A 98,815-nucleotide genomic window follows, 5' to 3' on the forward strand; every position below is an offset into this window, starting at 1 on the left:
GCGCGTCGTCTACGACGAACGCACCGTGGCGTTCTTCGACGAGCAGGGCACCGAGATCCTCGCCCACCCCAGACCGCCCGAGGGCACCAGATTCGTCTCCCGCAGCGGCCTCAAGCACCCCGCCCCACCCAAAGCGCCCACACTCACGTGAGACATGAACTGTCCACACTCACGCGAGACATGAACCGTCCACGATCACCTGAGACATCACACGTTGAGAGGGGGGAGTTGGCGTACCCGAAACGTTGAGAGGGGGGAGTTGGCGTACCCGAGACGGTCAGGCGTAGGCGTTGACGAGGCGGACAGCCCCGCCGTCAACGCCCTTTGCGCCCTGAATGTGATCGGGATCGCTGGAGGCCCCGGCAGCCGAGGAGGCTCCGGCGTCGTCCGTTCCCACGCTGCCCATCGCCCACGCCGGCACGCCTCGCTCGGCGAGCCTTGCGAGCGCCGCGTCTGCTGCCTCGGGGGCAACGATCGCCACCATGCCGACACCCAGATTGAGCGTCCGCTCGAGGTCCGCCTGCGGGACGTTCCCGAGTTCGGCGACGAGCTTGAAGATGGCGGGGAGTTCCCAAGTCGAGCGGTCGACGGTCGCGAGCAGGCCCTTGGGCAGCACGCGAGCGAGGTTGGCAGCAAGACCGCCGCCGGTGACGTGGCTGAATCCACGAAGCGGAAGATCGGACCCGCCGGCACTGCCGTTGAGGCTGTGGACGAGGTCGAGGCAGTCGGCTGCATACACGCGGGTCGGCTCGAGCAGCTCCTCGCCCAGCGTGCGTCCGAGCTCTGAGACCTGGCGGTCCAAGGCCCATCCCGCATGGTTGATGACCCGGCGCACGAGGGAGTACCCGTTCGAATGGATCCCCGAGGAAGCCATGCCGATGACGACGTCGCCCGCCTTGACCCGCTCCGGGCCCAGAAGCGCGTCGGCCTCGACGACACCCGTTGCCGCGCCCGCGACGTCGTACTCGTTCTGCCCAAGGAGGCCGGGGTGCTCGGCCGTTTCCCCGCCCACAAGCGCCGTGCCCGCCTGAGCGCACGCTGCGGCAATTCCGCGCACGATGCCGGCGATCCGCTCAGGAACAACCTTGCCGCAGGCGATGTAGTCGGTCATGTACAGGGGCTCGGCGCCCACTACGACAATGTCGTCCACGACCATGCCCACGAGGTCGAAGCCGATGGTGTCGTGCACATCCATGGCTTGGGCGATGGCGACTTTCGTGCCTACGCCATCAGTCGACGTCGCGAGCAGAGGGCGTCGGTAGGTGAGGAGCCTGCTCACGTCGAACAGGCCGGCGAAACCGCCGACGCCGCCCAGCACCGATGCGCTGTGAGTCGCCTTGACGGCGTCCTTCATGAGTTCGACGGCGCGGTCCCCCGCTTCGACGTCGACGCCGGCAGCGGCATAAGTGATGCCCGTCGCGGCGGGGGAAGTGGTGGGCTGGGGAACGGAGTTCGTCATACGTTGGCCTCGTCGCGGTCTGCGGGGGTCAGGAGGGGTTCAAGTTCCGAATCGGGCCCCGGATCGCAGCCAGCCGCGCCAGGGCGGTCGGCCGGATCGGTGGTGGCCCCGTCTTCGGTCGCCTCGGACGTTACTTCACGCTCGAGGAGGTTCTTGCCGAGCTTGTCGGCGCTCGGGAGCTCGATGGGGTACGTGCCGGTGAAGCACGCCGTGCAGAGGCGCTCGCGAGGCTGTTGGGTCGCGGTGATCATCCCGTCCTCCGAGATGTAGCCGAGCGAGTCCGCGCCGATAGCCTGGGAGATTTCCTCGACCGTGGCGCCATTGGCTATGAGCTCGGCACGCGAAGCGAAGTCAATTCCGTAGAAGCAGGGCCATTTGACGGGCGGCGACGAGATCTTGACGTGGACCTCCTTCGCGCCGGCCTCCCGCAGCATGCGCACAATCGCCCGCTGGGTGTTGCCGCGCACGATGGAGTCGTCCACGACCACCACACGCTTGCCGCGGATCACCGACTCAAGGGCGTTGAGCTTGAGCCGGATACCCAACTGCCGCAACGTCTGCGAGGGCTGGATGAACGTTCGACCCACGTACGAGTTCTTGACGAAGCCGTGCGCGAACGGGATGCCCGATTCTTCGGCGTAGCCGACTGCGGCCGGCGTGCCGGACTCGGGGACCGGAATGACGATGTCGGCCTCGTGAGTGTTCTCGCGAGCGAGCTGGCGGCCCATCTCGACGCGCGATTCGTACACCGAACGTCCCGCGATGCTCGCATCCGGACGTGCCAGATAGACGTACTCGAAGACGCAGCCCGCGGGAGTGGGCTTGCCGAAATGCTGCGAGCGGACGCCCTTCTCGTCGATCGCGATGAACTCGCCGGGCTCGATCTCCCGAATGAAGCTCGCTCCCACGGTCGCCAACGCCGACTGCTCAGACGCGACCACCCAGCCACGCTCGAGGCGGCCAAGGCAGAGGGGGCGGATGCCGTATGTGTCCCGTGCGGCGTAGAGGGTCCCCTCGTCCATGAACACGAAGCAGAACCCGCCGCGGATCTTGGGCAGGAGCGCCATCGCGGTTTCCTCGAGAGTCTGCCCCTTCTCGCCCGCCAGCAGTGCCGTGACGAGCGCCGTGTCCGAGGTGTTGCCCTGCTTCATCTCGCCCGTGAGATGGCCGCCCGTGAGCTCTTCGATCATGTCGCGGAGTTCGGCGGTGTTGGTCAGATTGCCGTTGTGGGCGAGGGCGACGGTTCCGTTGGCGGTCGCCCCGAGGGTCGGCTGCGCGTTCGCCCAGTGGCTCGCGCCCGTAGTCGAGTAGCGGCAGTGGCCGACGGCGATGTGCCCGGTGAGCGTGTTGAGAGTCGACTCGTCGAACACCTGCGAAACGAGGCCCATGTCCTTGTACACACTGATCCGCGCGCCGTCGCTCGCGGCGATGCCCGCGGACTCCTGTCCGCGGTGCTGTAGGGCGTACAGGCCATAGTAGGTGAGCTTGGCGACCTCTTCGCCGGGTGCCCACACACCGAAGACGCCACAGGCGTCCTTCGGTCCTTTGTCGATTGGGTCTAGGTCAAGTGAGAGGAGTCCGTCACCGCGTACCACTGGCCAATTGTCTCATGACCGGGAGGGGCCCCGTTTCAGGAGGTTGCGCCCTCGTCATCTGCCTCGTCGGGAAGCTCCTCAACGGTCGCGCGGCGCGCTCGTTTGATGCTCACGCGGTCGACGATGAGCACCGCGACTCCACCGACTAGGACGCCAACGGCGACGAACAGGACAAGGAAGTATCCGAACGCCGATTGACTCGTGTAGCCATCCGGTAGATCGCCTCCGGAACCGAAGATGACGGCCGCAATGGCGCCGAGAAGGCCGCCTGTTACGAGGAACGGGACGAACTTCGGGGCACGGCGAACGGTGATCTGGCGCTGCGAGGGCATGTATCTAGGGTACCGAGTTTCGTGCTGCAGGATTCAACGACCTGGACGATGGGGTGGGTCCCGGCGCAGACGGCACAGGACCCACCCAGTTGGTCTTAGAGGCTACTTTCGAGCGAAGACCCCACCGTGGCTGTTGGGGAAGAAGCCAGCCGCAACAACTGGAACGCCTGGAGCGGTCAGCGCGCGCACTGGGTTGGTGAGGTAGACGGTGGTGGTTCCGTTGGCGCCCTGACCATAAGCGCCGTAGCCCCAGTTCCACACTGAGCCGTCCGCGAGGCGGATGTGGGTTCCGTAGTAGCTGAGCGCCATCTCGGTGATCGTGCCGGCGGGTAGGCCGCCGGCGTAGGGAGCAGCGTAGACCCGGCTTGCCTCGCTCGAGGGCGAATGGACGTAGTACGAGCCGTAGCCCCACGTGTAAACCGTGTTGTCGCTTCTCAGCGCGGCGCTGTGGTACGCCTCGTGGTAGAACTTCGGCAGCTGTGCGACCCCAGTCAGCGGCGTTCCGGGACCCGTGAGCACGGGCGCGGCGTAGTTCTGGTTGGAGTTGCTGCCGTTGGCGTTCATTCCGCCGGCGCCGTAGCCCCAGCTGTACACCATGCCGTTTCGTAGTGCCAAGCCTCCCTTGAAGCGCCCTCGGATCTGGCTTACCCCTGAGATCGGCGTACCGTCCTGAAGGATGACGGGCTTCATGACCGACTGATTGCCGCTGAGGCCTGTTCCGAGGTCAGACTGGTCGTTGATGCCCCAAGTCCAGACCCGGCCCTTGGTGTCGAGAGCGATCCCGCCCGTGTATCCGGCAGAGATCGCGGTAATGAACACGTCCGGTTGCGGATTGATGACGACTTTCGGCGCGTTGGTGTCCGGGCCGAAGGTTGCGTTGCCCAGCGAACCGGTGGACGTGTTGAAGCCCCAAGAGAAGACGCGGCCGTGGGTCGTGAGGACGTACCCGCCGCCCGTGAAGGCGACAGTGTCTACAAACTTCTCTCCCGGCAGCAGAGCCGATGCACCGCCGAATCCGAAGATCCCGGCAATGGTCGGGGTGGTTCCGGGGGCACAGGCGTTGGAGCCAGCTCCGTGGCTCCACAGCGTGTTGTCACTCCGGATGAGGTAGCTGTTGTGATCGCGGTAGCCTCCGGCCAGGGCAATGATCGACTTGGAGCCGAGGGTGCCTGGGCCGTTGAGGTTCTCGGGCGTTACAGCATACGTCTGGAGCAGGGCGCCGCTGCGGTAGAGCGTGGTCGCGAGATTCTCACCCCACACGATGCCGTCGGTCGCGGGCGGGACCGGGTTCAGGGCGACGATGAGAGTTGTGGTCCCGGGTGTAAAGCCGGAGGAGCTAGCCGCGAGCGGCGCGCTGCCCACGTTGCCGGGTGCCACGACGCCGTTGACGGTGAAGGTTCCGTCGACTGGATTGACCGCGGCAGTTCCCGGGCCACTCCAACCCGGCGGATAGGTGAGCGTCACTGTCGCGGGTAGCGAGGTCCCCACGTTCGGCACAACCTTGCCCGTGATCGAGCCGTAGGTCATACCCGGGCCCACGATGTATTCGGGGTAGTCGAACAGGATGACGCCCCCCGTCGGGGATGCGGCCGCGAGGGGCGTGGCAACCACTGCGAGGGCGACGGGTACGGACCACGCGGCAGTGCGGGTGATGGTCCGCCGCGGGATGCCCTCGGTCGTGGGTTTCTCGCCGTTCGGGGGGCCGGGGACAGTGGGCTCGGGCATGCTGACTCTTTCTCACAGGAATTCGTTGATGGCGACTTCGAGCGGAAGCCGGACATTCTGAACCGTAGAGGTGCGATGAGGCGCACGCGGTGCAAAGTGCAGATCTGCGCCAAGAGGCCAGCACTATCCGTCTAAGTGGTGCCGACCGCCGTTTATCGTGTGGGGAAAGTCGCGACCCGAGCGTCTCACAGACCCGGCAGGGCGCTGACTGAATTCTCGATTTGAGTGGCGCACAGGGGGACGTGTGGTTAAGAGATGGGTCGACGGGAATCAGCATGACTTCCTCGGGGCCGAGGGCGTTGCCGAGCTGGGAGGACTGGTTGAACCACTTGGCGAAGCGGGAGGCTTCGCCCTGCGGCTGAGAGCCGTCCGTGCCGGCCACATGGTCTTGACCTATGTGGCCGCGACCGAATGCCGCTCCACGGGCGTGGCGGTCTTCCCCTCAAGGGAGGACTGCGTTCACCTCGTGCTGCCATTCGACACACAGTTCCGCGTCGAAGAGTCCACTGTCCCACCCGGCGGCATGGTGGCGATGCGGGAGGGCGCGCCCGTTGAACTGCGTCTCGAGGCACCGGGCAGGGCCCTCGTGGTGAGCATGACGAAGGGAGTTGGGCCGGCCGAAGTCGCCTTCTCCGTGGACACGCCCTATCTTCTCCGTGGAGCCTCGACGAGCATGGCAGCCGTTAGAGCGGTAGCGGAAGTGGTCTTCCGGTCCCCCGGGCGGGACGCAGGTGCCGCCGAACTGCTCCTCGGCCTTTCCACCGCCGTCCTCGTAGAAGCATCTATCACGGCTTCTATTTCAGGGGACCGGGAGGAGCGGCTGGCTGTGGAAGCGTTGAGGGTCATCGCGCGGGAGTTCCGCAGCCGCGAACTGACGGCGAAGCAGTTGGCAGGGAGGGTTGGAGTCTCGGTTCGGGCGCTCCAACGTGCGTTCTCGACCAGGGGTGGCCTGGGGAACGTGATCCGTTCCTATCGGACTCAGGAAGCGATCAGATTGCTGGGATTGAAGGATATGGAGGAGGCGACTTTCGAGGTGATTGCCAGAATGAGCGGATTCCTGGATGCCCGGGCAATGCGAAAGGCGATTATTGGTGCCACGGGAATGCTGCCGGCACATCACCGGAGGAATTGACTTGGTTTCCTAATACTCGAAGAGTCGGATCATAAAGGTAGGCCCTGCTCTCTAAGTGGAGAGCAGGGCCTACTAGGTGTTTACTCAGTGCGCAATCTCAGTGTCAATGAACCTCGTGAGACGTCTCGACTTGGACTTCGTTGCCGTCCTTGTCGAAGATCTTCCCGTTCTCGCAGCGATCGCCCTCCTCGAGAGCATCCAGGACCACGATCGGCACCATGCGAGTCGGCGCCGCTGCGAACACCGACGGGCTGTTCGGAGTGCCGCGCCTGATGACGTTGAACAGGATGTTCAGCAGGACCGCCATGAGGGCCGCTGAGCTGATGCCCGAGGAGAAGATGACCTGGACCCAAGTCGGGAACTTCGAGTAGAACGTCGGGTCGACGACCGGAACGAGACCGAACGCGATCGACGTCGCGACGATGATCAGGTTCATGTTGTCCTTGTAGTCAACCTTCGAAAGCGTCCGGATACCCGACGCCGCGACGGTGCCGAAGAGGACGATCCCAGCACCGCCGAGAACCGGCATCGGTATGGCGGCGACAACGCGGCCGAGTACGGGCATCAGGCCAAGGACCATGAGGACGACGCCGCCGGCAGCCACCGCGAAGCGGCTCTTGATTCCAGTGACTGCCACGAGGCCGACGTTCTGCGCGAAGGCGCTCTGCGTGAATCCGTTGAAGACCGGGGAGACCGCCGAGGACAGCATGTCTGCGCGGAGACCATTCGCGATCCGCTTCGAATCGATCTTGGCACCGGTAACCTCGGCAACGGCGAGGATGTCCGCCGTCGTCTCGGTCAGGATCACGAGGACGACGATGACCATCGAGATGATGGCCGCCGGCTCGAACGTTGGGAGACCGAAGTGGAACGGCTCCGGGAAGGCGAAGATCGGACCGTTGAGCACCTGCGAGAAGTCAGCCTTGCCGAGGAACACCGCGATGATCGTGCCGATGATGATCGCCAACAGGATCGAGAGGCGCGAGACGACGCCGCTTCCGAGCTTGCTCAGGACCATGATGATGACGAGCGTGAGGGCCATGAGGCCGATGTTCGCGGGGCTCCCATAGTCCGGAGCGGACGAGGAATTGCCGAGCGCCCAGCCAGCAGCGACCGGGACGAGCGAGAGGCCGATCGTGGTGATCACCACGCCGGTCACTACCGGTGGGAAGAAGTGGATGATCTGGGAGAAGAAGGGGGCAATGATCAGGCCGATGACAGAGGCGGCCATGACGGCGCCGAAGACGGCTGGCAGCCCTCCGCCGCCGTTCACGATTGCGAGCAGCGTCGCAACCGAGGCGAACGAGGTCCCCTGAACGAGTGGGAGGCGCGAGCCGAACCACTTGATGCCGAGAGTCTGCAGCAGGGTTGCAAGTCCGCCGATGAAGAGGCATGCCGTGATCAGCAGGGCAAGATCCGGCCCCTTGAGCCCGGCGGCCGAACCGATGATGAGCGGCGGTGCAATGATGCCGCCGTACATCGTGAGCACGTGCTGGATGCCATAGGCGAACGCCGTGGAAACAGGCAGCTTCTGGTTCTCTGGGCTCGTCGTCTCCGTGCTGGGATCAGCAACAGAGACCGGCGCTGTCTTTCGGGACATAGCAGACCTCCTTGTCAGCTTTGAATACCGAGTGCGCAACTGAGGGTGGTGATGGTGGGTTGGGTGGGCAATGGATCAGGTGATGCGACGGAAAGGGCGGGCGACGGCGGCCGGAGTTCACCGCCGTCGTCCGCGCCTTACTCAGGTGGTGCGGAGTGAGCGAGAAAGGATGGCCCGGCTCAGCAGAAGCCGGCGATGCCGTCCCAGGCGTTACCGGGGTCGGAGATGCTCTCACGCTCGAAGTTCGCCTCGATGAGGCCGTACGGGCGGTCAGCCGCGTAGAAGACCTCGTTCGGGTTGTCGAGGCCGAACGGGGTCAGGTCGACGACGAAGTGGTGCTTGTTCGGCGTCGAGAACCGGACCTCGTCGATCTCGGGATGCGCGTCCAGGACCTTCTGGGCCATCTGGAAGAGCGTCTGCTGGAGGGCGTACGAGTAGCCCTCGGTGAAGCCCTCGAGCAGGAGGGCCTTGACGTCGTCGTACGCCTTGTTGAAGTCGACGGTGCCGTTGGCGATCGCCTCGTTGTTGTAGCGCCAGCGTGCGGAGACGTCGGTTGCGAGGATCCGGTCCGTCGTTTCCTGAAGGGTGGTGAAGCGGTCCTTCGGGTAGCCGACGAAGCCGGACTCAGTGGACTTCAGGACCGTGAGGTCGTTGAGGCCCGAGATGACGTAGACGTTGTCGCCATCCTTGGTCACGACGGCGTTGCGGACCTCCTGGCCCTTGCGGACGAAGGAGTGGTCGTGGCCCTCGCCGTGGGCGATGATGCGCTCCCAGGCGCACTGCTCGGCTTCCCAGCGTCCCCCGGTGACCCAGCCGAACTCCGACGTGAAGTGGTTCGCGAGCCGGATGAGGAACTCCTCGGGGGAGCCGATTCCCTCGCGGGCCAGGCCGTAGACGGTGTTCTTCTGGGTGTCGGTCGGGACGACGTGGCCGTTGTCGCCGTCGAGGTGTGCCGCCTCGAAGTCGCCCCGCAGCTGCGAGGTGACGTTGAGGTCCTCGATCTCGTGGCGGGCCGTGTCACGGGTGATCTTGACGACCCGGACCTCGGCCTTGCCGTACTGGTTCTTGCCCAGGACGATCTTGCTGGCGGTGTTCTCTCCAGTGTTGTTCTGCGCCATGGTGCTTAGCTCCCTCGGTAAGTAGAAAAGGCGAAAGGACTCAGCAGGAGCGGCACGTGGTAGTGCGACTCGTTCTCGTTGACCGTGAAGGTCAGAGAAACCTCCGGGAAGAAGGTCTCCTGCCCGATGCCGGCGAAGTAGGCTCCGGTGGCGAACTGAAGGCGGTAGGAACCGCTCTCCAGACGCTCCGGGCCGAGGTCTTTCACCCGCCCGTCAGCATCGGTGGTGCCCGTTCCAATCTGGGACCATGCCTCGCCGTCGCGGGCGTAGAGTTCGACGGCGACACCTGCTGCCGGCTTGCCGGCCGCGGTATCCAGAATGTGGGTGGTCACATGGGAGATGCTCATGCGCTGGGCTCCTCTCGAGTCAGGCTTTGCTCAAGCCGGAGCACCGCGATCTCGCGGAGCTGCTCCGCGACAACTGGCTCCTCCTGCTCGGGCGTGTGGCCCAGGCGTTCCTGGAGTGCGGTGAGCACCTCGTTGGCCGAACGGCCGGCGGCACGGATCAGGAAGACCCGGCCGAATTTCTCCTCGTAAGCCCGGTTCCCCTCCGCCAGTGCGGCGACCGTCTCCGGGTCGCGCTGGTCGACCCCGGATTGCTCGTTGCGCGACATCGAGGCCTCTGCGGACTTGCCGCTCGCCTTCTCGCCGATGCGCGGATGGTGGGAAAGAGCGCCCTCGAGCTCAGCCGGGGTGAAGGGATCGGCCGCGCCTCGAGCAGTCGCCAGAAGGGCGTCGAGGCTTGCGAAGGGGCGGGCGGCGGTGATCTCTTCGATCCAGCGGGGCACATCGAGGCAGGGCTTCAAAAGCTCGCGAGCCTCGCGGGCGGGGGCGGCGTTGAACTGTTCAAGCAACATGGCTTGTCGGGTCCTCAACTGCTCAATGCTGGCATCCACGGTGACGGCTATACGGAACGTCGGTTTCTTGGGTTCCGTATCGTGGAACTGTTATTTCAGCATGTGTAAATAGTTTGGGGGATCCGGGTGTGATTGTCAACACCTTATTGTGTGACCGGCTTCGCTGCTCGCGCTCCAGCCCACTTCTGCTGCGGCCGAGCGCGTGTCCCGCTGAAACACGCCGCGCCCGGAGTGATTGGGAAAGCACAAGCGGGAGGGAGCGCGGGATGGGAACGAAAAGGAGGGCCCCAGACGCGTGTCCGGGGCCCTCCTAGGGAGCGAGGTCGGCTAGACGCCCAGCTTCTCCCGCAGCGCGGCCACGTGGCCGTCTGCGTTCACGTTGTAATCGATCGACTCGATCGAGCCATCCGGCGCGACGACCGCAGTCGAGCGCAGGATGCCCTCGACCACCTCACCATTGCGAATGCGCTCGCCCCAGGCGCCCCAGGCCTTGGCCACGGCAGCCCCCTCGTCCGCAAGGAGCGGGAAGGTGAGGCCGAAGTCATCGGCGAACGAAGCGATGGCCTCCACCGGGTCCGGCGAGATGCCGATGACGCTCACGCCCGCGGCGTTGAGCGAGTCGAGACTGTCGCGGAAGTCGCAGGCCTCCGTCGTGCAGCCAGGGGTGGCCGCCTTCGGGTAGAAGTAGACGACAGCGCGGCGGCCACGGTAGTCCGCGAGCGAGACATCCTTCCCGGAAGCGTCCGGGAGCGTGAAGTCCGGGGCCTGCTGCCCCGCACTGAGCTTCGTGGTGGTTGTCATGGTTCCTCCTAGGGAGTTCGGTCAGGCCGTGCCTCGGCGGATCAGCTGGCCCCTGGGCTCGCTGAAGTCCACCTCGGTGCCGCGCACAAACGTGCGGCGCACCACGCCGGAGAGGGTCTTTCCCTGGTAAGGCGTGATGTGGTTCTTGTGGTACAGCTTGTCCGCATCGACGACGAACGCCTCATCCGCCGCGAAGATCGCAAGGTCAGCATCGTACCCCGGGGCGAGAGTTCCCTTGCGCTGGAGCCGGGCGAGCTCGGCCGGCTTGCGGCCCATCCATTCGATGACCCGCTCAAGCGGGAGGCCGCGGCGGCGTGCCTCGGTCCAGATGATCGGGAGACCGAGCTGGAGCGACGCAACGCCGCCCCACGCCACGCCGAAATCTCCGTTCTCAAGGTCCTTGAGGTCGATCGTGCTGGGGGAGTGGTCCGAGACGATGCAGTCGATGACGCCGTCCTCGAGGCCCTTCCACAGCAGCTCCCGGTTCGAGGCTTCGCGAATCGGCGGGCAGCACTTGAACGCGGTCGCCCCGTTGGGGATCTCCTCGGCCAGCAGCGTGAGGTAGTGGGGGCATGTCTCGACCGTGATCTTGACCCCGTCCCGCTTCGCCGTGGCGATCATCGCGAGGGCGTCCGACGACGAAAGGTGCAGGATGTGCGCGCGCGCACCTGTCCATCTGGCCCGCTCGATCACCTGGGCGATCGCGACGTTCTCCGCCCCGCGCGGCCGCGAGTGCAGGAAGCTCTCGTAGATGTCGCCCTCGGGGTTCGGCGCGTGGTCGATGGCCCGCGAGTCTTCGGCGTGGACGATCATGAGGCCGTCGAACGATGCAATCTCGCCCAGATCCTTCTCGAGTTCGTCGACTTCCAGGTGCGGGAACTCGTCGACGCCCGAATGCAGGAGGAAGCACTTGAAGCCGAAGACGCCCTCGTCGTGCAGTGCCCGGAGGTCGCCCGTGTTGCCCGGAATGGCGCCGCCCCAGAAGCCGACGTCCACGAACGACTGCGTCTCGGCAGCGGCCCGCTTCACGCGCAGCGCGTCCACATTGACCGTCGGCGGGATGCTGTTGAGGGGCATGTCGATGATGGTCGTGACGCCGCCGGCCGCGGCAGCGCGGGTCGCTGAGGCGAACCCTTCCCATTCGGTGCGGCCGGGCTCGTTCACGTGGACGTGGCTGTCGACGAGGCCCGGGATGAGGGTCTCATCGTCGCCGAGCTCGATGACCTCGCGCCCGGCGAGGCCATTGCCCAGCGGCTCGAGCGCGACGATGCGCCCATCCGTGATGCCCACTTCGCGCGGGACGATGCCCGCCGTCGTGAGCACGCGCTGCCCGCGGATGACCAGATCGAATTCGGTGTCAGTCATCGCACAGATTCCTTCCTGCTGTCAGTGTCAACGATAGTGAGGGGCTCGAACGTTCCCGTGAGCGCCCGTGAAAGGTCCGCCGCGATGAGGCGCCCGGTCTCGCGCACGAGGCGGCGGGCGTCCGCGAGGCAGACCTCGACGTCGGGTTCGAGGTCGGTGAGTGCGTGCACAGCGGCGAAGCCGGCAGCGCGGCGCGTGGCCTCATCGAGCTGGTTCCTGCCGCACACCGCCACAGCTGGCACGCCATGCGTGCGCGCCACCGTCGCGACGCCGACAGGCGCCTTCCCCGAAAGCGACTGCGAGTCGAGGCTGCCCTCGCCCGTGACGACCAGGGAGGCGCCTTCGAGCTTCTCGCGCAGCGCGGTGAATTCGACGACGACGTCGATTCCGCGCCGCCGCTGGGCGCCGAGGGTGAGCGCCGCGTAGCCGACGCCGCCGGCGGCACCGGCCCCCGGAGCGTCCTTCGCGGCTTTCGCGCGGCCGCCCATTGCCCCGCCGAGGACTTCGGCGAAGCGAGCGAGGGCGGCGTCGAGGTCGGCGACATCCGACGGCGTTGCCCCCTTCTGGGGGCCGAACACGGCGGCGGCGCCGCGCTCGCCGAGAAGGGGATTGTCGACGTCGGCCGCGAGAACCAAAGTTGCCGTGTCCAGACGGGCGTCGAGCCCGCCGAGATCAGCTTCGGCGATGCGCGCGAGAGCCGCGCCCCCGAGCGGGAGCTCGTTCCCGGCGTCGTCCGTGAAGCGCGCGCCGAGGCCTTGCAGCATCCCGGCGCCGCCGTCGGTGCATGCGCTGCCGCCTACACCGAGGACGATCTCGCGGGCCCCGGCGTCGAGCGCGGCGCGGATGAGCTGGCCGGTTCCGAGGCTCGTCGCGTTGCGCGCGTTCTTGACACCGCCGGGCAGGACGTCGAGCCCCGAGGCGGCAGCCATCTCGACGACGGCGCGGCCCGCCGCGTCGACGGCGAATTCTGCCGTGAGCGGCTGGCCGGTGGGCCCCGAGACGCGCGCTCGGCGCGGGGAGAACCCCGCGCCGAGCGCTGCAGTCACGGTGCCCTCGCCGCCGTCGGCCACAGGGACCAGGACAAGCTTGGCCGCAGGGAGCACATCTCGGATGCCTTCTGCGAGTGCTGCCGCCACCTCGGGCGCCGTGAGGGTGCCCTTGAACTTGTCCGGGGCGAGGACGATCTTCGTGGGCTTCATGGAAGCGATCGCCTAGTCGAGAAGCGCGACGATCGCGGTCGGGGCGTCCTCGCGGCGCTCCGCCAGATCCTCGAACTCCACCACGTTGTCCAGCTCGGTGCCCATCGCGATGTTCGTGACGCGCTCGAGGATCGCCTCGACGACCACCGGCACCTTGTACTCGGCCATGAGGGCGCGAGCCTTCTCGAAGGCGGGTCCCAGGTCCTCCGGGTGCTCGACGCGGATCGCCTTGCAGCCGAGGCCCTCGGCGACCTTGATGTGGTCCACGCCGTAACCCTGCGCGGCCTCGGAGCCGGTTGCGTTCACGTTCTCGAACGCGAGGGAAACGTGGTAGTCCATCTCGAAGCCGCGCTGCGACTGGCGGATCAGGCCGAGGTAAGAGTTGTTGACCACGACGTGGATGTACGGCAGCTGGTGCTGCGCGCCGACGGCGAGCTCCTCGATCATGAACTGGAAGTCGTAGTCGCCCGAGAGTGCTACAACGGTCTCGCCCGGCTTGCCGCGCACGACGCCGAGGGCCGCGGGCCCCGTCCAGCCGAGGGGGCCTGCCTGGCCGGCGTTGATCCACTTGCGCGGCCCGAAGACGTGCAGCATCTGCGCGCCCGCGATCTGCGAGAGGCCGATCGTGGTGACGTACGTCGTGTCGGGGCCGAACGCCTTGTTCATCTCCTCGTAGACGCGGAACGGCTTCATGGGCACGTTGTCGAAGTGCGTCTTGCGCTGCATCCGGCCGCGCTTCTCCTGCGCGGACTCCGCCCACGCCGAGTAGTCGGGCAGGGTGCCCGCGGCCTTGCGCTCCTTCGCGACCTCGATGAGGGCGTCGAGGGCGAGGCCGGCGTCCGAGACGATGCCGAAGTCGGGGGAGAAGACGCGCCCGATCTGGGTCGGCTCGATGTCCACGTGGACGAACTTGCGGCCCTCGGTGTACTTCTCGACGGTGCCCGTGTGGCGGTTGGCCCACCGGTTGCCGATGCCGATCACGAAGTCCGACTCGAGGAACGTCGCGTTGCCGTACTTGTGGCTCGTCTGGAGGCCCACCATGCCTGCGGAGAGGCGGTGGTCGTCCGGGATTGCGCCCCAGCCCATGAGGGTCGGGACCACCGGCACGTTCAGGATCTCCGCGAACTCGACGAGCTTGTCCGACGCGTCGGCGTTGATGATGCCGCCGCCGGCAACGATGAGCGGCTTCTCCGCTGCGGTCAGCATGTCGAGGGCCTTCTCGGCCTGCTTGCGGGTGGCGCGCGGCTTCTCGACGGGGAGCGGCTCGTAGGAGTCGATGTCGAACTCGATCTGCGCCATCTGCACGTCGAACGGCAGGTCGAGCAGCACGGGGCCGGGGCGGCCGGTACGCATGAGCTGGAACGCCTTCTGCACGGCACCGGGGACCTGGCCTGGCTCGAGGATGGTCATGGCCATCTTCGTGAGGGGCTTCGCGATGGACTCGATGTCCACCGCCTGGAAGTCCTCCTTGTGCAGCTTCGCGACGGGCGCCTGGCCCGTGAAGCACAGCAGCGGGATGGAGTCGGCCTGGGCGGCGTAGAGACCCGTGATCATGTCCGTGCCGGCCGGGCCGGACGTTCCGAGGCACACGCCGATGTTGCCGGCCTTCGCCCGGGAGTAGCCATCGGCCATGTGGGAGGCACCCTCAACGTGGCGGGCGAGGGTGTGGCGGATGCCCCCGTGGACCTTCATCGCCGAGTACAGCGGGTTGATTGCGGCGCCGGGCAGGCCGAACGCCTCGGTCGCGCCTTCCTTCTCCAGGATGGCCACGATCACGTCGACAGTGCGCATCTTTGCCATGTCGGTGCTCCTTTAGTTCTTGCCGGAAAGTTCGTTGGTGAGTTTGAAGAGGCCCGAGTGGTCGAGGCCGCCGTCGCCGCGCGCGACGAGAGCGGAGACCAGCTGCGCGACAGCCGCGCCGAGGGGGACGACGACGCCGGCTTCGCGGGCGGCGGAGGTGACGATCCCGAGGTCCTTGTTGTGGAGGGCGAGACGGAAGCCAGGGTCGAAGTTGCGGTCGAGCATCTTCTGGCCCTTCTGATCGAGGACCTTGGAGCCGGCAAGGCCGCCGCCGAGGACCTTCAGGGCCGCGTCGGTGTCGACACCGTAGGCCTCGAGGAAGACGATCGCCTCCGAGAGTGCCTGGATGTTGACCGCGACGATGAGCTGGTTGGCAGCCTTGACGGTCTGGCCGGAGCCGGAGGGACCGACGTGGACGATTGTCTTGCCGACCGCGTTCAGGATGGGCTGGGCGGCCTCGAAATCCTCGTGTGCACCGCCGACCATGATGGACAGGACTGCGTCGATCGCTCCCTGCTCGCCGCCGGAGACCGGGGCGTCCAGAGGCCGGAGGCCGGCGGTGCGCGCGGCCTCGGCGAGGCGGACGGCGACGTCGGGGCGGATCGAGGAGGCATCGATCCAGAGGGCGCCGGGCTTGGCGTTGGCGAAGACGCCGTCCTCGCCGGTCGTGACGGCCTCGACGTCGGGGGAGTCGGGGACCATGGTGATGATGACGTCGGCGTCCTTGACGGCCTCGGCGACGCTTGCTGCGGCCTTGCCGCCGTCACTTGCGAGCTTCGCGGCCTTCTCAGGGCTGCGGTTGTAACCCGTGACCGCGTAGCCGGCCTTGACGAGGTTGACGGCCATGGGAAGGCCCATGATGCCCAGGCCGATGACAGCGATGCTGGCCTTGTTCTCTGCGTTGGTCATTGGTTCTCTCCTTCGGGAAGCCTGTGCTGGATGTGCTTGCGGCGGTGGCTGGCGCTTGCTGAGGTGGTCAGCCGGCGACGGGGCGGATGGCCCAAGTGAAGGCCTCGGCGGCGGGGGCCTTGTACTCGAGCCCGATGTAGCCGTCGTAGCCGAGCTCACGCGAGCGGGTGATCCACTCGCCCAGGGGGAGGGCGCCGGTGCCGGGCGCGCCGCGACCGGGGTTGTCGGCGATCTGGACGTGGCCGAAGTCCTTGGCGTGCTCTTCGATCACTGCGGGAACGTCATCCCCGTTCACTGCGAGGTGGTAGAAGTCCGCCAGGAGCTTGACGTTCTCGACGCCCGCTTCCTTGGTCTTGGCGATGACTGCGAGGGCGTCTGCGGCGGTCTTGAGGGGGTAGGACGGGGTGCCGGAAACGGGCTCGAGGAGCACGATGCCCCCCACCTTCGCCACGCCCTCGGCAGCCGCGACAAGGTTCTTCAGGCCCAGCTCGTCCTGCGCTTCGGGTGTGGACTCGGGGAGGCGGTTGCCGTACAGGGCATTGAACGCCTTGGTCCCGGTGCGCTCGGCGATGCCGACGACCACGTCGATGTTGTCCTTGAACTCTCCGCAGCGGCCCTTCCACGACACGAGGCCGCGGTCACCGCCCGGCATGTCGCCCGCGAAGAAGTTCAGGCCGCTCAGCTGCACGCCGGCATCCTTGACCGCGGTGACGAACGCGTCGACATCCTTGTCGGAGGGCACTGCCTCCGCGAAGGGCCACCAGAACTCGACCGCGTCGAAGCCGGCGGCCTTAGCCGCGGCGGGGCGCTCGAGGAGGGGGAGCTCGGTGAGGAGGATTGAGCAGTTCACCGTGTACGTCATTGTCGGACCTTCCTGCGTCGCTTTCGCAATGTGGAATAAGAATTTCTCTTGATGAAAAGTGTAGAACTGAGCTGTGACCCGGGTCAACCCGGGCAAGGGGAGGCGCGGCGGTCTGGCCCACTTCTGGACGGGCGAGGTCGCGACTCGCCGAGATTTTCATCTCCGACACGCCTTCGCCACCTTCAGAAACGGGCTGGAGCGCGGGCGCGAGGGTCTTTGTGGCACTGGCGCGCCCCATGTAGCGCGGTGAACAATGGCCACATGGCCAGTTACGTCGGCGCCGAGCGCGCCTCAAGTACAGATCCCCGCGACTGGGGACGGGCTCTCGCGGTTGCTCTCGAGCGACTCCTGGAGGCCGCCCGACTCGACGGACGTTACGCGCAGCACGAGCATCTTTGCGGCGTCGACCTCGTGCTCCGGATCGAAGAAGACGGCGATGGCGCCAAGGTTGCGGTCCGGTGGGTCCCTGAGGACGGGGACGCGGACGGTGGTGAGAGCGAGAGGCTCGCGAGCTGAAAGACGAAATGCCTCCGCCCCCGGCGTTGCGCGACCGGGGGCGGAGGATTGGGTACGACGGCGCGGAGCGGCTCAGTGCCAGTCCGGCCCCGCGCCGTCGTGCTTTGGGGCCTGCTTGCTGGCCCTCCCGGTAAAGGGAGGGGGTAGCGAGCAGGCGGGGGAGGGGCGTCAGGTGAGGCGGATCTGCCGGTTGACGTCCTTGTACAGGAGGTAGCGGAAGCGGCCCGGGCCACCGGCGTAGCAGGCCTGGGGGCAGAACGCCCGCAGCCACATGAAGTCGCCGGCCTCGACCTCGACCCAGTCGTCATTGAGTCGGTACACGGCCTTGCCTTCGAGGACGAAGAGTCCGTGCTCCATGACGTGGGTCTCGGCGAAGGGGATGGTCCCGCCGGGCTCGAAGGTCACGATGTTCACGTGCATGTCGTGCGCGAGATCGCCCGGATCCACGAAACGGGTGGTGGACCAGACGCCGTTGACGTTCGGCATGGGGGTCGGGGCGACCTCCTTGTCGCTCGTCACGAAGCTCTTGGCCTCGTAGCCCTCGAGCCGCTCATACGCCTTGCGGATCCACTGGAACGAGGCGATCGCGTCCGATTCATTCGCGAGCGACCAGTCGGCTCCCGCCGCGAGGTAGGCGTAGCCGCCCTCCTCGAGGTGGTGGGTCTCGCCGTCGAGCGTAAGGGTGAGCTTCCCCTTGGTCAGGAAGACGACGCCCTCAACCCCAGCCTCGGGCTCGGGCTTCTTCGAGCCGCCGCCCGGGCCGACCTCGACGATGAGCTGCGAGAACGTCGTCGCGAAGCCCGCGATGGGGCGCGCGAGGATCCACGAGCGGGTGTTCTCCCAGCCGGGAAGGTTGCTCGTGACGATGTCGCGCAGGACGCCCTTGGGGATGACCGTGTAGGCCTCCTTGACGATCGCGCGGTCGGTGAGGAGCTGGGTCTGCGGGGGCAGGCCGCCCTCTGGGTAGAAGTAGCTCATCGTGACGCTCCTTGGGGTTCCGCGGCCGGGGCCGCGAGGGTGGTCGCAGGGATCTGTTCCGCTAGGCGCGGGTGGGCGAGGCGGGTGAGGTCGAGCTCCGAGAGGCCCGTCGACGCGCGGACCTCGTCCGCCCCGACAGCGCCGCACTGCACGCCGCGGAGCACGAACGCGGCAAGGGCGCGAGCGGTCGCAGGCTCGTCGAGGACGGCTCCGACGGTCTGCTGGACATAGTTTCGCAGCCGCTCGGTGGCCTTGGGGAGACCCTCCCGGTAGAACGCATACGTCGCGATGTAGCGCGTGGGGAGCTGGTGCGCGTGCAGGTCCCAGCCCTGGTAATAGCCGCGTTCGAGTGATCGGCGAACCAGCCGCGCGTGCAGCTTCCAGGCTTCCTCGCGCTGCGCGGCGTCACCCACGGGAAGGACGTTCGTCGAACCGTCCGAGAGCCGGATGCCCGTTCCGGCGACGGCGAGCTGCATGACTTCCTTCGCGAAGTCAGCCGCAGGGTGCTCCATCGACTGATACGCGGCGGCGATCTGGAGGGAGGCCGAATAGTCGTACGTTCCGTAGTGCAGCGCCGTGATGCGCCCGTCCGCCTGGTGCGGGAGCTGCGCCACGGGGTGGCTGCCGTCTGCGCCGATGATGAGCTGCGGCGTCTCGACCTGAACCTCGAAGCCGAGGCGCCCCGGGTGCAGGCGCAGTGAGGACTCGAGGCGTTCGACGGCGTAGACCATCGCCTTGACCTGGTCCACGGTGCTCACCTTGGGCAGCGTGAGGACGAGGCCCTCGGGCAGTCCGCCCTGCTGGACGAGGCGTGAGACGAACAGCTCGAGCGTCCGCAGTCCGCGTCGGCGGGTTGTCTCCTCGAGGCACTTGAAGCGGATGCCGACGAACGGCGTCGCCGTCCCGGACGCGACGGCGGCGGTGACCTGATCGGCCGCCCGGATCGCCTCGGCGTCCTCCGTTGCATTTGGATCGCTGGTCTTCGCGGCGGCGAGGTAGCCGTCCTCGAAGTCGATCCGGAGATCCTCGATCGGCTCCTCTCGCAGCTTCGCCTCGACCCGCGAAGCGACTTCGGCCGCGAGTTCGGGGGCGAGGCCCACGAGCTCGGCGAGACGCTGGATCCCGCCGGCCTCGGCTGCCGCGGCCAGGGCCTGCTGGCCCCAGTCCGCGGCGAGCGACGGCGAGTAGCGGTCCGCTGGCACGTAGACGGTGTGCACGGGCTGGCGCGTGCCCGCGTCCCCGGGGTATCCGTCGGCGAGGAGACGGTCGGTGTCGGCGAGGCCGGCGTCGATCCGCTCGTAGTCGCCGTCGTCGAACACCTGGGCCGGGAAGCCGCTTCCGGAAGTCGGGAGGCTCATCATCCCACCAGCTCGTAGGCAGGAGTCGTGAGGAAGTCCGTGTAGTCCTCGGAGAGGCAGATGTCCGCGATGAGGCGGCTCGCCGGCTCGTAGAAGTTCGCGAACTGCTGAGGATCGACCTCCCCGCGGAGGCGCTCCGTCTCTTCGGCGAGGATGCGCTCGACGAGCTCACGCGTCACCGTGTTGCCGGTATCGGCGAGCACGACCTTGTTGCGGATCTGCTGCCACACCTGTGAGCGCGAGATCTCTGCCGTTGCCGCGTCCTCCATGAGGTTGTGGATTGCCACGGCGCCGTTGCCCGAGAGCCACACGGCCGTGTAGGCGACGGCGACGTACAGGTTGAGGTGCAGGCCCTCCTCCGTCGCGACACCCTCGGTCGAGGCGACGTCGAGCAGCTGATCTGCCGTCACGTGGACCTCGGGACGCTGCCGGTCGACCTGATTCGGCTTGTCGCCGAGGAAGCTGTCGAAGACCTCCTCGCACGTGGAGACGAGGTCCGGGTGCGCAACCCACGAACCGTCGAAGCCATCCGTGGCCTCGCGGGTCTTGTCGGCGCGGACCTTCTCGATGGCCGCCGCGGTGATCTCCGGTTCCTTGCGGTTCGGGATGAACGCAGCCATGCCGCCCATGGCGAAGGCGCCGCGCTTGTGGCAGGTCTGGACGAGGAGCTCGGTGTAGGCGCGCATGAACGGCGCCGTCATCACCACGGACGCGCGGTCCGGGAGCGTGAACTGCTCGCCCGCGTCGCGGAAGTACTTGATGATGCTGAAGAGGTAGTCCCAGCGGCCAGCGTTGAGGCCCGAGGCGTGGTCGCGGAGCTCGTACAGGATCTCATCCATCTCGAAGGCGGCCGGGATGGTCTCGATGAGCACAGTCGCGCGGATGGTGCCCTGCGGGATGCCGAGGTAGTCCTGTGCGAACACGAAGATCTCGTTCCAGAGGCGGGCCTCGAGGTGGCTCTCCATCTTGGGCAGGTAGTAGTACGGGCCCCGACCGGACTCGATGAGGAGCTTCGCGACGTGGAAGAAGTGCAGGCCGAAGTCCACGAGCGCGCCCGAGGCGGGCTCGCCGTCGACCAGAACGTGCCGCTCCTCCATGTGCCACCCGCGCGGGCGGGTGACGACGACGGCGAGCGGCGCGTCCGTGCGCAGCCGGTACTCCTTGCCCTCAGGAGAGGTGAAGGAGAGGGTTCCGAGCGCCGCGTCCCGCAGGTTGAGGACCGAGTCGACGACGTTGCTCCAGTGCGGGCTCGAGGCGTCCTCCATGTCGGCGAGCCACACCTTGGCGCCCGAGTTGAGGGCGTTGATGGCCATCTTTGCGGGGCTGGCGGGGCCAGTCATCTCGACACGGCGGTCCTGGAGCGGCGCCGGTGCCTCCGCAACCTTCCAATCGCCCGCGCGGATCTCTGCCGTCTCCGGCAGGAAGTCGAGCTTGCCGGTCGAGGCGGCCTCCGCGCGTCGTACCTTGCGCGCCTCGAGGCGAGCCTTGCGCTCGCCGGCGAAGCGGCGGTGCAGTTCCTCGACGAACGCGAGCGCTTCGTCGGTGAGGACCTCCTCGGCCCGGTCCACGGGGTGGTTGTCGGTCACGGTGATGGCCATAGCGATACTTTCCTTCTCCCTGGTGTGAGGTCTTGGTCCCGAAGAATCAGGCGGTCGCGGCGGTGACGATGGCCGCTGCCACATCCTGCGCGACATGCGGATCGAACACGCTCGGGATGATGAAGCTCGCGTTGAGCTCCTCGTCCGAGACTCGCGCCGCGATGGCCTGTGCCGCTGCGACCAGCATGGCAGGCGTGATGTCGGCCACGCCAGCGTCGAGCAGGCCGCGGAAGACGCCGGGGAAGGCGAGCACGTTGTTGATCTGGTTCGGGAAGTCGCTCCGGCCTGTCGCGACGACGGCGGCGTGCTCGGCAGCGGCGATGGGATCTGTCTCCGGATCGGGGTTCGCCATCGCGAACACGATCGCGTCCTCGGCCATCGTAGCGACCTGTTCGGGGCCGAAGAGGTTCGGGGCCGAGACGCCGATGAAGACGTCTGCGCCCTTGAGCGCGTCGTGGAGTGTGCCGGAGAAGGCCTCGGGGTTCGTGTTCTCGGCGATCCAGATGCGGTGCGCGTCCGTGAGGTCCTGGCCCTTGTGGATGGCGCCCTTGCGGTCGCACGCAACGATGTTCTGTGCGCCCTGGGCGAGGAGCAGCTGGATGATTGCGTTGCCCGCCGCGCCCACGCCGGAGACGACGATGCGCACGTCCTCGATCCGCTTCTTCACGAGCTTGAGAGCGTTGACGAGGGCGGCGAGGGTGACGATCGCGGTTCCGTGCTGGTCGTCGTGGAACACGGGGATGTCGAGCTCTTCGCGGAGGCGGGCCTCGATCTCGAAGCAACGCGGTGCGGCGATGTCCTCGAGGTTGACGCCGCCGTAGACAGGGGCGAGGGCCTTGACGATCTTGATGATCTCCTCGGTGTCCTGGGTGTCGAGGCAGACTGGCCACGCGTCGACGTTCGCGAACTGCTTGAACAGCGCGGCCTTGCCCTCCATCACGGGCAGCGCGGCGGCCGGCCCGATGTTGCCGAGCCCGAGCACGGCCGAGCCGTCGGTGACGACGGCGACGGTGTTCCGCTTGACGGTGAGGCGGCGGGCGTCCTCGGGGTTCTCCGCGATAGCACGGCACACGCGGGCGACGCCGGGAGTGTAGGCGCGCGAGAGGTCGTCGCGGTTGCGGAGGGGAACCTTCGGGACGACCTCGAGCTTGCCGCCGAGGTGCATGAGGAAGGTGCGGTCCGAGACCTTGCGGACGGTTACGCCGTCGAGCGCCTCGAGCGCAGCGGCGACCTGCTCGGCGTGCTGCTCCGAAGTCGTGTTGCATGTGATGTCGACGACGAGATGATCATGGTGCGAGTCGCTGATGTCGAGGGCGGTCACAGGAGCGCCGGCCGCAGCGACGGCGGCGGCAAGCTCGCTCGTGATGCTGATGCGCGACGGCGCGTCGAGGCGGAGGGTGATGGAGTTGCCGGGGCTGGGACTCGCCATTGAATCATCCTTCGATCGGGAGGCATCGGCCTCGCTAAAAAGTTTCCGTACTACGGATATTATTGTCTGCATCTTGGAAATACAAGTCCCCTTCGCTGCGCTGCCATCTGTGCCGGGTCCCAACTCTTCGTTGACGGCGGCGCCAAGGAAGTTGGGGTGCGGTATCGTGAGATAGCCGCAGATTTTCCGGGATGCGGATAATATTTGCCGGAACATCACCGGCCGCTACCCATGGAGGACACATGGCCGAGAAGGCCTCAGGCGGCGTCCAATCGGTCGAGCGGGTTTTCGAACTCCTCGAACTCATCACCGACGCCGGCGGGGATGTGACGCTCAGCGAGCTCTCGTCGTCGACCGAGCTCCCGCTGCCCACGATCCACCGGCTGCTCCGCACGCTGGTCGCGCTTGGGTACGTGCGGCAGCTGCCCAACCGGCGCTACGCGCTCGGTCCCCGCCTCATCCGCCTCGGGGAGGGTGCGAACAAGCAGCTCGGTGCGCTCGCGCAGCCCGAGCTCAAGACCCTCGTCGACAGCCTCGGCGAGACGGCGAACATGGCCGTGCTCGATTCGGACATGGTCATCTACGTCGCCCAGGTCCCCTCGCCGCATTCGATGCGCATGTTCACCGAGGTCGGGCGCCGTGCCCATATGCACGACACCGGCGTCGGCAAGGCGATCCTGGCCCAGCTCGACGACGAGCAGGTGCGGTCGATCGTGGGCCGCCAGGGGATGCCGACCCCCACCACCTACAGCATCGGCGACGTCGAGACCCTCCTCGCCGACCTCGACAAGATCCGCGCGCGCGGGTACGCGATCGACGAGCAGGAGCAGGAGGTTGGCGTTCGCTGCTTCTCGATGGCGGTCCCGAATGCGCCGACACCCACGGCGATCTCCGTCTCGGGCCCCGTGTCCCGTGTCGACGAGATGTTCGGCGAGCGGGCGGTGCCGGCGCTTCGCTCGGCGGCCGAACGCATCTCGGCGGAGCTCAACCGGGCGTAGCGCCCGCGCCCCCCGTTTGTTGGTCACGTCCTGCGGGTGTGCGGGGGTTTGTTGGTCACGTCCTGCGGGTGTGCGGGGGTTTGTTGGTCACGTCCTGCGGGTGTGCGGGGGTTTGTTGGTCACGTCCTGCGGGTGTGCGGCGTCGGTCGCTTCCCGGCGCGTGATCTTCTTACGGGGCGGCACCGTCGGGAGGTGACGGTTGGACGGGGCGGCACCGTCGGGAGGTGACGGTTGGACGGGGCGGCACCGTCGGGAGGTGACGGTTGGACGGGGCGGCACCGTCGGGAGGTGACGGTTGGACGGGGCGGCACCGTCGGGAGGTGACCACCAAACGGGATGGCGCTTCCGGGTCGCGGAAACCAAATTCCAAAAATCTTCGCCGAACCTATGGTGCGCATCACAGCCTCTTGCTACCGTTGAACCGTCACGGCGGGCCAACGGGTGATCTGTCCAGCAGATCCCGGAAGGCTATCTACCAGGCAACCTCAATTCAGAGCTTTCGAAGTCTGGTCAGGCCTGGTCTGCACGGATAGCCCCGGGCGAACTCGGTGGGCCGGACTTCCCCAAGCGAGGGAGTCTCCCATGACCACCACCCCCAGCCGCACCTCTGCTCAGGCCGACAGTCTCTTCTTGAGCCGGGCAATCGAGCTCGCGGCGCAGAATGTCCTCGACAACGGCGGCCCGTTCGGCGCCGTCGTCGTCACCCCAGACGGGCAAGCGTTCGACGGCGTCAACCGCGTCACCGCAAGCAATGACCCGACCGCCCACGCCGAAGTCACGGCGATCCGCGCGGCCTGCCGCGCGCTAGGCACGTTCGACCTCACCGGCGCCACCCTCTATTCGAGCTGCGAGCCGTGCCCCATGTGCCTTGCGTCGGCACTGTGGGCGCGCATCGCCGTCGTCCGCTTCGCCGCGGACCGGCACGACGCAGCGAGCGCCGGCTTCGACGACGCGGTGTTCTACGACTACTTCGACACGCCCGTCGAACTGCGGTCGATGCCCGTGCTGCACACCGAGCCCGAGGGAGTCAGCCGCATGGCACCCTTCGAGCAGTGGGCGGCTTTCGCGCAGCGCATCGAATACTGAGGCGGCTGCCATGAGCATCGAAACCAGCGCTCAGACAAGCACCGACGAGTTCGAGCCCGAGGGCGAGCGGACGACGACGGCGCCCGTGACCCGTGCGGGCGGGCCGAAGGCCGCGAACGGTTTCCTCGACCGGTTCTTCAGCGTCACGCTCCGGGGCTCCACAGTCTCGCGGGAGATCCGCGGCGGCCTCGTCACGTTCTTCACGATGGCGTACATCGTGATCCTCAATCCGCTCATTCTCGGCGGCTTCAACGCCTCGAGTGCTCCGCTCGACGTCACAGGGGCATTCCTTCCCGCAGCCCAGGTAGGCGCGGTCACGGGCCTCACGGCCGGCGTGCTGACGATCCTCTTCGGCATCTTCGCGAACCTGCCCTTCGGCCTCGCTGCCGGGCTCGGGATCAACTCGTTCCTGGCGGTCGCCGTCGTCAAGGACGTCTCGTGGCCCGAGGCCATGGGGCTCGTGGTGATCAACGGCGTGCTCATCGTGCTGTTCGGCATAACCGGCGCCAGGACGGCGATCTTCCGGGCCGTGCCGAAGGAGCTCAAGGCCGCCATCACGGTCGGTATCGGGCTGTTCATTGCGTTCATCGGCTTCGTTGACTCGGGCTTCGTTCGGGGAACCCAGTCGGGGCCGCCGGTCCAGCTCGGCGACAACGGCTCGATCACCACGCTCCCCACGCTCGTCTTCGTGGTCGGGCTGATCCTCATGGGTATTCTCGTTGCGCGGAAGATCCAGGGCGGACTCCTCATCGGCATCATCGCGACGACGGCACTCGCCATGCTCGTCGAGGCAATCTGGCATCTCGGGGCAGCTGGGCCGAAGAACCCGGACGGTTGGCATCTGAACACTCCGGTCCTCTCAGGCCAGCTCCTCTCCGTCCCGGACCTGAGCCTCGTGGGCCACTTCGACCTCTTCGGCGCGTTCCACCGCATCGGCCTCCTCGCAGGCCTGACCCTCGTCTTCACGCTCGTGTTCACGAACTTCTTCGACGCGATGGGGACCATGACGGGGCTCGCGAAGGGCGCGGGGCTCACGCAGAAGGACGGCACGTTCCCGCGGCTCAAGGCCGCCTTCATCATCGAGGGTTTCGGCGCCGTTCTCGGCGGGGCGAACTCCGGCTCGTCGAATACGGTCTACGTCGACTCCGCGTCCGGCATCGGCGAGGGGGCACGCACAGGCCTCGCGTCGGTGGTGACGGGGGCGCTCTTCTTGGGATCCATGTTCCTCACGCCGCTCACCAGCGTTGTGCCGCTCGAGGTCGCCTCGGCCGCGCTCGTCGTCGTCGGGACGATGATGGCCGGCCAGATCCGCGAGATCAACTTCCGCAAGTTCGACGTGGCTCTGCCCTCATTCCTCACGATCGTGACGATGCCCCTGACCTACTCGATTTCGAACGGCATCGGTGCCGGCTTCGTGACGTGGGTCCTCGTGCGGGCAGCGAGCGGCAAGGCGCGGAAAATCCATCCGCTCATGTGGGTGGTCGCTGCGGGCTTCGTCGTGTACTTCGCACGCGGCCCGTTGGGCAACCTGATCGGAGCCTAGGACCGGCGGAGCGGCCCAAAAGAAATCCCATAGACCGCGCCCGTGGGTCCGGAAGTGACGCTCCGGCCCCGCGGGCGCACGATATATACAGTCCGTCCGACGCGTTCGCCGCCGGACGCAGCTCATCAGAAGGGGGAGCCATGATCGAGCTCCTGAGCACGCTGCCCTCGTGGCAGCCAGCGATGCGCGGGGAACGCTGCGCCGTCGCGACCGTGGTGTCCGTGACGGGCTCGGCGCCGCGACCGATTGGGACGACCATGCTCGTCGCAGCGCCCGGACTCGCCCCCGGCGACACCGCGCCACGGGTCCTCGGCAGCCTCTCCGGCGGGTGCGTCGAGGGCGCGGTCGTGGCGGCGGCACTTGACGTCATTGACGACGGCACCGCCAGGCTCGAGCGCTTCGGCTACTCCGCCGACGACGCGTTCGCCGCCGGTCTCACGTGCGGGGGCGAACTCGAGGTTCACCTCGAGCCCATCTCGGCCGACGCCCTGGCCGAGCTCGCCCGCTGCACCCAGCCGGCCGCCGTCGTCCGTCGCCTTCGGGGGCCCGGAGAGCGAACGGACGACGACGCCGCCCGGCAGGTCATCCTCGTCGGCACTCCCGCGGACTCCGCGAAGCTTGCCGCCGCTCTCGGCCCGCTTTTCGCCCCCGGTTCAAGGGAGGCCTCCCGCGCGGTCGGGCTCGTGGCGCGGGTCCTCGCGCAGGGGGTCACCGCTGTCGTCACCGTCGAACCGGACGCTGGATGCTCGCCCGATTCCGAACCCATCCGCCTCCTCGTCGAGAGCCGCCTGCCGGCCCCGCGGCTCATCGTCGTCGGCGCCAACGATTTCGGCGCCGCACTCGTCCCGGCCGCGAAGCTCCTCGGCTACCGTGTGACCCTCGTGGATGCCCGCCAGACGTTCGCGGAGCAGGAGCGGTTCGCCGGGGCGGACGAGATCGCCGTCGCGTGGCCGCACGCGTACCTCGCGGCAGAGGCAGCTGCGGGTCGCCTCGATGCCCGAACGGCCCTGTGCGTGGTGAGCCACGACCCCAAGTTCGACATCCCGCTCCTCGACGCCGCGCTCCGCCTGAACCTCGCCTACGTGGGCGCCATGGGCTCGCGCCGGAGCCACGAGCAGCGCATCGCGTCCCTGCTCGAGGCCGGTCACGGCCCGCTGGACCTCGCACGGCTGCGCTCCCCGATTGGGCTCGACCTCGGGGCGGTCACGCCGGCCGAGGTCGCGGTCTCGATTCTCGCCGAGCTCATCCGGTCGCGGAATCCCGCCGCGAGCGGGGCGCCGCTGCGGGAAGGCAGCGGACGGATCCACGGCCTTCAACCGTCACCTCCCGTCGGTGTTGACCCGCGGGACGTGACTCTTGGATGGGAAAGCGAGCCGTCATGGACATGAACACGATCGAGGCTCTCGTCCCGACAGCGGACCCGGCAGAGTGGCGCGAAGGGGACGCCTGGCTCGCAGGAGGAACCGTGCTTTTCTCCTACGGGAGCCAGACGCTGAAGCGGCTCCTCGACCTCACCTCAGCCGGGTGGGAACCGGTCGAGGAGGACGACGGCGGGCTCACCTTCGCCGCGACGTGCACCATCGCGCGGCTCTGGGAAGTCGGGGACCCGGCAGGGGCGACGGTGGCGCGCTGGCCGGGGCTCGGCGTCGTCCGCTCGTGCTGCGACGCGTTCGTGGCCTCCTTCAAGATCTGGAACCTCTCGACTATCGGCGGCAACATCGCGACCTCGCTCCCTGCGGGGCCGATGACATCGCTCTGCGCGGGGCTCGACGGCGTGGCGACCCTCTGGAGCGCGCGGGGCACGCGGCAACTGCCCGTCGCGGAGCTCGTCACGGGAGACGGCCGCAATGCGCTCGCGCCCGGGGAACTCATCCGCTCGATCCATCTGCCAGCCCACGCACTCTTGGCCCGCACCGCGTTCCGCCGCCTCTCGCTCAGCAACCTGGGACGCTCGGGCGTGCTGCTCATCGCGCGGCGAGACCAGGACGGCCGCTTCGTCCTGACCGTGACCGCGTCGACCAAGCGCCCCGTTCAGCTCCGGTTCGGGGCCGAGGCGCTTCCAGACCACGCGGTTCTCGCCGCGGCCCTCGACGACGCAATCCCCGAAACCCTCTACCACGACGACATCCACGGCCTGCCCGCGTGGCGCCGCGACATGACCTACCGGCTCGCCGAAGAACTGCGGGCGGAGCTGCTGGGGCAGGAAGGAGCCTGACATGGCCATCGAGATCAACGGGACGCGCGCCGACGCAGCGCCCCGACCTGGCCAGTGCCTGCGTACCTTCCTCCGCGAACAGGGCGCCCTCGGGGTCAAGAAGGGCTGCGACGCCGGTGACTGCGGCGCGTGCACGGTTCACGTCGATGGCGTCCCGGTCCATTCGTGCCTCTACCCTGCGCAGCGGGCCGAGGGTCACGAGGTCACGACGATCGAGGGGCTCGCGGCGACCTGCTCGGGCGGCGCAGATGGGCTCCACCCGATGCAGCGCCAGTTCGTCGACGCCCAGGGCTTCCAGTGCGGCTTCTGCACGGCCGGCATGGTGATGACGGCGGCGACGTTCGACGGCGCTCAGCTCGCCAACCTGCCGAGGAATCTCAAGGGGAACCTCTGCCGGTGCACCGGCTACGCGGCGATCGAAGCTGCCGTCACCGGCGTCGGCCAAGGCGGGCCCAGCGACGGGCGGATGGGCGAGGACGTCCCGGCCCTCGCGGGGCGCCGGATCGTTTCGGGTACAGAAAAGTACACACTCGACGTCACCGATACCGAGGTGCCGGGCGGAGCTGCCGCACTCCTGCATCTGAAACTCGTGCGGTCGCCCCACGCCCACGCCCGCATCCGGTCGATCGACACCTCCGCGGCGCTCGCCACGCCTGGCGTCGTCGCCGTCTTCACGTCCGACGACGCGCCGGACGTGCTCTACTCGTCGGCACAGCACGAGCTCGTCGAGGACGACCCGGACGACACTCGCCTCTTCGACACCGTGGTGCGGTTCCGCGGGCAGCGCGTCGCCGCTGTCGTGGCCGAGTCGGTCGCCGCCGCCGAAGCCGGGGTGCGCGCCGTCGTCGTCGACTACGAGGTGCTGCCCGCGGTCCTGACCCCGGAAGACGCCCTCACCCCGGGTGCGCCGCTCGTGCACGGCGAGAAGGACGCCGCGACTGCACGGATCGCCGACCCGGCGCGGAATCTCGTGGCCGAGCTTCATTCCGAGATCGGCGATGCTTCGGCTGGCCTCAACGCCGCCGATTTCGTCTACGAGGACACCTTCCGGACACAGCGTGTCCAGCACGTCGCGCTCGAGACGCACTGCTCGATCGCCTGGACCGAGGGCGACGTGCTGGGCGGCGAGGGAACGCTCGTCGTGCGTTCCTCCACCCAAGTCCCGTTCCTCGCGCGCCGCACACTCTCCCGCATCTTCGGGCTCGCCCCCGAGCGCGTGAGAGTGCTGACCGGCCGCGTGGGCGGCGGGTTCGGCGGCAAGCAGGAGGTCCTGACCGAGGATGTCGCGGCCCTCGCCGCGCTCCGGCTCGGCCGCCCCGTCCAGCTCGAGCTCACGCGTTCCGAGCAATTCCGCGCCACCACGACTCGCCACCCCTTCACAATCCGCCTGCGCGCGGGTGCGAAGCGGGACGGGACGCTCACCGCGCTCGCGGTTGATGTCGTGACGAACACGGGCGCGTACGGCAACCATGCCCCCGGAGTGATGTTCCACGGCTGCAACGAGTCGGTGAGCGTCTACCGGTGCGCGAACAAGAAGATCGACGCGAAGGCCGTGTACACCCACACGGTCCCGGCCGGGGCGTTCCGGGGATACGGCCTGAGTCAGATGATCTTCGCGATCGAATCGGCCATGGACGAGCTCGCGGCGGGGATCGGAATGGATCCGCTCCAGTTCCGGCGGCGCAACATGGTCCACCGGGACGATCCCATGATCGCCTCGCACCCCGAACCCGAGGCAGACGTGCTGTACGGCAGCTACGGACTCGACCAGTGTGTGCGGCTCGTGGGGAAGGCACTCAAGCGCGGGCGGGAGCGGGAACGGGTGTTCGGGACGCGTCAACTCGGGCCGGAGTGGCTCGTGGGCGAGGGCACAGCGCTTTCGATGATCGACACCGTTCCTCCTCGAGGGCACTTCGCGCACTCGCGGATCGCCCTCCTGCCGGACGGCCGCTTCGGGCTCAACGTCGGGACGGCTGAATTCGGCAACGGCACGAGCACTGTGCACGCGCAGCTTGCAGCGACTGCGCTCTCGGCGGGCGCAGACGACATTGTGCTGCGGAACGCCGACACCGCCCTCACCGACCACGACACGGGTGCGTTCGGCTCAACCGGGACTGTCGTGGCAGGCAAGGCAACGCTCGCCGCCGCAGAGACCCTTTCGCGGCGAATCCTCGCCTTTGCGGCAGAGCTGACTGGCGATGATGTCGGTCTGTGCGTCCTCGCGAGGGGCGCAGTCCGCTGCGGCGGGCAGGAGCTGCCGCTCGCTGAACTGGCGAGGACTGCCGCCGAACGCGGGGTGGAACTTGCCGCGGAAGGGCGTTGGGGTGGGACGCCGCGATCGGTTGCGTTCAATGTCCACGGCTTCCGGGTCGCCGTCCACCGGGGGACAGGCGAGCTGCAGATCCTCCAGAGCGTCCAGGCTGCCGACGCGGGCGTCGTCGTCAACCCGCGGCAGTGCCGGGGACAGGTCGAGGGCGGGATCGCCCAAGCCCTCGGCGCAGCCCTGTGGGAGAACGTGCGCGTCGACGAGGCTGGGGAGGTCACCACGGACATCCTCCGGCAGTACCACATCCCGACTTTCGCGGACGTGCCGCGGAGCGAGGTCTATTTCGCCGAGACCTCGGACGCGCTCGGGCCGCTCGGCGCGAAGTCGATGAGCGAGAGCCCGTTCAACCCGGTCGCGCCCGCGCTCGCCAATGCGCTCAAGGCGGCAACGGGCCTACGTTTCACCGAGCTGCCGTTCACCCGGGACCGCATCTATCTCGCGCTCAAGGAGGCCGGCCTGGCTGCACCCGTGGCACGGCCCGTGCAAAGCCCGGCTTCCGTCTGACCTGCCGCGCCGGCTCGCCGGCTGGGCCCGCGCGCGTCCGGGTTACCGGCCGCTCCTCGCGCTGGCTGCTCCCGGCGCTCCCGCCCGGTTGTGACTTCCCAATCGGTCGGAAACGCGGCGCGCCGTCCCTTTTCCTCATGAGTCGGCCCCAGAAACGGGCCAGAGCGCGGCGATCTCTTGACCCAGTTCCGCAGCTCCATCTACAATTTCATGTATCAGAAAAAACTTTTCGAATAGCGGAAATCGAGTCCAGAAAGGGGAGGAAATGCCCACCAAGGAGACCATCCAGCTCGCACCCACGCAGGAGGCGCCGGCCGTCGAGCGCTACATCCCCCGTGAGTGGACCACCGATCCCGATTTCTCGGTCGACACCGACCGTCACGACGGCAAGCGGAGCTGGTTCACGAGGCTGCTGGGCGCTGTCGCCCGCTGAAGTCTCGCCGTCTGGCAGGGAAGGGCCCCGACGCCGAGCGTCGAGGCCCTTCCCTTTGCTTTCGCCGGTCAGCTCCGCAGGGGTAAGCAGCCTGCGGAGCTGACCGGCGCGACGGATTAGTCGTCCGTGCTTGCGGCCGGACCCGCGTTGACGTCCAGCAGGCGGTACTTCTCGATGGCCTGCCGCGGCACGTCCGCCGGGATCTCGCCCCGTCGCGCTAGCTCTTGCAGAGCGCGGACGACGACCGACGTCGAGTCGATCTTGAAGAACCGCCGGGCCGCGGCGCGGGTGTCCGAGAACCCGAAGCCGTCGGCCCCGAGAACGGCGTAGTCCCCAGGCACGAATTGGCGGATCTGGTCGGGAACGGCCTTCATGTAGTCCGTCACGGCCACCACCGGGCCGCGCGTGCCCGCGAGTTGCTGAGTCACGAACGGCACAGGGGCCTCCAGCTCCGGGTGCAGGAAGGCCTGCTCCTCAGCCGCGAGCCCGTCGCGGCGCAGCTCGGTCCACGAGGTCACGCTCCACACGTCCGCTCCCACGCCCCAGTCTTCGGCGAGGAGGCGCCGGGCCTCGACCGCCCAAGGCACGGCCACACCCGAAGCGAGCAGCTGCGCGCGGGGCGCATCGTCGGCGAGGCGGGAGGCGGCGCCGTCCGCGCTGTCCGCTTCGCCAAGCGGCAGGCGGTACATCCCGCGCAGCAGCCCGTCGACGTCGAGCCCCTCGGGCTCGGCAGGCTGGACGATCGGCTCGTTGTAAACCGTGAGGTAGTACATGACGTTCGGATCCCGATGGTTGCCCCCATACATCCGCTCGAGCCCCGCCCGCACGATGTGGCCGATCTCATACCCGTACGCCGGGTCGTAGGTGACCACTGCGGGATTCGTCGAAGCCAAGATGGGGGAGTGGCCGTCGGCGTGCTGGAGGCCTTCGCCGGTGAGCGTCGTGCGGCCGGCGGTCGCACCGATGATGAAGCCGCGCGTCATCTGGTCGGCTGCCGCCCAGAACGAGTCGCCAGTGCGCTGGAAGCCGAACATCGAGTAGAAGACGTAGATCGGCACGAGCGGCTCGCCGTGCGTCGCGTAGGAGGTGCCAGCCGCCGTGAACGCCGCCACCGCGCCGGCCTCGTTGATGCCGGGGTGGATAAGCTGACCGGCGGGCGACTCCTTGTACGCGAGCACCAGGTCGCGGTCCACCGAGAGGTAGTTCTGGCCCTTCGGGTTGTAGATCTTGGCCGTGGGGAAGAACGCGTCCATGCCGAAGGTCCGGCTCTCGTCGGGCACGATCGGGACCACGCGCCGGCCGAATTCCTTGTCCCGCATGAGGTCCTTGAGCAGGCGGACGAACGCCATCGTCGTGGCCGCCTGCTGCTTTCCGGAGCCGCGGCGGGCGACGGCGTAGGCGGACGACGGCGGGAGGCTCACCTCGGTGTGCCGGTTGCGGCGCTCCGGGACTGAGCCGCCGAGGGCGCGGCGCCGGTCGAGGAGGTACTGGATCTCGGGCGCGTCCATGCCGGGGTGGTAGTAGGGCGGCCGGTACGGGTCGGCTTCGAGCTGCTCGTCGCTGATCGGGATGCGCAGGAGGTCGCGGAAGTCCTTGAGGTCCTGGAGCGTGAGCTTCTTCATCTGGTGGGTCGCGTTCCGGCCCTCGAAGTGCGAGCCCAGCCCGTAGCCCTTGACGGTCTTCACGAGGACAACGGTCGGCTTGCCCTTGAACTCGACCGCCGACTTATATGCCGCGTAGACCTTGTGGTAGTCGTGGCCGCCGCGCTTGAGATTCCAGATCTGCTCGTCCGTCAGGTCCGCGACGAGCTCTTTCGTCTCTGGCGACTTGCCGAAGAAGTGCTCGCGGACGAAGCCGCCGTCCTCAGCCTTGTAGGTCTGGTAGTCGCCGTCGGGCGTTTCGTTCATGATGCGCACAAGGTGGCCTTCGCGGTCCTTCTGCAGGAGCGAGTCCCACTCGCGGCCCCAGACCACTTTGACCACGTTCCAGCCCGCGCCCCGGAAGAACGCCTCGAGTTCCTGCATGATCTTCCCGTTTCCGCGAACGGGACCGTCGAGGCGCTGGAGGTTGCAGTTCACCACGAACGTGAGGTTGTCGAGGCCCTCGTTGGCCGCGAGCTGGAGGAGGCCGCGGCTCTCGGGCTCGTCCATCTCGCCGTCCCCGAGGAACGCCCACACGTGCTGGTCGGAGGTGTCCTTGATGCCACGCTGGGCGAGATAGCGGTTCGACTGCGCCTGGTAGATCGCGTTCATCGGGCCGATGCCCATGGAAACCGTCGGGAATTCCCAGAAGGAGGGCATGAGTCGGGGGTGCGGATACGAGGAGAGGGAGTGGCCCTCGTGGGACTTCTCTTGGCGGAAGCCGTCGAGGTCCTCCTCGGTAAGCCGGCCTTCCATGAAGGCCCGCGCGTACATGCCGGGGGAAGCGTGGCCTTGGAAGAAGACCTGGTCCCCGCCGCCGGGGTGGTCCTTGCCACGGAAGAAGTGGTTGAAGCCGACCTCGTAGAGCGTGGCAGCCCCGGCATAGGTCGAGATGTGGCCGCCGACGCCGACCCCGGGCCGCTGCGCGCGGTGGACGAGGACAGCCGCGTTCCACCGCATCCACGCCCTGTACCTGCGTTCTGTCTCCTCGTCGCCAGGGTAGGCAGGCTCCTGGTCGGCGGGGATGGTGTTGACGTAGTCGGTCGTCGTGACCAGCGGAACGCCGACACTCTGGGCTCCCGCCCGCTGAAGGATGTTCTGCACTACGAACTGTGCCCGCTCGGTGCCCCGTTCCTGCACGAGTGAGTCGAAGGACTCGATCCACTCGGCGGTCTCCTCGGGATCATGGTCGGGGAGATGGGCGCCGAGCCCGCCGAAAAGATGCTGGGTATGCTCTCCAGTCAACACGTCGAACCTCTTTCCTGCACGCGGGGTTGCGCGCGCTCGTCCGGGGGACTTCGTTATCCACACGGATGGCTTAGGCTGCATCGCTTCCTAGATTTCGTATAATGGAAACGATTTATTGCAATGTGGATTAAGAGTGACGCGCGGACGTGATGCGCGTCAAGCTCAGCTCGGTTAAGGGAGGCTGTATGAACGAGACCAGGCAGGTCGCCGTCGTCACCGGAGCCGGCTCGGGGATCGGCCGCGCGGTCGCGTGCAAGCTCCTCGGCGAGGGGTGGCGCGTCGCGCTGGCGGGGCGCCGCCACGAGTTGCTGGAGCAGACCGCGGACGGATTCGGCGACGCCGCGCTTCCCTTCGTTGCAGATGTCACCGAACCCGATGCAGTCGAGCGGCTCTTCGCCGAAGTGAAGCGCCGCTGGGGACGCGTCGACGTCCTCTTCAACAATGCCGGCATGTTCGGTCCGAGCGGCGACGTCGGCGAGATCTCCCCCTCGGATTGGGACGCAGTCCTCGGAGTGAACCTCACCGGCAGCTTCCTCTGCGCCGCGGCCGCGTTCCGGGCCATGAAGGCGCAGGAGCCGAGAGGGGGCCGCATCATCAACAACGGCTCGATCTCGGCCCACAGCCCTCGGCCCAAATCGGTCGCCTACACCGCCACGAAGCACGCCATCACGGGCCTGACGAAGAGCATCGAGCTCGACGGCCGGCCTTACGGGATCACGTGCGGGCAGATAGACATCGGGAACACCCGTACGGAAATCATGGACACCCTCGGCGTGGGCGAGGGGGCGCTCCAAGCCGACGGGTCCCGCCGCGTCGAGCCGACCTTCCCCGTCGAGGAGGCCGCGAACGCCGTCTTCCTGATGGCGTCCCTCCCTCCCTCTGCGACCGTCGGCTCGCTGCTCATCACCGCGTCCGGCATGCCGCTCGTGGGGCGGGGGTAGGGACTACGCGAGCGGCAGGAGCTCGCTCAGGTCCGTGCGTGTTCCGGAGGCGCTGAGCTTCCCGGACGCGAGGGCTTCAGGCCAGGCGATGCGCCCGGTTGCGAGTGAGAGCCACGTCTCCGCGTCCGATTCGACAACATTCGGCGGCGTGCCGCGCGTGTGCCGGGGTCCTTCGATGCATTGGGCGACCCCGAACGGGGGAACACGTACTTCGACCGAGTTCCCCGGCGCGCGGGTCGCGAGTTCCTCGAGGGTGTAGCGCACGGCCGTCGCCAGCAGGGGGCGGCCCAGCTTCGTCGCTTCCCCGCCGGTCTCCTCTCGCGCCGCGAGCCACGCAGCGATCGCCGCCCGCCCTTCATCGGCCGCGATTCTCCGTCTTGGCGGCACTTTTGTCCCTCCTCGTTCCTCTTCTGCCACGCTAGCCAGCCTTCCGGCCCGCTTCTCACCGTTCGTGATTCGTGTCGCTCGGCGCCACGCCGGCTCCTGAGTGATTGGGAAATCACAACCGGGCGGGAGCGCGGGCAGGAGGCTCCTCAAGGGGTTCCGGAGAGGTGCCGCTAGCCCAAGAGAGCCGAGACGGCGCTGCCGAGGCGGATCCGTCCCACCGGACGCCCGCCGCCCATAACGGGCTCCACGACGTTCTCGAGGACGCGTGCAACTTCGGGGATGTCGACGGCATCGGCGGCCGCCAGCATCGTGAGCCCGACGAGCGTGGTCGCGCGGACGTTGCCGTCGAGGACCTTGACGGCCGCCGTGGCACCCTGCGGGGTCGCGAGGACCAGGACGCCCTCGGCACCGATCTTCGCGAGGATGCCGAGCTCCTCCATGACCACGGTGTTCTCTCGCCCGCGCCCTTGAACCGCCCACGGGTAGTCGAGCATCGACGTTGCGATGGTGGCGGATCGCGCGTCCCCCGCCGCCCCGCGTGCACCCGGGGCCTTTGCGAGGCGCGAGAAGGCGCGGGCGAGGCCCGTGAGCGAAATGGCTGCGACGGGCGCTCCGCAGCCGTCGATCCCGAGATGCGCGATGCTTTCCTCGGTGTATTCCTCAATGGTCTCGCGCACCCGCTGCTGGAGTGGATGGTTCGGCTCGAGATAGCTCTTGCGGTCCCACCCGTTCACCGAGCACGCCCACAGGAACGCGGCGTGCTTGCCCGAGCAGTTGAAGGCGAGGCGTCGGCGGCCGATCTCGGAGCGGACAAGCCACGCGCGCGCCTCCTCGTCCTTGGGCCAATCAGGCGGGCAGAGGAGATCCGCTTCGCGGAGTCCGGCGGCCTTGAGCATCCCTTCGACTACATCCATGTGGTCGAGCGAGCCGACGTGCGAGGCACACGCGAGCGCCACCTGGGCACCCCGGAGCGGAACGCCGCTCCGCATGGACGCGAGTGCTTGGAGGGGCTTGAGGGCGGAGCGCGCAAAGACGGGTGTCGTGACGTCTCCCAGTGCGGTTACTACGGTGCCATCGCCGGCGAGCACGACGGCGGAACCGATGTGCCGGGACTCGACGAATCCGCTGCGCTCGATCACAGCGAGTTCCACGGCGTCGTCAGCCGTGAAGGTTGAATGGGAGGCCATGTGCGAAGTCTATGCGGCGTAGAACGGCCGTCATGGGAGGGCTCGCTGTGCACCGGCTTCGGCACGCCCGATACCCTTGTCGGGTGAAGGTTCTCGTGATCGGCCCGGGCGGCCGCGAACACGCTCTTGTCCGTTCCCTCCTCGCCGATCCCGCTGTGACTGAAGTCCATGCGGCGCCTGGCAACGCGGGCATCGCCCAGGTCGTTCCGACCCACTCGATCAACGCCAATGATCCTGCCGAGGTCACCGAGCTCGCCCGGAAGCTCGACGTCGACCTCGTCGTAGTCGGCCCCGAGGCGCCGCTCGCAGCGGGCGTCGCGGACGCGGTGCGTGAGGCCGGCATCCCGGTTTTCGGCCCGAGCAAGGCGGCTGCGCAGCTCGAGGCCTCCAAGGCGTTCGCGAAGCAGGTCATGGCCGAGGCCGGCGTGCCGACGGCGATGGCGCGCGTAGCGACGACGGTGGAGGAGGCCGCGGACGCCCTCGACGCGTTCGGTGCCCCGTACGTCGTCAAGGACGATGGGCTCGCGGCCGGCAAGGGAGTCGTCGTGACCGAGGACCGCGATGCCGCGCTTGCCCACGCCCAGGCTTGCTTCGATGCGGGCGGCTCAGTGGTCATCGAAGAGTTCCTCGACGGCCCCGAGGTCTCGCTCTTCGTCGTCAGCGACGGCCAGACGGTGATCCCGCTCTCCCCGGCCCAGGACTTCAAGCGCATCTTCGACAACGACGAGGGCCCCAACACCGGCGGCATGGGCGCGTACACGCCGCTGGACTGGGCCCCCGAGGGCCTCGTGGACGAGGTCGTGCAGCGCATCGCCCAGCCGACCGTCGACGAAATGGCCAAGCGCGGCACCCCCTTCGTCGGCGTCCTCTACTGCGGCTTGGCACTCACCTCCCGCGGCACCCGCGTGATCGAGTTCAACGTCCGCTTCGGCGACCCGGAGACCCAAGCGGTCCTCGCGCGCCTCAAGACTCCGCTCGGCGGCATCCTGCTGGCCGCGGCGAAGGAGCAGCTCGCGGACGTGCAGGAGCTGCGCTGGTCGCAGGAGAGCGCGGTCGCCGTCGTCCTCGCGTCCGAGAACTATCCGGACAAGCCCCGCACCGGCGACCGCATCCGCGGGCTCAAGAAGGCGGGTGCGATCGAGGGCGTGCACGTCCTGCACGCGGGAACGAGGGTCGACGACGAGGGGAACGTTGTGAGCGCGGGCGGCCGCGTGCTGGCGGTCGTCGCGCTTGGCGAGGACCTCCAGGAGGCGCGGGAGCATGCCTACGAGGGCATCGGCCTCATCCGCCTCGACGGCGGCCAGTACCGCAAGGACATTGCGGCCAAGGCCGCGCGCGGCGAGATCAGGGTCCCCGAGCGGGCCGGGAAGGCAGGCGTGTGATGAGCGAGCACGGCACACCCAGCAGTTCGGGCCCTGCAAGTAGTTCAGGCCCTGCAAGCAGTTCGGGCACCGTGGGCGGCGCGGGCGGGAAGCGCGGCTACGATACAGACGCCCCGCAGCTCGAGGGCTGGAAGCACATCTACTCGGGCAAGGTCCGCGACCTCTACGAGCCAGTCGACGGGTCAGGCTTCTCGCATCCTGCAGATGTTGTTCTCGTCGTCGCGAGCGATCGGATCAGCGCCTACGACTACGTCCTCTCGAGCACGATCCCTGACAAGGGCCGGGTTCTGACCCAGCTGAGCCTCTGGTGGTTCGAGCAGCTCAACGTGCCGAATCATGTGGTCGGGTCAACGGCCGACGACGGCGTCCCCGCCGAAGTTGTCGGCCGCGCCATGGTCTGCCGGCGCCTTGAGATGTACCCGGTCGAGTGCATCGCCCGCGGGTACCTCACCGGCTCGGGGCTCGTGGAGTACCGCGAGCACGGGACGGTGTGCGAGATCCCGCTGCCGGGCGGCCTCGTCGACGGCTCACGGCTCCCGGAAGCGATCTTCACGCCGTCCGCGAAGGCCGAGGTCGGGGACCACGACGAGAACATCACCTACGAGGACGTCACCGGGATGGTGGGCGACGACGCGGCCGCCCGGCTGCGCGACCTCACGCTTGAGGTGTACCGCGAGGCGGAGCGGGTCGCGCGCGAGCGGGGCATCATCCTCGCGGACACGAAGGTCGAGTTCGGCTTGGACCCCGTCACCGGCGACATCACCCTCGGCGACGAGGTGCTCACGCCCGACTCGTCCCGGTTCTGGGACGCGGCCACGTGGGAGCCCGGGAAGGCCCAGCCGTCGTTCGACAAGCAGTTCGTCCGGGACTGGCTTACGTCGTCGGCCTCGGGTTGGGACCGCCACTCGGGCGAGGAGCCGCCCGCGCTGCCGGCCGACGTCGTCGAACGCACCCGCGAGCGGTACGTCGAGGCCTACGAGCGGCTCACCGGGCGTCGCTTCGACGTCTGATCGCGGCAAATGACGTGGCGGGCGCCCTTTGGGGCCCCCGCCACAATGCTCTGACCGTCTCTAGTCGCCGGCCCGCTGCTGCGCGAGCCGGATCTCGAGGATTGCGTCCATGGTCTGCTGGACCTTCTCCGAGGCTCCCGCGTAACTGAACTGTTCGCGGGCGTCCTTCAGCAGTTCGAGCGCCTCGTCATTGCGGCCGAGCGCCTTGAGCGCCCGCCCGTAGAGGAGCGCGACCTCGCCTGCCGTGTGCCGCCCCAGGGCCGTCTTCTCGGAGTGGATCTCCTTGAGCCGCTCGATGGCCTCGGGAATCTGGCCGTTGAGGTAGAGCCAACGGGCTCGGATGAAGGCGACCTCGAGCTGCTCGGGCCTCGATCCGCCCACGATCGAGAGGGCGAGCTCGGCACGTTCGATGGCGGCGAGGGTCTCGGGCTCGACGATCCCGCCCGAGAGACGGACAGCGGCCGAGGCTTTGTTGAACCGGGCCCAGAGCTCGATGTCGTTGGCGGGGGAGAGCAGCTTCGCGGCGCGCTCGTGGTGCTTGACGCCCTCCTCGTAGTCCGCACGCATGAACGCGACGTTGCCGATCACCCACTCGACCTCGCCCGAGAGCTGCCCCATGGACTCCTCGTCAACGAGGGTGCCGAGGATTCGGCAGTAGTCCCACGCCTCGTCGAGGCGACCGCTCTCGGCCAGCGCCCCGATGAGGGCGCGCAGCGCTCCGATGTAGATCGTGGAGCCGGCCGGAAGCTGGGCACCGAGGCGTACCGCCTCGCGGGCGTGTTCGACGGCGGTGCCAAGCTGGCCGAGGCCGTGGGACACCGCTGCGAGCATCTGGTGTGCGCGCACCGCGAGGCCGTCCGACTCCGCGATGATGGGGTGCTCGAGGAGGTGCTGGACGATCCGCTGGCACTCGGCGAGCTGGCCCTGCTTCATGAGGCACTCGGCCTGCATGTAGGTCATGTTCCACCACGCGCTGTTGTTCTTCGCCTCGAGGGCGAACTGTGCGGCGGTTGCGGCGTGGCTCGCCGCCTGCGCGTAGTCGCGCATGTCCCAGGCCTGCCGGGCGTAGAGGCCCGCCAGGACATACTCGGCGTCGTTGGCCGTGACGGGCTGGCTCCAGGCCTCCAGTGCCTTCGGAGCGAGCTCGAGCCGGCGCGCGAGCTCTTGGATTACCTCGGGGGTGGGCTCACGGCGCCCTGTTTCGAGGAGGGAGATGTAGCTCGGCGAGTACAGGTCCTTCCCGAGCTCTGCCTGCGTCAGCCCACGCTCGAGGCGCTCGGCTCGCAACTTTTCGCCGAATCCGCTACCCACAACTTCCTCCTCGACTGGCCCCCCACCCAGTGGCTTGGGGGTAAGGCGATAGACTAGCGGCTTGACACCTGCTGTGGATGTTATTTTACTTGGGGTGTCAATCACGACAAAGCACGCTCTGCCCGATTGCACCCGCTACAACATAAGGACACGACATGCTCAAGAAGCTGACTGCGTCACTCGCCCTCATCGGCGCGCTGGCAGTTGGAGGCGTTTCTGTTGCCCCGACCGCCATCGGCAACTGGCCCGACCCCATGAAGACCACCGCGATCGGCAACTGGCCCGATCCTATGAAGGCCACGGCCATTGGCAACTGGCCCGATCCCATGAAGGCCACGGCCATTGGCAACTGGCCTGACCCCATGAAGGCCACCGCGATCGGCAACTGGCCCGACCCGATGAAGTCGACCTTCTGATTCGACTTCGGTGAGGGCCACCCGCCCTCATTCATGATCCGCTGTTGATCTAGCGGGTCCAGAGAAGTGCCAGGAAAGCCCCGCTTGTCTACCGACAGGCGGGGCTTTTCCCGTCTCACGCTCCGTCAAATTCGCGCGCCATCCCTTGACAAATGTGTCAAACGCTTGCTTACGTTTGCCGCTCCTGCTGGGTTCGCCCGTTCCTCTGCCCGGGGATTTGGACGAACTGTTCGACGCTGAGAGTCTTCGTGTCGAGGACGACCGAGTTGCCCAGACGACGCTGCATATCGAGAACCTGGAGGAGGGTCTCGCTTCCGGGGACGTGAACCGTGAGGCGTTGGTGCCAGTGGCCCGAGAACATCTGGGCCGGCCGGGTGGCTTCGACTGCAGCCTGTACGAGCTGCCGGTTGCGATTGACTGCGGCTGCAGTCTCTGGACGAAGGCGGAGCAGGCCCGGCAGTTCGACGCTCGAGGGCACCTCGTGGGTGAGCAGGACGTCCAATCGCCCGTCACCGAGGCGGCGGACGTCGTCGGCTGTGAGCTCTTCCTCCGGCCACCAGTCAACGTGGTGGCGCCGCTGCCGGCGGTCAACAGAGTAAGCCCCTCCCAGCGCGCCGAATCGCCTCCGGCCCAGACGGAAGCGCGTGCCTCGGGGAAGGTACGTGAGCCCCATCATCTCGGCGCGCCCGCCACGGCGTCGCGGCAGCTGCGCGAGGAATTCATGGTTGTCATTGTTCCCGTCGATGAACATGAACCGTATGTTCGCGTCGCGGACTGCCTCTGAGAGGGAGCGAGTGAAGCCGTAAGCGTTCCCGAAACGATTCGTGCGGCTCGGGAGCTCGGGGTAGTCGGAGGGCCAGAAGACACCCAGATCGCCCAGATGGATGAGGTGCCGCAATCCCTGCTGCCGCGCGGCCTTGATGGTCTCGACCGCCCAGTGGGCGTCCCGATGCCAGTCTCCAGCGATCAGAATCTTCATGGTGCCCTCCTGACCCGTCGTCCTCGATTCTTCCATGGACATCGATCGCGGCGCTCCGCCGCCCATTCAGATGTGGACAACCCCAGACTTGGACAGCGCGAGAAGTGGCATCGGCCGGCGATAGCCCAGACAACGCGATAGCCCAGACAACAAGAAAGGCGCCGATTTCTCGGCGCCATTCTTGTTCACTCTGGTCGGGATGACAGGATTTGAACCTGCGACCTCTTCGTCCCGAACGAAGCGCGCTACCAAGCTGCGCTACATCCCGATCGCTGCCGGCTCCCCTTAGCGGGCTCCCCGAGCAACTCATACAGAATACCCGATCAGGCTCCCGCACGTGAAATCGTCGGGTGGCTCACGGCGGAATCCGAGGAGCCGTCACACGAGCGAATCGCGCCACGCTCCGTGGAGAGCGGCGAAGCGGCCACCACCGCGGATGAGTTCCTCGGGAGTGCCGTCCTCGACGATACGGCCGCCGTCCACGACGAGCACGCGATCGGCGATCTCGACCGTCGAGAGGCGGTGGGCGATGATGATCGCCGTCCGGCCCCTGCGCGCGAGCAGGTTGGAGAGGCCGGCCTGCACGAGGCGCTCGGAGGGGATGTCCAGCGACGAGGTCGCCTCGTCGAGGATGAGCACTGCTGGCGCGGCCAGGAACGCCCGAGCGAACGAGATGAGCTGGCGCTGGCCAGCAGAGACGCGTCCGCCGCGCTTGTTGACGTCCGTGTCATAGCCGTCCGGCAACGCCGAGATGAACTCATGCGCGCCCACCGCCTTGGCGGCGGCCTCGATTTCGTCGCGGGTCGCCGTCGGACGTCCCAAGGCGATGTTCTCCGCAACGGAGCCGCTGAAGAGGAAGGCCTCCTGGGTGACCATGACGACGGCGCGGCGCAGGTCCGGCGTCGAAAGGCGCCGGAGATCGACGCCGTCGAGGGTCAGTGCGCCCGAGGAGACGTCGTAGAAGCGCGCCACGAGCTTTGCGAGCGTCGACTTCCCCGCCCCGGTCGCGCCGACGAGCGCGACGGTCTGGCCGGCTGGGATCTCGAGGCTGAACTCGGGCAGCACGAGGGGACCGTCGCCGTAGCGGAACTCGACGTGGTCGAAGCGGATGCTGCCGCGTGGCTCGGGGAGCGGCTCGGGGTCCTTCGGCGGGACGACGGTCGGGACCTCCTCGAGCAGGCCGGACACCTTCTCGAGGGCAGCCTGGGCGCTCTGGAAGGAGTTGTAGAACATGGCCATGTCGGCGATCGGCTGGTAGAAGCGCTTGACCGAGAGCACGAGGGCGAGGAGGACGCCGACGGCGAGGGCGCCGTTGAGCACGCGAAGGCCGGCCACGAGGAGCACGACGGAGACCGTGATGTTGCCAATGAGGACGAGGCCGGGCTGCAGGATGCCGTTGAGCTGGATCGACCGGGCGGTGACCTTGCGGTAGTCCTCCGTGAGGGCGCCGAACTCCTCGTTGTTCTCCGGCTCCTTGCGGAACGCCTTCACCGCGCGGATGCCGGTCATGGTCTCGACGAAGTGCACGATGAGCCGAGCTGATGCCACTCGGGAGGCGCGGTAGGCGATCTGTGAACGGATCTGGTACCAGCGCGCGAGCGCAAACATCGGAACCGCTGCCGCGAGCATGATGAGCCCCGACGTCCAGTCGAGGAGGAACACCGTACTTGCCGTGAACACCATGAACAGGATGCCCGAGACGAGGGAGCTCACACCCGAATCGAGGAGGTCGCGCAAGGCCTCGAGGTCCGAGGTCTGGCGGCTGATGATGCGTCCTGAAGTGTAGTGCTCGTGGAAGTCGAGGCTTAGCCGCTGCGTGTGGCGGAACACGCGGACGCGCAGGTCGAGGAGCATCGTCTGGCTCAGCTTCGCGGTTGACGTCACGTACCCGGCGGTAAGGCCCGCCGTCGTCAGAGCCGCGGCGAGGTACGCGGCACCGGCGAACCACGTCATGAGCGAGCGCCCATGAATGAGCGCTGGCAGCGCGTTGTCGATGCCGAACGCGATGATCGCAGGTCCCGCGGCCTTGGTCGCCTGCGACACCACGACCATGCCGAGCGTCGCCCAGAAGCGCACTCGCACGGGGTAGATGAGTTCGCGCAGGAGGCGGAGCGAGCGGCGGCGGACGGCCCTCGAGTCCTCGCGGGTGAGGTCGACGGCGTCCTCCGCGTGATCCTGCCCGGCCCCTGCCCGCTGCATGGCCGGGGCGGTGCGGGGAGCGGGGCTCATCGTGCCTCCTCAAGATCGTCGAGGCTGTCGTCGGGGTCGAGCCCGGAGTCGAGATCCCGCGGCTCCGTGTCGAGGCTCGCGATGACGTAGCGATAATGAGCGCTGCGGGCCAAAAGCTCGGAGTGGGTGCCGACGTCGTCGATCACGCCATCCCTGAGGAGAGCAACGCGGTCCGCGAGGGCGACCGTTGAGGGCCGATGGGCGACGATGAGCGTCGTCGTCTCGGCGAGCACCTCGCGGAGGCGCGCCTCGACGCGTTCCTCCGTCGCGACGTCGAGCGCCGAAAGCGGATCGTCGAGAACGAGGACGGAAGGCTTCGCCGCGATGGCCCGGGCGAGCGCAATACGCTGCCGCTGGCCGCCCGAGAGGCTCAACCCCTCCTCACCGACCCTTGTATCGAGCCCCTCGGGGAGCGAGTACGCGAAGTGGGCCTGCGCGACGTCGAGCGCTTCGCCGAGGATCGCCTCGGCCTCGGGGCCCTCACGGACGGGGGCGCCGAGGAGGACGTTGTCGCGGACCGAGCTCGAGAAGAGCGTCGTGTCCTCGAAGGCGACGGAGACGATGCGCCGCAGCTCGGCGAGCGGGAGTCGGCGGACATCGACTCCGTCGATTTCGACGGCGCCGCCGCTCACCTCGTAGAGGCGTGGGACGAGCTGGAGCAGAGTGCTCTTGCCCGATCCCGTAATCCCCACGAGGGCCATCGTCTCGCCGGGGACGAGCTCAAGGTCCACGCCTCGGAGCACCGGGCGGCCGGCGTCGTCGTGCGCTGCGGCGCGGCTTGGTGCCTGCTTGCCCGCGCGGGGCGCCCTTGGCGCCGTCGTGCGGCTCGGCCGCGGCGGTTCGTAGGCGAAGCGCACACCGCGGAAGGCGAGCGCACCGCGCGTGGCGGCCGACGGCGGCTGCGAGCCTGTGCGGGCTGGGTCGGCGGGGTCGGTGATGGACACAGGCTCGTCCATGACCTCGTAGTGGCGGTCGATCGCCGTCTTGGCTGTCAGGGCCATGCCCACGAGGGCACCGGACATCTCGACAGGGTTCGCGACTGCCGCCGCCGTCGCGAAGAAGGCTGCGAGCGCCCCGACTGTGATCTGCCCGGTTGCCGCGAGCCATAGCCCGACCATGAGCCCGCTGCCGAGCGCGAGCTCGGGGAGCAGCGTCACGACCATGCTGAACACCGCGAGGTGGCGTGCCTTCGCGACTTCGGTCTCCCGCAGCCCCTCGGCCTGAACCGCGAAATTCTCGAGCGCCTCCCGGCTACGGCCGAACGCCTTGAGCACGCGGATGCCATGCACGGACTCCTCGACGGCCGTCGCGAGATCGCCCGCCTGGTCCTGGCTCCGACGGGAGGCTGCGACGTACTGGCGGCGGAAGCGGAAGCTGTAGACGCTGATCGGAATGGCGGCTGCAAGGAAGATGAGCGCGAGCTGCCACGAGATCGTGAACAGCATCGAGATGCCGACGATCACGGTCGCGAACGAGATGACGAGATAGATGGCGCCGAAGGCGAGCCAGCGGCGGAGCATGTTGAGGTCGGTCATCGCGCGCGAGAGCAGCTGGCCCGAGCCCCAACCGTCGTGGAACGAGACGGGAAGCAGCTGCAGATGGCGGTAGATCTTCACCCGCAGCGAGGCCTCGACGTTCGTCGCTGGATCGAGCACGAAGAGCCGCCGCAGGAAGGTCAGGACCGCTTCGAAGACGCCCATGACAAGTACGACGGCGGCCGCCCAGACAACGGCCGACGGCCCCGCGCCGGGCCGGAGCAGGGCGTCGATGACGGCGCGGAAGACCTGCGGGACGAGCACGGCGAGGACAGACGCCGAAAGTCCCACCCCGAGGCCCGCGAGGAGGCGCGGAATGATCGGACGGGCTTCCGGGGCGAGCCGGGCGAGGCTGCTGCGGAAAGGAATCTGGTGACTGGCGGGGGCCTGTGCAGGCATGCCGGCGCTCACACCTCCGGCTAGAAGTAGTTAGCTGTGGCAACTACCCTACGCCATGTGCCCGGCGTAGGGGAGCGGGCTCAGGGCCGGGCAGTGAGCGTCAGGAGGACTGCCTCCGGGCGGCACGCGATGCGGATGGGCGCGAAGCGGGACGTCCCGATCCCGCCCGAGACGTTGAGCTGAGACCAGTTCCCCGCGTGCTCCCATTTCGTGAGGCCTTTCGCGCGCCACGTCGGGAGGTCACAGTTCGAGACGAGTGCGCCGTAGCCCGGGAGGCAGATCTGACCGCCGTGGGTGTGCCCGGCGAGGATCAGGTCCGCACCCGTGTCCGTGAAATGATCCAGCACCCGCTGATACGGAGCGTGGATCACCGCGATCTTCACGTGGGGGTCACGCTCGTGGTTGGAGGAGCCGCTGGGCCAGGCGGCGTACTGCTCGCGCTTGAGGTGCGGATCGTCGACTCCGGAGAACTCGAACCGTACTCGGTCGAACATTATGGACTGGGAGCGGTTTGTGAGGTTGATCCACCCCGCTGCGCCGAAGCCGCCGAAGAGCTCGCGCCAGTCGAGCTCGACCCGGTCGGGGAGAGGGCGGCGGTTGGACGGCCCGAGGAGGTACGACGCCGGGTTCCTCGCGATGGGAGCGTAGTAGTCGTTCGAGCCCGGCACGAAGACGCCAGGGAACCGCAGCAGCGGGCCGAGTGCCTCGAGGAGCGGCGCTACGCCATCGACGTGGCTCAGGTTGTCTCCCGTGTTGACCACGAGATCCGGGTAGAGGTCGGCGAGGCTTGAGAGCCACGCCGCCTTCTTGGCCTGCCCCGGCACGAAATGGATGTCGCTCAGATGCAGGACACGGATCGGGGACGAACCCTTCGGGAGGATCGGCACCGTCTCCTCGCGGAGGCGGAACTGGTCCTTCTCCCACCAGCCGTAGGCAGCAGCCGCGGCCCCCGTCGAGGCAGCGATGGCGGCCAGGATGCCAGCCCGCTTGGCGCCGGTGGCGAGGGCCGCCGTCGTGCGCCGGACCGCACGGGTGAGGGTTCCCCCCTGAGTGGGGACGGACGCTCCGAGCGTGTCCATCAGCCCTTCTTCTTGGTCGTGGGCGCAGGTGCAGGAGGTGCGGGCGCCGGGGGCGCGGGGGCCGGGGGCGGCGGGGCCACGGTTGGAAGCGGGGCGGTCTGGTTCTGGCCCGTGGTGCCGCCGCCCGTGATGCCCTGCTGGCCAGTCCCCTGGCCTGTTGTCCCTTGGCCAAAGTTGCTGCTTGGGGGCTGGAACTGCGGCTGCGGCGAAGCGCCCGTGATCAGGTTCTGCGGCGGGGCGTCGAAGTCGCCGTGGTCGTAGTACCCCAGTGCCTTCTGCATGTAGAACGCCCACTGGGGTCCGGCAATATACGCACCGTCGACGCTCGGGTAGAAGCGGCCGTTGATCGTGACGTTCTGGCCGATGTGCCCGGCGGGCTTGAAAGCGTCACCGAAGAACGACGCCGTCGAGAGGCCCTTCGTGTAGCCCACGACCCACGTCTGCCCGTTGTACTGGTTGGTGCCGGTCTTGGCAGCGTCAGGAACGCCGAGCTTGATCGTTTGGCCGTTGGCATCCTTGATGTTGTAGCCGGAGCCCTTGTTCAGCACGTCTTGGAGGACGTTCGTCACGGCCTTCGCGACGTCGGGGTTGAGCGCGTTGGCCTGGCAGCTCTGGTTCTGGCCGCCGATCTTCTTGCCCTGGGAATCGTCCACCTCGGTGATGGACATGGGCTGGCAGAGCGTGCCGTTGCTCGCGAACGTTGCGAAGGCGTTGGCCATCGTCATCGGCGAGACATTCGAACCACCGAGCAGGTTGCCCAGAGTCGACATGTCGAGCTTCTCGTTCTTGCCGCTGCCGAGGTGCATTCCTATCGCGTCGGAGGCTCGCTGGATATCGCAGAAGTCGTTGAGCGCTGCGGCCGAGGCGAAGGTCGCGGTGTTGATCGACTGGTAGATGCCCTCCCGCACAGTCATCGGGCGGTACCATCCGTCTTCGTCATTCTGGAGGTCCATAGATCCGGGGACGGTGGAGTCATAGATGCCCTGAACCTTCTGGCACGTGGTCTTCCAGGGGTAGTTCGCGGGATATCTTCGCTGGGCCGCGTTGACGATCTGATTCGTCGGCTTGCCCTCATTGAGCCACGCTGCGAGCGTGATCGGCTTCATCGTCGAACCGGGCTGCATGCCGCCGATTCCGCCCAACGGGTTGCCGTTCGCATCCGCGCTGTCCACGTTGAAGTTGTACGAGGTGAGGAAATCGGCACCCTGGCCCGCGAGGATCCTCGTGTTCTGAGCCATCGCAAGGACCTTGCCGGTGCCAGGCTGAACCGTCACGAGGGCGGCCGACCACTTGTCAGGGTTCGCGCCGGCCGTCGAATCGACCTGTTGCTGGGCTGGGCCCTGCAGGCGCGGATCGAGGGTTGTCTTGATCGTCAGGCCCCCGCGCATGAGCTTCTGGACGCGATCATCCGTGGTGGCACCGAAGGCAGGATCGTTCTGGATCTGGTTCACGACGTAATCGCAGAAGTACTGAGCCTGCGAGGCATAGGCGCAGCCCTGCTTCGGCGGGTTCAGCTTTAGCTGGATCGGGGTGTTGACCGCGTCGTCGTGCTGCTTCTTGTTGATGTACCCATGCTCAAGCATTGCGTCGAGGACGAGGTCGCGGCGTTCCTTGGATGCCTGCGGGTGCTGGGTCGGATCGTAGCCCGAGGGGCTGTTCACGAGACCTGCGAGGAGGGCGGCCTGCGGGAGCGTCAGATCCTTGGCATTCTCGGAGAAGAAGTACTGGCTCGCGGCCTGGATCCCGTAGGCGTTGCTGTTGAAGAAGACGATGTTGAGGTAGCCCTGAAGGATCTGGTCCTTCGAGTACTGCTTCTCGAGCGCGATCGCCAGCTTCATTTCGCGGAGCTTGTCGCCCACGCCCTTCTGGCCGTTGAGGACGACTTGGGCCTGCTTGCCCTGCGAGATGAGGTTCTCGTTGATGACATTGGTCACATACTGCTGGGTGAGCGTCGAGGCACCCTGCTTGTCGCCGCGGACGTTAGAGACGAGCGCACGGAGGATGCCGGTCATGTCGACGCCGCCGTGCTGATAGAAGCGGTAGTCCTCGATCGCGACGATCGCGTTCTTGATGTTGGGAGACATCTGATCGAGCGGAACCTGAGTCCGGTTCTCGCTGAAAAGCGTGGCAATCGGCGATCCGTCCGAGGCGAGGATCTTTGTCGCCTGCCCCGGCGGGGTCACCGTGAGCTCGCTCGGCAGACTGTTGAAGAACTGCACCGAGCCGTTTGCGGCGCTCCCCGTGACCGCGGCGGCGGGCACCATGAGGCCCGCCACGAGCACTCCGCAGATCGCGCTTACTCCGAGGAAAGCGAGGATCTTGCCGAGCGTTGTGGCAGTGTCGAAGAGCGGGTTCTTGCCTGACGCCATGTAGGGCAGTCTACCGGGACCGATTACTCTGGATTTTATGACCACGTGGGAGTACGCGACTGTACCGCTGATTGTCCACGCGACCAAGCAGATCCTCGACCAGTGGGGCGAGGACAGCTGGGAGCTCGTCCAGGTTGTTCCTGGCCCCGGCGGAAACGGGCTGGTGGCGTACATGAAAAGGGAGAAGCAGGCATGAGCGAAGCACAGGCCGCCACGGCAGGGACTGAAGCCGCAAGCGCCGTCGAACGGCGTCTCGCGGACCTCGGCCTCAACCTGCCCGAAGTGGCCGCGCCCGTTGCCGCATATGTTCCGGCCGCGGTGGCCGGCGGCTTCGTCTACACGTCTGGCCAGCTTCCTTTCGTCAAGGGCGAGCTGCCCGCTACGGGCAAGGTCGGCGCCGACGTCAGCGCTGAGGATGCGAAGCGCTACGCGGAGCTCTGCATCATCAACGCGCTCGCCGCAGTCAAGGCACAGATCGGCGACCTCGACCGCGTGACGCGCATCGTGAAGGTCGTGGGCTTTGTGGCCTCTGATCCCTCGTTCACCGGGCAGCCCGGCGTCGTCAACGGCGCCTCCGAACTGCTCGGCAAAGTGTTCGGCGACGCGGGCGCTCACGCCCGATCCGCCGTCGGCGTCGCGGTCCTGCCGCTCGACGCACCGGTCGAGGTGGAGTTGATTGCAGAGTTCGCATAGCCGCCGCTTCATCGTCCCCAAGCGGCTTCAGGGGGCGGCGCGCAGCTGGCTCGAGGAGGCAGACCGGCCGCCGCGGACCACGCGGCTGGCTTCCTCGGTAGTACTGGTCCGGGATTCGGCCGAAGGCACGGAGACGTGGCTCGCGTACCGCCCCGGCAACTCGCCGCTCGGGGTCGTCGCGTTCCCCGGGGGCTCGGTGCAGAATGCCGATCACGACACATTCGACTGGTTCGGCCCGTCTGTTGGCCAATGGGCAGAGATGCTCGGGGTCGAGGAGTTCTCGATCGCTCGAGCCCATGTCGTGGGAGCCATTCGGGAGCTCTTCGAGGAGACCGGCGTGCTCCTTGCTGGTTCGGACGCCACGACGGTGGTCGAGGGCACCGGCACCGCCGAATGGACGCGGGCCCGGGAAGCCGTGGCCAACGAAGAGATCAGCTTTGCCGACTTGATGGCCAAGCGCGGACTCGGCCTGCGGACCGATCTCCTGCGGCCGCTCGTGCACTGGGTCTCGCCGGACTTTGCCCACCGGCGTTTCGACACCCGTTACTTCGCCGCGACGCTTCCCGTGGGGCAGACTCCAATGCTTCTCCCCAGCCGCGGTGTCTGGGGCGAGTGGGTGCTGCCTGCTCGGCTACTCGCGGACCGTGAGACGCCGGCCTTCGGAGACCACGTCGGTGAGGACGACACCAAGGGACTTGCCTTGGCAGAGCTCCTCGTTCCGGCGAGCGAGATCATCCTCGAGAAGATCGCGAAGGCCAAGGGCTGCATTGCGTACCTCAACCTCAAGCGCTCGACGCACACCTATCAGGCGCAGCTCGAGCAGGAGGACGGGAAGCTCTGGCTCCGTGTAGAGGCCCCGACCGTGGCCCCGGCAACGGCAGCCCTCACCGCCGTCCCCCGCCCCACCGTTTCGGGTACAGATAATCCCTCCTGAGCCCATCTCGGGTACGGATACGAGCACCCCTAGGCGATTCGGGTACAGATAATCCGCCCTGAGCCCGTCTCGGGTACGGCTAACGACGACGGCCGGCCCCTTCCGCTGTGGAAGTGGCCGGCCGTTGAGTTTCCGTACCCGAGACGCCGGGGGAGTTGGCGTACCCGCAACGCTCTAGAGGGGGAGTTGGCGTACCCGAAACGGTCTAGAGAGGGAGTTGGCGTACCCGAAACCGGTTTTGGCGCGAGTTGGCGTACCCGAGACGGGTTAGCGGGAGCGCTGACGCAGGCGCGGCATGTCGAGGATGACGACGGCACGCGCCTCGAGGCGGATCCACCCGCGCTGCACGAACTCGGCCAGGGCCTTGTTCACGGTCTCCCGGGAAGCGCCGACGAGCTGCGCGAGCTCCTCCTGAGTGAGCTCGTGGGCCACAAGGACGCCGTCCGTCGCAGGACGGCCGAAGCGGTCCGCGAGATCGAGGAGGGCCTTGGCGACGCGTCCGGGCACATCGCTGAACACGAGATCGGAGAGCGAATCGTTCGTGCGCCGCAGGCGGCGGGCGAGGGCCTGGAGGAGCTGGGCCGAGACCTCGGGACGGGCGCGCAGGAGGGCTACGAGGGCATCGTTCTTGAGGCCGGCGAGCCGCGTCTCGGAGACAGCGGTCGCCGTTGCGGTGCGCGGAGCCGGGTCGAAGAGGGCCATCTCGCCGAAGAGCTCACCCGGGCCGAGGATCGCGAGGAGGGACTCACGCCCGTCAGGCGAGGTGCGGCCGAGCTTGATCTTGCCGGAGACGATGAAGTACATCTGATCGCCCTGATCGCCCTCGCGGAACACCGAGGCACCGCGGGAGAGGTCGACCTCCGTGAGCTCATCGGTCAGAAGGCGAAAAGCCTCGTCGTCGAGAGTGGCGAAGAGCGGCGCGCGGCGAAGTACCTCGATGTCCAATTCAGTCTCCTAGTCAATAGCCAGTCCTAGCGCTGGGCCTCATTCTTCCAGACTTTGCAAGGGTTTGTGACGAACGCACCACCCCCGCCGCGCCCAGCTTGACCACAGCACGCGCCGATAGACTGAGGCCAATGTTCGACACGGCCTTCCTAGACCTTGTTCTCGTGGTGGTCCTGATCGGCTACCTCGTGTACGGGGTGCGGGCGGGATTCCTCGTGAGCCTCGGCGGCATCATCGGCTTCCTGGTGGGCGGCGCTGCGGCCTTCTTTGCTGTGCCCCTCGTGAGCCAGTGGCTCTCCGACAACTCGTGGCGGGCGGCCGCCGTCGTCGTCACCGCGATCCTGCTCATGGTGGCGGGCAACGCCGTGGGGACCACCCTCGGGCGGAAGGTGCGACGCAATATTCCGTGGAAGTCGTTCGGCGTGGTCGACCGGGTCCTGGGTGGGGTCGCGAACGTCGCCGTCGCCGCCCTCGTCATGTCGATGCTCGCCTTCACGGTCTCAAGCGTGGGCGTTCCGGTGCTCTCGCAGCAGCTCGCGTCCTCCCGCGTGATCACGACCATCAACGGGCTCACCCCCGATCCAGTCAAGGCCGAGGCCGCGCAGCTGCGTGCATTCGTTCTCGGCGACACGCTCCCGCGGATCATCGAGGGGATCGGCCCGCTTCGGCCGGTTCCGATCCCGCAGGAGAACACCGACTCGACCGCCCTCAGGACCGCTTCGACCTCGATCGTGCGGATCACCGGCACGGCCTACCAGTGCGGGCAGAACCAGACTGGAAGCGGCTTCGTGGTGGCGCCGAACCGAGTCATCACGAATGCCCACGTGGTCGCGGGGGTGCAGGAGCCCGTCGTCGACCTTCAGGACGGAAGCGTCCGCACGGCCCGAGTGGTCTACTTCGACAGCGTCCATGATCTCGCCGTGCTCGCCGTCGACAACCTCCCGCTCCCGCCCCTCCATCTCACGGGCAACAGCCCGGGGGGAACGTCCGCCGCGTTCGGCGGCTACCCCCTCGGCGGCCCATTCCAGATACGGCCGGCCGCGATTCAAGGCACGACGACGGTGCTCGCCCCCGACATCTACGGCGCCAATGCCGTGCCGAAGGTCGTCTACCAGATCGCCGGCGACGTGCAGCAGGGGAACTCGGGCGGCCCGCTCCTGACGCTCGACGGTGCGGTGACCGGGATCGTCTTCGCGAAGTCGGACAATACCCAGAACGTGGGCTACGCGATCACCATGACCGAGGTGCGGCCCGTAGCGGACGAGGCTCCATCGCTCTCCAAGTCGGTCCAGCCCGGGCAGTGCACGCGCAAGTAGGCGGGGCTCAGACGTTGCGGTCGCGGGTGAGTTCGGCGAGGTAGTCGATCGCGAAACGGTAGCCGAGCGGGCCGGCCCCAGCGATCACCGCACGGCACACGTCGCTCAGGTACGAATGGTGGCGGAACGGTTCGCGGGCGTGGACATTCGTGATGTGGACCTCGACGGCCGGAAGCTCGACCGCTGAGATCGCGTCGCGGATTGCGACTGAAGTGTGGGTGTAGGCAGCCGCGTTGATCACGATGCCCAGCGACTTCTGCCGAGCCTCGTGGATCGCGTCGACGAGCGCGCCTTCGTAGTTGGACTGCACGAAATCGCACTCGAGCCCGTGGGCATCGGCCGCGCCAGCGCAGAGCCGTTCGATGTCGCCGAGGGTTGCGGTCCCGTATTTCTCGGGCTCGCGAGTGCCGAGGAGATTCAGGTTCGGGCCGTTGACCACGAGGATGCTCGAGCGGGCGGGGGCGGGGGAGACTGTGGGCTCGGTCATGGTTCCGATCCTAAGCCGGGCAGGGCGTTGCCGGGCGCGTAGGCGAGGCCTACCCTAGACGGAGGTCCCCGGGGGCAAGGGGACCGGCACCCTATCTTCGACGAGGTCTCGGAGTCGAAACGGCGTTCACCCGGTGAAACGGGGCATCGTGTCGCGCCGTCCGCTCTGGGCGTGCGCACGGCGCACGCCAGCCACCCGCCGTCGTCCGCGCTGGCCGGCCACGGCACGCACCTCTTGCGAGGAGCACCCTCATGTCATTTCCTCCGCATCGGCGCCGTCTTGCTGTCGTCGTCGCCTTGGCTGGCCTGCTGATCGGCCTCTTTGGAACGGCGCCCGCTCGGGCGTCCGACACCGACGACCATGCCGCCACTGTCACCTGGAAGGTCCTCGTGGGCGAGCAGTCCCGGGACATGGCCATTCAAGGAATGAGCTTCCTTCCCGGCGACATCACGATAGACCAGGGCGATTCGATCAACTTCGTCGCAAACAGCGCCGAGATCCATACCGTGAGCTACGGAACGCCGCCCCTCCCGCCCACAACCGTCAACAACATCCTCTCCGACGCCGCGCAGCGCGTCGGAGGCCCCGTCTTCAACCCGAAGGCACAGTGGACCAATTCGGGCATCATCACCACGATGCCGTCGCCGGAATTCCCGTCAGTGACTTCTTACGTCCAGAAGTTCACGATGCGCGGCAACTTCACCTTCTACTGCCTCATCCATGGACAGATGATGTCCCTCACCGTGCACGTCCATGCTCCGCACGCTCCATATCCGCACACCCAGGCGTGGTACGACCGGCAGGCCCGGACGGAGACCAGCACCATCCTCGCCGATGGCTACAGGCTCTGGGACGCGACAGCGGACAAGGCAACCCCAACCCATGTCTATGTGGGGGCGAGCGACGGCATGGCCATGGTCATGCGGTTCATCTGGTCTCATGACGTGGTGCGGCGCGGGACGACCGTGACGTTCGACATGAGCGCGAACCAGACGGTCGAGCCGCATACCGTCACGTTCACGACGCTCCAGCAGAACGGGAAGCCCGTTGATTCGGGAACGATGCTGCCAGCGATTGCGGGCGGACCATCGACCTTCGCGGTCAAGTTCACTCAGAGCGGGACGTGGAACTACATCTGCCAGTTCCACGACAGCATGGGGATGGCAGGCAGCGTGACAGTGCGCTGACCCTTCCTTCCCTGAGCGTCTGATTGTCACCTCCCGCGGGTCGCGCACCCGCGGGAGGTGACTTCTGGACGCCTAGGAGAGGCGGACGACGGCGACTGCGCCCGCGGGGACGGTCAGCTCGCCTGCCGTCGGGCTTCCCGAGAGCAGCTCGGTGCCATCGAGGGCCAGGCGGGCGTCATCCTCGCCGTGGTTGATCGCGAACACCCACGAACCGCCGTCGGAGGTTCGCCTCACCACCTCGAGGTCCGGGTGCTCGACGGCGTGGCGCGGGCTCTCGATTCCGGCGTCATCGAGGAGCCGCGAGAGGAGTCCGGCGAGCGCCTCCGAATCCGGGGCGGTGCCCACGTAGTAGGCGTGTCCCGCTCCGACCTCGTTACGGGTGATCGCGGGGGATCCGGCCGTTGGTCCTGCCTTGTAGCGGGAGAGGACCTCCGCCGTCGTCGTCCGCCCCAACTCGCTCCAGCGCCCGCAGGCTCCCTCGGTGAGGGGTACGGCCTCGGCAGCCCTGAGCGGGAAGAACTCCTCGACCTCGATGCCGAGGAGCTCGCGGAAGGCGCCAGGGTAGCCTCCGCCGTCGATGGGATCCATGATGATGCGGTCGTTCTGGTCGACGATCCCGGAGAAATAGGTCAGAACGAGCGTGCCACCGCCCTCGACGTACCGCCGGAGGTTCGCCGCGCCGTCGTCCGTGACGAGGTACAGCATCGGTGCCACGACGAGCCGGTAGGCGGAGAGGTCGTCGGTGCTCTGCCGGACATCGGTCGTGATGCCGGCGCGGAAGAGGGCGTCGTGCCATTCCCGGAGCTCGCGCACCGGCTGGGCTTCCACGCTCGGATGCGAGTCCAGCTCTGCCGCCCAACGGGCGTCCGTGTCGAAGACCAGCGCTGCGTCCGCGAGCACGCGGGAGCCGGCGACCTCGGATGCCTTCTCGAGGGCCGCGCCGAGCTCGACGACCTCGCGCCACACCTTGGTGTCCCGACCCGCATGCGGAAGCATGCCCGAGTGGTACTTCTCCGCGCCCGCGCGCGAGGCGCGCCACTGGAAGAAGAGGATGCCGTCGGCGCCCCGGGCGAGGTGCTGGAACGAGTTCCTTAGCATCTGTCCCGGGCTCTTGGCGATGTTGCGTTGCTGCCAGTTCACGGCCGAGGTGGAGTGCTCCATGAGCAGCCAAGGGTTGCTCTGGGCCCAGCCGCGCGTGAGGTCTGCGACAAGGGCGAGGTCCTGATGGTTCCTGGGATCTTCGGCCATGAGGTAGTGGTCGTTCGAGACGATGTCCATGCGCGGAGCCCAGCGCCAGTAGTCGATCGGGCGCGCCAGGCCCATGTTGATGCCCATGAAGTTCGTGGTGACGGGCTTGTCCGAATTAGCGCGGATGATTGAGGCCTCGGCCTCGAAGCATTCGAGGAGCGAATCGGAGGAGAAGCGCGCGAAGTCGAGCTGCTGAGTCGGGTTGACGTGGGTGCCCGAGTGGCGCGGGGGCATGATCTCGGCCCAGTTGTAGTAGTGCTGGGACCAGAAGGCCGTTCCCCAGGCGTCGTTGAGGGCATCGATGGTTCCATAGCGAGCCTCGAGCCATTCCCGGAAGCCGCGCTCCGCGTGCGGGCCGAAATCGGGCTGGTTGTGGCAGCCGTACTCATTGTGGATGTGCCACATCGCCAGCGCGGGGTGGGATGAGTAGCGCTGGGCGATTGCCGTGGTGAGAGCCGCGGCGGCTCGGCGGTAGTCGGGGGAGCACGCGGCGAAGGCCTGACGCGAGCCGTGGGTCTGGCGGACGCCGTTCGCATCGACTGGCGCCGAATCGGGGTACTTCACGGTGAACCAAGGCGGTGGCGAGGCGCTCGCGTTGGCGAGGTCGACGGCGATTCCGTTCGCGTGCAGGAGGTCCATGACCTCGTCCAGCCAGCCGAACTCGTAACGGCCCTCCTCGGGCTCGAGCAGAGCCCAACTGAAGATGCCGACGCTCACGAGGTTCACGCCGGCCTCGCGCATGAGTTCGACGTCGTGCTTCCACACCTCCTTTGGCCACTGTTCGGGGTTGTAGTCCGCGCCGAACGCGATGCGGGGCGTTCCGTTGCCGAGGCGACGGGTGAGATCAGAGATGTCCATAGGCGTGATCAGCCTCCGCGAGGGTCGCTTGGTGAGCTCAGGTATGACCCAGCGTATGCCCGTACACAGAAACTCACAGAACTAATCAGAAGCGAAAGTTTTTCGAGTTCGGTGAGCCCGCCATTGCTGGCAGGGCTACCTCGGCGAGGACGACGACGGCGGCACCACTGCCGTCGCCGCGCCAGGGCGCGGGTCTTGACTGTCCCGTGTGCGCGATCCCCAAGGCTTCTCCACCCGGCGGGCGGGGCACCCCCGCCTCCGCCGGCCACACAGGTAGCAGAGACCGTTGGGCATGACGTGAACACCCGCCGGTGGTGCGTCATGTTCGGGTTCTAGGAGTCTTTCCGCCTTCTTCGCACTCGGAGCCACGGTTGGCCGCCGGGGACGCTCGCCGAGAAGATTCCGAAGATGAGCGCGAACATGACGGGACTGAAGTCGGTCGGTTTGATCTGTTGCCAGCTCGTGGCCCAGTAGAGGAGCCATTGAGCAGAGTAAGCCCCGGCAGTTGACACGACGAAGAGAAAGAGGCGGCCCCTCCATGTCCCGGGTGTACGTAGGAGCGGGCTCGAACTCATATCTTCTGTGTTAGCACGCGGCATCCCAGTTGATCAGCGGCGGCAACAACGGCAACCGCTAGCGCCTTTGCGCCTCCGAATCTGACTCGTCCCTCGAGGTTCTCGATGGTCATTAGCTCCCCTAACAGTGACGGCGGGCGGTGCCTCGCTCGCGGCGTGGCCGGAACTTGGGAAGGTCGCCTCCCGGAGCGCAAGCTCACGCCCACCAAACTATTAAACATAGTCAATCGTCAATGAACTAAGGACGTCCTCTGCTCGCTATAGCCGCATAGCTCACGGAAACATAAGGACGAGAGGCGATGCCTTGGGCCAGACATACGAGCTTTTACCGTGGAAGCGTTTGTCGTCGCCTTACTCCACGGCTGTCACATGCAGCAGGATCGCGTGCTCCGGCCGGAGTATCGGCAGCGGAAGGCCGACCTCGGCCAGGAAGCGGCCCGTCGCCGTCGCTCCTTCCGAGAGCCAAGCGGGAGGTGACGTCTGGATGAAGCTGTCAACGAAGTCCGCGTCCTCGGGAGTCGGGAGGGCGACGGCGAGGCGGTAAGTCCGCTCGGGATCGAGCCCCGGAATCCCCACCCGGCCGGGCATCTCAGCCGACAGCGAGCCCAAGGCGACGGCCGCGAACAGGGCCTCGCCGCCGTCGTGCGCTACGACGCCGTGGAGCGTGAGGTTCGGCTCGGCGAGGTCCGCGTTGATGCGGACGCCCGAGTGCAGGAGATCCCGGTGCTGCTTGTAGAGCGCGATGGCGCGTCGGAGGGTCTCCCGCTCGGCAGCCGTTGCCTGGCGGATGTCCCATTCCATCCCGAAGTGCCCGAACAGGGCCGTGATGGCGCGGAACGAGATGTCGTGGACGCGGCCGGTCGTGTGGGAGTGGGTCGGGCCGACGTGCGCGCCGACGAGTTCGGGCGGGAGGACCGCTTCGGTCCAGCGCTGGATGGTCTGGCGCTCGAGCGCGTCGTTGCAGTCCGAGGCCCACACTCGGTCGGTCCGCTGGAGGATTCCGAGGTCCACCCTGCCTCCGCCCGAAGAGCACGATTCGATCTCGACTCGCGGATGCGCGGCCTTGAGCGCGTCGAAGAGCCGGTAGGCGGCGAGAGTCTGCTCGTGCACAGACGGACGGCCGGCATGGCCTTGCTCGGCGAGGTCCCGGTTCTGGTCCCACTTGAGGTACGCGATGTCATTCTCGCGGAGCAGGGCGTCGAGGCGATCGTAGACGTACTGCCACGCTTCGGGGTTGGCGAGGTCGAGGACGTGCTGGTGGCGCCATTCGCGCGGAAGCCGGCCGCCGTCTTTGGGCGAAGCCGCCGACGGCCGGGAAATCCATTCCGGGTGCTCGCGGGCGACGTCGGAATCCAGGTTCACCATCTCCGGCTCGACCCAGAGGCCGAACTCCATTCCCCGCGAGGTGACGGCCTCGATGAGCGGCGCGAGGCCGTCGGGCCACATGGTCTCGTCGACGTACCAGTCACCGAGGCCGGCATGGTCGTCTCGGCGCCCGCGGAACCAGCCGTCGTCGAGCACGAAGCGTTCGACGCCGAGGTCCGCGGCCGCGTCCGCGAGCTCGATGAGCGGCTCGAGGCGGTGGTCGAAGTACACCGCCTCCCACGTGTTGAGCACCACCGGCCGCGGTCGGTAATTCGCCAACGCGTGCGACGTCACGTGCTGACGCCGTGCTCTGAACCAGCGGTAGAACGCGTCCGTGACCCCGTCGAGGCCACTGTCTGAGTACGCCGCGTAGAGCGTGGGGGTCCGATAGCTTTCCCCCGCGGCGAGCACGATCTCTCCCGAGCCGAGCAACTCGGCGGCTCCGAGCATGCGGCGACCGTCGGCGAGCGAGTCGAGGTACTGCTCGTGATTGCCTGACCAGCCAAAATGGACAGCCCAGATGCGGCCACTGCGGTTCGAGAAGCCGACACTGCCTGCCGCGACGAGGAGCGAGGAGTCGTGCCCAGTGCGGCCGTGGCGTCCGGAGCGCACCCACGTCCCCTGCAGGATCTGCTGGCGCTGGGGGTGGTTCTCGCGGCACCAGCGCCCGGTGAGGTCCAGCAGCTCCGAGGCGGCGCTGGGGACGGGGACGACGACGCCGAGTTCCCCAAGGTGGTAGGCGCCGGTTCCGCGGTTGATCAGCTCGTGCGAGATCTCGAGGAGGCCGCCCTCGTTCAGAACGAGTTCCGACACGAGCTCGAGCCCCGCCTCCGCATCCGACTGGGTGATCCTCGCCCGGCGTCCATCCAGGCTCGCCTCCGCCGCGGTGACGCGCAGGGCGGGCGAAAAAGCGAAGCCGGGGGCGCCGTCGTCGTCTGTCCGATGCCCCCGCAGCCCTGGCCGACCAAGCCAGCCGGACGAGGCTTGGGGAAGCAAGCCGGCGACGACGGGCACGTCCAAGGCGGAGTGCGGAACGGGGGCGCGCAGGAGATTGAGGTCGGGAATGGCCTCCCCGAGGTCTGCGCCCCAGTGCACGATCTCGGCCTCGCCGGAATCGAAGGCCAGCAGGAGGCTGACGCCGGCGGAACGGAGATGCAGGGGGTTCATGGGATCGCTTTCGGTCTTGAGGGGTGGGGGCTCGGATGGCCCGAGCCCCCACGGTACGGGCATGGCGTCTACTGCTGGAAGAGGGCGTTGACCTGATTGTTCGCATCGGTGAGGGAGCTCACCGGCGCTTTGCCGGACATCACGGAGTCCATGGCCGGCTGCATGATGTCGTTGATCTTCGCGGCGTTGTTCGTGATCGGCATGAGGAACGTGGTGCCGTCCTTGACCTGCTGAGTGAATGGGGTGACGTCGGTTCCCTTGGCCTTGAAGGCCGCAGCGGCCTTGTCCGTTGCTTCCTTGATGGCTGGGAAGACGACGGCGTGCGAGGCGACGACGTCTTGGCAGGCCGACGAGGCGAGGTATTCGACCCACTTTGTCGAAGCAGCCGGGTTCTTGGTGGCGGCGTTGATGGAGTCAGCGAGGCCGTTGAACATCGAGGCACGCTTGCCATCGGGGCCGGTCGGGGTCGGGGCGAGGCCCAGGTTGATGCCCTTGTAGCCCTTGTACTGGCTGAGCAGCCAGTCGCCGTTGACGTTGATAGCCGACTTGCCCGCGCCGAAGTCATCGGGCTCGGACGCTCCGACGGTCGTCTCGAGCTTGGGCATGTAGCCCTTGTCGATGAGGCCCTTGTACCAAGCGATGGTCTGCTGGAACTTCGGGTCGTTGTAGTTGTACTGAGTGCCCCAGGGATTCTTGTTCGTGTAGTTCCACCCGGTGGTGCCGGTCAGGAAGCTCCACTCGGTCTGACCGATGCCTGAGCCGGACCCGTCGAGGCCGAACCCGTAGGTAGCGACATTGTTCTTGTCGAAGCCGGGCTCGTCGCCGCGCTTTCCGTTCTTGTCGACGGTGAGGTGGGCGATGACCTTCTCGAAGCTGCCCCCATCCTGGGGGTTCCAGTTGAGACTCTGCATCGCCGAGTCGGAGATGCCGGCCTTGGCGAGCATGTCCTTGTTGTAGAACAGGGCGACCGTGTCCCAGTCCTTCGGCAGCCCGTAGCGCTTGCCGTCCGAGCCCACCCACAGGTCTGCGAGGCCGGGCTGGTACTGGTTGAGATCGATGTTGTCCGTCTTGACGGCGTCGTCGATGGGCAGGATCTCGTGGTTCTTCACGAAGTCGCCGAACTTCGAGAGGTGGTCGGTGAAGACGTCGGGCCCGTTGCCAGCGACAAGGCTGTTCGTGAGGTTGCCCCAGTAGTCATTCCAACCCGTCTGGGTCACCTTGACGGTGATGTTGGGGTTGGCCTTGTGGAAGTCGTCGGCGCACTGCTGGTAGGCGGGGAGCTGGTTCGCGTCCCAGAGCCAATAGTTGATGGTTCCGCTCGCGTCGCCCTTACTTGAGGCTTGGTTCGAGCCGCTCGTGCAGGCAGAGAGGGCGAGTGCTGCCGCAGCTGCGACGGCGACCGCGCCGAGTGCTTTCTTCATGGTGGAGTCCTTTCAGGGAACGGAATCGGGCAGGGGAGAAGGGCGCTTCCGGCGTCCGCCGGGAGCTCGAGAAGGGACTTGCTGGGACTTACTTGATGCCGGAGAAGCCGATGGAGTTGACGATCTTCTTTCCGAAGGCGACGAACAGCGCCAGGATCGGCAGCGCCGAGATGAGCGTGGCCGCCATGAGGCCCGACCAGTCTGGGGCGCCCTGGGGGGACTGGGACTGGAAGATTCCGAGGGCCACGGTGAGGACGCGTACCGAGGGATCATTGCCGACCAGAAGCGGCCAGAAGTAGTCATTCCAGGCAGTGATGAACGTGAGCAGGCACAGGGTCGCGAGGGGCGCGGTCGCGTTCGGGAGGGTGATCTGGAAGAAGATCCGCGCGTGCTTCGCCCCGTCGAGCATCGCGGCCTCCTCGACTTCCCGGGACATCCCGAGGAAGAACTGGCGCAGGAAGAACACGGCGAACGGCGTCATGAGCATGGTGGGGAGGGCGATCCCGAGATACGTGTTCAGAAGGCCGAGGTTCTTCACGAGCAGGAAGTTCGGCAGCGCGGTGAAGATCGACGGCACGAGGAGCGTGCCGAGGAACAGGCTGAACACCTTGTCCCGGCCCGGCCAGCGGAGACGGGCGAAGGCGTAGGCGGCGAGGGAGCTGAAGAAGACCTGGGAGACGGTGATGACCGTCGAGACGATCAGCGAGTTCAGCAGGTACTGCCAGAAGCTGATCGCAGCACCCGATCCGCCTTCCGCGATCGCCTGCGCCGGCGACTCGAGACCGAAGACTCGGGCGAACGCGCCCCAGCTGAAGTCCGCCGGGAGGAGGTCTGCCGAATGCGAGGCCAGGGCGTGGTCGCTTGAGAGGGCGGTGCGGAGCATCCACAGCATCGGTCCGAGGGAGACGGCGATGGCGACGGCGAGGGCTGCCCAGGCGGCCGTGCGTCCCCAGTCGATGCGGCGGCGCGGAGTGGTCATGGTTGTCATGGCTGTCCTCTCAGTCCAGGTCGTTCTCGTTGCCGCGGAGGATCTTCATCTGCAGGAAGGCGATGATCGCCAGGATGATGAAGAGGATGACGCTCAGAGCCGACGCGTATCCGAACTCCTGATCAGAGAAGGCCTTCTGGTAGATGAAGTACTGGATCACCCTTGTGGCGTTCACCGGGCCGCCCTTGGTCGTCACAGCGACGGTGTCGAAGATCTGGAACGAGCCGGTGATCGTCACAACGAGGACGAGGAGGAGCACCGGACGCAGGAGCGGAATGGTGATCTTCCAGAACGTCTTCCACCTGTTCGCGCCATCGAGTGCCGCGACCTCGTAAACATGCTTCGGAATGGCCTGCAGCCCCGCGAAGAGCAGGAGGGCGGTATAGCCCATGTTCCGCCACACGTTGACGAACGCGATGGTCGGGATGGCCCATTGATCGTTTCCGAAGAATGCGACCCGGGGGAGTCCAATCCATTGCAGGATCTCGTTGACGATGCCGATCTGGTAGTCCAGCATCCAGAACCAGAGGAGCGCGACGACGACGTTCGCCACGAGGTAGGGCATGAGCAGGATGCCCCGGACGAGCGTCGACCTCGTGACGTGGTACATGAGGAGTGCGAGGCCGAGGGCGATGACCGTCTGGAAACCGATGTTCAGGAGGACGTACTCGGTCGTGACGCCCATGGCGTTCCAGAAGAGCTTGTCCTGGAAGATCTTGATGTAGTTAGCAAGGCCCACCCAGACGGGGTTGGAGAAGAGATCGTAGTCCGTGAAGCTCAGGTAGACGCCTCGGACGGTCGGAACAAGGTAGAAGAGCACGAAGCCGACGAGCGCCGGCGCAACGAAGACGAGGGCAACACGCAGATCGCCGAGCTGGCGCCGACGACGGTTGGGAGCACCGTCCGAGGGGAGGGCGCCGGCGCCGCGTCTTACTGGCTTCCGCGCTCCCACTGAGGTGGTCGTCATTGAATCCTCCGCTGTGACATGGCTAACAATTGACGTCGAATCTACACGAGTAACTTTCGGGCGCGCAAGCCCCAGTCTCGGTGGTTACGTGAAAGGACACGCGACCTTTGAGCCAAGGCGTTGACTCGAGTAACTTCTGCTGCGAGACTTCCCGCATGACGCACACCACCCGCTTTTCCCTCGGCCTTGTCGGTGCAGGGCAGTTCGCCGGCCAGTTCGCGAAGCTCTTCGCGGCCCACCCGCTCATTGCGTCCGTGCACGTTGCCGACGTCCTGCCGGAACGGGCGGAAGACCTCGCTGGCAGCCTTGGTCTCGCGGGCACCGTGCCGAGTTTCGAGGCGATGCTCGACAGCGATCTGGACGCCGTCGCAATCTTCACCCAACGCTGGACCCACGGACCGCTCGTGGTCCAAGCGCTCAGGGCCGGCAAGCACGTGTATTCTGCGGTGCCGATGGCCATCGGCGTCGAGGAGATCGGCGCCATCATAGAGGCCGTCCGCGAAACCGGCCTCACGTACATGATGGGCGAGACGAGCTATTACAACCCGGCAACCGTGTACGCGAGGGAGCGCCGGGATCAAGGCGCCTTCGGACGGATCTTCTACGCCGAGGGCGACTACGTGCACGACATGGACTTGGGCTTCTACGAGGCTTACCGGTACAGCGGGGGCGCCGACTGGAAGCGCACGGCGAGCTACCCGCCGATGCTCTACCCGACCCACTCAGTGGGCGGGGTGCTCGGCGCCATCGGTGGCCGCGCCGTGAGCGTGAGCTGCATCGGCGTCCGCGACGAGCGCGGCGACGGAGTCTTCGACCGCGACGTCAGCATGTTCAGCAACGACTTCTCCAACGCCACCGCTCTCTTCGAACTCGCGGGTGGCGGGTCCATGCGGATCAACGAGTTCCGTCGCGTCGGATACCCTTCGCACCTCCGCGAGAGCCGCTTCCGCTATTTCGGCACCGAGGGCAGCTTCGAGCAGCTCGTGAACACGAGCGTCTGGCAGGACAAGGCGGGGGTCACCGATGTGAGCGAGCTGCTCACGACGGCGGCGACGCTCGACGCCGACGACCCTTCCCTCGCGCACGTGGCCCCTGCGCTCCGGGACGCCTTCGTGTCCGGTCTTGCCCCCGTGCACGACGCAACGCGTCTCCCCACCGAGCTGCGGGGCCTGCCCAACGGGCACGAGGGGAGCCATCACTTCCTCGTCGACGACTTCGCGCGTGCCGTAGCGACCCGGACGCTTCCACCCGTCAACGCCTGGGAGGCTGCCCGGTACACCCTCCCGGGAATCGTTGCCCACCAGTCCGCCCTCAGGGGCGGTGAGCGCCTACCGGTCCCTGACTTCGGCGACGCCCCCGGCGGGTTCTCCACCCAGGGGGACGCGCCGTCGTCGTCCGTCTCCTCCCCCACCGGCATTGGGGGCCGAAGCTAGCATGGTGGCCATGCCCCATCCCACCGCTGCGAAGCCCGCCGCCACCCGCAAGGACGTGGCGCGGCTCGCGGGGGTGAGCAGCGCCGTCGTGAGCTACGTTGTCAACGGGGGGCCGAAGAAGGTCTCTCCGGCTACCGAAGCCAAGGTGCGCGACGCGATCGCGGCGCTCGGGTACCGGCCCAATGCCGCGGCGCGGGCGCTCAAGCTCGGCTCGAGCGAGATGCTCGGCATGGTGGTCCCCGACGCCACGAATTCGTTCTTCGCCACGCTCGCCCACGCAGTCGAGGAGGCAGCCGCCGAGCGGGGCTACGCGCTCCTCATCGCCAACTCCGGTGGCTCGCTCTCCGCTGAGCGACGGCAGGTCGAGAACCTCGTCTCGCGTCGTGTCGACGGCGTCTTCCTGTGCAGCGTGCTGTTCGAACCGGACCTTCGTGACCTGGAGGCGGCCGAGATACCCGCCGTCCTCCTGAACCACAGTGCCGAGAGTCCGGGCTTCGACTCCGTAGGTGTCGCGCTCCAGGACGGGGCGCGGCTGGCAGTGGAGCACCTAGCGCAGCACGGCCACCGCAAGATCGGCCTCATCATGGGGACCAATACCGGAGGCGACCTGGACGCGCGCGAAGTCGGATGGCGGCAGGGAATTGAGGAGGCCGGGCTTCAGGCTGGCCCTGTTATGCGCGGGCCGTTCAGTCGCGAGGGCGGCTATCGGGCAGGCAAGTGGCTGCTCAATGAAGCCGATCGCCCCACGGCCGTGTTCGCTAGTTCAGACCTTCAGGCCGTCGGTCTCCTCAAGGCGTGCCACGAGGCCGGAGTGCGGGTTCCGGAAGACCTCGCGGTCGTTTCGTTCGACGGCTCCGCCGAGGCCGAGTACAGCTGGCCTCCGCTCACGACCGTGGCCCAGCCCGTCGAGGACATGGCTCGGGCGGCGGTCGAGGCCCTCGTGGGAGGCGGGGGACACAAGCGCAACCGGATCTTCCCCGGGACGCTCATCCGCCGCGCGTCCTGCGGCTGCTGAGGCGCCCCGGCCGGGGGCCGCGGCCGGTTGCGCCCGGACGCAAAGTTCCGTTCTCGCGGAGAAGTCCGCTTGTTGAAAGAGCGAAGTTCCGCTCTCGCAGAGGAGTTCACGCTACGTGAACTTGTCTGCGAGACCTGGCTTGCGCGCCGTCGGCCGAAGCCCGCCCTCGATGAGTTTCGCTCGGAGCAATGCTGGTTGTTCCAACTCCGACCAGTCCCATCGGAGGACCGGATGGCCCAACGCGAGCAGCCTGTTCTCGCGGCGCTTCTCTCGCCTGATGATCTCTCGCGGATCCTCCCCGCCAGTCAGTTCGCGGCGAAAGTACTTTCCCCAGCCGTCGAATTCGCCCACGGGTTCCGGGGCGACATCCCAGGCGAAGTCAGTCCGACCGACAAACCCTTGAGCGTCCCGATGCTCCCTTTGGAGAATCGGCTCGGGAAAGCCGAACAGATGCATGAGTGCGCGGCTCACGGACTCGCCGGCCGATTCAGATCCGGCCCTCGTGAGCGAGGCGATCACCTCCGCTCTCTGCCGGTGTTTCTTGTGCGGGAGACGCGAGATGGCCGACGTGATCTCCGGCAGCTCGAGCAGCGATTCTCTGCCGCTGCGGCGAAGCACGCCATCGGCCACAGTGATGGCTCGCGCGAACCGACCCGTCGCGAGGCCCGTGAACGTCGTGTGCTGATCGTCGTGACGGTGACGCCGAACAGGAGGCGGTGCAACGCGACGTGCGCGGCGCGCAAGGTCGGAATCGCCGCGAACGTCGAACGTGTTCGGCCGAAGGCCGAGCCGCGTCGTCGAGCGGACTGCAACGTCGATGGACAGCGGGACCTTGACGACCGGTATTCCGTTCAAGAAGAGGGCTGTCTCCCCGCAGAACACGGTGTTGGGGTTCGCGAGGGCGTGGGCTATGGCCGCTGCTCGGAACCGGTCCGAAGCCGATGCCTCAAGCCACACCTCGGTGGGCATGTAGAAGCCACGTCTGAGCCTTACCAGCCGACCATCCCCGAACCTGGTCCTCGGGTCGAACGCGTGGCCGTCGAGTTTTCGCAGCGAACTGTCGACGAGATGAGCCAGAGGATCCACGATCTCGAGTCTGGTGCCGTAACGCGGTCAGGGCGGGGGGGGTGAAGCTCCTATGTGGAGGGGCTCGCGAAATTCCTCCCTGTCGAGGAACAGTCGAGCTCGGTAGCTCACCCAGGTGGGCGGCCGTTATCGCAGGGAAGTTCACGTAACGGGAACTTCCCTGCGAGAAGGCGTCACGGAAGGCTCGAGGGGTCCGTGAGGCGCGCGCCTGTGTCTGCCGGCCTACTTCCGCAAGTCAGCCGCGATCTGCTGCATGACGGAGGGGTCCGCGAGGGTGGTCGCGTCGCCGGGATCGCGGCCCTCCGCGACGTCCTTGAGGAGGCGCCGCATGATCTTCCCCGAGCGGGTCTTCGGCAGCTCGGGCACTACGAGGACGTGCTTGGGCTTGGCGATGGGGCCAATCTCCTTGCCCACGTGCGCGCGGAGGATCGCGGACGGGTCGTCGCTCTCGGAGATCTCGGCCTCGCCTCGCAGGATCACGAACGCGACGACGGCCTGGCCTGTTGTCTCGTCGACAGCGCCCACGACCGCGGCCTCCGCAACCCACTCATGGGAGACGAGGGCGGATTCGATCTCGGTGGTGGAGAGGCGGTGACCGGAGACGTTCATCACGTCGTCGACGCGCCCGAGGAGCCAGATGTCGCCGTCGTCGTCCTTCTTCGCCCCGTCGCCCGCGAAGTACACACCCTCGAAGCGGGACCAGTAGGTCTCCTTGAACCGCTCCGGATCCCCCCAGATGGTGCGCAGCATGGACGGCCAGGGCTCGCGGACCACGAGGAAGCCGCCGTGCCCGTTCGGCACGGGCTTGCCGTTCTCATCGACGACGTCCACCGCGATCCCGGGCAGGGGCACCTGCGCGGAGCCGGGCTTGGTCGCGGTGACGCCGGGCAGCGGGGCGACCATGATCGCGCCGGTCTCGGTCTGCCACCACGTGTCCACGATCGGAGCCTTGCCGTGCCCGATCACCTCGCGGTACCACATCCACGCCTCCGGGTTGATGGGCTCGCCGACGGAGCCCAGGACGCGGATGCTCGAAAGGTCGTACTTGTCCGGGATCTCGCGGCCCCACTTCATCATGGTGCGGATCGCGGTCGGAGCCGTGTACAGGATCGAGACCTTGTACTTCTCGACGAGTTCCCACCACCGGCCCTGGTGCGGGGAATCCGGGGTGCCCTCGTACATGACCTGGGTCGCCCCGTTCACGAGCGGTCCGTACACGACGTACGAATGGCCCGTGACCCAGCCGATGTCGGCGGTGCACCAGTAGACATCCGTCTCGGGCTTGAGGTCGAACACCGCGGAGTGCGTGAACGCGCATTGGGTCAGGTACCCGCCGGTGGTGTGGAGGATGCCCTTCGGCTTCCCCGTGGTCCCGGAGGTGTAGAGGATGTAGAGCGGGTGCTCGGAGTCGTGCCCGACGGCGGTGTGCTCACCGGAGGCGGCTTCCATGACCTCATGCCAGTGCAGGTCGCGGCCCTCGGTCCAGGCGACGTCCTGCCCGTTGCGGCGCACGACGACGACGTGCTCGACCGTGTGCCCGGGCTCGGCGAGGGCGTCGTCCACTGCGGGCTTGAGCGAGGACGGCTTCCCGCGCCGGTACGTTCCGTCGGCCGTGACGACGAGCTTGGCCTCGGCGTCGTCGATCCGCGAGCGGAGCGCCTCGGCGGAGAACCCGCCGAACACCACCGAGTGGACCGCGCCAATGCGCGCGCAGGCGAGCATCGTCACGACGGCCTCGGGGATCATCGGCAGGTAGACCGCGACACGGTCGCCCTTGCGCACCCCGAGGGACTCGAACGCGTTTGCGGCCTTCTTGACCCGCTCCGTCAGGTCCGCGTACGTGATCGTTTCGGTGTCCCCGGGTTCGCCCTCGAAGTGGATGGCGACCCGGTCCCCGAGCCCGTTCTCGACGTGGCGGTCGAGCGCGTTGTAGGCCGCGTTGACCTCCCCGCCCACGAACCACTTCGCGAACGGCGCCTCGGACCAGTCAAGAGCCTGATCGAAGTCCTTCGACCACGTCAGATACTTCCGGGCCTGCTCGGCCCAGAACGCCACCCTGTCCTCGGCGGCCTTCGCATAGATTTCCTCATGCACGTTGGCGGCCGCGGCGAATTCGGGGGTGGGCGGGAACTTGCGCTCCTCGTGGAGGAGGTTCTCGAAGGCGTCACCATTGACGGTTTGCTGGGACATGAACGTCCTTTCGGCTCGATCCGGCGCGTGATCCAGCCCTGCGTCCTCGCGACACGACCCAGAACTCCAGGTCTGTGGAACCGGACACAGTCGGCTGCCTCTTCCCACACTAAACCTTGCGCAGTAGCGGTGGAGTTGCATACGTCACATCCCGGACGGCCGAGAGCGGGCTTGCGCGCTAGGTGCCGCACAGACGTTATGGCTAGGCTGAACTGGAAGGACGACCGAAGGAGCAGCCCATGTCTGATTCCCGTCAGGGTTCCTCTCGCGTTGGCGGTGCCGTGCCCGGACCCGGAAGCGTGCCCGAGACCGCGGGGGACCGCAACGCGGCCCAGGATGGCAGAGCCGCAGCCGTTTTAGGCCCGTTCACGGCTCGTGACATCGCCGTGTTCGTGGGCGTACTCATCACGTTCGTCGGTTCGCTGCTGCCGCTCGTGGAACGTGGGAGCACGCTGAACCTCTGGAATGCCCAGAACCTCTACTTCATCGGGATCGGCATCCTGCTGCCGCTCGTGCTCGCGGCTCTCTTCGCATGGCGCCGCCTCTCGCCGGGAATGCACCTCCGGATCGGCTCGCTCTCGCTTGATCAGTTCGCATCCGTCGTGGCAGCCTTCGCCTGCTCGTACTACTTTGTCTTCGCCGTGACGGCGTTGACGCCGGGCGGTCTCGTCGGCTTCGTGGGAGGGGCAGTCCTTGTCGTCGCGACTATTCTGGCGCCGGTCATCCCGGCCTTCGCGATCGACTTCGCGGGACGCGCCGAGGTTCCCGCCCACGTCATTGCGCGCGACGCCGTGGAGCCAGTCCAGAAGCCCAAGACCCGGGCCGCCGGGGCGCAGAAGGCAGGGGCCCAGAAGGACGGGGCTGTGAGGCCGAGTGCGTTCAAGCCCTCGCAGGAGTCGAAGGCGCCACAAGCTGCCCGGTCCCAGTTCCCTGCGGCCGCGCGCCTGAAGAATTCCCCGAACGGCAGCCCGACACCGTGGGCCGGGAGCCTGGCGTCCGACGGCGCGAGCGCACCAGAGGGCGAAGGCGTCCGAGGCTCCGGGGTCTCCTCAGCGGGAGCAGCGGCAGCGGCGACCGGTGCCGCCGGCGCCGCCGCGGCAGGAGCGAGCATCGCGGCGCTCGCAGCCGGAGCGATGGCTGCCCAGGGCGAGGGCGGCAAGGACAAGACCGAAGAAGCGGCTGGCCACGACGAGCCCATCGGGCGGCACAATTCCGGCACTCCTGCGGCCGAGGCGCCCGCTTCGACTGCCGAGGACGCTGCTTCGACTGCCGCGGCGCCTGTTGGGCCTGCTGCGGACGACGACGTCGTGCTCGGCGACGCGGATGGCGAGGCCTATGGTGCGCCCCGGGTTGCGGGACGGGTCGAACCGACGGTTGGGTCGCATGCCGGCGAGCCTCAGGCTGCCCGGCCGGCGGCCGTCGAGTCCGAGGCCGCCGAGCCCGCGATTGCGGGCCAGGCCGCCGAGCCCGCAGCGGACAAGACGTCCGTGATGCCCTCCTCTCACGAAGCCGGACAGGAGCAGGCCGCCCGGGAGAAAGCCGCCCAGGCCGAGGCCGTAGCACCTGAAGGGGCGAGCGAACCCCCTCAGAGCGAGCCTGCCCCGACACAGGCCTCGCCCGTCCTTCACCCCGTCGAACCAGAGCCGGAGGTGGGCCCTGCAACCCAGCTTGCCCCCGCCGTCGACCGCTCGGCCGGCTTCGAGGCGACTCGGAACTACGAAGAGCCCGAACCCGAGTATGAGGCGTTCTGGTTCGCTGTGAACCACGCGAGGGCCGCGCTGGATCCGGAGAGCGGACTCCCGCTGTTCACCCTCGAGCCCGGACAGTGGATCCTCGCGCTCCAGGACCGAGGGGACGAGTTCCTCGTCCAGAGCCAGGATGGGAGGATCGGCGTGCTGCGCGATCTCTCCGGAATCGAGCGCGGCTGACCGGCCTCGCCGGCGCCGCTCGGAAGCCCGCGCGGCGCCGGCTCACCCCCGACGAGTCGCCGCTCGCGCTCAAACGGCGCGCCCGTAAGATCGACCGGATACTTGCGGACTTCTACCCCTACGCCCACGCCGAGCTCGACTTCCGCAATCCCTTCGAGCTTCTCGTCGCGACCGTGCTCTCGGCGCAGACCACGGACGTGCGGGTCAATCAGGTCACGCCGACGCTCTTCGCCCACTACCCCGACGCCCGCGCACTGAGCGAAGCCGAGCCCGCCGACATCGAAGAGATCATCAAGCCGACCGGCTTCTTCCGGGCAAAAGCCCGGAGTCTTCACGTGCTCTCGCAGAAGATCGTGGACGACTTCGACGGCGTCGTGCCCGGCCGCCTCGAAGATCTCGTGACGTTGCCCGGCGTCGGCCGGAAGACCGCGAACGTGGTCCTCGGAAATGCCTTCGGCGTGCCGGGGATCAGCGTGGATACTCACTTCGGCCGGCTGGCGAAGCGGTTCGGCTGGACGGATTCCGATGATCCGGTCAAGGTCGAGCAGGACGTCATGGAGCTCTTCCCGCCCCGTGACTGGACGATGGTCTCCCACCGCGTGATCTTCCACGGTCGCCGCGTGTGCCATTCCCGCCGTCCTGCCTGCGGGGCGTGCCCGGTGGCGGCCTTGTGCCCCTCGTTTGGCATCGGTGAGACAGATCCCGATAAGGCGCGGAAGCTCCTGAAATACGAACTCGCGCCGGGGCAGGAGGAACTGCGCAACGAGATGGTCGCGAATGTTCACCGAGCTGCCGAGATCCGGATGCGCGAGCAGGGACATCCCGTTGCAGGGCTCGCTGACCCGGAGCCGGGCGGGACCCCGTGAGCGCGAGGGCGGAGCTCGAGGCTCTCGCGGCTGGTATCCGTGAGGGCAAGACCGACCCGTTCGATCCGCGCTGGCACCCGAAAGTTCTCGACCACAAGGCACGTGAGGCCGCGGTCCTCGTGCTGTTCGGCAAACTCGATGATGTTCCGGCAACCTCCGACAAGCCCCTCGCGCCGGCCGATCTGGATGTCCTTCTCCTTGAGCGGGCTCAGACGCTCGGCTCCCATCCCGGACAGGTCGCCTTCCCCGGCGGGAGCCGCGATCCGCAGGACGCAACGATCGTTGACTGCGCGCTGCGCGAAGCGGTCGAGGAGACGGGGCTGGATCCAACGGGCGTCGACGTATTGGGAGAGCTCCCCGCCCTCGCGCTCGGGGTGAGTGGCTTCCTCGTGACGCCGGTGCTCGCGTGGTGGGCGTCGCCGTCGCCCGTCGATGTGGTTGACTTCGCCGAATCCGCGCAGGTGTTCCGCACACCGGTCCGCGACCTCCTCGATCCCGCCAACCGGGTCATGGGCGTGCTGCGGCGCCGCGGCGCGATCTTCTCGAGCCCCGCCTTCCTCGTCAACGGCGTCCTTGTCTGGGGCTTCACGGCAATGGTGCTCGACGCGCTCCTCACTGGGCTCGGCTGGGCGGTCGAATGGGACCGCGACCGGAAGCACTACATCGCCGTCTGACTGTCCGCCTGCGCTACTTCGCTTGGTCATAGGAGTCGACGACGGCGATGCTCACCGGGAACTGCACGGGAGCGTCGCCGAAGAGGAGCCGCTTGGCCGCCGTCGCCGCCTCCTGCACAGCGTCCGCACACGCGCCCGCAGCCTCCTCCTCGGCGTGGACCATGACCTCATCGTGGAGGAAGTACACGAGCTCTGCGTGCAGGCCGCGGGACGCGAGGCGGCGCAGTTGCTGGCGCAGCTCGGCGATCCAGCACTCGGCCCACTCGGCGGCCGTCCCCTGGACCACGAAGTTCCGCGTGAAGCGGCCCCGGTCACGTGCCGCGGCGTCAGCCCGTCGCTGTTCTTCCGCTGAAGCCGATCGCTGCAGTCGTTGCCAGCGCTCCGACGGGGCAGGTGAGCTCCTGCCGAGGTGAGTTGTCACCGTCAAGCCGCGTTCGCCGTCGCGCGCTGCTTGCTCGACGAACGCGACGGCGCGCGGGTACAGGCGAGCAAGCTGGGGCATGAGGCGGCCCGACTCACCGGTCGTCGCTCCGTAGATTGCCCCCAAGAGAGCGACCTTCGCCTTCGCCCGGTCGCCGCCGAAGCCGGCGGCGGCGATACCCGCGTAGAGGTCGGCGTCCCGGGCCGCAGCGGCCATGGCGTCGTCTCGCGCGAGCGCAGCTAGGACACGGGGCTCGAGCTGTGACGCATCGGCAACCACGAGCTTGTGGCCGGGGCGGGCACGGACAGCCGCACGGACCTGCTTGGGGATCTGGAGCGCGCCTCCGCCTCGCGACGCCCAACGCCCCGTCACAACCCCCGCGACGACGTATTCGGGCCGGAACCTGCCGTCCCGAACCCACGCGTCGAGCCAGCCCCATCCGTTCGCTGCGAACAGCCGAGCCATCTTCTTGTACTCGAGGAGCGGTGGGATTGCCGGGTGTGTGAACTCCCGGAGCTCCCAGGCGCGGGTGGTGCGCGCCTCGATGCCCGCTCGGTGCAGTGCCCGCATGAGCTCTTGAGGCGAGTCGGGATTGAGGCTGGGAGCCCCAAGGCGAGCGCGCAGTTCGTTTGCCTTGTCCTCGAGCCGAGCGGGTCGTTCGAAGCCCCGAGGGCGGGGTCCGAGCTGGTCGGCCAGGAGAGCTTCGTGAGTCTGGGCGTCCCAGGGAATGCCTGCTGCCTGCATCTCCGCCGCGACAAGCGCGCCAGCCGAGTCTGCTGCGCACAAGAGCCTCAGCTTGCCGGGGTGGGCCGAGGCAGCGACAGCAGCAAGCTGGGCGGCGAGCTCGGCCTCGAGTTCGTCCGCACTCGGTCCTTGCGCAGACGGCTCCTCGAAAAGCGAGCCTTGTCCTTGCGCGGGGGCAGCCGACGGGAGGCTCCCTGGCTGACTGGCTAGGCCCTCGACGTCCGCGAAGGAGGTCGCGAACACCCCCGCATAGGCGGAATGGGTGAGGAGCGTTGCGCACAGCATCAAGTCATGGCAGCGGCGGAGGGGGACGCCTGAGGCCAGCAGATCCGGATACCAGTCGGCGGCAGTCCGCCAGACCCAGCGGGGGTGGTGGGAGGCCTCGAACTCGGCCACGAGGCCCGGGAGGCCGGAGCGATCGGTAGTGGTATCGGGGCCATTCCTCAGCCCTGAGGGATCGAGGGTTCTGAGCACGATCTGACGGTCGGGAGAGGCGGCCAGAATCGCGTACACCTCCATATTGTCCCGTGAGCGCAGGACTGTTCTTGTCCTCCACATCAAGCCTCGCGGAGTGTCCTCCACATGGCGCTCGTCCCCACGCCCCCGGTGGCTGAACGAGCATCAGGGTTGAACCATGGGCATGAGACAGGAAATGGGCGAGGTCGAGGTCGGTGGGCTTCCGCGCGAGGGAACCGTCCTCTGCGTGACCGAGGACCCGCTGCTTCTCGACGAGTGCGCCCGTGTTGCTGCGGTGGCCGGCGTCGCGCTCCGAACAGCCCAGACCCTGGGCGAGGCGATACAGGGAACGGACGACGGCGCGCTCCTCCTTCTCGGCGTGGACGTCGGCGACGTCTCGGGGCGGAATCGGCCCGACACAGTCCTCGTCGGAAGGGAGAACGACCGGGGTCGCCTATGGCAGAGGGCGGCCGATTTGGGGGTCGAACATGTTGCAGAACTGCCCGAGGCCAGTGGATGGCTCGTCGAATTTCTCGGCAGGCGGCTGTCCCAGGCGAACGACGGCCTTGTCGTGGGGGTCATCGGCGGCTGTGGGGGTGCGGGTGCGAGCACGACGGCGGTGCTTCTCGCGATGGTGGCGAACGCTCGCGGCGACTCTGTGCTCCTTGTCGACGGCGATCGCCTCGGCGGCGGCCTAGAGCTGTGCCTGTCAGAGGAGCGCGCCTCGGGGCTCACGTGGCCCGACCTAGCTGCGGCAAGCGGTCGCATTCACCCTCCCCAGCTCGAGGCGGCCCTTCCTCGCGCCAACGGTGTGCCCTACGTCTCGTGGCCAGCCTTGGCCGGATCTGCAACCCCTGTGGGGCAGGAGGCAGTCGCGAGAGTGCTCGAAGCGGGACGGAGCGCATTTGGATCCGTCATGATCGACGTTGGTAGAAGCAGGGAAGGAATCAAGGACTTCGGCTGGGCCAGCGATCGTCTCCTCGTCGTCGTTCCGGGCAGGCTCCGTGCAGCCGTGGCGGCAGCTCAACTCTTGCACGAGATCCCACCGGTTCCCACTGGGATAGTGGTGCGGGGGCGGCTTGGCGAGGGCGTCGATGCCGAACGGCTTGCGGAAGCAGTAGGCGGGCCGCTCGCGGCCCATGTGCCGGAACTCCGGGCTCTGGGCACAGCGGCTGAGGAGGGCCGTCTTCCTGAACTGGCCCGTCATCGTGCGCTGCGTAGAGCTGCTACGTCGATCCTCGAGGGACTGGTTACCTCTCCGCCCGACGCCTCACCGTCGAGGGCCTCGAGGTCATCAAGGGCCTGGTGGTCGTCAAGGTCGTCGAGGGCCTCGGAGGCGGGACTGGCGGTTGCACGGCACGCGCGAGTCGAGGCGACCCGATGACCGCTGTCCCGATTGTCGACTCGAAGCTTCTGGACGATGTGCGAGAGCGCGTCCTCGCCGTGCCCGGAGCGGTGACACCCGCGCGCATCGCGGCGGCCGTCCACGAGAGCGGGCGGTTGCTCGGGACAGCCGGAACGCTTGCTGCCGTGGACCTCATATCCGCAGAGTTGAGCGGTCTCGGCCCCCTCCAGAATCTCGTCAAAGACCGCGCCGTGACCGACATTCTCGTGAACGGGCCTGAGGACGTCTGGCTCGATCGCGGGCGTGGGCTCGAGCGCGCACCGATCAGCTTCCCTTCCGAGGAGGCGGTGCGCGCGCTCGCGGTGCGATTGGTGGCATCGGGCGGGCGGAGGCTCGACGACAGTTCGCCCTGTGTGGACGTGCGAGTCGCGGGCGGCTATCGAGTGCATGCGGTCCTCCCTCCCATCTCCACGGGAACGACGCTCCTGTCCGTAAGGATCCGTCGGCATCGGGCCTTCGATCTCGCGGACCTTGAGCACGCCGGAACGATTGTCGGTGAGCAGCGCTCCATCCTCGAATCCATGGCCGCCGGAGGACTCAGCTATCTTGTGAGCGGCGCCACCGGGAGCGGCAAGACGACTTTGCTCAGTACGCTTCTCGGGCTTGCTGCGCCTACCGAGCGGATTGTCCTCGTTGAAGACGCGTCGGAACTCAACCCTGCACATCCGCATGTGGTGGGTCTTGAGGCACGCCACGGGAATGTCGAGGGCAGCGGGAAGGTCGATCTCGCCGAGCTCGTTCGGCAGGCACTGCGGATGCGGCCTGACCGCCTCGTGGTGGGCGAGTGCCGTGGCGCTGAGGTGCGTGAGCTGCTGGCCGCGCTCAACACAGGTCACAGCGGTGCGGGAACTGTTCATGCGAACTCGGCGGAAGCTGTGGCCGCCCGCCTCGTCGCACTCGGTGCCCTCGCAGGCCTCTCGTCCGAGGCGATGACGCTGCAAGCCGCGAATGCCTTCAGCGTTGTGCTCCATCTTGAGCGAAGGGACGGTCTGAGGCAGCTTGCCACGATCGCAGTGGTGTCAGAGCAAGCCGGAAGACTCCTCGTGACTCCCGCCCTGACACGTGCCCGTGATGCGGTGCAAGTGGAAGATGGCCCCGGCTGGGACCTCCTATGCGAGCGGTTGTCCGGTGCGTCTGGGGCTAGACCATGATCGCCTCACTCATGGTGTTTACGCTCCTGTGGTCAGCGGCCATCCTGGGGAGGCCAAGGCTGCCCGATTTCCGGGGTTACTCCATCCGGCCTCAGGCATCCAACCTGTCGATTGCCTCCCCGGCCCGCGAGAAGACGGCTTCCACAAGTCTGCATCAAGCCGCGCTCCTTGTTGGCGAGCTAGCAGCCCTGCTCCGCGCGGGGCGATCCCCCGAGCAGATGTGGCGGCAGGCGGCTCTGAGCGCGAGGCGGCGCCTCGGCGACGGGGGCCTTGATGGCAGCAGGAAATCCGCACGATCCGCGTATTCGGCCTCGTCTCTGCAGATCCTCTACGCGGCGTCAGTCCTCGAGGCGGCCGCTCGGGCCGCGGCTCTCGGCATTCCCGTTGCGCGGGCGATTCGGGATGCCGCAAGCCTTGCCTGGCGGGAGGGGTTCCCAGCTGTGACCCCTAGTTCCGTGCATGGGGTTGCCCCTGCAGTCTTCAACGCGATGCACGGGCTCAGCCCTGCAATCTCGAACTCGATGGGTGACCCAGGCTCGAGGAAACGGCCGGGGGGCGGGCGCCTCCGCCTGCGAGAGCCCCGCATGCTGGCCGTCTGGTTGGAAGTCGCAGCCTGTGTCGAGGTAGCGGAGGCATCGGGCTGTCCTCTCTCCTCGGTCTTCGACCGGCTCTCGTCCCACCTTGAGTCGGACGCTGATGCTGCTGCCGCACGCGCAACCGCCCTTGCGGGTCCCAAGGCCACCACTCGGATCCTTACCGTCTTGCCGTTCGGCGGACTCCTGCTTGGGACGCTCATCGGAGCCGACCCGTTGGTGGCCCTCACCAGCACCGCGGTTGGCCTTGTATGCCTTGTGGGCGGTGTCGCGCTCGCGCTGGCAGGGCGGCTTTGGTCGAGGCGGCTCGTAGCCCAGACCGGGGCGCTTCGATGAGCGGTGGGGTGGCGGGGCCTGGGCTGCTGGCCGTGGGATTGGGCTTCCAGCTGTTCGCGGCCTGTTGGATTCTCTTGCTGGAGCGAAGCCGTTGGAACGCCTTGTCCCTCCGGCAAGGATCGACTCAAGTCGACAGTCGGAGGGGCCTTGACCGGCGAGGTTCGGGAAATCAGCCTCGGGGGCCTGAAGACGATCGTTCAAGGGCCGCTCTCATGCTCGAGCTCATCGCGGCGATGCTCGAATCGGGCTCGTCACTTCATCGCGCGCTGACTATCGTCACTCACGCTGTGGGGGAAGGTCGTGGGTCCGCTGCTCGGGCCGCCACTGCGCTCGGGCTTGGCGTCCCCTGGGATCACGCGTGGGCCACGTCTCGCGAAGATCGGCTCGCGGGAGAACTACATGAGGCCCTCGACTTCGCCGCGGCGTCCGGAGCTCCCTCCGCTGAGCTGATTTCCGCGCGGGCACGCATGCTCCGACGCGAGAGGCACCGCGAGCTCGAGCGGCGAGCAGCTGCGCTGGGGGTCAGGCTCGTCGTTCCCCTCGGGGCCTGCTCCCTTCCTGCGTTTCTGTGCCTCGGCGTCGTCCCTGTGCTCCTATCGATGGCACCATAACGCCGAAGCAATAGATTCCGTCTATTTCGATGGGTATTCAAATTGGATATCCAAAGACAAATGAAAACAGCAAATGGAAATAGCAAGAACATGGCAGGAAAGAGGAGAAAGGGAAGTCATGGGGCAGAAGAACACGTCGGCACGCGAGCAGTTGGATGCGGGGGAGGAGGCCCCTACTTCCGCAGAACGGCAACATGTCCGAAATGGACCGGCAGAGGTCGTTGAGCTCTATCCCGGAGCCTCTGTGAAACGACCGGTCCGCCAGCCGCGCAGAGTGGACCAAATTCGCGATGACGCTTCCACTCGCCGAGATCCCAGATGCAGGGAGCCGCGACGCTTTCGGTTGGTGGTAGCGAAGTCACGAAGGGGAGCGTCGCGGGCGGGAACGCCGCCGAAAGGAACGCCGCGTGGGAGCGAAGAGGGAATGGCGACCGCCGAATACGCAATCGCCACCCTTGCGGCGGTAGCCTTCGCCGGGCTCCTCGTTGTCATCATGCGAAGCGAAGAGGTGCGGGGCTTTCTGCTCAACATCATTCGAGCGGCCCTAGCCATTCCGTGATGTCGGAGAGGGTGAGATGCAACGGTGCCGCGGCGGAGCGGAAGGGGTCGCTTCTGGCCCCCTGCTCAAGAGGCGCAGTTACGGCCGAGTTGGCTGTAGGCGTCCTCGCTGTTGTGGCTCTTCTCGGGGTGCTCCTCACGGCACTCAGCGCGGCCATTATGCAATTGCAGGTCGAAGAGGCAGTGCGGGGTGCAGCGAGGGAGATCGCGCGAGGGGAATCGCCCGAAACGGCGACCGCCTTGGCTAAGCGAATAGCAGGCGATGCCGTCATCATCACGGTTGGGGTGGATGGATCGACGGCCAGCGTCGCTGCGCGAATGCAGGTGCCGGGCCCGTTGGCAATTGTTGGCGGCGTCGTCGCGCAGGCAACGGCGTCCGTCCGGCTCGAGTCGGCCCCTTGAAAGGGGAGGGGCGAACCTTGCCGCGGGGGGATTCGGCCGGGAGACTCGGGGATTCGGCTGCGGTACGTGGGCGTCCAGCCTGGCCTCCTGAGAGCTCGGGCGGGAGACTCGGGGATTCGGCTGCGGGGAGAGCAGTTGCCGCCCCGGGCAGGCGGTCCTCGCGTCCCGCGTCGGGGCGAACTGCCATCGGAGGCGCCGACAGGGGTGCCGGGACAATTCTGGCCTTAGCGCTGGCTCTGGTGGCAATTCTGGGCTGTTCGGCGGCAGTCTTGCTGTCCCAAACCGTGATCGCGGCCGAGCGTGCTGGACGGGCGGCCGATCTCGCGGCGCTGGCTGCTGCAGATGCCGAGCGTGGTCTCGCACCCGGCGAGACGTGTGCCGTCGCCCAAGAGGTTGCACGGCTTAACGCAGCTCGAGTGGTGTCGTGCGACGTTGAGCTGCCGGGGGCGGTGGTCCGAGTGGTGGTTCGGGGGGAGGAAGTCATGGCCACGGGCCACGTCGAGGGCCGAGCCCGTGCTGGCCAGCCGCCGTGAGCCAGTGCAGGTCAGTCGCTGTGAGCCGTGCGGGCCAGCCGCCCTGAGCCGTGCTGGCCAGCCCCCCTGAGCCGTGTGGGCCCAGGCGCCGCGAGCACCGCTGGCCCTTCCGGGAGCGGCTCAGGCCGTCGTCCCGTCGTCCCGTCGTCCCGGCGAGCCGGAGACGCCGGGTGCACCGGGCGCACAGAGCGCGTCACCATGGGGAAGGTCCCACTCCCAGCTTCGCTCGCTCGGCTTCACGGAGGAGCGCGCCGAGGAGGAGGACGGCTCCTGCCTTGTCGAGCGGGTTGTTCTTGTTGCCGCATTTCGGGCTCTGAACACATGAGGGACATCCGGAAGGGCATTCGCAAGCTTCGATGGCTGCCTTCGTCGCTGAAAGCCAGTCGCGGGCGCGATCGAAGCCCCGTTCGGCGAAGCCAGCACCGCCGGGGTGCCCGTCGTAGACGAAGATGGTCGGCCCTTCGGTGTCGGCGTGCAGCGCGGTCGAAACGCCTCCCACGTCCCACCGATCGCTCGATGCGACGAGAGGGAGCAGGCCGATGGCGGCGTGCTCTGCGGCGTGGAGCGCCCCTGGGAATTGCGCCTCGATGAGCCCGGCGGCGAAGAGGTTGCGGTTGTCCATGGTGAACCACACGGCCTTCGTGAAGAGCTCCCGTGCTCCCAGCTCAAGAGGCTCCTCGCCGAGGACCTCATTCGAAATGAGTGCCTTGCGCTGGAACGAGACGACTTGGGTCGTGACCTTGACCTCGCCGAAATGCACGGCTACGGGACCCCAGGTTTCGCTCCGTTCCTCGGAAAGGACCTCGATCTGGGTGATGTCGCGGGCTGTTGTGTAGTAGTCCGGATTGACTCGGCGTACCACCACACAGTGCTCGGCCTCGTTGAGCTCTTCAACGAAGTAGCTCGCGCCCTGATGCACGTAGATTGCGCCCTGATGCGCCTGATAGTGCGTCTGGGGCGAATCCATCGAGCCCAAGACCTGTCCGGTCTCCGATTCGATGATCTGTACCGGTCCTCCACCGTCGGCCCTCAGGTTAACCATGCTGGCAGCGCTCTCGGGATGGGTCCAGAACCAGCCCGAAGGACGACGCCGCAGAAGCCCTTGGCGTTCGAGCTGGGCGAGGATTCCCTCGGCGGCTGGGCCGAAGAGCTCGAGGTCGGCTCGCGTCAGGGGCCTCTCGGCAGCGGCGGCGCAAAGATGCGGGCCGAGGACGTAGGGGTTGGAAGGATCGAAGACTGTGGCCTCGACGGGAACGTCGAAGATTGCCTCCGGATGATTGACGAGATAGGTGTCGAGTGGATCGTCACTTGCAACGAAGGCGGCGAGAGCATCTTGACCCGCCCTGCCAGCACGGCCAATCTGTTGGAACAGCGAGGCCCGCGTTCCCGGCCAGCCGGCGACGAGCACGGCGTCGAGGCCAGAGATGTCGATGCCCAGTTCGAGCGCCGAGGTGCTCGCGATTCCGAGCAGTTCGCCGGTCCTCAAGCGCCGTTCGAGTTCGCGACGTTCCTCGGGGAGGTATCCCGACCGGTAGGCGGCGACTCGTCCTGGAAGGCTCGGGTCGACCTCGTCGAGAAGCCGCTGGGTGATCGAAGAGATCGCTTCCGCGCCTCTGCGGGACTTGATGAAGGCGATGGTCCGTACCCGGGAGGAGACGAGGTTGGCGAGCAGATCCGAGGTCTCGGCGACGGCGGTTCGTCGCTGCGGCGCCCCGTTCTCGCCCCGAGACTCAGTCAGGGCGGGCTCCCAGAAGGCAACCTCTGTAGCTCCGTGCGGGGACCCGTCTTCCGTCACTGCGACCACGGGCGAGCCGATCAGGCGGGCCACGGAGGTCTCGGGCTCGGCGGTCGTAGCGGAGGCGGCGATGAAGACCGGGTCTGCCCCGTAGTAGGCGCAGACCCTCCGGAGCCTGCGGAGGAGGTTTGCGACATGCGAACCGAAGACGCCCCGGTAGCTGTGCGCTTCGTCGATTACGACGAAGCGCAGGCGCCGGAAGAAGGCCGACCACCAGGCGTGGTTGGGCAGCACCCCATAATGCAGCATGTCCGGGTTGGCCAGGACGACGTTCGCATGATCGCGGATCCATCGCCGAGCTGACTGTTCCGTATCCCCGTCATAGGTCTCTGCTCGTACGGTGGGCAGCCTGAGAGCCCGGATCGCGGCAAGCTGGTCAGCGGCGAGGGCCTTGGTGGGGGAGAGGTACAGGACGACAGCCCCGTCGTCGTGCACACGTCCGGGTTCGGCGAGCACGCGCAGTTCCGAGCGGTGGACGGCATCGAGCGCTGGGAGTTGGTAGGCCAGGGACTTTCCCGAGGCGGTTCCCGTTGCCACCACCACGTGGCGCCCGGAATGGGCATGATCAGCCGCTTCGATCTGATGCTTATAAGGTGCTACGACGCCGAGGCGAGCATATGCCTCCACGAGGTCCGGGTGGACCCACTCAGGCCAAACGACCGTGCGAGCGGCGCGCGCTGGCAGCCGCCGGACGTGGCGCAGCTGCTCCGGCTCGGGACTTCTCCCGAGGAGCGGAATCAAAGAATCGTGCTGCGCCACCCCAGCATTCTGCCAGCGTCACGTGCCGGCTACGGATTCGGGGCAGCAACCGGCACCGTTGGGACGGCGGTCAGTCGTTGAGGGAAGGGCCGTCCGGATTGCTCGCATTCTTGAGCATGAGGACGCCCGAGACGTCACTCCAGCCGAGGTGATGGTAGAGGTGCTGGCCATCGATGGAGGCAATGAGGAGCCCTTGGTCGGCTCCGTGCTCGCTCACCGCTGCCGTGAGCGCGCGCATGATGAAAGAACCGAGCCCGCGCCGACGGTACTTGGGTTCAGTGACAATGCGGTCGAACACCGCGAAGCCATCCGCGACGGCGACGTGACCGCTCGCGGCCAACTCGCCGTCCTGCGTTGCCACGGTAACGGTTGCGGAGCTGTCTTCGATCTCGGTCCTGAGCTTGAGTTCGTCGTCGTTGAGCCAAGGCTCTTCGACGTCCTTGCCCTCGAAATCCATGACCATGAGCTCTTGATCGGCCCCCAGCACGGCGAGACCGTGCTGTTCGGCGAGCGTCCGGAACCGTAGGTGGTTGTCCGTGAGCACGGCCAGAACGCGGTCACGGCTCGCTGACATGAACTCGGCGAGTCGGCCGAAGTCCTCGTCGGACGGTTCGGCCGCGAACGCGACCCAGTCCCCGCTGCGATCCGTCAGCTGTGCGGCCGGGAACCCCCCGATTGACTGCGTCGGATAGTGCCGTGACGAGGCCCAGCCCTCTACCCACGTGACCAGAAGATCCTTGAGCTCTGCCTCTGCCATAGGCATGACGATACCCGGCGTCGCGAGCTCCTGATAAGCCTCGTGACACAACTGTCACTCCTCGGCAACCCCACGGTCACCGGGCCCTCTTCACTGGCCTCGGTACCCTAGAATGCGTGGCTCTGAACCGAATCGTCCTCTTCTACTGCTTCACTCCGCTCTCCGATCCCGAAGCCGTGCGGCTTTGGCAGCGGGTGCTGTGCGCGGGGCTTGGGCTCCGGGGACGCATCATCGTCTCGCCTCACGGGATCAATGCCACCGTGGGCGGTGAGCTTGGCGCCGTCAAGCGCTACGTGCGCGCGACAAAGGAATACCCGGGCTTTCACGGAATTGACGTCAAGTGGTCCGAAGGGGGCGCTGAAGACTTCCCGCGCCTGAGTGTCAAAGTTCGTCCTGAGCTCGTTTCGTTCGGAGCGCCGTCAGAGCTCGAGGTCGACGCCGAAGGCGTGGTTGGCGGGGGAACTCGCCTCACCCCTCAGGGGCTCCACGAGCTCGTCGACTCGCGGCGCGCCGAGGGGCGGGACGTCGTGTTCTTCGACGGCCGCAACGCGTTCGAAGCCCAGATCGGGCGGTTCAGAGGCGCAGTCGTGCCCGAGGTCGAGACGACACGAGATTTCATTCGCGAGCTGGATTCAGGCGCGTACGACGATCTCAAGGGCAAGCCCGTCGTGACCTATTGCACGGGCGGCGTCCGCTGCGAGGTCCTCTCAGCCCTCATGCGCCGCCGTGGCTTCGAGGAGGTCTACCAGCTCGATGGCGGGATCGTCCGGTACGGAGAGGCCTTCGGCGACGCCGGGCTGTGGGAAGGCTCGCTGTACGTGTTTGACGGAAGAATGCATATCGAGTTCAGCGAGGACGCGGTTGAGATCGGCGACTGCGCTCGATGCGGGGCCGCGACCAGCGATTTCCACAACTGCGAGAATTCCGCTTGCCGGCAGCTGACGCTCTTCTGCGGGGACTGTGCTGCCGGCCCCGAGCCGCTGCGATGCCCGGGGGGCTGTGCGGCTCCTGCACTGGAAACTCGCGCGCTTACCGTTTGACGACGCGGAACGCGTAGGCAGCCGCGTTGCCTCCCGCCGCGGACGCGGTGACCTCGGCGACCCCGTCCTGAGGGGCTACGAACGTCTTGGCCCACATCTGCCCACACGCATAGTCGCCGTCGATGATCGGAGTGGCCCCGAGCTGGAGAGCCAGGTGGAACGCAGGCCCTCCCCGGCACTCGTATTCGATCGTGAAGGTTCCTCCCGGTACAACAGTGCTTGCCAGGACTGGCTCGCCCTGAAGCACCATGCCGAACCCGAAGCCAAAGGAGAGTCCCCTGTTGTCCGGCAGCGCAGCTTCGGCCCAGGATGCGACCATGTCGGAGGTCCAGTCGCGCAGGGGAGGATCGGAAGCCGGGGGCGGGGGCACGCGTTCGAAAGCTAGCGGCGAGGGAGCGGACGACGGCGTAGAGCGCTCACCGAGGGGCGGGAGGCCGTCGTCGTAGGAATAGGCGCAGGCAGACAAGGCCGCCGTTGAAGCCAGCAGAAGGCCGAGGGCGCAGCACATCTTTCCAGTCCCGAGCCCGGCAGCTGAACCCCCAAGCGGCATGCTCACCTCCTCGCCCACTTTCGATGATGCGCCCGGGCCGTCAGCGGCGCCAGAGCGGAAAGGCCCTCGAGGTGAAGGGCTGTCCACATAGCGAGGTTTTGGGGCGAATCCTGTCGGGAACTCGTTATAGCGTGGACAAGCAGCGATCATTCATCGAAGGAGACTCCGTGGGCCAGCCCGGTGCAGTCAGCAACATAAGCCTCAACAACGGGGTGGAGATCCCACAGCTCGGGTTCGGCGTGTTCCAAGTGCCGTCTGCGGAGACTCAGGCAGCAGTCGAAGCCGCGCTAGAGGCCGGCTATCGACACATCGACACCGCCGCCGCCTACCAGAACGAAGCCGGGGTAGGCGCCGCCCTCCGCGCGACCGGCATTGCACGCGAGGACGTGTTCGTCACGACGAAGCTCCGCAACGGAGAACAAGACACCCCCCGCGCAGCGTTCGACGCGAGCCGGCGTGCGCTCGGCTTGGACGTGATCGATCTCTACCTCATCCACTGGCCCGTTCCCTCCCGGGACCTCTATGCGGCTGCCTGGAAGGAACTTGAGCGGATCTACGCCCAAGGTGAGGCGAGGTCAATCGGAGTTTCGAACTTCCTTCCCGAGCACCTCGATCGTCTCCTTGGAGAATCAGACGTCGTGCCCGCGGTGAACCAGATCGAGCTCCACCCCACGTTCCAGCAGCCCGCGACGGCGCAGCGGACCAGGGAAGCGGGCATCGCCGTCGAGGCCTACAGCCCCTTGGGGCAGGGCAGGGACCTGGCCGCGGACCCGGTAGCCGCCGCCGCTCGGGCCCACGAGGCGACGCCGGCCCAAGTCGTGCTTGCATGGCATCTCGCTCACGGCACGATCGTCATTCCGAAGACGACGAGCGCCGAACGCATGCGCGAGAACTTCGCTGCGGCCACCCTCGACCTCACGGCGGAGGAAGTCTCAGCCATCGACGCACTGGACTCAGACGCTCGTATCGGCTCCGACCCGGCCACTGCCGCACACACCCAGATGCCACAGGTCTAGCGTGGGAATCGACACCCTCGACGCACCCCGTTCCGAGGACCTGAGCCTCCTTCGGGATCTTGCCGCGGAGCTTGCCGGCCTCGGCTACACAGTCGGCGGTGTTGCGGACCTCCTCGGCCCGGCGGCCCATGCAGCCCTCGCGCGTGATCAGATCGTTCCCGCTCTTGTCGCGCTCGAAGGAAGGGTCCAGGGTGCGAAGAGGACTCAGCCGGACGCCCTGGCCACCGCCGTCCGGTTCTTCCTGCTGAGGCAGGAGGTGCGGGCCGACGAGCTCGAAGCGGCCTTCCCCGCGGTCCGCGTGGGCGGCCTCCTCGAGCTGGGTCTTGCCGAGGAGGCCGAGGGGTCCCGTCTGCTCCGCGCAAGCGTTGACCTCCGTCCCTATGCGTGGGACGAAGAGGAAGGCGAGGTCCGCCTGTGGGTCGCCTCTGACCTCGCGGCCCACCAGCGGGCCGGCGTCCTGCGCAGGGATCATGTCCTGGGGATCGGCCATGCGTCCGCAACCCTCATTCAGTCAACCGCGCGGCGTCCCGTCGGGAACGCCTTGGACCTGGGTACCGGGTGCGGGATCCAGACCTTCCACCTGCTACGGCACGCACGCCACGTTGTGGCCACGGACATCTCGGAGCGAGCGCTCGCCTTCGCGCGCTTCAACCTCCTGTTGAATGCCGAGACGCTGGCGATCGACCCCGAGCAACTCGAGGAGCGTGTCGAGCTCCGGCTCGGCTCGCTCCTCGAGCCGGTGGCGGGCGAACTCTTCGACATGGTGGTCTCGAATCCTCCCTTCGTGATCACGCCGCGCGTTGCAGGTGAGACCGCGCAGGATCAATTCACATACAGGGATGCAGGCCTTCCCGGGGACCAGTTGGTCGGGGGACTCGTCTCAGGCCTCGGCGACGTCCTGGCCGAGGGGGGAACCGCCCAGATGCTCGGAAACTGGGAGATCCGCGAGGGGTCTGCGTGGCACGAACGCATCCGATCGTGGGTTCCGAAAGAGCTTGATGCCTGGATCGTCCAACGCGAGCACGTCGGACCAGAGCAGTATGCGGAAACGTGGCTTCAGGATGCCTCCGAGCAGAGGGACGTCGAAGCGTACGCTCGCTCGTACGCCGCCTACCTGGAGGACTTCGCAACACGGAATACCTCTGGCATCGGTTTCGGGATGCTGTGGTTCCGCCGCCCGAGCGCAGGGCAGGCCCGACTCGATCGCTACGAAGAGCTGGCCCATCCTCTCGAGCAGCCGCTCGGGCCCTATTGGCAGGCTGCCGTAGAACGCGCGGACTGGCTCGAGCGCCTCGGAACGGAGGGGCTCGAGGCAGCCCATCTCGTGGTGGCGGACGATGTGACGGAAGAACGCCATCAGAGGCCGGGGGCCGAGCATCCGGGAGTCATCCTCCTGCGACAGGGGGCCGGGTTCCGGCGAACGTCACTTCTGAGCACCGAGCAGGCAGGCTTTGTCTCGGCGTGCGACGGCGAGCTCGCAGTCGGGCAGATTGCGGGCGCACTCGGCGCCCTTCTGGGCCGGGACGACGAAGAATTCCGGCGCGATCTCGTCCAAGCGGTGAGGGAGTTGATCCTCGACGGGTTCCTTGTGAAGGCATAGTTTGACATCCTTGGAGAGATGTGGCGTAAATAACAGCCACACCCCACGAAGTAAGAAGCACATGACCGAGAAGAAGCGCAGTCCCCGCACTGAGAACCCCGTGCGGATCACGGACCCCAAGGCGATCAGGGCACTGGCCCACGGAGCACGGCTCGCTGCCATCAATGAGCTGTACTCGAGCCAGAAGAGTTGGACTGCGACGGAACTCGCGGCGTTCACAGGGCTCACACCGAGTGCGATGAGCTATCACCTCAGGGCGCTGAAGAAGTGGGGGATCGTGGTAGACGCGCCCAACGACGGCGATGGCCGAGAGCGGCGTTGGAAGGCTGCTGGGACCGACCTCAACCTCGACACCGCAACGACGGGCCAGACGCCGGGGCTTGCCATTGTCGACATGGAGCTCGATGCCCTGCGCAAGCGGATTGCGAGCCACGCGAAGCACCGCGAGGCCGCGCGGCGTCGTGGGGAACCGGACGAGTCACCGGTCATGATGGTCTCGGGCAACGTCCTCAAGCTGAGCCTCGAGCAGCGCGCCGAGTTCAAGCGGCGCATGTCCGAACTGCTCGACGAGTTCGATCAGGCCGCAGTCGAGGATCAGGAAGAGATCGACGCGACTCCTCCCGGAACCGAACGGATGTACGTCCTGTGGTCGATGCTTCCTGAGGTCCGCGAGCCAGCCGAGCCGGCGGGCAAGACGTCTGTGCGTCGAGCGGCCGCCAAGGCCGCGACTGGCAATCCTGCCTAGTCGACGGCCTGGTCGGTTTCTCCACAAGGCGAACGGCTCCACTTGCACACCGGTCACCGTCGTATGGTGAACTAGGGACTTGCGCGCAGGGCGTCATCAATCGGTGGGGCCGTCGCGCCGTCGGGCGGCCCCTGAGCCGCTCGCCCTGCATCGTTTGCTGTCCTGAGGAGTAGCGTGGCCACGAAGGCTAGATCCGGCAAGAAGCTCGTGATTGTGGAGTCGCCGGCCAAGAGCAAGACCATCGCCCAGTACTTGGGCGAGGGCTTCGAGGTCGACGCGTCCATGGGTCACATTCGCGACCTGCCGCAGCCGTCCGACCTCCCCGCCGAGCTCAAGAAGAGCTCGCTCGGGAAGTTCGCCGTGGACATCGAGCACAACTTCGAGCCGTATTACGTCGTCTCCCCGGAGAAGCGGAAGAAGGTCGCGGAGCTCAAGGCCAAGCTCAAGGACGCTGACGAGCTCTACCTCGCCACCGATGGTGATCGCGAGGGCGAGGCCATCGCGTGGCACCTGCTCGAGGTGCTCAAGCCGAAGGTGCCCGTGCACCGCCTCACGTTCCCCGAGATCACGAAGGAGGCAATCCAGCGCGCCATGGCGGAACTGCGCGACGTCGACGAGTCGCTCGTCGACGCGCAGGAGACCCGCCGCGTGCTCGATCGCCTCTACGGCTACGAGATCTCCCCCGTTCTCTGGCGGAAGGTGGCCGGCGGCCTCTCCGCCGGGCGCGTCCAATCCGTGGCGACCCGCCTCGTCGTCGAACGCGAGCGCGAGCGCATGGCGTTCCGCACTGCCGACTATTGGGACCTCCTTGCAACGCTCGCCCCCCAGGCAGCGGGAGCGAACGACGGCGCTCCCGGCCAACGCTTCCAAGCGCGGCTGGCGACGGTCGACGGCAAGAAGGTCGCTTCTGGGCGCGACTTCGACGATCGCGGGAACCTGACGGCCCGCAATGCTGTGCTCCTCGACGAAACCACGGCTCGTGCGCTCGCCGAGGGCCTTGAGAATTCGGCGTTCACGGTTCGTTCAGTCGAAGAAAAGCCCTATACGCGGCGTCCGGCCGCGCCGTTCACGACGTCGACCCTCCAGCAGGAGGCGGCTCGCAAGCTCCGTTTCTCGGCCAGGGTCACGATGCAGGTTGCGCAGCGGCTGTACGAGAACGGGTACATCACCTATATGCGTACCGACTCGACAGCTCTGAGCGATCAAGCGGTCGGCGCCGCTCGTCGCCAGGCCTCGGAGCTGTATGGCCCGGACTACATTCCGCAGCGCCCTCGCGTCTATGCCTCGAAGGCGAAGAACGCGCAGGAAGCCCACGAGGCAATTCGCCCCGCGGGTGATTCGTTCCGTACGCCCGCCCAGGTTGCGAAGGAACTGCGCGGCGACGAGTTCAGGCTCTACGAGCTCATCTGGAAGCGCACGGTCGCCTCGCAGATGGAAGACGCGAAAGGCTCGACGGCAACCGTCCGTCTCGGCGCCGTCGCCGGCTCCGGCGAAGCCGCCGGACGCGACGCTGAATTCTCCGCCTCCGGCACGGTCATCACGTTCCGTGGCTTTCTCGCGGCCTATGAGGAGGGCCGCGACGAGATCCGCGAGGACACCGAGAACGGATCCGGAGCCACCGATGGTGGTCGTCTTCCCGCCCTTAGCAAGGGTCAGCCCCTCGACGCCCTCGAGCTTGCCCCGAACGGCCACCAGACCTCCCCGCCGCCGCGCTACACGGAAGCGTCGCTCGTCAAGACGCTTGAGGAGCGGGGCATCGGGCGCCCGTCGACTTACGCCGCGACGATCTCGACCATCATGGACCGCGGCTACGTCCGAACCCGCGGCAACGCACTCGTGCCGAGTTGGATCGCGTTCTCCGTTGTGCGCCTTCTCGAGGACTACTTCCACGACTACGTCGACTACGACTTCACGGCCGAGATGGAGGAGGACCTCGACCGCATCGCCGCCGGGCAGCAGGCCGGTGCCGAGTGGCTCAGCGATTTCTACTTCGGCGGCGAGGGCAAGCCGGGCCTCACGACGATCGTCAACGGGCTCGGCGAGATCGACGCTCGCGTGGTCAACTCGGTCGAGATCGCGCCGGGCATCGTTCTGCGCGTTGGCAAGTACGGCCCCTACCTCGAGAAGCCGCTGCCTGCTGATGCACCAGAGGATGCTGTCCCCGAACGCGCGAACGTCCCCGAGGACCTCGCGCCCGATGAGCTGACGGCGGACAAGGCACGTGAGCTCATGGAGAGCGCCGGCCCGGAGGAACGCGTGCTCGGCACCGACCCGCTCACGGGTCACACCGTCGTCGCGAAGAACGGCCGGTACGGCGCCTACGTCACCGAGGTGATCCCCGAGCCGACCCCGGAGCAGCTCGCCGCCCAGCCGGTCGAGTACTACAAGAACGGCAAGCCGAAGCCGCCCAAGAAGCCAGCGAAGGTCAAGCCACGCACGGCTTCCCTCTTCAAGTCCATGAGTGTTGACACCGTCACGCTCGACGAGGCCCTCAAGCTCATGAGCCTGCCGCGGGCCCTGGGCAATGACGAAGAAGGCAACGTCATCACGGTGCAGAACGGGCGCTTCGGCCCCTACCTAAAGAAGGGCTCCGACTCGCGCTCGATCGGCAGTGAAGAGGAGATCTTCACGATCACGCTCGAGGACGCGCTCAAGATCTACGCCCAGCCCAAGACGCGAGGCGGCCGGACGGCAGCCGCGCCGCTCGCAGAGTTCGGCGACGACCCGGAGTCGGGCAAGCCGATCGTCGTCAAGGAGGGCCGCTTCGGCCCATACATCACGGACGGCGTCACCAACATCACGGTGCCCCGCGCCACGGCCATCGAGGAGTTGACGCGCGAGCGCGCTGTCGAACTCCTCGCCGAGAAGCGCGCGAAGGGACCGGTCAAGCGACCCGCACGGCGCACCACAGGCGGTACCCGAGCCAAGGCAGGAGCCAAATGAGCGACGAGCAGGAACTTCCCGGGGAGAGCACGGACGACGGCGCGACGACGGCGGCCGGCGAGCGATCGCCGTCGTCCGCTCCTCACCTCGATCCGGCACCCCTCAACGAACTGGAGGCCGCACTCGACTCGGCCTCGAAGGGTGAGGCCGAGAATGCGGAACCGGTGCTCGTGTTCCTCAACAGCCTCGTGTGCCTCCTCGTTCCAGAGCCCGTGCCGGGGCAGACCGAATACGTCGAGCCGCTCATTCTGACGAACTCCGAGGGCAAGCCTCTTGTCGCGGCGTTCACTGACGCGGCCCGCATCAGGCCCGACTTCCTCGAGCACGCTCCAACAGTCGTGACAACCCAGGGAGCGGTTCTCCTCCAGAATCTGGGCACTGAACTCGGTGTCGTGCTCAATCCCGGCAGTGCGTTCGGATTCGAACTCGCTGCAGAGCAGGTGGCGGCGATCCTGAAGGACTTCAGGCCCGCAACTGAAGATGAGATCGATGCGGCGCGGGAAAGCGCGCCGGGGACGGGCGGGGAATAATAGGCTCATGCGTCTAGGCGTCCTCGACATCGGTTCGAACACCGTGCACCTGCTTCTGGTGGACGCCCATCCCGGCGCGCAGCCGGTGGCCTTCGCTTCGCACAAACGGCCGCTCTCCCTCGTGAAGCACCTTGAGGACGACGGCAGCATCAGCGAGAAGGGCCAGCAGGAGCTCATCGACTTCGTCCACGAAGCGCGGGACTTCGCCGGCCGGCACGATGCCGAGGACCTGCTCGCCTTCTGTACCTCGGCCATCCGGGAGGCCGCGAACGGCGAGGCCGTGATCGAGCGGATTCACCGCGAAACAGGTGTGACGCTCCAGGAGCTAACAGGGCGCGAGGAAGCTGCAATGACCTTTTTTGCTGTGCGGCGCTGGTATGGCTGGGGGCGCGAGAAGATCCTCTCCCTTGACATCGGCGGTGGTTCGTTCGAGATGGCGATGGGCAACGACTCCCTCCCGGACATCGCGGAATCGGTGCCCCTCGGAGCGCAGCGGCTCACGCGGGACTGGCTCTCCGAAGACCCGCCGACGGCGAAGTCGGTCAAGGAACTCCGCCGGTACATCCGTTCAACGCTCAAGCCGGTAGTGCACGCATTCAAGGAGCTTGGCCAACCGACCCTCGTGACCGGCACGTCGAAGACGTTCCGTTCGCTGGCCCGCATCGCGGGAGCCGCGCCCAGCGGAGCCGGACCCTACGTTCGGCGGGTCCTGCAGCGCACCGACCTCGGCCTTTGGACACAGCGGATCTCCGCGATGGCCTCAGGAGACCGGGTCCATCTGCCCGGCGTCTCCGAAGCGCGCGCGCTCCAGGTCCTTGCCGGGGCGCTCGTCGCCGAGGCGGCGATGGAGCTCTTCGAGGTCGACGAGCTCGAGATCTGCCCGTGGGCCCTTCGCGAGGGGCTGATCCTGCGCCGCCTCGACCAGCTCGTCTTCGATGGGCCGCTAGCGCCACCCGATCACATACGGCCGATCGCGAGTGAGCGACGACGCATCGAAATGCAGCACCCTGCTTGGAGCGCCCGATGAGCGGCGCGGAGCAGCCCCAGTGGCGACAGTCAAAGGGCATGCCTGACGTCCCGGTCGCGCTCTCGAGCGCCTCCGTCTACCCCCTGAGCGTTCACGACGCGTTCGCTTGCGCCGCCGATCTCGGCTACGACGGGGTGGAGGTCATGGTGACCAACAACTCGACGAGCCAGGAGCCAGACGCCCTCATCCACCTTTCCGAGCGGTACGACCAGCCGATCGTCTCGATCCACGCCCCGACGCTCTTGCTGACGCAGCAAGTGTGGGGCGGTGCGTGGAACAAGATCCGCCGGTCGTGCGCGATGGCTCGCGACGTCGGCTGCGACACGGTGGTCGTCCACCCGCCGTTCCGGTGGCAGACCGGCTACGCCGACGGCTTCTCCGTAGGGGTCCGCGACCTCGCCGAAGAGTACGAGGTCCACATCGCCGTCGAGAACATGTACCCATGGCGGGTCCGTGGGCGGGACGCGCGGGCGTATCTCCCGCACTGGGACCCGGTAGGCCAGGGGTACCGTGACGTGACGTGGGACTTCTCGCACGCCGCGACGGCTCGCGAGGACAGCCTCGAAGCACTCAAGGCTCTCGGTGACACCATTCGCCATATCCACCTTACGGACGGCTCCGGGCTCTCGTTCCGCGACGAGCACCTGCTCCCGGGCCAAGGGACGCAGCGTGTGGCGGAGTGCCTCGCGTACCTTGCGGATTCGGCGTTCGACGGCGTGATCGTCGCCGAGATCAGCACGCGCAAGGCGCGCTTCGCGGGGGAGCGGGAGGAGATGCTGGGCGCGACCCTCGAGTTCGCCCGAAGGCACCTCGGCCAACTCACGGAGAGCAGCGACGCCCAGCAGCGCGGGCGGTAGCGCCGCCGTCGTTGTCTTGTTGGGGCGACGCCGGGCTGAGCGGGCAAATCGGGGTTGTCGGGGCTATCCGGGTTAAACGAGAAACGCCGGGCGGAATGCAGGAAACATTGGGGGGAATCTCCTGCACCCGTCCGGCGCCCGGCCCCGTTCCGTTGCCGGAAGGGCCCTTCACTCGCACCTAATGAGTGATTTGATCTTAGGAAGAAATGCTGGACGATTCCTCACCGAACTCTGCAAGGAAGCTGGGAGTCGGCGGGGGGCCGGGATCAGCCAAGTTCGCGAGTGATGTCCTTGGAGCGTTCGGCCGCAGCGCGGGCGCCGTCCGCGATGATGCCGGGCAGGCCGCGCTCGTCGAAGGTCGCGATCGCACGCTCTGTCGTCCCATTCGGACTCGTGACGGCGCGACGCAGCGCAATGGGATCGGCGCCTGGCTCGGCGAGCATGAAGCCCGCGCCCACGACCGTTTCGCGTGCGAGGCGCAGCGAGAGTTCCGGGTCCAGCCCGAGGCGCGTGCCGGCGTCGGCCATCGCCTCGGCAAGGTAGAACGCGTACGCGGGGCCGGACCCGCTCACCGCGCTCACCGCGTCGACCTGGGCCTCGGGAACTTCGACGACGAGCCCGAGGCTGTCGAAGAGGCCCTTCACCTTCTCGACCTGCTCCCGGGTGGCGTGGGTGCCGCCGGAGATCGAGACCACTCCGCGGCCGAGCCGGGCAGGAGTGTTCGGCATTGTGCGGATCACTGCCTGCCCTTCGGGCAGCGCCCTTTCGAGCTGGGCGATCGAGACCGCGGCGGCAACGCTGACGACGACGGCGCTCGGCGAGAGCGCAGGGGCGATCCCACGCGCGAGGTCGGCAATCCCGACGGGTTTGACACCGAGGATCACGAGCGACGCGCCGCGCACGGCCTGCTGATTCGCGTCGTCCTCTTCGGACGTGGCCATGACTGTCACTCCGTAGCGCTTGGCCAGCTCCGCCGCCCGCTCGCGGCGGCGGACCGTCGCCGTCACATCGGTCTTCGGGAAGCCCGCGGCAAGGAGGCCGGCCATGATGGCCTCGTTCATGGAGCCGCAGCCGAGGAAGGCGATCTTGTTGCTCATGTGCCCATCCTGCCAGCAGCGGCCCCCGGCGCGCATTCCCAGCTTCTTCACATCTGCGCTGGGGCCTACTCACAAGAAGGCTGCCTACTGTTGTAAATACCTCACAGGGTGCGAGTGATGGAGCGGCCGCTTCCCCAAGCGGTCGCACGGCGCTGGCAGTTGCGGATATTGGTCCCCCACCTTCCCCGCTTCTGCCAGCGCCTTACTCGTTAAGGCCGTGATTTGGGCGTCGGGCACCGTCGGGAGGTGACGCTTGGACGGGTGGGCACCCCGGCGTCGTCGTCCGTTGGTCACGTACCGACGGTCTTCGAGCGTTCAAGTGTCACGTGACGACGGCCGGGCGCCCCTCCGGAAGGCGAGGCCACCGTCGGGAGGTGACGCTTGGACGGGAGGGGCGCGCCGTCGTCGTCGTCCATTCGTCACGTACCGACGGTCTTCAAGCATTCAAGCGTCACGTGACGACGGTCGGGCGACCCTTGGACGGGAGGGCACCGTCGGGAGGTGACGCTTGGATGGGTGGGCACCGTCGGGAGGTGACGCTTGGATGGGTGGGCACCGTCGGGAGGTGACGCTTGGATGGGTGGGCACCGTCGGGAGGTGACGCTTGGACGGGTGGGCACCGTCGGGAGGTGACGCTTGGATGGGTGGGCACTGTCGGGAGGTGACGCTTGGACGGGTGGGCACCGTCGGGAGGTGACCCTTGGACGATGCGTTTGGAGGAGGCGCTTGGGGGGTTAGGGGCGGGCCGCGAACCGCTCGAGCAGGTCCACGTGGCCCGAGACGATGAGCATGTCGCGGCTGCTGACCTTAGTGTGCGGCTGCGCGTACGTGAAGTCTTCACCAGGGCTTTTGACGCCGACGACCGTCACGCCGTATTTCGCCCGCACCTGGGACTCGGCGAGCGTGAATCCCTGCGTCTCCTTCGGCGGGTACATCTTGACGATCGCGAAGTCGTCGTCGAACTCGATGAAGTCGAGCATGCGCCCGCTCACGAGGTGCGCGGTCCGTATGCCAGCGTCCGACTCCGGGTAGATGACGTGGTTGGCGCCGATACGGGAGAGGATCTTGCCGTGGGACGGCGTGATCGCCTTGGCCCAGAGGTGCTCGATGCCGAGATCCACGAGGTTGGCCGTGATGAGCACGGAGGACTCGATCGACGTGCCGACGCCGACGACGGCGGACTGGAACTCCTGCGCGCCGAGCTGGCGGAGCGATTCGATGTTGGTCGCATCGGCCTGTACAGCATGCGTGAGGACGGGAGCCCAGATCTCGACAAGATCCCGGTCGCGTTCGATCGCGAGAACCTCGCGGCCCTGCTTGACGAGCTGCTGAGCTGTGGCAGCACCGAAGCGGCCCAGACCGATGACGAGCACGGGCGCGTTCGGGTGGGGCCGGCCCGAGGGATTCTTGTCAGCCAATGATCGGCCTCTCTTCCGGATAGTGGTACAGCGATCTGCGCTGACGCAGGGACAGGGCCGTGGCCATCGTGATGGTGCCGACCCGGCCGAAGAACATGAGCGCAGTGAGGATGTAGACCCCCGCGGGAGGAAGCTCCGAGGTGAGCCCGGTACTGAGCCCGACCGTCGCGAAGGCGGAAATCGAATCGAAGAGCACGCGATCGAGGCTCTGCCCGGAGATTGCGAGCAGGAGCAGGCACGCGACCATGAGGAGCGTGGCGGCCATGACGATGACGCTGATGGCCAGGCGCATGACCTCCTGGGGAACGGTTCGCCCGAACGCACGGACGTCGCGGTCACCGCGCGCCTCGGCGACGATCGCGAGGAACATGACGGCGACGGTCGTGACCTTGATGCCGCCCGCAGTCGACGCCGAGCCGCCGCCGGCGAACATGAGTGCGTCCGAGAGCAGGAGCGTGGACGGTGTGAGGTGATTCATGTCGACGAGGTTGAACCCGAGCGATCGCGTCATGACGGACGCGAAGATGGCCTGCACGACCTTCTCACCGGAGGGCATGTTCCCGATGGTCTGGGCGTTGTTCCACTCCATCCCGCCCCACAGGATGGCGCCGAGCACGAGCAGGATGACCGAGACGACGATCGTGAGCTTCGCGTGCAGCGTCCACAACCGCACTCGAGCCTTGAAGCGCAGGAACACGAGCAGGACCGGGAACCCCAGGCTCCCGACGAAACCGCCGGCCATGAGCGGAACGAGGACCCAGAGATCGTACTGGTACGGCACCAGGCCGTTGCTGTGCGGGGTGAAGCCCGCGTTGTTGAAGGACGAGATGGCGTAGAAGACGGCGTGCCAGACGGCGGGCCCGAACTGTTCGCCGTGCGCCATGAAAGCAGGGGCGAGAAACAGGACGAGGATGCCTTCGATGGCGGCCGAAGTCGCGACGACGACCCTCAGCAGGCTGCCGACCTCGCCGAGGCGGCCTGCGTTGTTCATCGCCTCCCGTGCGATGAGCTTCCCGCGGACGCCGAGGCCGCGGCTCATGGCGAGCGAGAGGACCGACGCGAGGGTGAGGATGCCCAAACCGCCGATCTGGATCGCCAGAAGGATCACGACGTGTCCGAAGGTCGACCAGTGCGCGGCCGTCGAGACGACCGTGAGGCCCGTGACGCACACGGCGGACGTCGCAGTGAAGAGCGACTGGTGGAGCGGCGTCACCTGACCGTCCGCGGCGGCAAACGGAAGGGACAGAAGGAGCGTGAAGACGACGATGACCCCGAAGAAGGAGAGGAGCGCGAGGCGCGCTGGCGACGACGCGGCGAGCCTGTCGACGAAGTCACGCAGCCCCGTGAAGGGGCCCAGGCCTTGGTCCGGCGGCGTGGGCCGCCATGACGACTCCGTCTGTACCACGCTCAACCGTCTTTCATGCCGGGTCTTTTGGGCGGCCGAAGGCCGTACCGGACCAGTAAACCATGCGGTTCCGGTAGCCTGAACTTATGTCCGACGCCGCACCGACGCAGCACTCGACCGCGGCCTCGGGTGCGGCGCGCCGCCCGGACTACCAGACCAGGGTCGCGTGGTCCGAGTCGCTCTGCGACTACGACTTCGGCCCCCGCCATCCCATGCATCCGAGCCGGCTCGACCTCACGGCCCGGCTCTGCGAGGACTTGGGCCTCTTCTCCCTGCCGCGCGTCTCGGTCGTGGAGCCCCACGTCGCGAGCGACGACGAGCTGGCCGCCGTCCACACGCGCGAGTACATCGCCGCCGTCCGCCGCGCGAGCGAGGACCCGTCGTCGTCCGATCCGGCCCGGGGGCTCGGAACCGAAGACGACCCGGCGTTCGCGGGCATGCACGAGGCCAGCGCGCGCATCGCGGGCGGCTCGCTCGAGGCGGCCGACGCCGTCCTGGACGGCCGCGCTCAGCACGCCGTCAACTTCGCCGGCGGGATGCACCACGCGGCTGCCGACCACGCGAGCGGCTTCTGCATCTACAACGACGCGGCCCTCGCGATCCAGCGGCTGCTCGACGGCGGGATCCAACGGGTCGCGTACATCGACGTCGACGTGCACCACGGCGACGGGACGCAGGGCGTCTTCTGGAACGATCCGCGCGTCCTGACGGTCTCGCTCCACGAGAGTGGGCTCAGCCTGTTCCCCGGCACGGGGTTCCCGCACGAGATCGGCGGCCCCGACGCGGCCGGGATGGCCGTGAACGTCGCGCTCCCCGCGAGGACGGGCGACGGCGGGTGGCTGCGCGCGTTCCACGCCGTCGCCCGTCCTCGCGG

General features: G+C 67.3%; 81 protein-coding genes, 1 tRNA gene and 1 pseudogene. 39 read left to right on the forward strand and 44 right to left on the reverse strand.

Features of this window, described 5'->3' with window-relative positions:
• Positions 1–277: 277 nt before the first annotated feature.
• The 4 genes from purM to LK10_RS01105 form a co-directional block, all read right to left on the reverse strand.
• Positions 278–1,459 (reverse strand): phosphoribosylformylglycinamidine cyclo-ligase, encoded by a 1,182-nt coding sequence (gene purM / locus LK10_RS01090; protein WP_043119452.1) that lies wholly within the window; start codon positions 1,457–1,459, stop codon positions 278–280.
• Positions 1,456–3,054, reverse strand: coding sequence for an amidophosphoribosyltransferase (gene purF / locus LK10_RS01095; protein WP_043119454.1), 1,599 nt, complete (start codon positions 3,052–3,054; stop codon positions 1,456–1,458). Before purF ends, purM begins: the two co-directional genes overlap by 4 nt.
• 35 nt (positions 3,055–3,089) lie before the next feature.
• The gene (locus LK10_RS01100; RefSeq protein ID WP_043119455.1) at positions 3,090–3,386 is read right to left on the reverse strand and encodes a hypothetical protein; all 297 of its coding nucleotides are present in this window, start codon (positions 3,384–3,386) and stop codon (positions 3,090–3,092) included.
• Between the two features lie 102 nt (positions 3,387–3,488).
• Positions 3,489–5,111 (reverse strand): RCC1 domain-containing protein, encoded by a 1,623-nt coding sequence (locus tag LK10_RS01105; RefSeq protein WP_043119457.1) that lies wholly within the window; start codon positions 5,109–5,111, stop codon positions 3,489–3,491.
• 244 nt (positions 5,112–5,355) lie between these two features.
• On the opposite strand from LK10_RS01105, the gene LK10_RS01110 reads away from it, so the two are divergent.
• Positions 5,356–6,243 (forward strand): AraC family transcriptional regulator, encoded by an 888-nt coding sequence (locus LK10_RS01110; protein ID WP_043119458.1) that lies wholly within the window; start codon positions 5,356–5,358, stop codon positions 6,241–6,243.
• 103 nt (positions 6,244–6,346) lie between these two features.
• On the opposite strand, the gene LK10_RS01115 is transcribed toward LK10_RS01110, so the two are convergent.
• The 10 genes from LK10_RS01115 to LK10_RS01160 all read right to left on the reverse strand — a co-directional run bounded on the left by LK10_RS01115 (position 6,347) and on the right by LK10_RS01160 (position 16,753).
• Positions 6,347–7,843, reverse strand: coding sequence for a nucleobase:cation symporter-2 family protein (locus LK10_RS01115; RefSeq protein WP_043119460.1), 1,497 nt, complete (start codon positions 7,841–7,843; stop codon positions 6,347–6,349).
• A gap of 179 nt (positions 7,844–8,022) precedes the next feature.
• On the reverse strand, positions 8,023–8,961 hold the full coding sequence (gene pucL, locus LK10_RS01120) for a factor-independent urate hydroxylase (protein ID WP_043119462.1): 939 nt from the start codon (positions 8,959–8,961) through the stop codon (positions 8,023–8,025).
• Positions 8,962–8,966: 5 nt separating this feature from the next.
• The gene (gene uraH / locus LK10_RS01125) at positions 8,967–9,308 is read right to left on the reverse strand and encodes a hydroxyisourate hydrolase (protein WP_043119463.1); all 342 of its coding nucleotides are present in this window, start codon (positions 9,306–9,308) and stop codon (positions 8,967–8,969) included.
• Positions 9,305–9,835, reverse strand: coding sequence for a 2-oxo-4-hydroxy-4-carboxy-5-ureidoimidazoline decarboxylase (gene uraD / locus LK10_RS01130; protein ID WP_269429478.1), 531 nt, complete (start codon positions 9,833–9,835; stop codon positions 9,305–9,307). The genes uraH and uraD overlap by 4 nt, the downstream gene beginning before the upstream one ends.
• 309 nt (positions 9,836–10,144) lie before the next feature.
• Positions 10,145–10,618, reverse strand: a complete 474-nt coding sequence (gene bcp / locus LK10_RS01135) for a thioredoxin-dependent thiol peroxidase (protein WP_043119466.1) — start codon at positions 10,616–10,618, stop codon at positions 10,145–10,147.
• Positions 10,619–10,639: 21 nt separating this feature from the next.
• Complete coding sequence (allB, locus tag LK10_RS01140; RefSeq protein ID WP_043119468.1) at positions 10,640–11,983, reverse strand: allantoinase AllB; 1,344 nt, start codon at positions 11,981–11,983, stop codon at positions 10,640–10,642.
• Positions 11,980–13,182: a glycerate kinase gene (locus tag LK10_RS01145; RefSeq protein WP_052206810.1), complete on the reverse strand. Its 1,203-nt coding sequence runs from the start codon at positions 13,180–13,182 to the stop codon at positions 11,980–11,982. The genes allB and LK10_RS01145 overlap by 4 nt, the downstream gene beginning before the upstream one ends.
• Positions 13,183–13,194: 12 nt before the next feature.
• Positions 13,195–14,982 (reverse strand): glyoxylate carboligase, encoded by a 1,788-nt coding sequence (gene gcl, locus LK10_RS01150; protein ID WP_043119470.1) that lies wholly within the window; start codon positions 14,980–14,982, stop codon positions 13,195–13,197.
• Positions 14,983–14,994: 12 nt separating this feature from the next.
• The gene (locus LK10_RS01155) at positions 14,995–16,050 is read right to left on the reverse strand and encodes a 2-hydroxy-3-oxopropionate reductase (protein ID WP_331377424.1); all 1,056 of its coding nucleotides are present in this window, start codon (positions 16,048–16,050) and stop codon (positions 14,995–14,997) included.
• Positions 15,959–16,753, reverse strand: coding sequence for a hydroxypyruvate isomerase family protein (locus tag LK10_RS01160; RefSeq protein ID WP_043119473.1), 795 nt, complete (start codon positions 16,751–16,753; stop codon positions 15,959–15,961). The genes LK10_RS01155 and LK10_RS01160 overlap by 92 nt, the downstream gene beginning before the upstream one ends.
• A gap of 261 nt (positions 16,754–17,014) precedes the next feature.
• On the opposite strand from LK10_RS01160, the gene LK10_RS01165 reads away from it, so the two are divergent.
• On the forward strand, positions 17,015–17,269 hold the full coding sequence (locus LK10_RS01165; protein ID WP_043119474.1) for a hypothetical protein: 255 nt from the start codon (positions 17,015–17,017) through the stop codon (positions 17,267–17,269).
• Positions 17,270–17,437: 168 nt separating this feature from the next.
• Here the strand turns inward: LK10_RS01165 and LK10_RS01170 are convergent, their stop codons facing one another.
• The 4 genes from LK10_RS01170 to LK10_RS01185 are packed head-to-tail and all read right to left on the reverse strand — an operon-like array spanning position 17,438 to position 22,632.
• Positions 17,438–18,247, reverse strand: coding sequence for a bifunctional allantoicase/(S)-ureidoglycine aminohydrolase (locus LK10_RS01170; RefSeq protein ID WP_043119475.1), 810 nt, complete (start codon positions 18,245–18,247; stop codon positions 17,438–17,440).
• Complete coding sequence (locus LK10_RS01175; protein ID WP_081998184.1) at positions 18,244–19,605, reverse strand: DUF6986 family protein; 1,362 nt, start codon at positions 19,603–19,605, stop codon at positions 18,244–18,246. The genes LK10_RS01170 and LK10_RS01175 overlap by 4 nt, the downstream gene beginning before the upstream one ends.
• The gene (gene aceB / locus LK10_RS01180; RefSeq protein WP_043119476.1) at positions 19,605–21,203 is read right to left on the reverse strand and encodes a malate synthase A; all 1,599 of its coding nucleotides are present in this window, start codon (positions 21,201–21,203) and stop codon (positions 19,605–19,607) included. Before aceB ends, LK10_RS01175 begins: the two co-directional genes overlap by 1 nt.
• Positions 21,204–21,249: 46 nt before the next feature.
• Positions 21,250–22,632 carry an NAD-dependent malic enzyme gene (locus tag LK10_RS01185; protein ID WP_043119477.1) on the reverse strand — a complete coding sequence of 461 codons (1,383 nt, stop codon included), beginning with the start codon at positions 22,630–22,632 and terminating at the stop codon, positions 21,250–21,252.
• 242 nt (positions 22,633–22,874) lie between these two features.
• Between LK10_RS01185 and LK10_RS01190 the strand changes: the two genes are divergently transcribed.
• From LK10_RS01190 to LK10_RS21615, 7 genes are all read left to right on the forward strand, one after another.
• Complete coding sequence (locus LK10_RS01190; RefSeq protein ID WP_043119478.1) at positions 22,875–23,630, forward strand: IclR family transcriptional regulator; 756 nt, start codon at positions 22,875–22,877, stop codon at positions 23,628–23,630.
• A 582-nt stretch (positions 23,631–24,212) separates the two neighbouring features.
• A complete protein-coding gene (locus tag LK10_RS01195) occupies positions 24,213–24,716 on the forward strand; it encodes a nucleoside deaminase (protein ID WP_043119480.1) in 504 nt (167 codons plus the stop codon).
• Positions 24,717–24,726: 10 nt separating this feature from the next.
• On the forward strand, positions 24,727–26,259 hold the full coding sequence (locus LK10_RS01200; RefSeq protein ID WP_043119481.1) for an NCS2 family permease: 1,533 nt from the start codon (positions 24,727–24,729) through the stop codon (positions 26,257–26,259).
• Between the two features lie 140 nt (positions 26,260–26,399).
• Positions 26,400–27,647, forward strand: a complete 1,248-nt coding sequence (locus tag LK10_RS01205; protein ID WP_043119483.1) for an XdhC family protein — start codon at positions 26,400–26,402, stop codon at positions 27,645–27,647.
• The gene (locus tag LK10_RS01210) at positions 27,638–28,474 is read left to right on the forward strand and encodes an FAD binding domain-containing protein (RefSeq protein WP_043119485.1); all 837 of its coding nucleotides are present in this window, start codon (positions 27,638–27,640) and stop codon (positions 28,472–28,474) included. The genes LK10_RS01205 and LK10_RS01210 overlap by 10 nt, the downstream gene beginning before the upstream one ends.
• 1 nt (position 28,475) lies before the next feature.
• Entirely contained in the window at positions 28,476–31,304 is a 2,829-nt protein-coding gene (locus LK10_RS01215) for a molybdopterin-dependent oxidoreductase (protein ID WP_043119486.1), read from the forward strand.
• Positions 31,305–31,569: 265 nt separating this feature from the next.
• Positions 31,570–31,737: a hypothetical protein gene (locus tag LK10_RS21615; protein ID WP_156143974.1), complete on the forward strand. Its 168-nt coding sequence runs from the start codon at positions 31,570–31,572 to the stop codon at positions 31,735–31,737.
• 116 nt (positions 31,738–31,853) lie between these two features.
• Here LK10_RS21615 and aceE read toward each other — a convergent pair whose 3' ends face one another.
• Positions 31,854–34,625, reverse strand: coding sequence for a pyruvate dehydrogenase (acetyl-transferring), homodimeric type (aceE, locus tag LK10_RS01220; protein WP_043119488.1), 2,772 nt, complete (start codon positions 34,623–34,625; stop codon positions 31,854–31,856).
• 185 nt (positions 34,626–34,810) lie between these two features.
• Between aceE and LK10_RS01225 the strand changes: the two genes are divergently transcribed.
• Positions 34,811–35,566, forward strand: a complete 756-nt coding sequence (locus tag LK10_RS01225) for an SDR family oxidoreductase (protein WP_043119491.1) — start codon at positions 34,811–34,813, stop codon at positions 35,564–35,566.
• A 3-nt stretch (positions 35,567–35,569) separates the two neighbouring features.
• Here the strand turns inward: LK10_RS01225 and LK10_RS01230 are convergent, their stop codons facing one another.
• Positions 35,570–35,953, reverse strand: a complete 384-nt coding sequence (locus LK10_RS01230) for a sterol carrier family protein (protein ID WP_043119493.1) — start codon at positions 35,951–35,953, stop codon at positions 35,570–35,572.
• Between the two features lie 170 nt (positions 35,954–36,123).
• The gene (locus tag LK10_RS01235; protein WP_043119494.1) at positions 36,124–37,140 is read right to left on the reverse strand and encodes an asparaginase; all 1,017 of its coding nucleotides are present in this window, start codon (positions 37,138–37,140) and stop codon (positions 36,124–36,126) included.
• 83 nt (positions 37,141–37,223) lie between these two features.
• On the opposite strand from LK10_RS01235, the gene purD reads away from it, so the two are divergent.
• Entirely contained in the window at positions 37,224–38,522 is a 1,299-nt protein-coding gene (gene purD, locus LK10_RS01240) for a phosphoribosylamine--glycine ligase (RefSeq protein WP_043119495.1), read from the forward strand.
• Positions 38,522–39,532 (forward strand): phosphoribosylaminoimidazolesuccinocarboxamide synthase, encoded by a 1,011-nt coding sequence (locus tag LK10_RS01245; protein ID WP_081998186.1) that lies wholly within the window; start codon positions 38,522–38,524, stop codon positions 39,530–39,532. Before purD ends, LK10_RS01245 begins: the two co-directional genes overlap by 1 nt.
• Positions 39,533–39,592: 60 nt before the next feature.
• Here the strand turns inward: LK10_RS01245 and LK10_RS01250 are convergent, their stop codons facing one another.
• Positions 39,593–40,843: a helix-turn-helix domain-containing protein gene (locus LK10_RS01250; protein WP_043119499.1), complete on the reverse strand. Its 1,251-nt coding sequence runs from the start codon at positions 40,841–40,843 to the stop codon at positions 39,593–39,595.
• A 155-nt stretch (positions 40,844–40,998) separates the two neighbouring features.
• Here LK10_RS01250 and LK10_RS01255 point away from each other — a divergent pair, with 155 nt between their 5' ends.
• Positions 40,999–41,259 carry a hypothetical protein gene (locus tag LK10_RS01255; protein ID WP_043119501.1) on the forward strand — a complete coding sequence of 87 codons (261 nt, stop codon included), beginning with the start codon at positions 40,999–41,001 and terminating at the stop codon, positions 41,257–41,259.
• 169 nt (positions 41,260–41,428) lie between these two features.
• Here the strand turns inward: LK10_RS01255 and LK10_RS01260 are convergent, their stop codons facing one another.
• The 6 genes from LK10_RS01260 to LK10_RS01285 all read right to left on the reverse strand — a co-directional run bounded on the left by LK10_RS01260 (position 41,429) and on the right by LK10_RS01285 (position 49,849).
• Positions 41,429–42,238 carry a metallophosphoesterase gene (locus tag LK10_RS01260; RefSeq protein WP_043119502.1) on the reverse strand — a complete coding sequence of 270 codons (810 nt, stop codon included), beginning with the start codon at positions 42,236–42,238 and terminating at the stop codon, positions 41,429–41,431.
• A 191-nt stretch (positions 42,239–42,429) separates the two neighbouring features.
• Positions 42,430–42,506: transfer RNA gene (locus LK10_RS01265), tRNA-Pro, on the reverse strand.
• A 110-nt stretch (positions 42,507–42,616) separates the two neighbouring features.
• A complete protein-coding gene (locus LK10_RS01270) occupies positions 42,617–44,437 on the reverse strand; it encodes an ABC transporter ATP-binding protein (RefSeq protein ID WP_043119540.1) in 1,821 nt (606 codons plus the stop codon).
• 26 nt (positions 44,438–44,463) lie between these two features.
• Positions 44,464–46,401 (reverse strand): ABC transporter ATP-binding protein, encoded by a 1,938-nt coding sequence (locus LK10_RS01275; protein ID WP_043119542.1) that lies wholly within the window; start codon positions 46,399–46,401, stop codon positions 44,464–44,466.
• Positions 46,402–46,481: 80 nt separating this feature from the next.
• Complete coding sequence (locus tag LK10_RS01280) at positions 46,482–47,480, reverse strand: metallophosphoesterase (protein WP_081998188.1); 999 nt, start codon at positions 47,478–47,480, stop codon at positions 46,482–46,484.
• Positions 47,480–49,849, reverse strand: a complete 2,370-nt coding sequence (locus LK10_RS01285; RefSeq protein WP_043119504.1) for a transglycosylase domain-containing protein — start codon at positions 49,847–49,849, stop codon at positions 47,480–47,482. The genes LK10_RS01280 and LK10_RS01285 overlap by 1 nt, the downstream gene beginning before the upstream one ends.
• Positions 49,850–49,886: 37 nt before the next feature.
• Here LK10_RS01285 and LK10_RS22140 point away from each other — a divergent pair, with 37 nt between their 5' ends.
• Genes LK10_RS22140 through LK10_RS01295 form a run of 3 tightly spaced genes read left to right on the forward strand, consistent with a single transcriptional unit; the run spans position 49,887 to position 51,476 of the window.
• Entirely contained in the window at positions 49,887–50,045 is a 159-nt protein-coding gene (locus LK10_RS22140; protein WP_197061821.1) for a hypothetical protein, read from the forward strand.
• The gene (locus LK10_RS01290) at positions 50,042–50,542 is read left to right on the forward strand and encodes a RidA family protein (RefSeq protein WP_043119505.1); all 501 of its coding nucleotides are present in this window, start codon (positions 50,042–50,044) and stop codon (positions 50,540–50,542) included. The genes LK10_RS22140 and LK10_RS01290 overlap by 4 nt, the downstream gene beginning before the upstream one ends.
• Positions 50,526–51,476: an NUDIX hydrolase gene (locus tag LK10_RS01295; RefSeq protein WP_231567541.1), complete on the forward strand. Its 951-nt coding sequence runs from the start codon at positions 50,526–50,528 to the stop codon at positions 51,474–51,476. Before LK10_RS01290 ends, LK10_RS01295 begins: the two co-directional genes overlap by 17 nt.
• 267 nt (positions 51,477–51,743) lie before the next feature.
• Here LK10_RS01295 and LK10_RS01300 read toward each other — a convergent pair whose 3' ends face one another.
• Complete coding sequence (locus LK10_RS01300; RefSeq protein WP_043119506.1) at positions 51,744–52,421, reverse strand: Crp/Fnr family transcriptional regulator; 678 nt, start codon at positions 52,419–52,421, stop codon at positions 51,744–51,746.
• A 131-nt stretch (positions 52,422–52,552) separates the two neighbouring features.
• Between LK10_RS01300 and LK10_RS01305 the strand changes: the two genes are divergently transcribed.
• The gene (locus LK10_RS01305) at positions 52,553–53,737 is read left to right on the forward strand and encodes a MarP family serine protease (protein ID WP_043119507.1); all 1,185 of its coding nucleotides are present in this window, start codon (positions 52,553–52,555) and stop codon (positions 53,735–53,737) included.
• A 7-nt stretch (positions 53,738–53,744) separates the two neighbouring features.
• Here LK10_RS01305 and aroQ read toward each other — a convergent pair whose 3' ends face one another.
• Positions 53,745–54,224 (reverse strand): type II 3-dehydroquinate dehydratase, encoded by a 480-nt coding sequence (aroQ, locus tag LK10_RS01310; protein WP_043119508.1) that lies wholly within the window; start codon positions 54,222–54,224, stop codon positions 53,745–53,747.
• Positions 54,225–54,475: 251 nt separating this feature from the next.
• On the opposite strand from aroQ, the gene LK10_RS01315 reads away from it, so the two are divergent.
• On the forward strand, positions 54,476–55,411 hold the full coding sequence (locus LK10_RS01315; protein ID WP_043119510.1) for a cupredoxin domain-containing protein: 936 nt from the start codon (positions 54,476–54,478) through the stop codon (positions 55,409–55,411).
• A 72-nt stretch (positions 55,412–55,483) separates the two neighbouring features.
• Here the strand turns inward: LK10_RS01315 and LK10_RS01320 are convergent, their stop codons facing one another.
• From LK10_RS01320 to LK10_RS01345, 5 genes are all read right to left on the reverse strand, one after another.
• Positions 55,484–57,517, reverse strand: a complete 2,034-nt coding sequence (locus LK10_RS01320; RefSeq protein ID WP_052206811.1) for a beta-galactosidase — start codon at positions 57,515–57,517, stop codon at positions 55,484–55,486.
• Positions 57,518–58,443: 926 nt separating this feature from the next.
• The gene (locus LK10_RS01330; protein ID WP_043119512.1) at positions 58,444–60,624 is read right to left on the reverse strand and encodes an alpha-galactosidase; all 2,181 of its coding nucleotides are present in this window, start codon (positions 60,622–60,624) and stop codon (positions 58,444–58,446) included.
• Positions 60,625–60,692: 68 nt separating this feature from the next.
• Complete coding sequence (locus LK10_RS01335; RefSeq protein WP_043119514.1) at positions 60,693–62,045, reverse strand: ABC transporter substrate-binding protein; 1,353 nt, start codon at positions 62,043–62,045, stop codon at positions 60,693–60,695.
• 88 nt (positions 62,046–62,133) lie between these two features.
• A complete protein-coding gene (locus tag LK10_RS01340; RefSeq protein WP_043119516.1) occupies positions 62,134–63,033 on the reverse strand; it encodes a carbohydrate ABC transporter permease in 900 nt (299 codons plus the stop codon).
• 10 nt (positions 63,034–63,043) lie between these two features.
• Entirely contained in the window at positions 63,044–64,000 is a 957-nt protein-coding gene (locus tag LK10_RS01345; protein ID WP_052206812.1) for a carbohydrate ABC transporter permease, read from the reverse strand.
• A 155-nt stretch (positions 64,001–64,155) separates the two neighbouring features.
• Here LK10_RS01345 and LK10_RS01350 point away from each other — a divergent pair, with 155 nt between their 5' ends.
• A complete protein-coding gene (locus tag LK10_RS01350; protein WP_043119518.1) occupies positions 64,156–65,433 on the forward strand; it encodes a Gfo/Idh/MocA family protein in 1,278 nt (425 codons plus the stop codon).
• Between the two features lie 10 nt (positions 65,434–65,443).
• Positions 65,444–66,448, forward strand: a complete 1,005-nt coding sequence (locus tag LK10_RS01355) for a LacI family DNA-binding transcriptional regulator (RefSeq protein ID WP_043119552.1) — start codon at positions 65,444–65,446, stop codon at positions 66,446–66,448.
• A gap of 111 nt (positions 66,449–66,559) precedes the next feature.
• Here LK10_RS01355 and LK10_RS20670 read toward each other — a convergent pair whose 3' ends face one another.
• Together LK10_RS20670 and acs are read right to left on the reverse strand one after the other, a co-directional pair.
• Positions 66,560–67,534, reverse strand: a complete 975-nt coding sequence (locus LK10_RS20670) for a hypothetical protein (protein ID WP_156143975.1) — start codon at positions 67,532–67,534, stop codon at positions 66,560–66,562.
• A 222-nt stretch (positions 67,535–67,756) separates the two neighbouring features.
• Complete coding sequence (gene acs / locus LK10_RS01365; protein WP_043119519.1) at positions 67,757–69,724, reverse strand: acetate--CoA ligase; 1,968 nt, start codon at positions 69,722–69,724, stop codon at positions 67,757–67,759.
• A gap of 239 nt (positions 69,725–69,963) precedes the next feature.
• Here acs and LK10_RS21620 point away from each other — a divergent pair, with 239 nt between their 5' ends.
• From LK10_RS21620 to LK10_RS01380, 3 genes are read left to right on the forward strand one after another with little or no spacing between them, the layout of a single operon-like run.
• Complete coding sequence (locus LK10_RS21620) at positions 69,964–71,652, forward strand: SLC5/6 family protein (RefSeq protein WP_043119520.1); 1,689 nt, start codon at positions 69,964–69,966, stop codon at positions 71,650–71,652.
• Positions 71,649–72,518, forward strand: coding sequence for an endonuclease III (nth, locus tag LK10_RS01375; RefSeq protein ID WP_052206823.1), 870 nt, complete (start codon positions 71,649–71,651; stop codon positions 72,516–72,518). Before LK10_RS21620 ends, nth begins: the two co-directional genes overlap by 4 nt.
• Positions 72,515–73,192: an NUDIX hydrolase gene (locus LK10_RS01380; protein ID WP_043119521.1), complete on the forward strand. Its 678-nt coding sequence runs from the start codon at positions 72,515–72,517 to the stop codon at positions 73,190–73,192. Before nth ends, LK10_RS01380 begins: the two co-directional genes overlap by 4 nt.
• Before the next feature lie 13 nt (positions 73,193–73,205).
• Here LK10_RS01380 and LK10_RS01385 read toward each other — a convergent pair whose 3' ends face one another.
• A complete protein-coding gene (locus LK10_RS01385; protein ID WP_156143982.1) occupies positions 73,206–74,876 on the reverse strand; it encodes a bifunctional 3'-5' exonuclease/DNA polymerase in 1,671 nt (556 codons plus the stop codon).
• A 115-nt stretch (positions 74,877–74,991) separates the two neighbouring features.
• Here LK10_RS01385 and ssd point away from each other — a divergent pair, with 115 nt between their 5' ends.
• From ssd to LK10_RS22805, 7 genes are all read left to right on the forward strand, one after another.
• The gene (gene ssd / locus LK10_RS01390; protein WP_081998192.1) at positions 74,992–76,197 is read left to right on the forward strand and encodes a septum site-determining protein Ssd; all 1,206 of its coding nucleotides are present in this window, start codon (positions 74,992–74,994) and stop codon (positions 76,195–76,197) included.
• Positions 76,194–77,369, forward strand: coding sequence for a TadA family conjugal transfer-associated ATPase (locus LK10_RS01395; protein ID WP_081998196.1), 1,176 nt, complete (start codon positions 76,194–76,196; stop codon positions 77,367–77,369). Before ssd ends, LK10_RS01395 begins: the two co-directional genes overlap by 4 nt.
• 11 nt (positions 77,370–77,380) lie before the next feature.
• A complete protein-coding gene (locus tag LK10_RS01400; RefSeq protein WP_156143976.1) occupies positions 77,381–78,298 on the forward strand; it encodes a type II secretion system F family protein in 918 nt (305 codons plus the stop codon).
• A 212-nt stretch (positions 78,299–78,510) separates the two neighbouring features.
• Positions 78,511–78,909: a type II secretion system F family protein gene (locus LK10_RS22145; RefSeq protein WP_052206818.1), complete on the forward strand. Its 399-nt coding sequence runs from the start codon at positions 78,511–78,513 to the stop codon at positions 78,907–78,909.
• A gap of 151 nt (positions 78,910–79,060) precedes the next feature.
• A complete protein-coding gene (locus LK10_RS22965; protein WP_408021427.1) occupies positions 79,061–79,468 on the forward strand; it encodes a DUF4244 domain-containing protein in 408 nt (135 codons plus the stop codon).
• 89 nt (positions 79,469–79,557) lie between these two features.
• Entirely contained in the window at positions 79,558–79,869 is a 312-nt protein-coding gene (locus tag LK10_RS01415; protein WP_197061822.1) for a TadE family type IV pilus minor pilin, read from the forward strand.
• A gap of 17 nt (positions 79,870–79,886) precedes the next feature.
• Positions 79,887–80,402, forward strand: a complete 516-nt coding sequence (locus LK10_RS22805) for an Rv3654c family TadE-like protein (RefSeq protein ID WP_197061823.1) — start codon at positions 79,887–79,889, stop codon at positions 80,400–80,402.
• 193 nt (positions 80,403–80,595) lie between these two features.
• On the opposite strand, the gene LK10_RS01420 is transcribed toward LK10_RS22805, so the two are convergent.
• Complete coding sequence (locus LK10_RS01420) at positions 80,596–82,956, reverse strand: DEAD/DEAH box helicase (RefSeq protein ID WP_043119524.1); 2,361 nt, start codon at positions 82,954–82,956, stop codon at positions 80,596–80,598.
• Between the two features lie 70 nt (positions 82,957–83,026).
• Positions 83,027–83,713 carry a GNAT family N-acetyltransferase gene (locus LK10_RS01425; protein WP_052206820.1) on the reverse strand — a complete coding sequence of 229 codons (687 nt, stop codon included), beginning with the start codon at positions 83,711–83,713 and terminating at the stop codon, positions 83,027–83,029.
• A 116-nt stretch (positions 83,714–83,829) separates the two neighbouring features.
• Between LK10_RS01425 and trhO the strand changes: the two genes are divergently transcribed.
• The gene (gene trhO / locus LK10_RS01430; protein ID WP_043119526.1) at positions 83,830–84,753 is read left to right on the forward strand and encodes an oxygen-dependent tRNA uridine(34) hydroxylase TrhO; all 924 of its coding nucleotides are present in this window, start codon (positions 83,830–83,832) and stop codon (positions 84,751–84,753) included.
• Here trhO and LK10_RS01435 read toward each other — a convergent pair.
• Complete coding sequence (locus LK10_RS01435) at positions 84,743–85,303, reverse strand: hypothetical protein (RefSeq protein ID WP_043119528.1); 561 nt, start codon at positions 85,301–85,303, stop codon at positions 84,743–84,745. The two genes, trhO and LK10_RS01435, sit on opposite strands and share 11 nt — an antisense overlap.
• A 167-nt stretch (positions 85,304–85,470) precedes the next feature.
• Between LK10_RS01435 and LK10_RS01440 the strand changes: the two genes are divergently transcribed.
• The 7 genes from LK10_RS01440 to LK10_RS01470 all read left to right on the forward strand — a co-directional run bounded on the left by LK10_RS01440 (position 85,471) and on the right by LK10_RS01470 (position 94,021).
• Complete coding sequence (locus tag LK10_RS01440; protein ID WP_043119569.1) at positions 85,471–86,319, forward strand: aldo/keto reductase; 849 nt, start codon at positions 85,471–85,473, stop codon at positions 86,317–86,319.
• Position 86,320: 1 nt separating this feature from the next.
• Positions 86,321–87,919 carry a DUF7059 domain-containing protein gene (locus LK10_RS01445; RefSeq protein ID WP_231567543.1) on the forward strand — a complete coding sequence of 533 codons (1,599 nt, stop codon included), beginning with the start codon at positions 86,321–86,323 and terminating at the stop codon, positions 87,917–87,919.
• A gap of 61 nt (positions 87,920–87,980) precedes the next feature.
• The gene (locus tag LK10_RS01450; RefSeq protein ID WP_081998195.1) at positions 87,981–88,664 is read left to right on the forward strand and encodes an ArsR/SmtB family transcription factor; all 684 of its coding nucleotides are present in this window, start codon (positions 87,981–87,983) and stop codon (positions 88,662–88,664) included.
• Between the two features lie 174 nt (positions 88,665–88,838).
• Positions 88,839–91,607 (forward strand): type I DNA topoisomerase, encoded by a 2,769-nt coding sequence (topA, locus tag LK10_RS01455; protein WP_043119530.1) that lies wholly within the window; start codon positions 88,839–88,841, stop codon positions 91,605–91,607.
• Positions 91,604–92,137: an SseB family protein gene (locus LK10_RS01460; RefSeq protein WP_052206821.1), complete on the forward strand. Its 534-nt coding sequence runs from the start codon at positions 91,604–91,606 to the stop codon at positions 92,135–92,137. The genes topA and LK10_RS01460 overlap by 4 nt, the downstream gene beginning before the upstream one ends.
• 7 nt (positions 92,138–92,144) lie before the next feature.
• A complete protein-coding gene (locus LK10_RS01465; protein ID WP_043119531.1) occupies positions 92,145–93,164 on the forward strand; it encodes a Ppx/GppA phosphatase family protein in 1,020 nt (339 codons plus the stop codon).
• Positions 93,165–93,202: 38 nt separating this feature from the next.
• Positions 93,203–94,021 (forward strand): sugar phosphate isomerase/epimerase family protein, encoded by an 819-nt coding sequence (locus LK10_RS01470; RefSeq protein ID WP_156143980.1) that lies wholly within the window; start codon positions 93,203–93,205, stop codon positions 94,019–94,021.
• Positions 94,022–94,287: 266 nt separating this feature from the next.
• Here the strand turns inward: LK10_RS01470 and proC are convergent, their stop codons facing one another.
• The 3 genes from proC to LK10_RS01485 all read right to left on the reverse strand — a co-directional run bounded on the left by proC (position 94,288) and on the right by LK10_RS01485 (position 97,941).
• The gene (gene proC / locus LK10_RS01475; RefSeq protein ID WP_043119533.1) at positions 94,288–95,118 is read right to left on the reverse strand and encodes a pyrroline-5-carboxylate reductase; all 831 of its coding nucleotides are present in this window, start codon (positions 95,116–95,118) and stop codon (positions 94,288–94,290) included.
• A gap of 734 nt (positions 95,119–95,852) precedes the next feature.
• The gene (locus LK10_RS01480) at positions 95,853–96,491 is read right to left on the reverse strand and encodes a potassium channel family protein (RefSeq protein ID WP_043119576.1); all 639 of its coding nucleotides are present in this window, start codon (positions 96,489–96,491) and stop codon (positions 95,853–95,855) included.
• A gap of 37 nt (positions 96,492–96,528) precedes the next feature.
• Entirely contained in the window at positions 96,529–97,941 is a 1,413-nt protein-coding gene (locus LK10_RS01485) for a TrkH family potassium uptake protein (protein ID WP_043119535.1), read from the reverse strand.
• A gap of 86 nt (positions 97,942–98,027) precedes the next feature.
• On the opposite strand from LK10_RS01485, the pseudogene LK10_RS01490 reads away from it, so the two are divergent.
• Positions 98,028–98,815 (forward strand): annotated as a pseudogene (locus LK10_RS01490) (acetoin utilization protein AcuC); the annotation flags it as partial.

It is taken from the genome of Sinomonas humi (genome assembly GCF_000802235.1).
Classification (GTDB): Bacteria; Actinomycetota; Actinomycetes; order Actinomycetales; family Micrococcaceae; genus Sinomonas; species Sinomonas humi.

Bases quoted from the DNA above. Each gene is read 5' to 3' on its own strand.
- purM (WP_043119452.1), bottom strand. From the start codon at position 1,459: ATGACGAACTCCGTTCCCCAGCCCACCACTTCCCCCGCCGCGACGGGC.
- LK10_RS01100 (WP_043119455.1), bottom strand. From the start codon at position 3,386: ATGCCCTCGCAGCGCCAGATCACCGTTCGCCGTGCCCCGAAGTTCGTC.
- LK10_RS01105 (WP_043119457.1), bottom strand. From the start codon at position 5,111: ATGCCCGAGCCCACTGTCCCCGGCCCCCCGAACGGCGAGAAACCCACG.
- LK10_RS01115 (WP_043119460.1), bottom strand. From the start codon at position 7,843: ATGTCCCGAAAGACAGCGCCGGTCTCTGTTGCTGATCCCAGCACGGAG.
- pucL (WP_043119462.1), bottom strand. From the start codon at position 8,961: ATGGCGCAGAACAACACTGGAGAGAACACCGCCAGCAAGATCGTCCTG.
- uraH (WP_043119463.1), bottom strand. From the start codon at position 9,308: ATGAGCATCTCCCATGTGACCACCCACATTCTGGATACCGCGGCCGGC.
- bcp (WP_043119466.1), bottom strand. From the start codon at position 10,618: ATGACAACCACCACGAAGCTCAGTGCGGGGCAGCAGGCCCCGGACTTC.
- allB (WP_043119468.1), bottom strand. From the start codon at position 11,983: ATGACTGACACCGAATTCGATCTGGTCATCCGCGGGCAGCGCGTGCTC.
- LK10_RS01145 (WP_052206810.1), bottom strand. From the start codon at position 13,182: ATGAAGCCCACGAAGATCGTCCTCGCCCCGGACAAGTTCAAGGGCACC.
- gcl (WP_043119470.1), bottom strand. From the start codon at position 14,982: ATGGCAAAGATGCGCACTGTCGACGTGATCGTGGCCATCCTGGAGAAG.
- LK10_RS01160 (WP_043119473.1), bottom strand. From the start codon at position 16,753: ATGACGTACACGGTGAACTGCTCAATCCTCCTCACCGAGCTCCCCCTC.
- LK10_RS01165 (WP_043119474.1), top strand. From the start codon at position 17,015: ATGGCCAGTTACGTCGGCGCCGAGCGCGCCTCAAGTACAGATCCCCGC.
- LK10_RS01170 (WP_043119475.1), bottom strand. From the start codon at position 18,247: ATGAGCTACTTCTACCCAGAGGGCGGCCTGCCCCCGCAGACCCAGCTC.
- LK10_RS01175 (WP_081998184.1), bottom strand. From the start codon at position 19,605: ATGAGCCTCCCGACTTCCGGAAGCGGCTTCCCGGCCCAGGTGTTCGAC.
- aceB (WP_043119476.1), bottom strand. From the start codon at position 21,203: ATGGCCATCACCGTGACCGACAACCACCCCGTGGACCGGGCCGAGGAG.
- LK10_RS01185 (WP_043119477.1), bottom strand. From the start codon at position 22,632: ATGGCGAGTCCCAGCCCCGGCAACTCCATCACCCTCCGCCTCGACGCG.
- LK10_RS01190 (WP_043119478.1), top strand. From the start codon at position 22,875: ATGGCCGAGAAGGCCTCAGGCGGCGTCCAATCGGTCGAGCGGGTTTTC.
- LK10_RS01195 (WP_043119480.1), top strand. From the start codon at position 24,213: ATGACCACCACCCCCAGCCGCACCTCTGCTCAGGCCGACAGTCTCTTC.
- LK10_RS01200 (WP_043119481.1), top strand. From the start codon at position 24,727: ATGAGCATCGAAACCAGCGCTCAGACAAGCACCGACGAGTTCGAGCCC.
- LK10_RS01205 (WP_043119483.1), top strand. From the start codon at position 26,400: ATGATCGAGCTCCTGAGCACGCTGCCCTCGTGGCAGCCAGCGATGCGC.
- LK10_RS01210 (WP_043119485.1), top strand. From the start codon at position 27,638: ATGGACATGAACACGATCGAGGCTCTCGTCCCGACAGCGGACCCGGCA.
- LK10_RS01215 (WP_043119486.1), top strand. From the start codon at position 28,476: ATGGCCATCGAGATCAACGGGACGCGCGCCGACGCAGCGCCCCGACCT.
- LK10_RS21615 (WP_156143974.1), top strand. From the start codon at position 31,570: ATGCCCACCAAGGAGACCATCCAGCTCGCACCCACGCAGGAGGCGCCG.
- LK10_RS01225 (WP_043119491.1), top strand. From the start codon at position 34,811: ATGAACGAGACCAGGCAGGTCGCCGTCGTCACCGGAGCCGGCTCGGGG.
- LK10_RS01235 (WP_043119494.1), bottom strand. From the start codon at position 37,140: ATGGCCTCCCATTCAACCTTCACGGCTGACGACGCCGTGGAACTCGCT.
- LK10_RS01245 (WP_081998186.1), top strand. From the start codon at position 38,522: ATGAGCGAGCACGGCACACCCAGCAGTTCGGGCCCTGCAAGTAGTTCA.
- LK10_RS01255 (WP_043119501.1), top strand. From the start codon at position 40,999: ATGCTCAAGAAGCTGACTGCGTCACTCGCCCTCATCGGCGCGCTGGCA.
- LK10_RS01260 (WP_043119502.1), bottom strand. From the start codon at position 42,238: ATGAAGATTCTGATCGCTGGAGACTGGCATCGGGACGCCCACTGGGCG.
- LK10_RS01270 (WP_043119540.1), bottom strand. From the start codon at position 44,437: ATGCAGCGGGCAGGGGCCGGGCAGGATCACGCGGAGGACGCCGTCGAC.
- LK10_RS01275 (WP_043119542.1), bottom strand. From the start codon at position 46,401: ATGCCTGCACAGGCCCCCGCCAGTCACCAGATTCCTTTCCGCAGCAGC.
- LK10_RS01280 (WP_081998188.1), bottom strand. From the start codon at position 47,480: ATGGACACGCTCGGAGCGTCCGTCCCCACTCAGGGGGGAACCCTCACC.
- LK10_RS01285 (WP_043119504.1), bottom strand. From the start codon at position 49,849: ATGGCGTCAGGCAAGAACCCGCTCTTCGACACTGCCACAACGCTCGGC.
- LK10_RS22140 (WP_197061821.1), top strand. From the start codon at position 49,887: ATGACCACGTGGGAGTACGCGACTGTACCGCTGATTGTCCACGCGACC.
- LK10_RS01290 (WP_043119505.1), top strand. From the start codon at position 50,042: ATGAGCGAAGCACAGGCCGCCACGGCAGGGACTGAAGCCGCAAGCGCC.
- LK10_RS01305 (WP_043119507.1), top strand. From the start codon at position 52,553: ATGTTCGACACGGCCTTCCTAGACCTTGTTCTCGTGGTGGTCCTGATC.
- aroQ (WP_043119508.1), bottom strand. From the start codon at position 54,224: ATGACCGAGCCCACAGTCTCCCCCGCCCCCGCCCGCTCGAGCATCCTC.
- LK10_RS01315 (WP_043119510.1), top strand. From the start codon at position 54,476: ATGTCATTTCCTCCGCATCGGCGCCGTCTTGCTGTCGTCGTCGCCTTG.
- LK10_RS01320 (WP_052206811.1), bottom strand. From the start codon at position 57,517: ATGGACATCTCTGATCTCACCCGTCGCCTCGGCAACGGAACGCCCCGC.
- LK10_RS01330 (WP_043119512.1), bottom strand. From the start codon at position 60,624: ATGAACCCCCTGCATCTCCGTTCCGCCGGCGTCAGCCTCCTGCTGGCC.
- LK10_RS01335 (WP_043119514.1), bottom strand. From the start codon at position 62,045: ATGAAGAAAGCACTCGGCGCGGTCGCCGTCGCAGCTGCGGCAGCACTC.
- LK10_RS01340 (WP_043119516.1), bottom strand. From the start codon at position 63,033: ATGACAACCATGACCACTCCGCGCCGCCGCATCGACTGGGGACGCACG.
- LK10_RS01345 (WP_052206812.1), bottom strand. From the start codon at position 64,000: ATGACGACCACCTCAGTGGGAGCGCGGAAGCCAGTAAGACGCGGCGCC.
- LK10_RS01350 (WP_043119518.1), top strand. From the start codon at position 64,156: ATGACGCACACCACCCGCTTTTCCCTCGGCCTTGTCGGTGCAGGGCAG.
- LK10_RS01355 (WP_043119552.1), top strand. From the start codon at position 65,444: ATGCCCCATCCCACCGCTGCGAAGCCCGCCGCCACCCGCAAGGACGTG.
- acs (WP_043119519.1), bottom strand. From the start codon at position 69,724: ATGTCCCAGCAAACCGTCAATGGTGACGCCTTCGAGAACCTCCTCCAC.
- LK10_RS21620 (WP_043119520.1), top strand. From the start codon at position 69,964: ATGTCTGATTCCCGTCAGGGTTCCTCTCGCGTTGGCGGTGCCGTGCCC.
- LK10_RS01385 (WP_156143982.1), bottom strand. From the start codon at position 74,876: ATGGAGGTGTACGCGATTCTGGCCGCCTCTCCCGACCGTCAGATCGTG.
- ssd (WP_081998192.1), top strand. From the start codon at position 74,992: ATGGGCATGAGACAGGAAATGGGCGAGGTCGAGGTCGGTGGGCTTCCG.
- LK10_RS01395 (WP_081998196.1), top strand. From the start codon at position 76,194: ATGACCGCTGTCCCGATTGTCGACTCGAAGCTTCTGGACGATGTGCGA.
- LK10_RS01400 (WP_156143976.1), top strand. From the start codon at position 77,381: ATGGTGTTTACGCTCCTGTGGTCAGCGGCCATCCTGGGGAGGCCAAGG.
- LK10_RS22145 (WP_052206818.1), top strand. From the start codon at position 78,511: ATGCTCGAGCTCATCGCGGCGATGCTCGAATCGGGCTCGTCACTTCAT.
- LK10_RS01425 (WP_052206820.1), bottom strand. From the start codon at position 83,713: ATGGCAGAGGCAGAGCTCAAGGATCTTCTGGTCACGTGGGTAGAGGGC.
- LK10_RS01435 (WP_043119528.1), bottom strand. From the start codon at position 85,303: ATGCCGCTTGGGGGTTCAGCTGCCGGGCTCGGGACTGGAAAGATGTGC.
- LK10_RS01450 (WP_081998195.1), top strand. From the start codon at position 87,981: ATGACCGAGAAGAAGCGCAGTCCCCGCACTGAGAACCCCGTGCGGATC.
- LK10_RS01460 (WP_052206821.1), top strand. From the start codon at position 91,604: ATGAGCGACGAGCAGGAACTTCCCGGGGAGAGCACGGACGACGGCGCG.
- LK10_RS01465 (WP_043119531.1), top strand. From the start codon at position 92,145: ATGCGTCTAGGCGTCCTCGACATCGGTTCGAACACCGTGCACCTGCTT.
- LK10_RS01470 (WP_156143980.1), top strand. From the start codon at position 93,203: ATGCCTGACGTCCCGGTCGCGCTCTCGAGCGCCTCCGTCTACCCCCTG.
- proC (WP_043119533.1), bottom strand. From the start codon at position 95,118: ATGAGCAACAAGATCGCCTTCCTCGGCTGCGGCTCCATGAACGAGGCC.